92 protein-coding genes and 3 pseudogenes (2 of these 95 cut by a window edge) are annotated in these 115,343 nt (G+C 67.5%); 52 read left to right on the forward strand and 43 right to left on the reverse strand.

The annotated features are described in order from the left end of the window. Positions 1-32 carry the beginning of a hypothetical protein gene (locus EXE63_RS13205; RefSeq protein ID WP_168142297.1) on the reverse strand. The gene continues 502 nt to the left of window position 1, outside the view, so the window shows 32 of its 534 coding nt (coding positions 1-32); the start codon lies at positions 30-32; the stop codon falls past the left edge of the window. 139 nt (positions 33-171) lie between these two features. Here EXE63_RS13205 and EXE63_RS13210 point away from each other — a divergent pair, with 139 nt between their 5' ends. From EXE63_RS13210 to EXE63_RS13230, 5 genes are all read left to right on the forward strand, one after another. Beyond that, the gene (locus EXE63_RS13210) at positions 172-660 is read left to right on the forward strand and encodes a hypothetical protein (RefSeq protein ID WP_168142298.1); all 489 of its coding nucleotides are present in this window, start codon (positions 172-174) and stop codon (positions 658-660) included. Between the two features lie 438 nt (positions 661-1,098). Continuing rightward, complete coding sequence (locus EXE63_RS13215; RefSeq protein ID WP_168142299.1) at positions 1,099-2,208, forward strand: S1 family peptidase; 1,110 nt, start codon at positions 1,099-1,101, stop codon at positions 2,206-2,208. Positions 2,209-2,408: 200 nt separating this feature from the next. Further along, positions 2,409-3,278 carry a DUF4238 domain-containing protein gene (locus EXE63_RS13220; RefSeq protein WP_234904571.1) on the forward strand — a complete coding sequence of 290 codons (870 nt, stop codon included), beginning with the start codon at positions 2,409-2,411 and terminating at the stop codon, positions 3,276-3,278. Between the two features lie 967 nt (positions 3,279-4,245). Then, a complete protein-coding gene (locus tag EXE63_RS13225; RefSeq protein ID WP_168142301.1) occupies positions 4,246-5,385 on the forward strand; it encodes an XRE family transcriptional regulator in 1,140 nt (379 codons plus the stop codon). Between the two features lie 123 nt (positions 5,386-5,508). Further along, entirely contained in the window at positions 5,509-6,468 is a 960-nt protein-coding gene (locus EXE63_RS13230; protein ID WP_168142302.1) for an IS481 family transposase, read from the forward strand. A gap of 11 nt (positions 6,469-6,479) precedes the next feature. Here the strand turns inward: EXE63_RS13230 and EXE63_RS32935 are convergent. From EXE63_RS32935 to EXE63_RS13240, 4 genes and pseudogenes are all read right to left on the reverse strand, one after another. Continuing rightward, positions 6,480-6,694 (reverse strand): annotated as a pseudogene (locus EXE63_RS32935) (Mu transposase domain-containing protein); the annotation flags it as partial. A gap of 188 nt (positions 6,695-6,882) precedes the next feature. Beyond that, positions 6,883-8,535 (reverse strand): hypothetical protein, encoded by a 1,653-nt coding sequence (locus EXE63_RS13235; RefSeq protein WP_234904477.1) that lies wholly within the window; start codon positions 8,533-8,535, stop codon positions 6,883-6,885. A gap of 87 nt (positions 8,536-8,622) precedes the next feature. Beyond that, a pseudogene (locus tag EXE63_RS33470) lies at positions 8,623-9,015 on the reverse strand (TniQ family protein); the annotation flags it as partial. Positions 9,016-9,036: 21 nt separating this feature from the next. After that, positions 9,037-9,297, reverse strand: a complete 261-nt coding sequence (locus EXE63_RS13240; protein ID WP_168142304.1) for a helix-turn-helix domain-containing protein — start codon at positions 9,295-9,297, stop codon at positions 9,037-9,039. Between the two features lie 101 nt (positions 9,298-9,398). Between EXE63_RS13240 and EXE63_RS13245 the strand changes: the two genes are divergently transcribed. Both EXE63_RS13245 and EXE63_RS13250 read left to right on the forward strand, forming a co-directional pair. Next, positions 9,399-11,375 (forward strand): TniQ family protein, encoded by a 1,977-nt coding sequence (locus EXE63_RS13245; protein WP_168142305.1) that lies wholly within the window; start codon positions 9,399-9,401, stop codon positions 11,373-11,375. 320 nt (positions 11,376-11,695) lie between these two features. Continuing rightward, positions 11,696-13,510 (forward strand): zinc-ribbon domain-containing protein, encoded by a 1,815-nt coding sequence (locus EXE63_RS13250; protein ID WP_168142306.1) that lies wholly within the window; start codon positions 11,696-11,698, stop codon positions 13,508-13,510. Between the two features lie 74 nt (positions 13,511-13,584). On the opposite strand, the gene EXE63_RS33475 is transcribed toward EXE63_RS13250, so the two are convergent. From EXE63_RS33475 to EXE63_RS13270, 4 genes are all read right to left on the reverse strand, one after another. Further along, positions 13,585-14,031: a DUF4189 domain-containing protein gene (locus tag EXE63_RS33475; protein ID WP_168142307.1), complete on the reverse strand. Its 447-nt coding sequence runs from the start codon at positions 14,029-14,031 to the stop codon at positions 13,585-13,587. Positions 14,032-14,452: 421 nt separating this feature from the next. Beyond that, a complete protein-coding gene (locus tag EXE63_RS13260) occupies positions 14,453-15,571 on the reverse strand; it encodes an AAA family ATPase (RefSeq protein ID WP_234904478.1) in 1,119 nt (372 codons plus the stop codon). Then, entirely contained in the window at positions 15,568-17,715 is a 2,148-nt protein-coding gene (locus tag EXE63_RS13265; protein WP_168142308.1) for a TnsB C-terminal domain-containing protein, read from the reverse strand. Before EXE63_RS13265 ends, EXE63_RS13260 begins: the two co-directional genes overlap by 4 nt. Next, complete coding sequence (locus EXE63_RS13270) at positions 17,712-18,452, reverse strand: TnsA-like heteromeric transposase endonuclease subunit (RefSeq protein WP_234904479.1); 741 nt, start codon at positions 18,450-18,452, stop codon at positions 17,712-17,714. The genes EXE63_RS13265 and EXE63_RS13270 overlap by 4 nt, the downstream gene beginning before the upstream one ends. A gap of 825 nt (positions 18,453-19,277) precedes the next feature. On the opposite strand from EXE63_RS13270, the gene EXE63_RS13275 reads away from it, so the two are divergent. From EXE63_RS13275 to EXE63_RS13290, 5 genes are all read left to right on the forward strand, one after another. Further along, positions 19,278-19,859 carry a helix-turn-helix domain-containing protein gene (locus EXE63_RS13275; protein WP_234904480.1) on the forward strand — a complete coding sequence of 194 codons (582 nt, stop codon included), beginning with the start codon at positions 19,278-19,280 and terminating at the stop codon, positions 19,857-19,859. Continuing rightward, positions 19,856-20,086: a hypothetical protein gene (locus EXE63_RS32940; RefSeq protein WP_234904481.1), complete on the forward strand. Its 231-nt coding sequence runs from the start codon at positions 19,856-19,858 to the stop codon at positions 20,084-20,086. Before EXE63_RS13275 ends, EXE63_RS32940 begins: the two co-directional genes overlap by 4 nt. Positions 20,087-20,094: 8 nt before the next feature. Then, complete coding sequence (locus EXE63_RS13280) at positions 20,095-20,604, forward strand: helix-turn-helix domain-containing protein (RefSeq protein WP_234904482.1); 510 nt, start codon at positions 20,095-20,097, stop codon at positions 20,602-20,604. Positions 20,605-21,010: 406 nt separating this feature from the next. Further along, positions 21,011-22,909 carry a flavin-containing monooxygenase gene (locus EXE63_RS13285; RefSeq protein ID WP_168142310.1) on the forward strand — a complete coding sequence of 633 codons (1,899 nt, stop codon included), beginning with the start codon at positions 21,011-21,013 and terminating at the stop codon, positions 22,907-22,909. Between the two features lie 2 nt (positions 22,910-22,911). Continuing rightward, positions 22,912-23,937, forward strand: a complete 1,026-nt coding sequence (locus EXE63_RS13290) for an alcohol dehydrogenase catalytic domain-containing protein (RefSeq protein ID WP_168142311.1) — start codon at positions 22,912-22,914, stop codon at positions 23,935-23,937. 95 nt (positions 23,938-24,032) lie between these two features. Here the strand turns inward: EXE63_RS13290 and EXE63_RS13295 are convergent, their stop codons facing one another. Next, a complete protein-coding gene (locus tag EXE63_RS13295) occupies positions 24,033-25,607 on the reverse strand; it encodes an FAD-dependent monooxygenase (RefSeq protein ID WP_168142312.1) in 1,575 nt (524 codons plus the stop codon). 20 nt (positions 25,608-25,627) lie between these two features. Beyond that, a complete protein-coding gene (locus EXE63_RS13300) occupies positions 25,628-26,095 on the reverse strand; it encodes a MarR family winged helix-turn-helix transcriptional regulator (protein WP_168142313.1) in 468 nt (155 codons plus the stop codon). Positions 26,096-26,206: 111 nt separating this feature from the next. Between EXE63_RS13300 and EXE63_RS13305 the strand changes: the two genes are divergently transcribed. Then, complete coding sequence (locus tag EXE63_RS13305; RefSeq protein ID WP_168142314.1) at positions 26,207-26,611, forward strand: organic hydroperoxide resistance protein; 405 nt, start codon at positions 26,207-26,209, stop codon at positions 26,609-26,611. A gap of 15 nt (positions 26,612-26,626) precedes the next feature. On the opposite strand, the gene EXE63_RS13310 is transcribed toward EXE63_RS13305, so the two are convergent. Genes EXE63_RS13310 through EXE63_RS13325 form a run of 4 tightly spaced genes read right to left on the reverse strand, consistent with a single transcriptional unit; the run spans position 26,627 to position 31,566 of the window. Further along, entirely contained in the window at positions 26,627-27,970 is a 1,344-nt protein-coding gene (locus EXE63_RS13310; RefSeq protein WP_168142315.1) for an APC family permease, read from the reverse strand. A 4-nt stretch (positions 27,971-27,974) separates the two neighbouring features. Then, the gene (locus EXE63_RS13315) at positions 27,975-29,576 is read right to left on the reverse strand and encodes an amidohydrolase (RefSeq protein WP_168142316.1); all 1,602 of its coding nucleotides are present in this window, start codon (positions 29,574-29,576) and stop codon (positions 27,975-27,977) included. Beyond that, complete coding sequence (locus EXE63_RS13320; RefSeq protein ID WP_168142317.1) at positions 29,573-30,589, reverse strand: agmatine deiminase family protein; 1,017 nt, start codon at positions 30,587-30,589, stop codon at positions 29,573-29,575. Before EXE63_RS13320 ends, EXE63_RS13315 begins: the two co-directional genes overlap by 4 nt. Continuing rightward, complete coding sequence (locus EXE63_RS13325) at positions 30,586-31,566, reverse strand: nitrilase-related carbon-nitrogen hydrolase (protein ID WP_168142318.1); 981 nt, start codon at positions 31,564-31,566, stop codon at positions 30,586-30,588. The genes EXE63_RS13320 and EXE63_RS13325 overlap by 4 nt, the downstream gene beginning before the upstream one ends. 81 nt (positions 31,567-31,647) lie before the next feature. Here EXE63_RS13325 and EXE63_RS13330 point away from each other — a divergent pair, with 81 nt between their 5' ends. The 9 genes and pseudogenes from EXE63_RS13330 to EXE63_RS13370 all read left to right on the forward strand — a co-directional run bounded on the left by EXE63_RS13330 (position 31,648) and on the right by EXE63_RS13370 (position 38,572). Further along, positions 31,648-32,244, forward strand: a complete 597-nt coding sequence (locus EXE63_RS13330; RefSeq protein WP_168142319.1) for a TetR/AcrR family transcriptional regulator C-terminal domain-containing protein — start codon at positions 31,648-31,650, stop codon at positions 32,242-32,244. Positions 32,245-32,283: 39 nt separating this feature from the next. Then, positions 32,284-33,228, forward strand: coding sequence for an ABC transporter substrate-binding protein (locus EXE63_RS13335; RefSeq protein WP_234904483.1), 945 nt, complete (start codon positions 32,284-32,286; stop codon positions 33,226-33,228). A 21-nt stretch (positions 33,229-33,249) separates the two neighbouring features. Continuing rightward, the gene (locus tag EXE63_RS13340; RefSeq protein WP_168145560.1) at positions 33,250-33,930 is read left to right on the forward strand and encodes a queuosine precursor transporter; all 681 of its coding nucleotides are present in this window, start codon (positions 33,250-33,252) and stop codon (positions 33,928-33,930) included. 109 nt (positions 33,931-34,039) lie between these two features. Beyond that, positions 34,040-34,697: pseudogene (locus tag EXE63_RS13345) on the forward strand (5-oxoprolinase subunit B family protein). Next, the gene (locus EXE63_RS13350; protein ID WP_168142320.1) at positions 34,694-35,581 is read left to right on the forward strand and encodes a 5-oxoprolinase/urea amidolyase family protein; all 888 of its coding nucleotides are present in this window, start codon (positions 34,694-34,696) and stop codon (positions 35,579-35,581) included. The pseudogene EXE63_RS13345 and the gene EXE63_RS13350 overlap by 4 nt, the downstream one beginning before the upstream one ends. 34 nt (positions 35,582-35,615) lie before the next feature. Beyond that, positions 35,616-36,212, forward strand: a complete 597-nt coding sequence (locus tag EXE63_RS13355) for a GNAT family N-acetyltransferase (RefSeq protein WP_234904484.1) — start codon at positions 35,616-35,618, stop codon at positions 36,210-36,212. A 189-nt stretch (positions 36,213-36,401) separates the two neighbouring features. Further along, positions 36,402-37,550 (forward strand): uroporphyrinogen-III synthase, encoded by a 1,149-nt coding sequence (locus EXE63_RS13360; RefSeq protein WP_168142321.1) that lies wholly within the window; start codon positions 36,402-36,404, stop codon positions 37,548-37,550. Further along, positions 37,547-38,257: a sirohydrochlorin chelatase gene (locus EXE63_RS13365; RefSeq protein ID WP_168142322.1), complete on the forward strand. Its 711-nt coding sequence runs from the start codon at positions 37,547-37,549 to the stop codon at positions 38,255-38,257. Before EXE63_RS13360 ends, EXE63_RS13365 begins: the two co-directional genes overlap by 4 nt. Before the next feature lie 51 nt (positions 38,258-38,308). Next, positions 38,309-38,572, forward strand: a complete 264-nt coding sequence (locus EXE63_RS13370) for a helix-turn-helix domain-containing protein (RefSeq protein ID WP_168142323.1) — start codon at positions 38,309-38,311, stop codon at positions 38,570-38,572. Here the strand turns inward: EXE63_RS13370 and nirD are convergent. From nirD to EXE63_RS13385, 3 genes are all read right to left on the reverse strand, one after another. After that, on the reverse strand, positions 38,538-38,909 hold the full coding sequence (nirD, locus tag EXE63_RS13375) for a nitrite reductase small subunit NirD (protein WP_168142324.1): 372 nt from the start codon (positions 38,907-38,909) through the stop codon (positions 38,538-38,540). The two genes, EXE63_RS13370 and nirD, sit on opposite strands and share 35 nt — an antisense overlap. Continuing rightward, positions 38,906-41,461 (reverse strand): nitrite reductase large subunit NirB, encoded by a 2,556-nt coding sequence (gene nirB / locus EXE63_RS13380; RefSeq protein ID WP_168142325.1) that lies wholly within the window; start codon positions 41,459-41,461, stop codon positions 38,906-38,908. The genes nirD and nirB overlap by 4 nt, the downstream gene beginning before the upstream one ends. Before the next feature lie 389 nt (positions 41,462-41,850). Continuing rightward, entirely contained in the window at positions 41,851-42,609 is a 759-nt protein-coding gene (locus EXE63_RS13385) for an isocitrate lyase/PEP mutase family protein (RefSeq protein WP_168142326.1), read from the reverse strand. Positions 42,610-42,723: 114 nt separating this feature from the next. Here EXE63_RS13385 and EXE63_RS13390 point away from each other — a divergent pair, with 114 nt between their 5' ends. From EXE63_RS13390 to EXE63_RS13410, 5 genes are all read left to right on the forward strand, one after another. Further along, positions 42,724-43,017, forward strand: a complete 294-nt coding sequence (locus EXE63_RS13390; protein ID WP_168142327.1) for an Rv0250c family protein — start codon at positions 42,724-42,726, stop codon at positions 43,015-43,017. 47 nt (positions 43,018-43,064) lie between these two features. After that, positions 43,065-43,904: a succinate dehydrogenase subunit SdhC gene (gene sdhC, locus EXE63_RS13395; protein WP_168142328.1), complete on the forward strand. Its 840-nt coding sequence runs from the start codon at positions 43,065-43,067 to the stop codon at positions 43,902-43,904. 41 nt (positions 43,905-43,945) lie between these two features. Then, complete coding sequence (locus EXE63_RS13400) at positions 43,946-45,856, forward strand: fumarate reductase/succinate dehydrogenase flavoprotein subunit (RefSeq protein ID WP_168142329.1); 1,911 nt, start codon at positions 43,946-43,948, stop codon at positions 45,854-45,856. A gap of 2 nt (positions 45,857-45,858) precedes the next feature. Next, positions 45,859-46,608, forward strand: coding sequence for a succinate dehydrogenase/fumarate reductase iron-sulfur subunit (locus tag EXE63_RS13405; RefSeq protein WP_168142330.1), 750 nt, complete (start codon positions 45,859-45,861; stop codon positions 46,606-46,608). A gap of 133 nt (positions 46,609-46,741) precedes the next feature. Further along, on the forward strand, positions 46,742-46,903 hold the full coding sequence (locus EXE63_RS13410; RefSeq protein WP_168142331.1) for a hypothetical protein: 162 nt from the start codon (positions 46,742-46,744) through the stop codon (positions 46,901-46,903). A 49-nt stretch (positions 46,904-46,952) separates the two neighbouring features. On the opposite strand, the gene EXE63_RS13415 is transcribed toward EXE63_RS13410, so the two are convergent. Next, positions 46,953-47,435: a flavin reductase family protein gene (locus EXE63_RS13415; RefSeq protein WP_105365976.1), complete on the reverse strand. Its 483-nt coding sequence runs from the start codon at positions 47,433-47,435 to the stop codon at positions 46,953-46,955. A gap of 189 nt (positions 47,436-47,624) precedes the next feature. Here EXE63_RS13415 and EXE63_RS13420 point away from each other — a divergent pair, with 189 nt between their 5' ends. Next, positions 47,625-49,346, forward strand: a complete 1,722-nt coding sequence (locus tag EXE63_RS13420; protein WP_168142332.1) for an AMP-binding protein — start codon at positions 47,625-47,627, stop codon at positions 49,344-49,346. 12 nt (positions 49,347-49,358) lie between these two features. Further along, positions 49,359-49,991 carry a GAP family protein gene (locus EXE63_RS13425; RefSeq protein ID WP_168142333.1) on the forward strand — a complete coding sequence of 211 codons (633 nt, stop codon included), beginning with the start codon at positions 49,359-49,361 and terminating at the stop codon, positions 49,989-49,991. Between the two features lie 3 nt (positions 49,992-49,994). Here EXE63_RS13425 and pe read toward each other — a convergent pair whose 3' ends face one another. From pe to EXE63_RS13440, 3 genes are read right to left on the reverse strand one after another with little or no spacing between them, the layout of a single operon-like run. Beyond that, positions 49,995-51,128: an acyltransferase PE gene (pe, locus tag EXE63_RS13430; RefSeq protein WP_168142334.1), complete on the reverse strand. Its 1,134-nt coding sequence runs from the start codon at positions 51,126-51,128 to the stop codon at positions 49,995-49,997. After that, complete coding sequence (locus EXE63_RS13435; protein ID WP_168142335.1) at positions 51,125-54,100, reverse strand: MMPL/RND family transporter; 2,976 nt, start codon at positions 54,098-54,100, stop codon at positions 51,125-51,127. The genes pe and EXE63_RS13435 overlap by 4 nt, the downstream gene beginning before the upstream one ends. Before the next feature lie 54 nt (positions 54,101-54,154). Continuing rightward, complete coding sequence (locus EXE63_RS13440; RefSeq protein ID WP_168142336.1) at positions 54,155-55,576, reverse strand: condensation domain-containing protein; 1,422 nt, start codon at positions 55,574-55,576, stop codon at positions 54,155-54,157. A 289-nt stretch (positions 55,577-55,865) separates the two neighbouring features. On the opposite strand from EXE63_RS13440, the gene EXE63_RS13445 reads away from it, so the two are divergent. After that, positions 55,866-66,929: a type I polyketide synthase gene (locus tag EXE63_RS13445; protein WP_168142337.1), complete on the forward strand. Its 11,064-nt coding sequence runs from the start codon at positions 55,866-55,868 to the stop codon at positions 66,927-66,929. On the opposite strand, the gene EXE63_RS13450 is transcribed toward EXE63_RS13445, so the two are convergent. Beyond that, the gene (locus tag EXE63_RS13450; protein WP_168142338.1) at positions 66,926-68,014 is read right to left on the reverse strand and encodes an NAD(P)H-dependent amine dehydrogenase family protein; all 1,089 of its coding nucleotides are present in this window, start codon (positions 68,012-68,014) and stop codon (positions 66,926-66,928) included. The genes EXE63_RS13445 and EXE63_RS13450 overlap by 4 nt on opposite strands. A 276-nt stretch (positions 68,015-68,290) precedes the next feature. Between EXE63_RS13450 and EXE63_RS13455 the strand changes: the two genes are divergently transcribed. The 3 genes from EXE63_RS13455 (at position 68,291) to EXE63_RS13465 (ending at position 71,565) form a co-directional block, all read left to right on the forward strand. After that, positions 68,291-70,126 carry an acyl-CoA dehydrogenase gene (locus EXE63_RS13455; protein WP_105365982.1) on the forward strand — a complete coding sequence of 612 codons (1,836 nt, stop codon included), beginning with the start codon at positions 68,291-68,293 and terminating at the stop codon, positions 70,124-70,126. A 182-nt stretch (positions 70,127-70,308) separates the two neighbouring features. After that, a complete protein-coding gene (locus EXE63_RS13460) occupies positions 70,309-70,908 on the forward strand; it encodes a ClpP family protease (RefSeq protein WP_168142339.1) in 600 nt (199 codons plus the stop codon). A gap of 66 nt (positions 70,909-70,974) precedes the next feature. Next, on the forward strand, positions 70,975-71,565 hold the full coding sequence (locus tag EXE63_RS13465) for a ClpP family protease (RefSeq protein ID WP_168142340.1): 591 nt from the start codon (positions 70,975-70,977) through the stop codon (positions 71,563-71,565). Here EXE63_RS13465 and EXE63_RS13470 read toward each other — a convergent pair. Both EXE63_RS13470 and EXE63_RS13475 read right to left on the reverse strand, forming a co-directional pair. Next, positions 71,562-71,921, reverse strand: a complete 360-nt coding sequence (locus EXE63_RS13470; protein ID WP_168142341.1) for a helix-turn-helix domain-containing protein — start codon at positions 71,919-71,921, stop codon at positions 71,562-71,564. The two genes, EXE63_RS13465 and EXE63_RS13470, sit on opposite strands and share 4 nt — an antisense overlap. Positions 71,922-72,140: 219 nt before the next feature. After that, complete coding sequence (locus EXE63_RS13475) at positions 72,141-73,097, reverse strand: TIGR03564 family F420-dependent LLM class oxidoreductase (RefSeq protein ID WP_210000498.1); 957 nt, start codon at positions 73,095-73,097, stop codon at positions 72,141-72,143. A 15-nt stretch (positions 73,098-73,112) separates the two neighbouring features. Between EXE63_RS13475 and EXE63_RS13480 the strand changes: the two genes are divergently transcribed. Further along, positions 73,113-74,228 (forward strand): TDT family transporter, encoded by a 1,116-nt coding sequence (locus tag EXE63_RS13480; protein WP_168142343.1) that lies wholly within the window; start codon positions 73,113-73,115, stop codon positions 74,226-74,228. Positions 74,229-74,421: 193 nt separating this feature from the next. Here EXE63_RS13480 and EXE63_RS13485 read toward each other — a convergent pair whose 3' ends face one another. Further along, positions 74,422-75,723: an acetyl-CoA C-acetyltransferase gene (locus tag EXE63_RS13485; protein WP_168142344.1), complete on the reverse strand. Its 1,302-nt coding sequence runs from the start codon at positions 75,721-75,723 to the stop codon at positions 74,422-74,424. A gap of 46 nt (positions 75,724-75,769) precedes the next feature. Here EXE63_RS13485 and EXE63_RS13490 point away from each other — a divergent pair, with 46 nt between their 5' ends. Both EXE63_RS13490 and EXE63_RS13495 read left to right on the forward strand, forming a co-directional pair. Beyond that, on the forward strand, positions 75,770-77,122 hold the full coding sequence (locus EXE63_RS13490) for a 3-oxoacyl-ACP reductase (protein WP_168142345.1): 1,353 nt from the start codon (positions 75,770-75,772) through the stop codon (positions 77,120-77,122). Positions 77,123-77,155: 33 nt separating this feature from the next. Continuing rightward, positions 77,156-77,998 carry a MaoC/PaaZ C-terminal domain-containing protein gene (locus tag EXE63_RS13495; protein WP_168142346.1) on the forward strand — a complete coding sequence of 281 codons (843 nt, stop codon included), beginning with the start codon at positions 77,156-77,158 and terminating at the stop codon, positions 77,996-77,998. A 69-nt stretch (positions 77,999-78,067) separates the two neighbouring features. Here EXE63_RS13495 and EXE63_RS13500 read toward each other — a convergent pair whose 3' ends face one another. Continuing rightward, positions 78,068-78,667, reverse strand: a complete 600-nt coding sequence (locus EXE63_RS13500) for a TetR/AcrR family transcriptional regulator (RefSeq protein WP_168142347.1) — start codon at positions 78,665-78,667, stop codon at positions 78,068-78,070. Between the two features lie 19 nt (positions 78,668-78,686). Continuing rightward, positions 78,687-79,847 (reverse strand): glycoside hydrolase family 3 N-terminal domain-containing protein, encoded by a 1,161-nt coding sequence (locus tag EXE63_RS13505; protein WP_168142348.1) that lies wholly within the window; start codon positions 79,845-79,847, stop codon positions 78,687-78,689. A 106-nt stretch (positions 79,848-79,953) separates the two neighbouring features. Here EXE63_RS13505 and EXE63_RS13510 point away from each other — a divergent pair, with 106 nt between their 5' ends. Further along, entirely contained in the window at positions 79,954-80,127 is a 174-nt protein-coding gene (locus EXE63_RS13510) for a DUF2613 domain-containing protein (protein WP_105365994.1), read from the forward strand. A 34-nt stretch (positions 80,128-80,161) separates the two neighbouring features. After that, positions 80,162-84,358, forward strand: a complete 4,197-nt coding sequence (locus tag EXE63_RS13515; protein ID WP_210000714.1) for an alpha-(1->3)-arabinofuranosyltransferase — start codon at positions 80,162-80,164, stop codon at positions 84,356-84,358. Between the two features lie 31 nt (positions 84,359-84,389). Here EXE63_RS13515 and EXE63_RS13520 read toward each other — a convergent pair whose 3' ends face one another. The 3 genes from EXE63_RS13520 to EXE63_RS13530 are packed head-to-tail and all read right to left on the reverse strand — an operon-like array spanning position 84,390 to position 87,035. Then, complete coding sequence (locus EXE63_RS13520; protein WP_168142349.1) at positions 84,390-84,989, reverse strand: GNAT family N-acetyltransferase; 600 nt, start codon at positions 84,987-84,989, stop codon at positions 84,390-84,392. A gap of 58 nt (positions 84,990-85,047) precedes the next feature. Next, positions 85,048-86,118: a PDR/VanB family oxidoreductase gene (locus EXE63_RS13525; protein WP_168142350.1), complete on the reverse strand. Its 1,071-nt coding sequence runs from the start codon at positions 86,116-86,118 to the stop codon at positions 85,048-85,050. Further along, positions 86,115-87,035 (reverse strand): metal-dependent hydrolase, encoded by a 921-nt coding sequence (locus EXE63_RS13530; RefSeq protein WP_168142351.1) that lies wholly within the window; start codon positions 87,033-87,035, stop codon positions 86,115-86,117. The genes EXE63_RS13525 and EXE63_RS13530 overlap by 4 nt, the downstream gene beginning before the upstream one ends. Positions 87,036-87,202: 167 nt before the next feature. Between EXE63_RS13530 and EXE63_RS13535 the strand changes: the two genes are divergently transcribed. Continuing rightward, positions 87,203-88,120, forward strand: coding sequence for a phosphotriesterase family protein (locus EXE63_RS13535; protein ID WP_234904572.1), 918 nt, complete (start codon positions 87,203-87,205; stop codon positions 88,118-88,120). Here the strand turns inward: EXE63_RS13535 and EXE63_RS13540 are convergent. Beyond that, positions 88,114-89,277, reverse strand: coding sequence for an acyltransferase family protein (locus tag EXE63_RS13540; protein ID WP_168142353.1), 1,164 nt, complete (start codon positions 89,275-89,277; stop codon positions 88,114-88,116). The two genes, EXE63_RS13535 and EXE63_RS13540, sit on opposite strands and share 7 nt — an antisense overlap. Positions 89,278-89,398: 121 nt before the next feature. On the opposite strand from EXE63_RS13540, the gene pgfA reads away from it, so the two are divergent. Next, a complete protein-coding gene (gene pgfA / locus EXE63_RS13545; RefSeq protein WP_168142354.1) occupies positions 89,399-90,610 on the forward strand; it encodes a cell envelope lipid trafficking protein PgfA in 1,212 nt (403 codons plus the stop codon). A gap of 38 nt (positions 90,611-90,648) precedes the next feature. Continuing rightward, positions 90,649-92,235 (forward strand): MmpA family trehalose lipid delivery protein, encoded by a 1,587-nt coding sequence (locus tag EXE63_RS13550; protein WP_210000716.1) that lies wholly within the window; start codon positions 90,649-90,651, stop codon positions 92,233-92,235. On the opposite strand, the gene EXE63_RS13555 is transcribed toward EXE63_RS13550, so the two are convergent. Next, entirely contained in the window at positions 92,219-93,391 is a 1,173-nt protein-coding gene (locus EXE63_RS13555; protein WP_168142355.1) for a glycosyltransferase family 4 protein, read from the reverse strand. The two genes, EXE63_RS13550 and EXE63_RS13555, sit on opposite strands and share 17 nt — an antisense overlap. 79 nt (positions 93,392-93,470) lie before the next feature. On the opposite strand from EXE63_RS13555, the gene EXE63_RS13560 reads away from it, so the two are divergent. The 3 genes from EXE63_RS13560 to EXE63_RS13570 all read left to right on the forward strand — a co-directional run bounded on the left by EXE63_RS13560 (position 93,471) and on the right by EXE63_RS13570 (position 96,129). Further along, positions 93,471-94,232 (forward strand): class I SAM-dependent methyltransferase, encoded by a 762-nt coding sequence (locus EXE63_RS13560; RefSeq protein ID WP_168142356.1) that lies wholly within the window; start codon positions 93,471-93,473, stop codon positions 94,230-94,232. 47 nt (positions 94,233-94,279) lie between these two features. Beyond that, positions 94,280-95,749, forward strand: a complete 1,470-nt coding sequence (locus EXE63_RS13565) for an aldehyde dehydrogenase (RefSeq protein WP_168142357.1) — start codon at positions 94,280-94,282, stop codon at positions 95,747-95,749. Positions 95,750-95,922: 173 nt separating this feature from the next. Further along, positions 95,923-96,129, forward strand: coding sequence for a hypothetical protein (locus tag EXE63_RS13570; protein WP_168140742.1), 207 nt, complete (start codon positions 95,923-95,925; stop codon positions 96,127-96,129). A 50-nt stretch (positions 96,130-96,179) separates the two neighbouring features. On the opposite strand, the gene EXE63_RS13575 is transcribed toward EXE63_RS13570, so the two are convergent. From EXE63_RS13575 to EXE63_RS13585, 3 genes are read right to left on the reverse strand one after another with little or no spacing between them, the layout of a single operon-like run. Next, a complete protein-coding gene (locus tag EXE63_RS13575) occupies positions 96,180-96,845 on the reverse strand; it encodes a response regulator transcription factor (protein ID WP_168142358.1) in 666 nt (221 codons plus the stop codon). After that, positions 96,830-98,302 carry a sensor histidine kinase gene (locus tag EXE63_RS13580; protein WP_210000500.1) on the reverse strand — a complete coding sequence of 491 codons (1,473 nt, stop codon included), beginning with the start codon at positions 98,300-98,302 and terminating at the stop codon, positions 96,830-96,832. Before EXE63_RS13580 ends, EXE63_RS13575 begins: the two co-directional genes overlap by 16 nt. Positions 98,303-98,337: 35 nt before the next feature. Then, a complete protein-coding gene (locus tag EXE63_RS13585) occupies positions 98,338-98,664 on the reverse strand; it encodes a hypothetical protein (RefSeq protein ID WP_168142360.1) in 327 nt (108 codons plus the stop codon). A 164-nt stretch (positions 98,665-98,828) separates the two neighbouring features. Here EXE63_RS13585 and EXE63_RS13590 point away from each other — a divergent pair, with 164 nt between their 5' ends. Then, positions 98,829-99,632 (forward strand): transglutaminase-like domain-containing protein, encoded by an 804-nt coding sequence (locus tag EXE63_RS13590; RefSeq protein WP_168142361.1) that lies wholly within the window; start codon positions 98,829-98,831, stop codon positions 99,630-99,632. A gap of 86 nt (positions 99,633-99,718) precedes the next feature. On the opposite strand, the gene EXE63_RS13595 is transcribed toward EXE63_RS13590, so the two are convergent. Then, on the reverse strand, positions 99,719-101,554 hold the full coding sequence (locus tag EXE63_RS13595) for an acyl-CoA dehydrogenase (protein WP_168142362.1): 1,836 nt from the start codon (positions 101,552-101,554) through the stop codon (positions 99,719-99,721). A gap of 179 nt (positions 101,555-101,733) precedes the next feature. Here EXE63_RS13595 and EXE63_RS33275 point away from each other — a divergent pair, with 179 nt between their 5' ends. After that, positions 101,734-101,856, forward strand: a complete 123-nt coding sequence (locus tag EXE63_RS33275; protein WP_272955805.1) for a hypothetical protein — start codon at positions 101,734-101,736, stop codon at positions 101,854-101,856. Here EXE63_RS33275 and EXE63_RS13600 read toward each other — a convergent pair. After that, a complete protein-coding gene (locus tag EXE63_RS13600) occupies positions 101,853-102,377 on the reverse strand; it encodes a dihydrofolate reductase family protein (RefSeq protein WP_168142363.1) in 525 nt (174 codons plus the stop codon). The two genes, EXE63_RS33275 and EXE63_RS13600, sit on opposite strands and share 4 nt — an antisense overlap. A 1-nt stretch (position 102,378) precedes the next feature. Then, on the reverse strand, positions 102,379-103,293 hold the full coding sequence (locus EXE63_RS13605) for a helix-turn-helix domain-containing protein (protein WP_168142364.1): 915 nt from the start codon (positions 103,291-103,293) through the stop codon (positions 102,379-102,381). 79 nt (positions 103,294-103,372) lie between these two features. Here EXE63_RS13605 and EXE63_RS13610 point away from each other — a divergent pair, with 79 nt between their 5' ends. Next, a complete protein-coding gene (locus EXE63_RS13610; RefSeq protein WP_168142365.1) occupies positions 103,373-104,518 on the forward strand; it encodes an acyl-CoA dehydrogenase family protein in 1,146 nt (381 codons plus the stop codon). Beyond that, positions 104,515-105,501, forward strand: a complete 987-nt coding sequence (locus EXE63_RS13615; protein ID WP_168142366.1) for an acyl-CoA dehydrogenase family protein — start codon at positions 104,515-104,517, stop codon at positions 105,499-105,501. Before EXE63_RS13610 ends, EXE63_RS13615 begins: the two co-directional genes overlap by 4 nt. A 3-nt stretch (positions 105,502-105,504) precedes the next feature. Here the strand turns inward: EXE63_RS13615 and EXE63_RS13620 are convergent, their stop codons facing one another. Next, positions 105,505-106,389 (reverse strand): arylamine N-acetyltransferase family protein, encoded by an 885-nt coding sequence (locus tag EXE63_RS13620; protein ID WP_168142367.1) that lies wholly within the window; start codon positions 106,387-106,389, stop codon positions 105,505-105,507. Positions 106,390-106,497: 108 nt separating this feature from the next. Here EXE63_RS13620 and EXE63_RS13625 point away from each other — a divergent pair, with 108 nt between their 5' ends. From EXE63_RS13625 to EXE63_RS13635, 3 genes are all read left to right on the forward strand, one after another. Continuing rightward, positions 106,498-107,307 carry a 1-acyl-sn-glycerol-3-phosphate acyltransferase gene (locus EXE63_RS13625; protein WP_168142368.1) on the forward strand — a complete coding sequence of 270 codons (810 nt, stop codon included), beginning with the start codon at positions 106,498-106,500 and terminating at the stop codon, positions 107,305-107,307. Between the two features lie 83 nt (positions 107,308-107,390). After that, positions 107,391-108,977, forward strand: a complete 1,587-nt coding sequence (gene fadD12, locus EXE63_RS13630) for an acyl-CoA ligase FadD12 (protein WP_234904573.1) — start codon at positions 107,391-107,393, stop codon at positions 108,975-108,977. Further along, complete coding sequence (locus tag EXE63_RS13635) at positions 108,949-110,166, forward strand: alpha/beta hydrolase (protein WP_234904485.1); 1,218 nt, start codon at positions 108,949-108,951, stop codon at positions 110,164-110,166. The genes fadD12 and EXE63_RS13635 overlap by 29 nt, the downstream gene beginning before the upstream one ends. A 70-nt stretch (positions 110,167-110,236) precedes the next feature. Here EXE63_RS13635 and EXE63_RS13640 read toward each other — a convergent pair whose 3' ends face one another. From EXE63_RS13640 to EXE63_RS13650, 3 genes are all read right to left on the reverse strand, one after another. Continuing rightward, positions 110,237-110,989, reverse strand: coding sequence for a hypothetical protein (locus EXE63_RS13640; protein WP_168142370.1), 753 nt, complete (start codon positions 110,987-110,989; stop codon positions 110,237-110,239). Between the two features lie 42 nt (positions 110,990-111,031). Then, positions 111,032-112,387, reverse strand: a complete 1,356-nt coding sequence (locus tag EXE63_RS13645; RefSeq protein WP_436277756.1) for a WS/DGAT/MGAT family O-acyltransferase — start codon at positions 112,385-112,387, stop codon at positions 111,032-111,034. Positions 112,388-112,476: 89 nt separating this feature from the next. After that, positions 112,477-113,700 (reverse strand): alpha/beta hydrolase, encoded by a 1,224-nt coding sequence (locus EXE63_RS13650; RefSeq protein WP_168142372.1) that lies wholly within the window; start codon positions 113,698-113,700, stop codon positions 112,477-112,479. Positions 113,701-113,827: 127 nt separating this feature from the next. On the opposite strand from EXE63_RS13650, the gene EXE63_RS13655 reads away from it, so the two are divergent. Then, a protein-coding gene (locus EXE63_RS13655) for an acyl-CoA dehydrogenase family protein (RefSeq protein ID WP_168145565.1) crosses the window boundary here: on the forward strand, positions 113,828-115,343 show its 5' portion. Its footprint extends 689 nt past the window's final position; only the first 1,516 of its 2,205 coding nucleotides appear in the window; the start codon lies at positions 113,828-113,830; the stop codon falls past the right edge of the window.

Here is a 115,343-nt window from a genome sequence, read left to right on the forward strand (position 1 = left end):
ACGGTGTCGCCCCCTGTCGACGATTCCGACACGTTTGATTCCTCCAGTGAGCCGCTACGTTTCTGACATTGAAGCAGAACTAGAGCCGCGGTCTGGGTATTCTGCGTGCTGTCACATCGGTGCAGGATGTCATCAGCGCAGGCCGCGACCATACTGATTAGTGTGCACGTCATGTGGGTCTACACGTTGATTGCCACTGTGCTGGGTGGCATTGGTACTAGTCTGAGCATCTACAACGTCTGGTATGCCCGGCGTGAGCCGGTCCGTCGCAACCAAGCAGCGTTGAGGGCGGAACTGGACGCGAAGCTCGAACACATCGAGGACATGCTCGACAAGCCGCGACGCGTTATGGAAGACCGGATGACCGGACGCGACCTCGGGGCTCGCCTGGACATTGAGGCACGCGAACTCGACAAGCTAGCCCGTCCTTTGCTTGCGCCGACGCCGATCAATATCGGCAAGATCAGCGCGCAATTGAGGGCAATCAACGCCATTTGGTCTGAATTCCCTAATGGCGACGTGCCGGTCGATCAGCGTCTACATGCAAAGGCTCAACTAGACCTTGCCGCGCGATACGTCGTGTCCGCACGGCAGGGGCTGATGAAGATTGAGCAGGGCGCGATCCGGCACAAAGCTCAGTTCAAGGCGCTGCGTTCGTAGGAAAGGCGACGTAGCGACCGCCGCCACCAGGGCGGCGGTCGCTACGTGTGTCCCCGTTCCCCGGTCGTAGTCCCTCCGCGCCAACGGACGACTCACCTGTTGCCGCACCGCTTGGGGGACCGGCACTGCCGTGAGCGCGGCGTCAGCGCCACCGCAGGCACCGGCGGCGCCTAGCCCTCAAGGACCGCCCGAGCCGCCTCCCGCCCCAACGACACCTTGCAGCCGACGGTGCCACATGCCACCTCGTCGCCGACGACACCTGTCAAGACCTCTCAGACCGACCGAGTGGCCGCCTACATCACCGTCTGTTCGTTCCGGCGCGGAGGACCATAACGCGGACGGCAGCTCCACTAGCGCCTCTATGTATGCGTATTGAAGGCCACCCACAGTGCCCGTCTGGTACAAACTTCGCCAGGTGTGTGGCTTTAAGCTGGACAGATGACGGAAGCGAGCGGATCCCGTGGGGCCAACGAACCTGTCGTGATCCGAGCTGAGCCCGCTAGAATGGTCCTTCCCCCGCATGCTCCCGGCTTCCTCGAAATTCGCGTACGAATCGCGCAGGCAGCGATGCGCTTCTTTGATCCTGCACAGCCAAACCCTTACGCCGATGCACTCGGCAAACCCGCCTATGACCGCGACAACTCACTAACGGGTGAGGACTTTCGCCAACACCTGCTTGCCGATGAAACCTTCTTCACCGAGTTGCATTCCGTTCTCATACACCCACTCCTGCGGGATATGGCTCGTGCAGACCTTCTGTACGACCACGGGATCAGTCGAGCAACAGATGGCGTGCTCGGGCATGCCTACCAAGCGATCCCCAGTTCGATCACCAATGCTCAACGCGGCGGCAGTCTTTGGCTATCGCGTGCGCTGGGTCCCACGATGATCATCGAGAAATACGGGTCCGTTACAGCACACATGACCGGCACTACGCCCGATGGCGACGTGACGAATGCCAGCGGCCTTGTGTTGGATCCTGGCCATATCTTGACCAACGCACACGTTGTACGAGACTGCACGCTAGATGCCACGATCGCCGCGCCGGCACCGCACACGCCTACGGAAGGCGCATTGCAAACAGCATTTCACATCACCCTTCGCACAGATGATGCCCTTATACACCCGACAATCGACGTCGCAGTCATCCCCGTTGACACGAAAGGTCCACCTTTTAAGGCACTCTCGGGTGTGGCGTTTCGAGACCCACAATGGTCCGACGAGACATACGTTTTCGGTTATCCACCGATTTCAACACTCGACAGTCCGTACCTCGTCGTTCAGCGAGGTGAGGTGGTCAATCCGGCAGTGAGGTCCCGCGAGGACGAACAGTTCTTCCTCTACTCTTCGATAGCCCGACCCGGAAACAGCGGCGGACCAGTCGTTGCTCAGGACGGCCGCGTTGTCGGGTTGGTCACCCGCGACCTGCCCGACGCTAGACAGATCGCTTCGCCTTTCTATGGAGGCGTCTCCGCAGGGCAAATCCGCATCGCACTAGGCGATTTAGGGGTCGCGGACCTGATCCATTGGGAGGACTGGCACTACTGACAGCACCACTGCTGTCGAGTCAAGGTCCTTGCAACACAGCGCCGCGGCCGGCCCGGTGCTGCGTCGACCATCATCACTGCGCACCTTCAAGTGGGCTCGGAAGGGCTGCAACAAGATCCCGATCGCGAATTCACGCCGGAAGGGGTCGTACGATCCAGGTTGTGCCATCTACACCGACGAAACACCACTTCGTACCGCAGATGCTTCTTCGTCGATTCGCACACGATGGCCGTCTCTGGCACTTCTCAATCGAGCGAGACGAGCGCTTGCGACTAACGAGCCCGCGTGAAATGGGACACGTCAACAACGGACACACCATAGTCACGAAAGACGGAGAGCGGGACCAATCATCGCTTGAGCAAGCCATGAGCAACATTGAGGGTGCCGCAAGCGCTGCAATTGCCGCAATCGAGAACAGTCCGGACATGGCGATCGTCCCCCCGGGGCTCGCCGAGGCCATTGCATGGCTCGCCAGTCTCCAAGAATCTCGAAGCAGGGCTTACCTCGGATACGTGGCGGCAAAAGCAGGGTTGTCTAAGAAGGGCGATCCGTTCAAGGGGACGATGGGTGAGCTTCAAACGATGCTCTTGCGTGCCGGCGTCATGGGAGTCCTGGACGCATGGAACCTGCGCGACGACCACTCAATCAGGCCGAAGGATAGGTGGGACTCTGTAACACACGCCCTCTTGGGAATGCGTTGGGAAGCAATACGATACCCCGACCCATGCCTGGTGGTGTCCGACGCATTCGCCGCCCAGTATGGAATCAGGCCAGATTCACCGAGTACGTTCGAACACAATCCACACTTGGCGGAGTTCGGGCTGAATACGCCGTTGTGGGCCGCAGAAGGAGTGACTATCGCCCTGACGCCGCGTCTGGCGATCAGTCTTCAGCGCGACGGGACAGCTCGCACTATGCCGGCTGCAGACGTCAACATGCACACAATCAGATCCGCCCGATCATTTCTGGCGTTTCCATCTAACTTTAAACCGAGCGATGTGATGCCGGCTTGGATCACATGGATCGCGGAGGCAAAGACCATACGGCGAGCACTGCCGAAGTCGCTGTGAACTTCGGCAGCGCTGGTCCTCTCCTTGCCCTGAAGCCCGCGCTGAAGACGTGACACGCACCTCGGACAGCCGGCCCGCGACACCTATCGAGGCATAACGCGCTTAATCTGCAACGGGCCGAAGTATCGCTCCCGGCCGGACTGGGTGCACTTCAGAATTCTCAGCTAGGACACGCCGGTACTTCATTTCCTGTCATTTCTGCGCATATGTGCTTCACTGTTCACATGACGCAGTGGGACGCAGCTGCCAGTGAGCAGCTCGCAGCAATCGTTGAGCACCTACAGGGTAAGCAAGTGATCTCCCTACTAGAAACGATCGCCGCTTCTGTATGGCGCGCTAACACAGCCAGATACGAGCCCAGCGATCTAGGCGATACTCCGCGATCGTTAGGCATCACAGCTGCGGAAAACTTCCGTGAGCTCGCTCTTCGGCAAATATGGCACCCGGCCCGTACCGCCAAGATTGGTCGAGACGTGCATGTAACTGCACCGAATGGCTCGCTGCTAGTCCAGTCTGGTGGCATCAATCTGCTAGTGAAGAAGGCCGGGCCCATGGTCACTTTGGCGGAGCCGGACTGGAGTGAATTCGATTGGTCGGCAGAAAGCGACGTGCGTCGAGCGGCCGCTCGAAACAATAGAACTCGGTATAACCCTTTTCAGATCGGTAGCGGCACACTGTTTGACGGCTTGTTCCCTGCAGAGGGCGACCCCAAAGCGCTCCGCGACGTTATTCTTGTTTGGGCAGGGGGCTGGTCGAGCCCGAACACCGCAGGGTGGCTCGGAATCCCAACGGAAAGCCCCGACTATCCTTGGTTAGCAACGCAACAACTATGGTGGCATAGAGGTGATACCGGGAATGCAACCCGTGGTCGCAATGAATCAACGGATTCCAGCACTGATAGCTTTGAACGGCGACCGGCGCCAACACCTGAGGTGCGACTCAAGCCGAGGCCGAAGTCAGCTGGAGAATGAGCGACATCAGTGATGCAATGCGCGCGGCACGTCGACGTCGAGTCAGCGGGTCGGTATCAACCTTTAGCGGTGCACGATTGTCCATCGCCCGGCGGATGGCCCGGATGTCGCGTGCCGAACTCGCGGCGTTGGTTGATATCTCGCCCACAGCTATTACTCAGTTGGAGCGCGACCAGTACCGTCCGACTACCGCAGTAGCGGCTGAGCTCGCACTCAGCCTCGGCGTGCCCGGACAGTTCCTGCAACGCAGCGTGAGTGATCAGACGATACCGGCCTCGGCAGCACACTTTCGCTCCCTGCGAGCTACGCCTGCGATAAGTCGTGAACAGGCGTTGGCATACGCTGACCTCGCCTTGGAAGTCTTGTCTGGTATCGAAGATTATGTCGATCTTCCGCCGGCGGATCTCCCATCCTTGAAGGGATACGTGGGCGAGATTTCTAGAGCTGACGCCGAACGCGCGGCGGCTGAAGCCCGGCAGATGCTGGGTGTCGCGGAAGGTCCTGTCCCTCATGTGGTGAGACTGCTTGAGGCCCAAGGCGTACTTGTGCTCAGGTACCCCAGTGACCAGTTCGATCACCGGGTGGATGCATTCTCAACTTCGGCGACCCGTCGTCCTGTTGTGCTGCTGTCTTCGACGAAGGCCGACAAGGCACGCAGCCGCTTCGACAGCGCTCACGAGCTCGGGCACCTGCTTCTACATCCAGACGCAGAACCGGGTTCGAAGCTGATTGAGGGTCAAGCCCAGGACTTCGCTGCCGCGTTCCTGGCGCCAGCTGATCAAGTAATTGACGACCTTCCCCGCACTCTCGACTGGGATGCGTTCCACGCGGCGAAGAGGCGGTGGGGTGTAAGTTTGCGCGCGCTCGTCTATCGCGCGCGGACATTGGGCCTACTTTCGGATTCGATGTATAGGCGGGCCAACATAACGCTTTCTACTTGGGGTACGCCGGAACCCGGGCCGTTGGGTCCTCCGGAATACCCGTCTCTTCTGGGCACCGCGGTCGCGCTTCTCGCTGAACACAACGTCACTACCGCCGAACTTGCACAGCACGCCGCTTTACCAGACGAACACTTCGCCATGGTCGTCGCGGCGGCGACCGACAGCCGACCGAAGATCGTGCCGACACCGTTCTGACCGAGACCAGGTGCTAGATGTATCCGGCCATGACGTTGGTTGCGGGCGTGTTGGCTTGATGTGAAGAGAACCTCCGGGTGAGGTGTGGCTTGTCTAAGGCCCAGCACCAACCCGGAGGTTCTCGTGTCCCACCGTAATGCCCGCACCACGATGCATGGTCGAATGCTGATCGTCGAGCGGTATCAGCAGGGCTGGAAGCAAGCCCATACCGCCGAGGCGATGGGCATCTCCCGCAAATGCGTCCACACCTGGATCAGCCGTTTCGCCGCCGAAGGCGAAGCCGGACTGCAGGACCGATCCTGTCGACCACATCGCAGCCCGACCAAGACGCCTGCACGGGTCGAGCGCCAAGTGGTCGCTGCGCGCCGCAAGCATCGGCGCGGGCAGGACTGGCTGGGCCCTGAGCTGGGCATTCCTGCCCGAACTGTTGCCCGGATTTTGCGCCGACGCGATGTGCCCTACCTGCGTGATTGTGATCCGATGACCGGTGCGGTGATCAAAGCGTCCAAGGCGACGGCCCGGCGCTATGAGCGTGAGCGCCCAGGCGAACTGGTGCATGTCGATGTCAAAAAGCTCGGCCGCATCCCTGACGGGGGTGGTTGGCGCGCGCACGGGCGTAGCGAAGACGTCCGCGCCCGCGGCATCGGATACGACTACGTGCACTCGATGGTCGATGACCACAGCCGGCTGGCCTACTCAGAAATCCACGCCGACGAGAAGGGATCGACGTGCGCCGGGTTTCTCACGCGAGCGGCGCAATACTTTCAATCCCATGGTATTTCGCGCATTGAACGGGTGATCACCGACAACCATCTGAGCTATCGACGCTCAACAGCGTTCGCAGCGGTCGTCGATGAATTGAACGCCAGACATCTTTTCATCAAGCCGCACTGCCCATGGCAGAACGGCAAGGTGGAGCGCTATAACCGCACCCTGCAAAGCGAATGGTCCTACCGGCGGGTGTTCGCATCCAACACCGACCGCGCCCAAGCCCTTGCACCCTGGGTCGAGTTCTACAACACTCAACGACGCCACAGCGCACTCGACGGTCTACCACCAGTCAGCCGACTGCAACCAACCTGATGGCCGAGTACATCTAGAGCGGCACGCACGGTGACCATCCGTCCGATCACCTCAGGATGCATCGAATACGCGTTGCCGCCGAGGCTGACGTAACAGTCGCGGCCCAATCGTGTGGTCACCGCATGGGTGCGCCGGTTGGCGTACGTGCCCAGCCACTCGTGAGCTGGGCGATGAAATCAGCTGGTGAGGACAAGGTACGGCCGGGCAGAAACGACGTGTCGAGATATCACATCAACACTACTAGTAGTACTCTGCAGGGGCGTGCCCGGAAGTGGCTTATCGGAAGCGCCGACCGTATGGGTGTCGAGTTGGCCACGCACGAGCAGCATGTCTGCGTTAGTCGTCCCAGCTGCCCTTCCGGGCCCGCCCCATCAACTCTGGGCGACGACGATGTATCGGCGCGCGGCGACAGGCTTAACGACCGTGTTTGTCGTGAACTCGTATCCCGTAGGCTTGCAATGCTTTCCAGATTGTGCGCTTGGAGTATCCCAGGTCGTCAGCGATGGCCCGCATGCTTTGGTGCTCAATTACGTAGCGTCGGTAGAGTTCGCCGCGGTTAAGAACTTCCTGCACCTTAGGCCCGTACGTGCGTTCGTAGGCTCTCGCCGCTGGGGCTGGTGAGGTGACCAGGGCGTGACGGACGTAGCCGGTAGGCGTACCGAGTCGCTTGGCAGCGGCCGCTACCGACAGATGTCCGTCCCGAACGAGGTGGTGCAGCAATGCCATGTCGATGTTTAGAGCTGCGGTACCGGGTAGCGTCAGGTCGGCGATCAGTGCCGTGTCGGGGGTCCATGTGACGGGTTCGTCGGTGACGTGCTGAGAGGCGAGGAAATCGCCGGCATAATCATCGAGTGCTGCGGCCAGCTGAGGGGTGAGTTGGCGGCACAATCGCACGAGGAGTTGTGTGTCCACGGCGGCCGACCAGGGTTGTCCGGCAGTGACTCCGGGCATACCGCTGATGCGCTCGTAGAGGTAGAACCGCGCCGTGTCGATGCGTACCGCCCCCGTCGAGATACCTGCTGTAGTGCAGACGGTTCTCCAGTGTGCCTCGGTGAGCAGCCTGCGGTAGTTCAGCTGTCGCCGGCGGGTGTAGTCGATGGGCGGTTCGTGATCGGCGAGACGGTCGTGCAGCGCGATGATCGCTGAGCGAACGTCGGGCCAACAGGGTTGCCGGCTCAGGTCGTTGACGAAAACGTGGGCCGATTGTTTGGATTGGGAACTGTGCAGTGCGGTCAGCGCATGACTGAGCTGTTGGTGCGTTCCGGTGATGAGGACGGCCGCGGATAGCGCCTGGCGTGCCACTTTCTGGGTGTAGCGGGGCGGGGTCAGGCGCAGGCTCCAGTCTGCCCAGAGCATCGTGGGTAGCCGCCGCGCCATGGCGCTCTGAGACTGGGCAGTCGATGAGATCGGTGTACGCGGTTTGGCGGTGCCGATGCGGTAGTTCAGTTGTTTGCCGACACCCATTTCCGGTGCCAGCGCGGTGAGTTGGACCGCTTTGAGTACCGGTGTTTTCTTTCCGAGCGACAGGTTGGCGGCGACGAGAGTTGTGCCGCGGGCGCGACTGGCCGACAGCAGCATCAGGAATCGGTCACCGGCGGCGTCGATGGTGTCGGAAGTGAGGACGGCCAGCGCGCCGATGATGCCGGCGGCGGTGGTGGCGGCATCGGCAGGGACGTGGGAGCCCGTGTGATAGTCGGGTCCGGGTGTGCGGCGTTTGGCGTGTCGGTGGGCAGCGACGATATCGGCGGGTACGAGTGCGGTCAGCGCAGGCGATTCCGGTTCGATGAGGACACGCCGGGCCAGGCTTCGAATATCGGCCAGCGCTGCCCGTGCCGGCTGCGGGTGGGTGCGGTAGACCCCGAAGTCAGCGACGTCGTGCTCGATAATGTCGTTGACGATGTGTTGCGCTTCGACCGCGGGGTGCTGGTGCGGCAGCGCGCGCGTTGGCTGGTCGGCCAGTGGGGCGGTGCAGTACTGCTTGGTGCGGGTGTCGTTGGGCAGGGCTGAGCCCAGGCAGGTCCCGGGTTGCGGTATCAGTGTCGTCGGCAGCGGTTGCACGCGCTGCACCTGCTGGCATTGTGGACACCGATCAAGTAGTAGACATCGATGGAGTGGACACAGGAGCGTCCATCCCAGCCGCCATGCCAGTTGCCACCGCCCTGAGGTGTCGGCCAGGCATTGCGGGCAGTACCGCGATCCGTGCGTGCGTCCCCACGGGAACGGTGTGTAGGTGCCAGAGGCGGGTTCGATCCCGGTGGCGCGCCCGGCATAATGACTCAAAGTCATCGCGTGAATGTCGGTAACAGCAGCGCCGGTGACGTGAGCTATCGATGCAGCTTCCTCATCGGTCACGCGCAGAGTGAGGCGATAGGTGAATCGGCGCGGCCGCTTTCTGCCTGCACGAGGATCGGGTGCGGGCAGCAGCACGTCGAGCAGTTCGCCCCATTGCGCGCGGTGACGGTGGGCCAGGGCCTGCAACCAGGATTCCAGGGACTCGCCGGGCAGCGGGGCGACTCGCAGGGGAAGGGTGCTGGCGGTGGGGCTCATGGCCCGTCCGGCCTGAGGCCTTTAGGTGATGCCGTCGACGAGATCGACCACGGTGACATCGAGGGCTTGGGCGATGTCGAAGAGGCGCTCATGCAGAATGCCGCGCCGGCCGTGCACAACATCCATGAGCACGTTGCGCGACACCCCGGAGCGCTCGGCCAGTTCTTCGAAGGTGAAATCGTTCTCGACGCGCAGGCGGTTGATGCGCACACCGATTCTGCGCCGCCGTGTCTCCCATGCCGCGACCCGTTTCGGGTCGTTCTGATGGGGGCGGGTCGGCACACCTTCAAGTAGTCAACGCCCACTACTAGAAGTCAGCCCTACAAGTAGGGCAATCTGAGATGTGACCTTTGCAGACGCCTGATGCATGCGAGGTGGATCACATGACGCCGACGGAATTACGGGCCCTTCGCACGGCCGGTGGCGGACAGTCCCCGCCGCTGCGGACATTGCCACTGCGCACCATGCCGGTACCCGGTGAAGCGCTTGATTCTTGGCTGCAGGCCCTCGCCCACCACAGTGACGCCACCTGGGGCGACATCGGGACGGCCACCGGATACCTGGCGGGCCGCGCTACCGGGGCACGCCAGCCGATCACCACAATCACCGCCGCGCAAATGACCGCCCTGGCCTACACGACCGGTATCACCCCGCAGACGCTGTGGGCGATGACCCCAGCATCCCAACTGCCGGTGCCATACGCCATGGCCGCCATCCGAACGCTGCTGATGCCGGGCTCACGGTTCTGCCCGCGATGCCTTCGAGACAATGGCGGTCTGTGGCCGTTGTGGTGGCGTCTGCGGTGGGCGTTCGCCTGCCCCACCCATCACTGCCTGCTCACCGATTGCTGCCCGTCGTGCCGACGCCGGCAGCGCATCGAAGCGCCACCGATGAACCTCGTCCCCCAACCCGGCAGGTGTGACCGCCCAGCACTAGGCGGGCGTCGCAGATCTACTCCCCCGCGGTGCGGTGCCCTGCTGTCCGACGCCATAACCGCCGATGCGCCGGTTGACAGCGCCGTGCTGAGTGCGCAACGTCGGATCCTGAACGTCATTGCGGCCGGAGTTGCCTCTGGAGGTATCTACGGTGACGGTTCGGTAAGCGCGCTGACCTACGTTACGGATCTGCGCGTCCTCGGTGAACAGCTACTGCAACACGCCACGTGCAGCCCAAGTTCACCCGGCAACCTGAACGCCGCGCCGACATGGGCACTGAACAGGGACAGCACCTGTGCCGACACCACCGCACTCGGCGCTTCGCTGGCCGTCCCGATCCTCGACTGCGACAGCCCGGATCAAGCGGCACAGCTGCTGCGCACAGTGCTAGTGCCGCAAGCCCATCACGCTGTTGCGCGCCACCTGCGCACCCATATGGTTAGCGGTGCCTTAACACCAGCCGGCCTCGGACTGGAGTGCGCGGGTGGTCCGGTCCAGCAGCTCCGGGCCGTCATCAGCAGCCAATCTGCGGGGCGGTGTTCATCGGATCGGTATCACGGCGTCCCGGCGCTCGTGTGGCCAGCAGTCGCTTATCGTTTTGCCCTGCCGGGGTTAGGTTTTGAACGGCTCCGGCATGCGTTGAGCGTCGCCCTGATCTTGGTCGGTAGCCCGATCAGCCTGGAGGAGACCTGCGCACGGCTAGGCAATCCGTATCCGCCGCGCAGCGTCACACGTGCGCTGCAGCACCTGCACGCCCACCCGGGGTGGTCGTACTGCCTCGCCACCCTATCCCGCCTCGCCGACGACATTGATCGGACGCCACCACCGATCGACTACGCCCGCCGACGCCAACTCTCCTATCAAGAGTTACTTCCCGACGCGGCATGGCGTGACATCAGTTGGCAGCAAGGAGTATTGGCGGGGCGTGGTGTAAAGGTCCAGCTGCACCGGTGCTGGTTGTTCGAGCGCCTCACTGGCTCCCCCGCAAGGCACTGTCTCCACGCCATCAACTCCCCGAAGTTCGCCTCGGCGTTGGCGGTGTTGCCGCGCGAACTGCCCCCGGACGTTGTAGCCACGCTCGTCGAGGTCGGCAGGATGTTCCTCGACGACCAGGGTCTGCATCGTGAGCCGGTGTCGTGGCAGCCCAGCCTCCCAGCTGCGGTCGGCGGACCAGTGCACTGGAGCGCCGCCTCGATCGCCCGACTGCATCGCATGATCGTCACCGAGGGTCGGTCGATGACGGTGGCAGCCGGCGCACTGAACACCACCGCTGGTGTCATCCGGTCGGTTCTTGGCGACCATCCCCCACCGCGAGACTCCGTGGGATGGGATGCACGGGTACCGACCGCACTCCCTCGATGTTCCGCGCGCGCCGCGCACTCCCCTGCGACGTGCTCGAAAAACTCTACGAAGCCCAGGGACTGAGCTTGGCGCAGATCGCGGCGCGCACACAAGTGTCGCGCAGTGTCGTGGCCTCACTTGCTCATGAGTACGGACTCGCGTTGCGTCCGGCACACCGACGGCCGTGCAGCCAGGCACTCACACCAGCACGGCTATGAGCGTTGAGCGACGTCCTGGTCTCGACCTCAGCGTATAAACCTGGTCGTCGCGGGTTCGAGTCCGTGAAGGCACGCGTGTGAAATGCCGGCGCACCGGCGAACACGCGAGTGAGACGGTGTTCGTTTCCGGCCTATGCAGTAGCCGGCACATACATTTTTGGACCCTGAAGGGCGACAATCTGTGCAATGACCGCGATTCTGAAGCCGCGTCCGGGGCAATCGCTGGCTGATCTGTGCCCGGAGGTGGCCGCGGAATGGCACCCGACGCTCAACGGTGACATGACGCCCTATGACGTGAGGGTGGGTTGCAACGCCGAGGTGTGGTGGCTGTGCGCGACGTGCGGCCATGAGTGGCCGAACAAGGTATACAAGCGCGGTACTGCCGGTCGCGGGTGCCCGCCGTGCGGCATAGCGCGGCGGACAGCGGCACAGGCCCAGCCCCGGCCCGGCGAGTCACTTACTGACGCCGCCCCTGCTATCGCTGCCGAATGGCACCCGACACTCAACGGTGAACTGACACCCGACCAGGTGCGCGTCGGCAGCGGAAAGCTCGCCTGGTGGAAATGCGCACAATGCGGCTACGAATGGCAGACCGCAGTCAACAAGCGTGGCCGTGGCGGCAGCGGATGCCATAAATGTGCGGTCGCGCGCCGCGCAACCCTGCGCTCTACTCCTAAACCCGGCCACAGCTTCGCCCACGAGTTTCCCGAACCGGCTGCCGAATGGCACCCGACCCTCAACGGGGAGCTGACAGCGTTCGACGTGCGGCCGGCAAGCCAGAAACGCGTGTGGTGGCTGTGCACGGCCGGTCACGAGTGGAACGTATCGCCAGCTAATCGCCAACGCGGCGAACAGTGCCCGGACTGCGACGAGGCGCGGCGGGCGATCGCGAAGGCGACACCGAAACCGGGCCGGTCGCTGGCTGACCTGTGTCCCGCCGTCGCCGCGGAGTGGCACCCGACGCTCAATGCGCCACTGGCTGCCGCTGACGTCAATCCTGGTGCCAGGAAGAAATATTGGTGGCAGTGTGCGGCTGCCGGACATGTTTGGTCCGCGCCGCCGTACAAGCGCGTCGACCGTGGGGATGGATGCCCTCAATGCGCGACGATCGGTGTCTCGGCTCGCCAGCTTCGCCTTCAGTACGAGCTGGCCGCGGCCGGTTTGGCAGTGGCCCACGGCCACCCGCCCATACCCGTTCCCCACCGGCGTGCGGTCCGTGCCGACATTGTGGTGCCTGAGGTGCGCCTCATCGTTGAGTACGACGGTGTGAGATTCCACGCGACGCTAGACCGGCGCGACCGAGAGCAGACGGCTGCCTTGAACGCAGTCGGGTGGACCGTGCTGCGGGTGCGCGAGTTGCCTTTGCACGGGCTCGGTGGGCACGAGGTGTTCGTAGAGCCGACCGAGAAAATCAAATCGGTGACTGTGAAAGTGCTGCGCGCACTTGCAAATATGGGCTACACCGCCGAGCGTTTCGCCGACTACATCAGCGACCCGCAGCTGTGGGCCGAAGCCGAGGCCAATAAAGCGATCCATAGATATCGCACCTACAGCCTCGCGAGCGAGTTCCCAACTATCGCTGCCGAATTGCACCCGGACAAGAACAACGGCATCACCGCCGACCGCATACATCCCGGAAGTCATACCAAGTTCGTGTGGATCTGTTCAGACTGCTCCCACGAGTGGTCGACTACGGTGCAGTTGCGCACGACAGGCAGTGGCTGTCCCAAATGCGGCTACCGGACGGTGGCGCGCAAGCTGTCGGTGCCACAGCCGGGCGCGTCCTTCGCCGACCTGTTCCCGGACGCTGCACTGGAGTGGCATCCCACCCGCAACGGTGAGCTAACTCTGAATCAACTACGGCCGGCGAGCAACGCCCGCGCGTGGTGGCTCTGTGCGCGCGGACACGAATGGGAGGCCGTGGTCAGCACACGCCGAAAGAGCCGCTGTGGCGAATGCCGCAGGATTGACCGACGTCGACAATCCTGGCGACGAGTTTGAAACTGCGGGTGCCAGACAATGCTGTCTCCCCCGAGGGCGAGCGCCGGACACTTCGATGGCCGGCGACGCTTCCTTCAAACGGCTTGCCTGAACAGATCATCGACGCACGTTTGCGTGCCGAGTCGGGGTGCTGAAGGTCGCGTACAGCTTGGGGACGTGGTCGCGTCTAATTTCCAGGGGGCTCCGAGCAGCGTCCGCCGAGCGCTTGCCCTCCGGGGTGCAGCGTTCATGGCTGCAGTAGCGGCGGCGTTCGGATCGGGGCCGACGCCGCTGACCATACTGCCGTCGGGCGCGAGCGCGATCGCTGCGCACGCGTGGTACGCCCTGGCGATAATCTCGCACGTGCTGTTGGTGCCGGCTACGCATTGAGCCATAGCAATTCGGTCAGCTTCACCTTGGCTTGCTGCACCGCCGTAAGCCGCTCCGGCTGTGGGGAGGCCCGGTGAGGCGGCGAGCGCGACGTAGTCATTTCCAGGTGTCGCAGCCAGGCAAGTACTCAAGTTGTTCGGATCGACGTACATACCTTCAGGGCACCGACCCGGTGCACCCGGACCGAACCCATTGCCGGTGTTGGACGGCAGGGGTGCCGGAATGCTGACCGGAGGTGGCGGACTAAAGATCGGAAACGACGGAATATAACGACGGAATATACGGACGGTCTAGCTTGGGTCCCTGATAGATGGGATTGAAGTAGTCCCCACTTGGGCTCGTGAGGCATTTCTCGTACCCAGGCCCGTCTCATAGCAAAACGGGCCAGCGCCCGCAACACCAGTTGAGAGTGCGAAGCCTGTCGTCGCGATCATGGGCGTCAGGAGCAGCATGCGCCGTGCACGACGCTTCGGACGTGGGCCGGCTCGATGTGTCACGGCGATCAGCTTAGGCAATGCGTCCTGTCCTGCGACGCGCTGTTGGGCAAATCGATTGCTCGGTCGCACCCCGGGTCTAGCTGGCGTATTTCTCCATGATGCGGGTGGCGTGGGGGCGGGTGCTGTAGGCGGTGGTGAGTTCTTTTCTGGCGCGTTCGGCGGCGCTGTCGATGGTGATGCTGTCGAACAGTTTCTTCGATAGCGCTTCGGTCTTGGTGTAGATCGCTGCTGCGCAGGCGCGCCGCAGTAGTGCCGACAGTGATCCGATGTGGCCGTCGGTGCGCCGGTAGAGGTAGTCGGCGTGCTCAACGAGGATGCCTTCGCGGTGGCGGGTCAGCACGATGCGGTGGTCGAAGCTGGCCAGCAGTTCCCGCCACGCGCGTTGCTCGCGTCCGGGGGTGTTCTTGAACCCTTCGAAGCCGTATTCGGTGGTGTTGCGCGCCAATTGGGCCAACGCTTCCTGGGCGGTACCGGCGCGCAGGAGGCCGCGCTCGGAGATGCCGATGCCGATCATGATGACCGTCAGCGGGAACTCGTTAGCGATGAATTTGAAGTGATTGTTCAGCTCAATCCCTCCGTCGCGCTGCCAGTGCAGGAAATGGATGTCATCGACGAGCAGCAGCCGGGTCTCACACAGTCGGACGAGGTCGAGGGCTCGGCGGCCGAGTTCGTCGACGTTGCCGGTGCGGCGGGTGGGGTGGCCGCAGAAATCACAGATCGCTTTGTTGAAAGCGGTCATGCCGGTGTTGCCGCGCATCCCGACCCGGATGACGGGATGGCGTTCGTCGCCGGCGGCGGTGAAGGGGCCGTTGCGGCGGACCTCCTGCTCGTGAAATGTTTTGGCGAAGGCGTTGACGGTGGTGCTCTTGCCCAGCCCGGGTAGCCCGTCGATGGCGACGGCGTCTTTGGCTTGCCAGCCGTCTTTGGTGGCGTCAGCGTCCATGACGATGGTGAGTTGGTCGTGGATCTTTTTGGCTTGTGGGGTGAAGAAGGGGCCGAGATTGTTGTGCCAGGTGTTGCGCAGCACTCGGTAGTCGTCGGAGGCACTTGCGCTGAGCCTGTTGAGTGCGCGGGTCGAAAGCTGTTCGGGTTGTTCACGTTTAGGGGCATTAACGTAAGCGAGCCAACCTTCTTTGCCCGCGAGGGTGACGTTGTCCAGGCCGGTCATGTTCAGCTTCGTCGCGTGGGTGCTCACATGTCCTCCATCAGCCGGTAGGTCGCCGCGGTGTCATCAAACTCGTCGTCGAGATCACCTTCTTCGTCTTCGTGCACATCGAGCTCGTCGACGAAGGCTTCGATCGCATCGCTGCGCGGTACCGACCGCGCACGTCGACGACGCTTGTTGGCTTTCTGCCTGTTTTCTGCCAGCGCGTCCAGATCGGCGGCCAGGGAGGACTGCTCGCGGGAAAGCCGAAGGGCGGCGTTGCGTTTCTCGGTATCCAACGATTGACTGAGTGAGCGGCGATCCAGCATTGCAGCGACCGCCAGCCGGTCATCGACGGCGCGGGTGTCGGTGCGCAGGATCTCGCGGACGAAGTCCAGGCCTTCCTCGGACATGGGCAGGTCTAAGGCCCGGCCCATGTCCCAGGTCAACGGTTTCCATTCCCCGGAGGTCTTGTGGTCGTAGAAGTAGACGGTGCGGACATCGTCGGGGTTGACCCGGATCGGCCAGCGCCCCTTCTTGAGGGTGTAGGGGCTGGCTTCGCCGGGCGGGTAGACGTCGAGGACTTCGCCTTTGTAGACGCGGCGTCGAATGACGATCCCTTCTGGGCGGCGTTTGACCCAGACCAGGGGCAGGAAGTTCAAGGCCAGTTGCGGGTCGCGGGGTGCTTCGAGGTAGCCGGCCATCTGGACTCCGCGAGCGAACATCTGCGCCGGGCTCAACCCCAGGTTCCAGAGCTCCGGTTCGCCGATGCCGTTGTGGGGGCGATTGTGGTAGACGTCGGCGATCCATTCGCGCAGGAGAGCTTCCATCTCGGAGATGAAGTAGAAGCTGTCGTGTTCGGGATGCAGACCGCGCGAGTAGATGTCGGGGCCTTTGTAGCCGGGCAGCTCTTGTAAGAACAGCGTGCGGACGGTACCGAAGAAGCGTTCCACCGGTCCTTTGTCCCAGGGGATTTTCACCCGCGCCGGGGCCAGGGAGATGCCCATGCTTCGGCACACACCGAGCATGGCCGAGGAGACGAAGATTTTGCCGTGATCGACGAGCAGGTTGTCGGGCACGATGGCCGGTGTCGCCGCACCCAGGGCACTGCCTGGATCGAGGGTGTCGCGGTCCACCCAGACGTTGCGTGGTACACCGTGGGCTGGCCACACCGCCCTCGCGGGCCAGTCCGGCCCTGCGGGTTTGGGGCGGAAACACTCGTACAGGGCGGCCATGGCATCGATAGCGCGGGTGGTCGGGGTCAAGCGCAGGCCGATGATGCAGCGGCTGTACCAGTCCATCGCGACTGTCAGATCGAGGCCGACGTACTTCAGGGTTTGGGGATCCATGGCGTAGACGTCCAGGCGGGTGGTGTCCATCAGGACGTACTCCCCCGGCCGAGTCGGCAACAGCTTGCCGTACACACTCTGTGGCCGCCCGGCGACGTCACGGGTGTGCTTGGTCGAACCGGTAAACAGCGGCGCCAGCTTCTCTTCCTGTCTGAGTATTCGGCGCGCTGTTGCATCGGAGGGCAGACAAATGCCGCCGGGTCCGTACCGGGCGATAAGCCGTGCGTTGGTGTGCGCGATGATCAGAGACTGCGTGGGCTTCGATCGAAACGTGAACTCTGCTTTCACTTCCCGTGCGGCCTGCACCCATCGCGGGTCCTGCCGGCTCCCTAGACCCGGAGCGACAGAGCGCATAGAGATCAGCCCGGGTTCGCCTCGCGCGGTGTATTCGCTCATCCAACGGTCCAGCGTCCGCTTAGGCCACTTCATCTCCTTGCATTTAGCCCTGACACGTTCCCCCTTGGGCCGTTCCGGCCGATACTGCGGCCGAGGCTCCCCAGGATCGGGAAACTCTGGGCTACCCGATTTGTACCCGGTCAGCACTTCCCGGATGTGCGCGGCTTTGGCACGCGCTTCACGACGGCATTCTTCTGACGCGGCGTCCCACAGGACATCGATCGGATCCCCGAGATCACACGTGATCGGTAGGAGATCCTCACCAAGGATGCGCACGTTCGCCGCGAAAAGAACGTATTCCATCGCGAACCTGCACAGGTCACCCGTTCGTAGGTCTTCTGCAGCGATCTCGGGAAGGCCGTCACCACCATGCGTTTTCACGATCCGGAACAGGTCGTTGCCGTCCCGGAAGGTCGTGCCCGCACCCACCCGCACGCCTGCGAAGCTCATGCTGGCAACTTGAGGATCGTGCTGGGTTGCAGCGGTTGTTGGATGTCGAAGGTTAGCTCATGCCGCCAGAGCAGGTGTAGTAGGGAACTGCGCACAAGCGCTCGGCTCCGGTGCGCGAACTGACCTTCGATGTCGCGTAACGCTTTCCCTGACAGTTCATCCCGACAGACGCGGAGTTCAGCGACAATGGTGTGGTTTATCAGCCACTCGCGGCGGTAGCCGGACAGGAACCGCACATTGTCCAAGACACCCGGCGGAGGTTCGGTGGACACGACATACGACCAGCCCAGCGACTGCACCACCCGTCGAGTCCACGCAGCCAACAGTTGGTGCTTGTCCTGGGCGTAGCGCTCGGCACGCATGACATCGACGACGACGGGGCCCTCATCGGTGCCGAGTAGATAGTCGAGCGTGTGACGAACCAGCGTGCCGTTCACCGACACCTCGAGCAGGAAGGGTTGGGCCACGATGCGGTGCACGTGCGGATCGAAGTCCGCGATCATCAGAGTCGCCTTTTCCAAGCGTGACTCGTGCGGCACCAGCTCACGCTCTGTGGCTGACCAATACTCCCCGGAATAGTGCCGTTGACCCGCATACCACCGGAAGATCCGCACCGGCCGGCCGCCATACAGCTCAACGGGTTGCGCCGATGTAGCGGCGCCCGCACGCAAGCTACCCTCTGCGGTCTTGAATGTGAGGACCGCAGAGCCGACATCAACCTCGGGCTCGCACACCATGTCAGGGCTCCCTGCACGAAGCAGGCTCAGATGCAATCTTGCTCGCATGGCGAGTGATTCTCAAGAGAGAAACCCAGCGACGCCATGTTTGATCCAGCACCGGCTTTGCGCCTACCGAGCAGGCGCGCACTCGCCGCAAAGCGATCATGTTCCCGGTGGTGGGAATTTGGCCCTCCTCGGGTCCACGGCACCGCGGTGCTGCAGCTCGGCGGCCCACGATTCCCATGTCGAACCAACACCCCGGGCACCAGCGTCCTCCAGCGGTGCTGATCGTGCCTTCACGCGCAATCCTGGTTGGCATCGAGGCCGGCGCATCGCCGCCTCCCATCACTTGCATGAAAAGGAAGTCAGCCCTACTAGTAGTAGTGTGAGCATCTACGACGCGTCCATTTCGTGTCCAGGAGTGCCATGGCTGAAAGCAGGAGTGGATCCGACAAACGTCGGCTCACTGAGCTGGTCGGGATTCGTCTGCTTCCTTCCGAAGGGGGTGCACTCGAATGGCATGCAGACCGCGAAGTTCATCGCTCGGTCCAGTCGTGGATGCGTACGGTACTGGAGCCCTACCTGCGTCAGTCACCAGTTGACGGCCTGCCCCATCAATCTGATATCCACGTCGACCAATCCAACGTGATCGACCTTCACACGCGCACGACTCACAACCCACGTCAACTGAATCGTCGTACGCGAAAGTCACCTGACGGCAGGGAATTCCGATCCGTAGAACAGCGCCAAGTACGCGGGTGTACAACGGTGTTCCGGGTTAGCCGCGGCAGGAAAGATCAACGTTGTCGCACGAGCGCCAGAGGCTGATAGCGAGGGGTGATTGTGGACTATGAACTGGACCAGCTGCTGCATGAACACTTCGGTATTGAAACTAGCGATTTCATCGCAGCCCTGAAAGCGCTCCCGGTGCTCCGGCCGTGGGCCGCGGCTCTGACCGAGACAGAGGCACACCTGCTCGATGATTCAGACTTCACCGAAGGATGTGCGGTGCTGCTCGTCACCGCCGTTACCCGGACCGCCGGTCGGCTTGCCCAGCTTGTCGCCGCATCGTTTACCACCGACGAGGTGGCCCGCGGCCTTGGCGCAAGTACAACGCAGGTTCATCGCAAGCGGCGCACTGGCGAGCTTTGGGCTGTCCCTCGCGGGCGCACATGGGGATTTCCGGCGTTGCAGTTCGACGTGGACATGAACGGTGTTCCGCGTCGGCAAGTACACGGGCTGAGTCGGGTGTTCGCAACGCTGCCTCGGGATCTTCATCCGGTCGCCGTAGCGGAGTTTTTACATACGCCGCAGCTAAGCCTGTTCACCGACCACGCGGTCACAGCTGTGGAGTGGCTGCGCGGCGGAGGCCCGGTTGAACACGTTATCGCTGCGGCCGCAGGCTACGACTGGCACTCCGCATGACCGCGGACGATTCCAGCGATATGGGGCGAATGACCGAACTCTATGTCGTGGTGCCTGCGGCGCCCGATGAAGCCTGCGGCCGGATTCCTGACAGCCTGCCGGTGAACGATCCCGAACGCGCTCTGTTGGAGCGTGCCCTCCGCGAAGCCGGCCTAGCGATTCTGGCGGTGGACTCTCACATCCCCCATCGGCATCCGTCGACGATCGCCCGCCTTCACGGGAGGTGATAACTGCGGTGGTCAACGCTGCCACCGACGACGAGCTAAACAGGCTGTGGTCGGCGGTGGCAGACTCCAACGACGACGATTTGGACTCGACGTTCTGGGGGCTGGCGCCGGACTCTGCCACAGTCGCCCATGCTGCATTCTCAGACCTGCAGGATCAGTTCGCGGCGCGCCGCGTTCTCTCGGACGCAAGCATCAGTCGGGAAGAAGCCGCCCGGTTACTTGACGTGGCGCCCCAAACGATTACCGCCAAGCTGGGCGCACACAAACTGGTGGGCATCAAGGTCGGGCGGGAATGGCGACTGCCACTGTGGCAGTTCGATCCCGACTCCCCTTCCTGCGTTCTGCCCGAACTCGACGTGCTGCAATCGGTATTTCCCGGCGGAGTCGTCAGCCTGTCGGTCTGGATGCAGCGTGAACAGCCTGAGTTTGGTGGCCGTCGGCCTCGGGATGAGATGGCGCTGTGCGGCGCCGCCGCCGTGATCGCTTTCGCACAGTCACTGACCGCCGCCGCGCGCTGAACCAACTCGACCCGTCCACCCGCCGGCGGCGTGGGGATCCCATGCAGGCCGCGTGCATGTCAACACACTGTTCGTGTGGCCGCGCCTTAAACGCCGCACCAGAAGAACGAAAGGTTCCTACTGAAGTTCTCTGCAGAGCAACATATTTGGATTCGGCGACGATCAGAGTCACTACGAAGGCGCGGCGACCGGTTGGTGCTGGCAGCACTAAGGCGCAGCAACCGAGCCCACCGAGCGTGTCGGTGGTCTGACGACCCCAAAGGTCAGCTACATAACTTGTCATCCAGATGGCAACGTTGCCATCGGTTGCCATCTCAAATGACAAATTGCCAACCACTTTGACAATCGACAGCGCGGCCGGCACCACCCTTGCCCTATAACGCAACGCGCCGTAGCGTAACTCACCGTGACCCGCAGCTTCCACGCCGGACAGCCGTTTGACACCTCCGACGCCGACATTGCCGCGGCGCTCGAAGGGGTCAGCATCCCCACCCTGCTGCTGTCGCTGGTGCACATCACCGGTGACCCGCGCTTCATCCGCGACTACAAGCAGGCCGGGCTGTTCCTCAACGAAGTGCAGGGCTTCATGTCCGAGGAGGACAAGGCCCGCGCCCGCGCCGAGGCGTTACCGATCGTCGCCGCGTACCGTGACCGCGGCTGCCCGATCCCGGATCCGCTGTCCCCGGAATTGGTCCGGGAGATGCTCGACTGGGCGGCCTGCGAACACGTCGGCGAGGACAACCTGCCGCTGGTGCTCGAAGAACTCGACCTCGACGGCGTCGATCCGCGTCGGCCCGCCAGACTCGACGACACCGGGGACTTCCATGTCATCGTGATCGGCGCCGGCGAGTCCGGAGTCCTGGCCGGTGTGCGCCTCAAGCAGGCCGGCATCCGATTCACGATCCTGGAGAAAAACTCCGGCCCCGGCGGAACCTGGTGGGAGAACAGTTATCCCGGCGCCCGCGTCGACGTCGCGAACCACTTCTACTGCTACAGCTTCGAACCCAGCAACCACTGGGACCACTTCTTCGCCGAGCAGCCCGAGCTGCGCCAGTACTTCGCCGACGTGGTCGCCCGCCACGACCTCGGTCCGCACATCCGGTTCAACACCGAGGTGCGTTCCGCCAGGTGGGACGGCGACCTCTGGACGATCGACACCAGGAACGAAACCTTCACCGCCAACGCCGTCATCACCGCCGTCGGCCAGCTCAACCGACCGAGCGTCCCGGACTTCCCGGGCGCGGAAACCTTTGCCGGCCCGTCCTTTCACTCCGCAGCATGGGACCACAGCGTCGATGTCACCGGTAAACGCGTCGCGCTGATCGGGGCGGGCGCGAGCGGCTTCCAGATCGCCCCCGCCATCGCGGACAAGGTGGAGCACCTGACGGTGTTCCAGCGCACCGCGCAGTGGATGTTCCCCAACCCGATGTATCACGAACCCGTCGCGGACGGCGTGCGCTGGGCCATGGAACACCTGCCCTACTACGGCCGCTGGTACCGCTTCCTGCTGCTGTGGCCCGGCGCCGACAAGGGCCTGGACGCCGCGATCGTCGACCCGGACTATGCAGACCAGACCAACGCGGTCAGTGAGATCAACGCCATCGCCCGGATCATGTTCACCGACTGGATCACCACCCAGGTCGGCGACGACCCGGACCTGCTGGCCAAGGTGCTACCCGACTACCCGGCGACCGGCAAGCGCACCCTGCAGGACAACGGCAGCTGGCTCAGCACCCTCAAGCGCGACCATGTCGACCTGATCCGCACTCCGATCGAACGCATCACCCCGACCGGCGTCGTCGCGGCCGACGGCACCGAGTACGCGGCCGATATCATCGTGTACGCCACCGGTTTCCGCGCCACCGAGGTGTTGTTCCCGATCACCGTCACCGGCCGCGACGGCGCCGATCTGCACGAGGTGTGGGGCCGTAGGCCCTACGCCTACCGCAGCATCGCGGTGCCCGGTTTCCCGAACTTCTTCCTGACCTACGGCCCGGGTGCGCACCTCGCCCACGGCGGCAGCCTGATCCTGAACTCCGAGCTGCAGATGCGCTACATCAACTCCTGCCTGCAGCACCTCATCACCGAAAAGCTACGGACGCTGGAGCCCCTCCCGGAGCCGACCGCGGAATGGCACCGGCGTTCCCAGGAGGAGATCCGCAAGACGGTATGGGCGCATCCCTCGATCAAACACTCCTACTTCAAGAACGCCGACGGCGAGATCCATACCGTCAGTCCGTGGCGGCTGAGCACCTATCACGCCGCCGTGTACGAACCCGTCTGGTCGGATTTCCGGGAGGAATGAGCATGCGTTCAGTGATGGTCGATTCCAGTGGAGCGGTCAGTGTGGAAAACCGGCCCGACCCGGAGCTGCCCGGGGCGGACGGCGCCATCATCGAGGTGGAGGCCGCCGCCATCTGCGGGTCCGACCTGCACTTCCTGGAGGGGCACTACCCGATCTTTGAGCCGGTCGCGCTCGGACATGAGGCGGTCGGCACCGTGGTCGAAACCGGTTCGGAGGTCGCCGGTTTCAGGGTCGGCGACCGGGTCCTGGTGTCCTCGGTGGCCGGCTGTGGACGCTGCGCGGGATGCGCCACCCGTGATCCGATCCGTTGTGTACACGGCCCACAGATCTTCGGGTCCGGCGCGCTGGGCGGGGCACAGTCCGAACTGCTCGCGGTCCCGGCCGCGGACTTCCAGTTGCTCGCGATGCCGACCGGGATCAGCACCGAACAGGCCCTGCTGCTCACCGACAATCTGGCCACGGGATGGGCGGCGGCCAAACGCGCCGATATCCCGCTGGGCGGATCGGTCGCGGTGATCGGCCTGGGCGCGGTCGGCATGTGCGCGCTGCGCAGCGCGCTGACTCTCGGCGCGGCAACGATCTACGCCGTCGACCCGGTGCAGACGAGACGCGACCGCGCGCAGGCCGCGGGCGCGGTGCCGGTGTCACCACCGGCGGTGAACACCATCCGGGAAGCCACCGGGGGGCTCGGCGTGGACGCGGTGATCGACGCGGTCGGTACCGACACCTCGATCAACGACGCCCTGGATGCCGTGCGCACCGGCGGAACGGTGTCCATTGTCGGCGTGCACGATCTGCAGCCCTACCCGCTGCCGGCGTTGGCCTGCCTGATCCGCAGCCTGACCATCCGGCTGACCACCGCCCCGGTGCAACAGACCTGGCCCGAACTGGTGCCGCTGCTGCAGTCCGGTCGGTTGAATGTCGACGGGATACTCACCACCACAATGTCTTTGGACGACGCTACCGCCGGATATGACGCGGCGATGTCGCGGGCCGGGGACCATCTCAAGGTGCAGCTGAGGCCCTAGGGTCGAGATCGACTCCAGGGTCGTGAACATCGGATCAACAGCGATAACGACAACCCTCAGTTCGATCTCGTGCCTGGCGTCGCGCCCGCAGTGTCCTAACGGAACGTCCGCTTCAGGTACCCCGTCAGCGAATCGGCCGCCGCCGGACCCACATAGCCGAGCTGCCCGTCGGGGCGGACGACGACGGCGGTCACCCCGTCGACACCGTAGGCCCTGGCGAAATCACCGTCGGCATCATGGAGCAGCGGTAGCACCGTCGCGTCACCGTCGACGCCGGAATCGGCCACCACGTAGACATCGATCAACCCGTTCGCGGCGTCCCGCGCGGCAGCGGCCACCACTTCCAGCAGATCGACATTCGCTGAGCCATCGGCATACAACACCAGGGTGTGCCGGGTGCCGGCCAGCAAGGTGTACAGCCGCACCGGGTCGGTTTCGGCCGCGCGGGTCAGTCCGCGCGCATCGGGCGCCCGGCCACCGGCGCCGTCTGTCACGATCGGACTGCCGGCATAACTGACCAGCAACTGTGCCTCGCGACGGATCACGAAGGACGGATCGTCGGAATCGGCGCCGATACCCTCGCGGGCGCTACGCACGGTGCGCCCGACCACCTCTTCCCCGATGGGCCGGCGTTCGGCGTCATAGCTGTCGAGCAGCCCGTCGGCGGCGTCACCGCTGACCGCGAGACCCAGCTTCCAGGCCAGGTTGTAGGCGTCCTGGATGCCGGTGTTCATGCCCTGGGCGCCGGTGGGCGGATGGATGTGGGCGGCATCGCCCGCGACGAACACCCGACCCTTGCCGTAGGCGTCGACGATGCGGTGGCTGATCCGGAAGACCGAGGACCAGCGCATGTTCCGTGCCGTCGTCGGCTCCGGGGAGAGCCGGTCGAGCACCGCCTGAATATGGTGCAGCTCCGGCGGATTGCCGCCCTCGAAGCCATGCTGCACGCCACCGGTCGCCTCGGTGGACAGGTCCGGAGGCACCAACATGGACATCCGGTAGCGGCCCCGGCCGGGCAGCGGGATGCACACCAATAGGTCGTCGATCGTGCCATCGGTCTGGTGCATCGCGCGGATGGCGTAGCCCGGTGGCTGCGACCAGTCGACCTCGACATCGCCGAGCATGTACTGCTCGTCGAACGCCGCGCCCTCGAAGGTCAGACCCAGGGTCTTGCGAACCACGGAATGGGCACCGTCGGCGCCGACCAGATACTGGGCCCGCACCGTCTGCTGTCCGCCCTCGCCCTGCAGCGTGGCGGTGACACCGTCGGCGTCCTGCTCGAATCCCGCCAGCCGAATCCCCCGCCCGATGGGGACGCCGCGAGTCGCCAACTCCTCGCGCAGCACCCGCTCGGTGCTGTACTGCGGCAGGCCGATGAAACCGAACGGCACATCGGCGGGCAGGGTGAAATCGACCTGCCCAACGGGTTCACCGTTGACGTAGACGATCTGCCCACGGAAGGGCACGGCCGCATCGAGAATCTGCCGCAGGATGCCCATCCGCTCGAAGACTTCGAGCGTACGAGGTTGCACCCCAACGGCTTTGGCATACTGCGGTGGTTCGAGCAGCGGATCGACGATCCGGACCGCCACCCCGCGGCGGGCGAGTTCGATGGCGGCGGTCAAACCGATCGGGCCGGCGCCCGCAATCAGCACCTCGGTGTCGGTCACCGGAAAAGTATGCCCGAACCTCAGTTGCCCTGAGCACTTTCCTGGACATGGGCACGCAGGTTGTCTCGCAGGTTCGCGATCCCCTTCTGCAGGACGCGGAATTCCTCCGGCGACAGCCCGGTCGCGGCGACCAGATCCATTTCCAGCCCCTGCTCGCGCAGCGCCCGACCGGCCTCGGTCAGGCTGACCACCACCTGACGCTCGTCGTCGGCGGAACGTCGCCTGGTCAGGTAGCCCATCGCCTCGAGCCGCTTGAGGATCGGCGTGAGAGTGTTCGACTCCAGGAACAGCTTCTCCCCCAGTCCGCTGACGGTCTGGTGGTCCTGCTCCCAGAGCGCGACGATCGCCAGGTACTGGGTATAGGTGACGCCGAGCTTGTCCAGGATCGGCTTGTAGGCCTTGCCATAGGCCAGGTTGGCCGAGTACACGGCGAAGCACAGGAAATCGGACAGTTGGGGCGAGCCTGGCTTCCTGACACTGGGCTTCATGAGAAGAGTATAGCGTGTCCGATTAAATCGGGAATGAACCAAAAAATGCCGGAGTTCTACTCAGCAGTCAGCCCGGATCGACCGGACCGACCCGAACCTGAGGAGCCAGCCATGACCGTTCTGTACACCGCCGAGACCCACACCACCGGTGGTCGCCAAGGTGAGTCCTACAGCTCGGACGGCAACCTGGACATCCAGCTGACCCCGCCGGGAGCCACCGGCAACGGCACAAACCCCGAACAGCTCTTCGCTGCGGGCTGGTCCGCCTGCTTCATCGGTGCCATGGGCGTCGCCGCCGCCTCGCACAAGGTCAAGCTGCCGGTCGACACCGCGGTCGACGCCCAGGTCGATCTGCGCAACGACGACGGCGCGTTCGGGCTGGCGGCCCGACTGAACGTGAGCGTGCCCGGCGTGGAGCGTGAAGTGGCGCAGGCCATCGTCGACGCCGCGCATCAGACCTGCCCCTACTCGAAGGCGACCCGGGGCAACATCGACGTCACCGTCACACTGGTCTGAGCGTCGGCCGCCGGCCTACTCCTTGAGATCCAATGTGGGGGTGGGCCGGCGGAACAACCGCGTCACACCCAGCAGCCAGACGAAACCGACTGCCAGCCAGATCAATCCGGTCACCAGCGTCATCACCGACAGACTGGTCCACAGCCACACCGTGAGCGCGAAGCCGATGAACGGCAGGATCAGGCTGCCGATGACCTGGCCACCGGACCGCTCACGCAGATCCACGAAGTAGTGCTTGATCACCGACAGGTTCACCACTGAGAACGCCACCAGCGCACCGAAACTGATCAAGGATGCCAGCGTCGCGAGGTCGATCACGATGGCGAGCAACGACACCGCAGACACCACCAGGATCGCGTACACGGGTGTGGCGAACCGGCGCGACACATGCCCGAACACCGTGCGGGGCAGTATCCCGTCGCGACCCATGGCGAAGAGGATCCGGGCCACCGAGGCCTGCGAGGTGATCGCCGATCCCAGCGCGCCCGCCACATAGGCAGCGGTGAAGAACGTGACGAGGAAGTCGCCGCCGGCAGCGGCCATCACATCCAGCGATCCGGAGTCGACATCGGCGAACTCGTTGGACGGGAACACCAGGTGCCCCAGGTAGGACAGGACGATGAAGATCAGTCCAGCCGACACGGTGGCGATCATGATGGCCCGCGGAACAGTGCGTTTGGCGTCCTTGGCCTCCTCGGACAAGGTGGACACCGCATCGAAGCCGAGGAACGACAGGCAGAGGATGGCCGCGCCCGCGAAGACCGGGCCCAGTCCGTCGGCGGTGCCGTCACCGGTGAACGGGGCCGCGAGATCCACGGTCCCGCTGCCGGAAAGGGATGCGATCACCAGCACCGCGAACACCACGATGAACACGGCCTGGATCGCGATGATCAGGAAGTTCGCGCGTGCCACCGAGACGATGCCGACGATGTTGAGCACCGTGACGATCGCGATCGTGACCAGGATGATCACCCAGGCCGGCAGCGCCGGAATGGCCGCCTCCAGATAGATCCCGATGACCAGATAGTTGATCATCGGCAGGAACAGGTAATCCAGCAGCAGCGCCCACCCGGCCAGGAAGCCGGCCGGTGCGCCGAACGTCTTCTGCGCGTAGGTATAGGCCGATCCCGCCACCGGGTACGCGGTGGCCATCCTGGCATAGGACCGCGCGGTGAACACCATCGCGACCAGGGTCACCACGTACGCCAACGGCAGGCGGCCGCCGCTGGTCTCGGTGACGATGCCGTAGGTGGTGAACACGGTGAGCGGCACCATGTAGACCAGACCGAACAGCACCAGCGAGGGCAGCCCGAGCACCCGTTTGAGCGAGCCTTCGGTTTCGGTGTCGGTAACGGACATGGATTCAGCCTTCCCTCGTGTAGACCGGTTGCCCGTGCAGGTAGGTGGCCCGGACGGTGACGGCCGGCAGCTCATGGGCCGCGGTCGTGGTGGGGTCGGAGTCCAGCCAGACCAGATCGGCACTGGCCCCGGGAATCAGCTGGCCCCAGTCCGATTCGGCGAACGCCTGATGCGCGACGCCGGCCGTGTAGGCGGACAGTGCGGCCTCGATCGGGAGAATCTCGTGCGGGGTCCAGCCTCCGGCGGGCGTGCCGTCCTCGGTCTGGCGCGACACCGCGACCGCGATGCCATCCAGCGGCGCTCCCGAGGACACCGGCCAGTCGGATCCGAACGCGAGTGCGGCCCCGGACTTTTCCAGGGAGCGGATGCGGTACTGCTTGTCGGAGCGTGCGGCACCCAGTCGCGGCACGGTCAGCACCGTCATCAACGCATCCAGCTGCGCCCACAGCGGCTGCATGTTAGGGATGACGCCCAGTTCGACGAACCGGCCCAGATCGGCGTCGTCGACCAACTGCGCGTGCGCGATGACGGGCCGGCGGTCACGCGGACCGTTGGTGCGGACCACGTGTTCGATGGCATCGAGGGCTTGGCGCACCGCGGCATCCCCGATGGCATGGATGTGGATCTGCAGTCCGAGATCGTCGACCCGCTGCGCGGCGCGGGCCAGCGCATCGCCCTCCCACAGCTGCATGCCGTGGCTGTGCAGCCCGGAGCAGTACGGTGCCAACAGCGCGCCGGTCTCGTTCTCGACGACCCCGTCCGCGAAAAATTTCACCGTGTCGGCCGACAGCAGCGGCGAGCCGGCGCCCCGCACCCGGCCGCGTGCTTCGCCGAAATGCCTTACCTGCGTGTCGAAATGCCGCGGGTCGGCATACAGCGCCAGATTGAAGCGCATCCGCAGCGCACCGGCGGTAGCCGCCGCGATATAGGTGTCCACATCGGCGGGTTCCACCCACGCGTCCTGCACCCAGGTCACGCCACGCGCCAGGTAGTAGTCCGCCGCGGTACCGAGGGCGGCGAGCCGCACGGTCTCGTCGCGTGCGGGCATCACCGCGGCGACCAGATCGGTGGCACCCCATTCGCGCAGCGTGCCGAGCACCGAACCGTCCGCGCGGCGGGGGATCTCACCGAGCACCGGATCCGGGGTCTCGGCGGTGATACCGGCCCGCTGCAGGGCCACGGAATTCACCCAGAACGTGTGGTAGTCCCAGGCCCGCAGCACCACCGGCCGGTCCGGGACGGCCGCGTCGAGCCAGCGCGCGTCGAACAGCCCGCCCTCGACCAGGCTGCCGTCATAGGAGGCGCCGACGATCCACTCCTGGTCGGGGTGGGCATCGGCGTAGGTCTTGACCGCGGCCACGATCTCCTCGACCGAGCCGCACGGCCGCACCTGCGGCCCCACCGACTCCAGGCCACCGTAGAGCGGATGGGCGTGCCCGTCCCCGAAGGACGGCATGAGGAATCCGCCCGCAAGATCGACCCGCTCATCGGCATTCGATGCCTGCGCCTGCGCACCGACCGCCACCACGATGCCGTCGCTGACGAGCAAGGCGTCCGTGGTGTCGGTGCCGGTCCAGATGGTGCCGCCGGTGAACAGCGTGCTCACAGCGCCGCCTGGGTGGGGGACGGCTGGTGCTGAGTGATGCAGTGGACACCGCCGCCCCGCGCGAACAACGGGCGGGCATCGACCGAGACCACCCTGCGGCCCGGATACTGTTCGGCGAGAATGGATGCGGCGTCCGCGTCGCGCGGATCACCGAAACTGCAGGCGATCACGCCGCCGTTGACCACGAGGTGGTTGATATAGCTGTAGTCCACGTACCCCTCATCATCGGTGAGGGTATCCGGTGCCGGCATCTCGATGACCTCGAATCGGTCGGCGAGTTGTTCCCGGAGTTCGCGGCACACCGCGGTGTCGGGGTGTGCGCCCGCGGTCTGGGTATGCAGCAGCAGGCGGCCCGGCGCGGTGAACGCGGCGACGATGTCGACGTGGCCGCGGGTGCCGAAACGTTCCGAGTCGCGGGTCAGTCCACGCGGCAGCCACACCACCTCGGCGGCGCCGATGGTGCGGGCGAGTTCTGCCTCGACGTCCGATCTGCTCAGGCCCGGGTTGCGGCCCGGATCCAGCTGCACCGTGTCGGTGACGAGCACGGTGCCGCACCCGTCGACCTGAATTCCGCCGCCCTCATTGACAAGTGGTGAGGACACCAGCGGAACCCCGGCGATCTCGGCGATCAGCGCGCCGACCTTCGCGTCCCGGTCCCAGCGCGCCCAGTCCTGGCCACCCCATCCGTTGAACACCCAGTCCACGGCGGCCACCGACCCGTCGTCGGCATGCACGAACGTCGGACCGATGTCCCGCATCCAGGCGTCGTCGAGCGGCGCTTCCACGATGTCGATGTCTTGGGAGACATAGCGTTTGGCGGCGCTGATCTCCCCGGGATCGACCAGCAGCGAGACCGGTTCGAACTCCGCGATCGCGTGTGCCACCGCGGCCCAGGTGGTGCGGGCCTCATGGTGTTCGGCCTCGGTGTCGCCGAGTGAGTACCCCGCGGACGGGTAGGCCATCCACACCCGGTCCTGCGGTGCGCCCTCGGCGGGCATCAGATAGGTCGTCATTTGACGACCGCCGTGGCGTAGTGACCGGTGCCGTACGGCTGGGACGGATTCACCGGCGCGGTCAGCCCGCCGTAGCTGTCCGGGCGCCGGGTCAGCAGGAACGGGAAGAGCTCCAGCCAGTCCCGGCGCTGATCCAGATCCAGATCGGCGACCAGCACCGCCTCCTCGTCACGCGGCGCCTGCACCAGCACCCGCCCGTACGGGTCGGAGATGAACGACGAACCGTAGAACGACAGGGCACCCTCGTTGCCGGTGCGGTTGGGCACGATCATGAACAGGCCGCTGTTGATGCCGTTGGCGACGATGACCTGCTGCCACAGGGGCTGGGTATCGAAGTCCGGGAACACCGGCTCGGATCCGATCGCGGTCGGATACACCACGATTTCGGCGCCACCGAGCGAGTAGTTGCGGGCGACCTCCGGGAACCATTCGTCCCAGCAGGTCGGCAGGCCGATGCGGGCGTCCAGGCCCTCGGGGGCGTAGACCGGGTACGCGTCCTCGGGCGGACCCGCCCTGAAGTAGGTGTCCTCGTAGTAGCCGGCGGAGATGGGGATGTGCATCTTGCGGGTGCGGCCCACCAGATCGCCCGCCGGGGAGACCAGGATGGCGGTGTTGAAGCCCAAACCGTCTGCCGCCGGCGCCTTCTCGTACAGGGATGCGTGCACGAAGACCTGGTTGGCGCGGGCCGCCTCGGCGGCCAGCGCGAAGGTCGGCCCGCCGGTGAGATCCTCGGCGCCATCGCCCGGGTTCACCCCGGCGGGCGTGTCGGCGGGGTAGCGCAGCAGGGTGATCTCGGGCAGGAATACCGCGGTGGCGCCCTCGCCGGCGGCCCGGTCGATCCCGTCGCGCAGCACCCGGGCCAGTTCGGCGGCGTCCGCGCGCCAGCGGTGCTGCACCAGCCCCACCCGCAGCGGCGGACGTTGCGAGGCGTTGGAACGTGACAGCGGTGCGGCGGCTCCGGCGATCAGGGTGCGCATGTCCATACTCCTAAAACGAATCGAATTCGTTTATTGTGTGACCCAACCCACGTTTCCGCAAGTGCTGGAGGAGAAAGTCATATGGGACGACCGAGGGTGGCGATCCTGTCCAGCGACCTGATCGCCACGGCCGCAATGGATCTGGTCGATCGGACCGGCGGATTCACCATTCCCGAACTGGCCCGCACCCTGAAGGTCAGCCCGTCCTCGCTGTACAACCACGTCTCCGGGCGCGAGCAGATCATCGAACTGCTCCGCGAGAAAGCCATGAGCGAGGTCCGCCTGCCCGATCTCGCCGGACCGTGGATCGACGTCGTCGGCGACATCGTGCGGTCCTACTACCGCAGCTACGCCCGCTACCCCCGGCTGATACCGCTGATGACCGCCTACCCGGTCGGCAGCCATCAGGCCGTCGCGATGTACAACGCACTGGCCGTCACCCTCACCGGCGCCGGCTTCACCGCCGCAGACACCCTGCGCACCATCACGCTCATCGACAGCTTCGTGCTCGGCTCGGCCCTGGATGTGGCCGCGCCCGCTGCGCCCTGGGGCGACGGTGGCGGCGCCGGACCGGAACTGGCCGCCGCGCTGTCCACCGGGGCCGCGGCGGCGGATCGGCCCGGTGACGCCTTCGAGTTCGGCCTGCAGGTGCTGCTGCGCGGCGTGAGCCGGCCGTAGCACCGCCGCCGCGGTGCGATCAGCGGTTACGCTCACGGCGTGCCGACAACCTGGTCCCGGCGAGGTTTCCTGATGGCGCTTGCCGCCGGGTCGATGGCAGCGGTGACCGCATGCAAATCGGACCCACCCGGCACCGTCGCCGATGACGGCTCCGTCACCGTCGACCACGCGTTCGGCGAGACCAAGGTTCCGGCGCCGCCCACCCGGGTGATCAGCGCCGGACTGACCGGGCAGGATTGTCTGCTCGCCGTCGGAGTGGTCCCGATCGCGGTCACCGAATGGTTCGGCGGGCAGCCGTTCGCGGTGTGGCCGTGGGCGGTCCCCGCTCTCGGTACCGCTCAGCCGGCCGTGCTGAACCTCGACGGCGGCATCAACTTCGAGGCCATCACCGCGCTCAACTCGGATCTGATCATCGCCACCAATGCCGGGCTCGATCGGGATACCTACACCCGGCTGTCCAACGTCGCGCCGACCATCGCTCAAGCCGGCCAGGACGCGTTCTTCGAGCCGTGGAAGGACCAGGCCACCGCGATCGGGGCGGCGGTGTTTCAGCACGACCAGATGCAGCAGCTCATCGCCGATATCGACACCCGGTTCACGACGTTGGGCACGCAGACTCCCGCGTTCACGGGCAAACGGGCGCTGCTGCTGCAGGGCAGCCTGGACGACGGCGGGCTGGTGACGACCCCGGCCGGCTGGCGCACCGAGTTCCTCACCCAGCTGGGTTTCGAGATACCGGAGGTCGACGCGACGGTGCCCCGCGACCGGATGGCCGAGGTACTGGGCGGCGCGGATGTGCTGATCTGGGCCGCCGACGACGCGGAGACCGCGATACTGGCCGCCGACCCGATCGTCGCCGAGCAGGGCGGGCGCAATGTCTTCACCGGCCGCGACCTGGCCGCGGCGATCGCCTTCTGCTCTCCGCTGTCGCTGCCGCTGGTGGCCGATCAGCTGCCGCCGATGCTGAGCGCCGCCCTGGCCTGACAAGATATCCGGGTGAGCAGCCTGACCGACTCCCCCGAACAGCGACCATCGTTTGCCCAAGTCGGTTCGGCCTACTATCCGGTGCTCGTCGCCGTCTTCACCGCCCTGGTGATCATCTCCAACGTCACCGCCACCAAGGGGGTGGCCTTCGGCCCGATCATCACCGACGGCGGTTTCATCGTCTTCCCGCTCACCTACGTGATCGGCGACGTGCTCTCCGAGGTGTACGGCTTCAAGGCCGCCCGCAAGGCGATCCTGCTCGGATTCGGGATGAACGCGCTGGCCGCGGCGGCGTTCTGGGTGACCATCTATCTGCCGGCCGCCGACTTCTACGTCAACCAGCCGCACTTCGAGAACGTCGTACACGCCTACACCCAACTGATCGTGGCCGGGCTGGCCGGCTTCCTCGTCGGCCAGACCATCAACGCCTGGCTGGTGGTGAAGATCAAGGAGCGCACCAAGGAGAAGCACCTGTGGGCCCGGTTGATCGGCTCCACGTTCGGCGGCCAGCTCGGTGACACCCTGGTGTTCTGCGCCATCGCCGCCAATGCCATCGGGATCACCAGCTTCCACGACTTCGTCGTCTACACCGCGCTGGGCTGGCTGTACAAGACCGTCATCGAGATCGTCATGTTGCCGGTGACCTACCGGGTGATCGCGGTGATCAAGCGTCGCGAGCCGACGTACCAGCCCGCGGCGTGAGACCCAGCGAGAAGCCGGAAGCGGATCGCGTATGAGCAAGCCCTAAGGCTCCTCTGGCAAAGCTCGCAGAGCCCTCGAGAAATAACTTACTCGGCGGTAGCTTCGGTAGATGAGCCTGACAACGGAAATCAAGGCGCCCGGCGCACTGGGCACCGTGCACGACTATGGCGACCAGGCGCTGCTGCTCGAGTTCGACAGCACCGCGGATGTATTGGCCTGGACCGACACCCTGACACGGGCAGCTCTGCCGGGCGTTGTCGACATCGTGCCCGCCTCCCGGACCGTACTGATGAAGCTCGATGGGCCCCGCTATCTCGCGCCGACCCGGCAACGGCTCGGAAAGCTGCACCCGGAGCAGTCCGTCACCGAGGGCCGCACGGCCGATGAACCCGACACGGTCATCGAGGTGACCTACGACGGCGCCGACCTGGACGCGGTCGCGGAGCTCACCGGGCTGAGCACTGCCGACGTGATCGCCGCCCACACCGGAACCCTGTGGCGGGTCGGATTCGGGGGTTTCGCACCGGGATTCGCGTATCTGGTCGGCGGGGACCCGCGCCTGCAGGTACCTCGCCGCGATGAGCCGCGCACCCGGGTGCCCGCCGGGTCGGTCGGTCTGGCCGGCGAGTTCAGCGGCGTCTACCCCGCGAATCCCCGGCGGCTGGCAGCTGATCGGCCGTACCGACGCCGCTCTGTTCGACGTCACCCGGGACAAACCCGCCCTGCTGACACCGGGGATGACCGTCGCGTTCCGGGAGATCTCATGAGCATCGAATTGGAGATTCTGCGCACCGGCCCGCTGGCCCTCGTCGAGGATCTGGGCCGTCCCGGCCTGGCCCACATGGGGGTGACGCGCTCCGGGGCGGCCGACCGCCGCGCCCACACGCTGGCCAACCGGCTGGTCGCCAACCCCGGTGAACGGGCCACCGTCGAGGTCACCTTCGGCGGGTTCTCCGCGCGGGTGCACGGCGGCGGGAAAGAAGGGGTCGCCATTGCCGTGACCGGCGCCGACACCGACCCGGCTGTCAATGGAGTTCCGTTCGGCACCAACAGTATCCACTATGCCCATGACGGTGAGGTGATCTCGCTGGGCTCCCCGCACTCCGGGCTGCGCAGCTACCTGGCGGTGCGCGGTGGGATCGACGTGGAGCCCGTGCTCGGTTCGCGCAGCTATGACGTGATGTCCAGCATCGGGCCCGCTCCGCTGCGGGTGGGCGATGTGCTGCCCGTCGGTGAGCACACCGCCGAGTTCCCCGAACTCGACCAGGCGCCGGTCGGCACCATCGAACCCGACATCCTCGAGCTCCAGGTGGTACCCGGCCCTCGCGACGACTGGTTCGTCGATCCGGACATCCTGATCCGCACGAACTGGCAGGTCACCAACCGCAGCGACCGGGTCGGGATGCGGCTGGTCGGGATGCCACTGGAGTACCGCTGGCCCGACCGGCAGCTGCCCAGCGAGGGCGCCACCCGCGGCGCGATCCAGGTCCCGCCCAACGGATTTCCGGTGATTCTGGGGCCGGATCACCCGGTGACCGGTGGCTACCCGGTGATCGGGGTGGTGACCGAAGAGGACATCGACAAGCTGGGTCAGACCCGGCCCGGCCAGACGGTGCGGCTGCACTGGTCGCGGCCGCGCCGGCCGTTCTGATCACTGCCCCCGGATTGGTGGTAGAAACGCATTTGTGCGCAGTCACAGCCACAGCCAGGGTGCGGTGCGGGAAGTCCACACCGCCCGCCTGATCCACACCGCCGACCTGGATGCCGAGACGCGCGATGACGCCCACCGGATGGTCGTCGACGCCTTCAACGCCGACGGGGGCGGCGATCCCGACGGCGCCTTCGACGATTCCGACTGGGAACACGCGCTGGGCGGCATGCATGCGCTCATCGGCCACCGCGGCGCCATCATCGCGCACGGAGCGGTCGTGCAGCGCAGGCTGCTCTACCGGGGTGCGGCGCTGCGCTGCGGATACATCGAAGCCGTCGCGGTGCGCGAGGACTGGCGCGGTCAGGGGCTGGCCACCGCCGTCATGGACGCCCTCGAACAGGTGCTGCGCGGCGCCTACCAACTGGGCGCTCTGGGATCCTCGGAGGCCGGGCTGGCGCTGTACCTGCCGCGCGGCTGGCAGCAGTGGACCGGACCGACCTCGGTACTGGCGCCGACCGGCGTCACCCGCACCCCCGACGATGACGGCGGCGTCTACGTGCTGCCGGTCAACGTCGACCTGGACACCTCCGCGGACCTCGCCTGCGACTGGCGCGACGGTGACGTCTGGTAGGCCGGCACCTCACAGGCCGGCGCCGTTGGCGGTGAGCGGAAGTTCACTGCCGGGTTATCGCGAGCAGCGATTGTGCAACATTGCCCTTCTAGCCTCTGACCTCATGCTCACTGCACTGCAGCCCGGTGCGACACCGCCACGCAATCACCAGGTAACACCCGAGAAACATGCACTGAATACACAGGGGACATGACCGAACCTGACTGGGCTCCGCTCACCGGGTTCCGGGTCGCGGTGACCTCCGCCCGGCGAGCCGAAGAGCTGAGCGCCCTGCTGACCCGCCGCGGCGCCGCCGTGACCAGCGCGGCCGCCATCACCATGGTGCCGCTGCCCGACGACGACGAACTGCGGGTCAACACCGAGGCCCTGATCGCCGCTCCCCCGGACATCGTCATCGCCACCACCGGCATCGGGCTGCGCGGCTGGATCGCCGCGGCCGACGGCTGGGGGCTGGCCCACGAACTGACCGCGGCGCTGGGCAACGCGCGCATCGTCTCCCGCGGACCCAAGGCGACCGGCGCACTGCGCGCCGCAGGCCTGCCCGAGGAATGGTCCCCGGAGTCGGAGTCCTCCCGCGAGCTGCTGCACTACCTGCTGGAGGGCGGCATCGTCGGAATGCGGGTGGCCGTCCAGTTGCACGGCACCAACGACGACTGGGACCCGTTCCCGGAGTTCCTGGACGAGCTGCGGGCCGCCGGCGCCGATGTGGTGCCGATCCGGGTCTACCGATGGAATCCGGCACCGCGCAACGGACCGTTCGATCAGCTGGTCCTCGGTATCGCCGAACAACGCTTCGATGCGGTCAGCTTCACCTCCGCGCCGGCCGTCGCGGCCCTGCTGCTGCGTGCCCGCGACCTCGATGTGGAACCCGCCGTCCTGACCGCACTGCGCACCAATGTGCACGCCATGTGCGTCGGACCGATCACCGCCCGACCACTGGTGCGTCTCGGCGTGCCCACCTCGGCCCCGGAGCGGATGCGCCTGGGCGCGCTGGCCCGCCACATCACCGATGAGCTGCCGCTGCTGCAGTCCCGCCGGATACGGGTCGCCGGGCACCTGCTGGAGATCCGCGGCACCTGTGTGATGGTCGACGAGGTGGTCAAGGAGCTGCCGCCGGCCGGGATGGCGACCATCCGGGCACTGGCCCACCGCCCGGGCGCGGTGGTGTCGCGCTCCGATCTGCTGAGCGCGCTGCCGGGCAGCGGTACCGACACCCATGCCGTCGAGACCGCCGTACTGCGTCTACGAACAGCGTTGGGCGACAAGAACATCGTGTCGACGGTCGTCAAACGCGGGTACCGGCTGGCCGTCGACGAGTTCCCGGCAGGTGCGGCATGAACCGGGGCGCCGCCGCCGTGCTGGTGGCCCACGGCACCCGCAAACCGGGCGGCGTCGCCATGGTGGAGGAACTTGCGCGCCGCGTCGGCGACGTGCTCGACCGCGAGGTGCACGTCGCGTTCGTCGACGTGCTCGGACCGACCCCGACCGAGGTGCTCGACCGCCTGCCCGCGCACCGGCCCGCGGTCCTGGTGCCCGCCTTCCTGGCCGGGGGATACCACGTCCGTGTCGACGTCCCCGCTCATGTGCAGGCCAGCACCCACCCCGATGTCACGGTGACCAGGCCGCTGGGCCCGTGCGCGGGCGCCGTCCGCGTGATCGCCGACCGGCTCTTCGAATCGGGCTGGCGCCCGGGCGATTCCGTCATCCTGGCGGCGGCCGGAACGTCGGATCGCAGCGCGCAGTCCGATCTGCGGCAGACCGCGGCGATGTTGTCCGCACTGATCGGCGACCGGGTCGAACTCGGCTATGCCGCCACCGGTGCCCCGACGGTCGCCGACGCGGTCGAGGCTGCGCGGGCCCGATCCGGCGGGGCACGGCTGGCCGTAGCGTCCTACCTGCTGGCCGACGGCCTGTTCCAGGACCGGTTGCGCGCGGCGGGCGCCGATATCGTCAGCGAGCCGCTGGGCATCCATCCGGGCATGATCCGGCTGATCGCGAGCCGGTTCCGGCGCGCGCAGGCCGCGCAGCTGTCCCGCGCCGCCTGAGCTGAGCTGGCGATTCGGGGACACCGGCGTTCCTCGGCTAATATCGCACAAATGGTTTCGCAGGGGGGAGGTGAGCAGCTGCGTGCGCAGCTGCTCACGATATTGCAGGACGCCGACCGCCCGATGACCACCTCGGAACTGCGCGACCACCTGCACGCGCACTGCGCGTCACGCGTCGTGATCGAGACCGTCTACCGCAATCTCACCGTGCTCCAGCGTCGCGATGAGGTGGAGCGCCGACCGGGTCCAGGCCGGGACGCCTTCTGGGGTCCGACGGAGGCTACCCAGCGATCTCTACGCAACCGTCCGGCGTGATCCGGGTCCGGTAAACCGGCACCGAAACATCCGGATTATCAAGGCAGACACCATCTTCCAGTGAGAACGCTTGCTTCTTGATCGGTGACTGCACGCAGGCCCGGCCGGCGCGGTCCCCGACGATGCCCCGTGACAGCACAGCGGCGCCGGAAAACGGATCGATATTGCTCACCGCATGCAGCGCACCGTCATCGAGCCGGAACAGCGCGACCTGCACACCACCGGGCAACAACACCGCGACACCGCGGCACGGCAGCAGCCGGTCATACGCACACGCCGATGTCCATTCCGAATTGCCCTGGGCATCCATGTCTTTGCGATCATCGAGCAAGGTCATGAGGTCTCCTGTGCTGGCATCTTCGGCATCCCGATCGGCACCTTGCGGCCGAACGACTCGGTGAACTCGATGGTCGGGTCCGCGATCTCGGGAGCATTGACGAACGAGACGAAGCGCGACAGCTTCTCCGGGTCATCCAGCACGCCCTTCCATTCGCAGGCGTAGCCGTCGACGTGGCGTGCCACCGCTGCCTCGAATTCCGCTGCCAGCCCGAGCGAGTCGTTGCAGACGACATCGCGCAGATGGTCCAGGCCGCCTTCGAGGGCGTCCAGCCACGGCGCGGTGCGCTGCAAGCGGTCCGCGGTGCGGATGTAGAACATCAGGTAGCGGTCGATATAGCGGATCAGCGTCTCGTCATCGAGATCGCCGGCGAGCAGTTGGGCGTGCTTGGGGGTCATCCCGCCGTTGCCGGATACGTAGAGATTCCAGCCGGTTTCGGTGGCGATGACACCGACGTCCTTGCCGCGGGCTTCCGCACATTCGCGGGCGCAGCCCGACACACCCATCTTGATCTTGTGGGGTGCGCGCAGCCCGCGGTAGCGAAGCTCCAGGTTGATGGCCATCTGCACCGAATCCTGCTGGCCGTAGCGGCACCAGTCGCTGCCCACGCAGCTCTTCACGGTGCGCAGCGATTTGCCGTAGGCCTGACCGGATTCCATGCCGCCCTCGACCAGCCGACGCCAGATCTCCGGCAGCTGATCAACCCTGGCGCCGAACATGTCGATGCGCTGGCCGCCGGTGATCTTGGTGTAGAGATCGAAATCCCTTGCGATCTCCCCGATCAGGATCAGCTGCTCGGGGGTGATGTCACCGCCGGGCACCCGCGGCACCACCGAGTAGCTGCCGTTCTTCTGGATGTTGGCCAGGAAATGGTCGTTGGAGTCCTGCAGCGAGGCCTGCTCGCCGCCCAGGACGTGGTCCGAGCTGGTCGAGGCCAGGATCGAGGCGACGGTGGGTTTGCATATATCGCAACCCTTTCCGGTGCCGAACTTCTCGATCAGACCGGAGAAGGTGCGGATCTCGGTGGCACTGATGATCTCGAACATCTCGGCGCGGGACTGACTGAAATGCTCACACAGCGAGGTGGATTGCTCGACGCCCTCGGCCTCCAACAGCTGTTTGAGCAGCGGGACGCACGATCCGCAGGAGGTGCCGGCCAGCGTGCACTTCTTCAAGCCGGGCACATCGGTACAGCCACCGCAGATGGCCTCCTTCAGATCACCTTTGGTGACGTTGTTACAGGAGCAGATCTGCGCGATATCGGGCAGTGCGCCGACACCCAGCGCGCTGGCACCGTCACCGGCCGGTGCGATGAGGGAGAGCGGATCGCCGGGCAGCTCACTGGCCACCATCGGGCGCAGCACACCGTAGGCCGATGCGTCACCGACCAGGATGCCGCCGAGCAGCGTCTTGGCGTCATCGGAGAGCACCAGTTTGGCGTAGGTCTGCTTGACCGGGTCGTTGACCACGACGTCCAGGCTGTTGGGTGTATGTCCCTTGGCGTCACCGAAACTGGCCACGTCCACACCCAGAAGTTTGAGCTTGGTGGACATGTCGGCCTCACCGAATTCGGCCGCACCGCCGAGCAACCGGTCGGCGACCACCTCGGCGCTGGTGTAGCCCGGGCCGACCAGCCCGTAGCAGCGGCCCTCGATGGCCGCCACCTCGCCGACCGCGTAGATGTCGGGATCGCTGGTGACACAGGACCGATCGGTCATCACGCCGCCGCGCTGGGCGAGCTCGAGCCCGACGTCGCGGGCCAGTTCGTCGCGGGGGCGCACACCGGCGGCGAAGATGACGACACCGGCCTCGATGCTGGTGCCGTCGTTGAGCGTCACCCGCACCGCGTCGTTGGACTGGGATTTGCGCAGCGGCTGGTTCTTCTGGGCCGGCTGGATGCTCTCGGTGCTCACGCCGGTGTGCACCTCGATGCCCAGGCCGCGGATCATCCGGGTCAGTACGGCGCCGCCGGCCTCGTCGAGCTGGGCCGCCATCAAATGCGGTGACATCTCCAGCACGTGGGTGTCCAACCCGAAGCCACGCAGCGCATTGGCGGCTTCCAGACCGAGCAGCCCGCCACCGATGACCACGCCGACCGGCGTCTTCGTCTTGGCCGCGGCCAGTGCGCCGTCCCGGATGGCGTCCAGGTCGTCGAGGGTGCGGTAGACGTGGCACTGCGGCAGATCACGGCCGGGCACCGGCGGCACGAAGGCGTAGGAACCGGTGGCCAGGACCAGGGCGTCGTAATCCAGGGACCGGCCGTCGGCCAAGGTGACGGTCTTGGCGGCCCGGTCGATATCCCGGGCCGCCAAGCCCAGATGCAGGACGACACCGTTGTCGCCTGCATAGTCATTGCCGGGCAGTGCGAGCTTGGACCGGTCCCAGTGCTCGGTGTATCCGGTCAGGCCGACCCGGTCATAGGCCGCGTCGGCCTCCTCGGAGAGCACGGTGATCCGCCACGCACCCTCGGTGTCGCGGGACCGCAACGCCTCGACGAAGCGGTGCCCGACCATGCCGTGTCCGACGACCACCACATGCTTGGCTGATTGCATACCGCGACGGTAGGGAGCCGATATTGCCGCAATGTCGCCTCGTGTGAATCGGCCGTCACGGTGTTCTCACATCGGCCGGTGAGCCGATGTGAGTGCCGCTCCAGGATGACCCGCAGATCTGTCGGTGTACCGGCGGACACTGCCGACATGCGGGATCCGTTCATCGGAAGCGAGGCACTGGCCGAAGGCCGCCCGGCTCCGATCCCGCCGCCATGGGGTGCGGGCCGGTTACCCGGCCGCCGCGCCGCATGGTGCCCGCTATATCGATCCCCGGGCTACCCGCGGTCACCGTGCGAAAGATCCGCCGGGCCTGGGCCTTACGTTCGTAACGTCATGGCGGTCGACGACCGGAGATTCCGCCGTGGCGTTACGAACGACCCCGTCTGCCGCTACTTCCAGGGCGCCACCAGTTCGTTGATTCGCTCGGTCAGGGTGAACTGCAGGAACGGCCCGAAGCTGATCCGGCCGACACCGAGCGGACCGAAGCGCGCCGGGTCGTCCTGGCCCGGCAGCGCGATCGCGTTGATCGGCAGCGGCAGCTCCTCGACGAGCCGGCGGTAGGTGTCGTCATCGTGGCGGCCCACCGGGTAGAGGCTGTCCGCGCCCGCGTCGGCGGCCATCTTCAGCTTGCGCACCGCGCGCTCGAACCGGTCGGACTCGTCGCCGACCTCCCGCAGGAAGAGATCGGTGCGGGCGTTGATGACCACGTGCACGCCGGCGGCGTCGGCGGCCCTGCGGAGCTCACCGACCAGTGCGGCGTGATCCTCCTCGGAGCGGATCCGGCCGCCCTCGGAGTGCACGGTGTCCTCGATGTTGAGGCCGACCGCGCCGGCCGACAGCAGTCCGTCGATCAACCGGGCCCCCGACTCGCCGTAACCCGACTCGATGTCCACCGAGATCGGCACGTCGACCGCGCCGGTGATCTGCGCGACCCGGGTCAGCAGATCGTCATAGCTCATGCCCTCACCGTCGGGCTTGCCCACCGAGTCGGCCACCGGGTGACTTCCCACGGTGAGCGCGGTGAAACCGGCATCGACCACGGTTTTCGCCGACCATGCGTCCCACACCGTCGGCAGGATCGCCGGGTCCCCGGGGCGGTGCAGCGCGAGCAGTGCGGAGGCCTTCTGCTGAAGATCTTGGTTGGACATCGGAATCCTTTTCCTCGACGTAGACGTGATCTGTCTCACTCTCAAGTCCGGGATGTGGCTAACATCGAATGCGTAATGTGATCCCTGACACCCTTCAGCCCAAGGAGGTCACCCTTGTCCACCACGACCGAACTTGCCGAACTTCACGAACTGATCGGCAACCTTCGCCGCTGCGTCACATCGCTGCGAGCCCGCTACGGCGACTCCCCGGCGATGCGCCGCATCGTCAACGACGCCGAACGCATGCTCAACGATATCGACCGGCTGGACATCGATGCCGCGGAACTGGAGATGCGTGGAGCCCCAGCGCACTCCCGCCCCACCGAGAAGGTCTCCATCCCCGACACCGACTACACCAGAGACTTCTGGCAGGGAGTCGATGACGAGGGTCTCGGCGGCAGCCGCTAGACCGCCCGGGGTTCACCACCCCGATACAACAGAAGAAGAGGAACTCAGTGAGCGCACCGACCTCGAAACCTCAAGGTAACGGCGTCTTCTCACCCACAAGAGCGCAGATCAAGCAGCGCACACTGCGTACCGATGCGTGGTGGAAATCGCCGCTGCTGACCGATCTCGGCTTCGCCGCGTTCGTCATCTATGCGACGGTGCGGGCGTTCCTGCAGAACAACTACTGGGTCGCCGACTACCACTATCTGACGCCGTTCTACTCACCGTGCGTCGTGAAGTGGAACGAGGCGACCCAGTCCGGTTGTATCCCGGAGGCCAGCCACTTCGGCCAGATCCTGCCGGACGTGTGGTGGCTGCCCTACGCCGCGTTCTCGCTGCCGTTCCTGCTGCTGTTCCGGCTCACCTGCTACTACTACCGCGGCGCCTACTACCGGTCGGTCTGGCAGTCGCCGACCGCCTGCGCCGTGGCCGAGCCGCACGCCACGTACACCGGTGAGACCCGCCTGCCGCTGATCATCCAGAACACGCACCGGTACTTCTTCTACATCGCGGCCATCATCTCGGTGATCAACACCTACGACGCCATCCTGGCGTTCCGCTCGCCTACCGGATTCGGTTTCGGGCTGGGCAACATCGTGCTGCTCGTGAACGTCGTGATGCTGTGGGTCTACACGCTGTCGTGTCATTCGTGCCGGCACGTCGTCGGGGGACGGCTCAAGCACTTCTCCAAGCACCCGGTGCGGTACTGGATGTGGGGACAGATCAGCAAGCTGAACACGCGGCACAAGCTGTACGCGTGGATCACCCTCGGCACCCTGATGTTCACCGACTTCTACATCATGCTGGTCGCCAGCGGAACCATCAGCGACCTGAGATTCATTGGCTGACAAGGCCATCAGACCCAAATCAACAGTAGTGAGGATCTTGAATGGGTGACCTGGAACGGCACGCCTACGACGTCGTCGTGATCGGTGCCGGCGGGGCGGGGCTGCGCGCGGTGATCGAGGCCCGCGAACGCGGCCTGCGGGTGGCGGTGGTGACCAAATCGCTGTTCGGCAAGGCGCACACCGTGATGGCCGAGGGCGGCTGCGCGGCGGCGATGCGCAATGTGAACACCAAGGACAGCTGGCAGGTGCACTTCGGTGACACCATGCGCGGCGGCAAGTTCCTGAACAACTGGCGGATGGCCGAACTGCACGCCCAGGAAGCCCCGGACCGGGTCTGGGAACTGGAAACCTATGGGGCGCTGTTCGATCGCACCAAGGACGGCCGGATCAGCCAACGCAACTTCGGTGGCCACACCTACCCGCGGCTGGCTCACGTCGGTGACCGGACCGGCCTGGAGATCATCCGCACCCTGCAGCAGAAGATCGTGTCCCTGCAGCAGGAGGACTTCCGGGAAACCGGGGACTACGAAGCCCGCATCCGGGTCTTCCACGAATGCTCGATCACCGAGCTGATCCTGGACGACGGGGCCGTCGCGGGAGCCTTCGGATACTGGCGCGAGACCGGCGAGTTCATCCTGTTCGAGGCGCCTGCGGTGGTGCTGGCCACCGGCGGAATCGGCAAATCCTTCAAGGTGTCGTCGAACTCGTGGGAGTACACCGGCGACGGCCACGCCCTGGCGCTGCGCGCCGGTTCGGGCCTGATCAACATGGAGTTCATCCAGTTCCACCCGACCGGCATGGTCTGGCCGCTGTCGGTGAAGGGCATCCTGGTCACCGAGGGTGTGCGCGGTGACGGCGGAGTCCTGAAGAACTCCGAGGGCAAGCGCTTCATGTTCGACTACATCCCCGACGTCTTCAAGGGCCAGTACGCCGAGTCCGAGGAAGAAGCCGACCAGTGGCTCAAGGACAACGACTCCGCGCGCCGCACCCCTGATCTGCTGCCCCGCGACGAGGTGGCCCGCGCCATCAACGAAGAGGTGAAGGCCGGCCGCGGCAGCCCGCACGGCGGGGTCTACCTCGACATCGCCTCCCGGATGCCCGCCGAGGAGATCAAACGACGGCTGCCGTCGATGTATCACCAGTTCATCGAGCTGGCCGAGGTCGACATCACCAAGGACGAGATGGAGGTCGGTCCGACCTGCCACTACGTGATGGGCGGCATCGAGGTCGACCCCGACAGCGGCGGCGCGGCCACCCCCGGCCTGTTCGCCGCGGGCGAGTGCTCCGGCGGCATGCACGGCTCCAACCGGCTCGGCGGCAACTCGCTGTCGGATCTGCTGGTGTTCGGTCGCCGGGCCGGGCTCGGAGCTTCGGACTACGTGCGGTCACTGGCCGACCGGCCCTCGGTCACCGACGACGCCCTCGCCGCGGCGACCCAACTGGCGCTGGACCCGTTCACGCCGAAGGCCAACGCCGAGAACCCCTATACCCTGCATGCCGAACTGCAGCAGTCGATGAACGACCTGGCGGGCATCATCCGCAAGGAGGCTGAACTGCAGGAGGCGCTGGCCAAGATCGACGAGCTCAAGGCGCGTTACGCCAACGTCGTCGTCGAGGGCGGCCGCGTCTTCAACCCGGGCTGGCACCTGGCCATCGACATGCGCAACATGCTGCTGGTCAGCGAGTGCGTGGCCAAGGCGGCGCTGCAGCGCACCGAGAGCCGTGGCGGGCACACCCGTGATGACCATCCGCAGATGGACTCGCATTGGCGCAACAAGCTGCTGGTCTGCCGTGCGGTCGCCGACGACCATCAGGTCGTCCCGGACATCACCGTCGAGGCGGAACAGCAGCCGGTGATGCGGCCGGATCTGCTGGCCACCTTCGAGCTGTCCGAGCTGGAGAAGTACTACACCGAAGACCAACTGGCCGAACACCCCGAGCGGAAGGGCTGACCATGGCTGCCTACAACGCGAAGCTACGGGTCTGGCGCGGCGACCCGTCCGGCGGCGAACTGCAGGACTACACGGTCGAGGTCAACGACGGTGAAGTGGTGCTCGACATCGTCCATCGGCTGCAGGCCACCCAGGCCGGCGATCTCGCGGTGCGCTGGAACTGCAAGGCCGGCAAGTGTGGTTCCTGCTCGGCGGAGATCAACGGTCGCCCGCGGCTGCTGTGCATGACGCGGATGTCCACGTTCGACGAGAACGAGACCGTCACCATCACCCCGTTGCGGACCTTCCCGGTGATGCGCGACCTGGTGACCGACGTGTCCTTCAACTACGAGAAGGCACGCCAGATCCCGTCGTTCACCCCTCCCAAGGATCTGCAACCGGGCGAGTACCGCATGCAGCAGGAGGACGTGAACCGCAGCCAGGAGTTCCGAAAGTGCATCGAGTGCTTCCTGTGCCAGAACGTGTGCCACGTGGTGCGTGACCACGAGGAGAACAAGGAGAGCTTCGCGGGTCCGCGATTCCACATGCGCATCGCCGAGCTGGACATGCATCCGCTGGACACCGTGGACCGCAAAGACATGGCCCAGGAGGAGCACGGGCTGGGCCTGTGCAACATCACCAAGTGCTGCACCGAGGTGTGCCCCGAACACATCAAGATCACCGACAATGCGCTGATCCCGATGAAGGAACGCGTCGCCGATCGCAAGTACGACCCGATCGTCTGGCTGGGAAACAAGCTTTTCCGGCGGTAGGGACGTTGACTCTGCGCCCACGGTGCAGAAGTACGAGTAGCTCGCGCCCAGAGCGCAGAGTCAACGCCTGTGCGTGGCGCGCCATCGGGCGTACGGTTGTGACAGCGGCCAATCAACCCTGAAGAGGCACAGCATGTCACAACGAGAAACGATCAGCGTCAACGATATTCGCACCGCGATCCGGGAGCTCACCGCCCGCGCGGAACTCGCTCGCAAGGAAGGCAGGCCGGCGGATGCCGCCGAACTGGAGCAGCGGGTCGCGAAGTACCGCGACGAGCTGGGATCGCGGCCGTAGGCGAACGCCGATCTAGCAGCGAGGTACGCGCTGCGCCGAGAAGTGCGGCTCAGCCACCCAGTTTGCGGAACGCGCTGCGGTGGAACACGATCGGCGGCACGTCGTGCACGGTGATCTCACTGACCTGCAGCACCACGATGGTGTGATCGCCGGCGGGAACTTCTTGGGTGATCGTGCTTTCCAGCCACACGCTGGTGCCGTGCACGAACACCGCCCCGCTGTCGCGGGACTGGGTCTCCAGACCGGCGAAACGGTCGCCGGTCTTGGCGGCCAAGGTGCGTGCCGCGGCGTCATGCGATTCGCCCAGCACGCTGATCCCCAGCGAGGGCAGGGCCTTGAGTTTGGGCCAGGTCTCCGATGAGTTCTGCACGCAGAACGAGACCAGCGGGGGGTCCAGCGATACCGGCACGAAGGTGCTTGCCGCCAGACCGACCCGGACGCCGTCGACCTCGGCGGCGATGGCGATGACTCCGGTCGGGAAATGCCCGAACGCCTCGCGCAGCGAAGCCGGGCTCAGTTCTGTGTCGCTCATAACACTTCCATCTTCACATGTAATGGTGCGCGGCGGCGACCTCGGGGTGTGCGCCCACCAGACTCTTCCACGCATTGCGGCCCCACCGGCGCCGTCCGCACAGAAACCACCCGTCCATCGTGCCCCTCGAAGGCCACGGCGGCCATGCTCACGCTCAGCCTGAACACAACCTTGAGTAGCCTGACCCCCATGCCCAACGCGTCCATCCTCACCGTGCTGCGGGAACGTGCTGGCGATACACCCGACGAGCTCGCGTTCACCTATACCGACTACGACCGGGATCCCGGCGGTATCGCCGAAACCCTGACCTGGGCCCAGCTGTACCGGCGCACCCTCAACATGGCCGCCGAAGCCGGTCAGTACGGGTCGCCCGGGGACCGGGCGCTGATCATCGCGCCGCAGGGACTGCCCTACATCGTGGCGTTCCTGGGCGCCATGCAGGCCGGGTTCATCGCCGTTCCGTTGTCGGCACCGGTGCCCGGCTCCCACGATGAGCGCATCGGCGCGGTGGTGGCCGACACCTCGCCGGCGGTGGTGCTGACCACGTCCGCCCTGTTCGACATCGCCGCCCAATATGTCGACGATGGCGCCGCCATGACCGCGGTGATCTCGGTGGACACCCTGGACCTGGACACTCCCGAACCGGTCGACGGCGATGCCCCGGACGGCCCGGACATCGCCTACCTGCAGTACACCTCGGGGTCGACGCGGGCTCCGGCCGGCGTGATGATCAGCCACCGCAATCTGATCGCGAACTTCGATCAGTTGATGCCGGACTATCTGCGCCGGCACGGCGGCACCTTCCCCGACGGCGGTGCGCTGGTCTCGTGGCTGCCGTTCTACCACGATATGGGCCTGATGCTGGGGGTTGCGGCGCCCATCCTGGGCGGGACGCAGGCCGACCTGATGAGCCCGCTGGCGTTCCTCACCCACCCGGCACGCTGGCTCACGACCATGGCCCGGCACCGGGTGACGGTATCCGGCGGACCCAACTTCGCCCTGGATCTGGCTGCCCGGCGCACCAGCGACGAGGATCTCGCGGACCTCGACCTGAGTGTCGTCGAGAGCATCATCTGTGGCGCCGAGCGAGTCCAGCCACCCACCGTGACCCGCTTCCTCGATCGCTTCGCGCCGTGCGGTTTTCGGCCCGAGGCGCTCATGCCGTCCTACGGCCTGGCCGAGGCGACGGTGTTCGTGGCCAGTGGCGGTCAGGGACGGATCCCCGAGGTCGTCGAATTCGCCATCGACGAATTGACCGAGGGCACCGCGATCCGTCAACCCGGGGGCACTCCGCTGGTCCGCTACGGGGTGGCCGCGTCACCGTTGCTGCTGATCGTCGACGCCGAGACCGGCAGGCCCTGCCCGGACGGCGCCGTCGGCGAGATCTGGACGCACGGTGAGAACGTGTCGGCCGGATACTGGCGCAAACCCGATCAGACCGGCACCGGATTCGGTGCCGAACTCATCGACGGGCCTGCCGATCTGCCGACGACCGACTGGCTGCGCACCGGGGACCGCGGCTTCATCTCCGAGGGCGACCTGTTCATCGTCGGGCGGATCAAGGACATGCTGATCGTGCGCGGGCGCAATCACTACTCCGAGGACATCGAGGAGACGGTGCGCGGGATCACCCGGGGCAGGGTGGCCGCGATCGCCGTGACCGATGAGCAGGACGAGCACGACGAGAAACTGGTCACCATCATCGAGTTCAAGAAACGCGATGACACCGAGGAACTGGGCGAGGCGAAAAGCGATGTGACCGCCGCGATCTCGCGTGCACACGGACTGCAGGTCGCCGATATCGTGCTGGTGCCACCCGGCTCGATCCCCACCACCACCAGCGGCAAGATCCGTCGCTCGGCATGTGTCGAGCAGTATCGACAGGGGCAATTCGTGCGGCTGGACGCGTAGCCAGCGCCCGCGATGTGGATCACCCTGCTGGTCATGGCCGTCGCCGTCAGCCTCGAACCGTTCCGCATCGGGATGTCGGTGCTGATGCTCAACCGCCCACGGCCCCTGCTGCAACTCACCGCCTTCCTGTGCGGTGGCTTCCTGATGGGCCTGACCGTGGGCGCAGTGGTGCTGTTTCTGCTCGAAACACGCTTGGAGTCAGCCCATTTCACGCTGCCGCGGGTACAGATCGGGATCGGCGTGCTGGCCCTGCTGGTGGCCGCGTTCTTGGCGGTCACCACCGGACGCCCGCGTACACCGCCGGCCTGGCTGAGCCGGCTGCTCGACGGTCAATCCCTGTGGGTCGCCGGGGCGGCCGGGCTCGGAATCGCGCTACCCTCGGTCGACTACCTGGCCGCGCTGGCCGTCATCGGCACCGCCGACATCAGCCCGACGACGCGGCTCGCGGCACTGCTGATCTTCAACGTGGTCGCCTTCGCCCTCGTCGAGATCCCGCTGCTGGCTTACCTTGTCGCGCCGGAACGCACCCGCGCGCGGCTCACGGCACTCAACGACTGGGTGCGCGCCCGGGGGCGGCGCGGGATGGCCGTGCTGGTCGCGGTGGTCGGTGTGGTGCTGCTCGCGGTGGGCCTGGCCGGGTTGTGACCGCTAGGTGGGCGGGTTGTTGAGCACGTACTGCAGGCCGGCCATCAACTGCGACACCGGATCCGCACCGCCACCGAACGCGGCCTGGGTGGCCGGGGCGGTGACCTCGGCCGGGTCGTAGCCGTTCACCGGGTCCACCGTGATGGGCGCCGTCAAGGGATCGTCGTTGCGCGTATAACCGGCGTCCACATAGGGTTTCAGCACGTTGTCGAGTTCGATGAGGGTCTTCTGATCGACCCCGAGGTACTTGAACGGCAGCACCAGCGGCAGGTGCTCCTCGGGGATCATGTACGTCGTCGTCCGCGCACCCCGGGAGTTGACCGTCGTCCGGATGTTCTGCGGCGGCACCATGCTCGGGTTGGTGAACGCGACCGCGGTGTGGCCGGTCGCCAGCCCGACGATCGCATTGGCGACCGAGATCCAGTTGTCCGAACGCTGCGGCCAGTCCGCGATGCTGTCGTAGGCGGAGACGAACAGATGGGTGTCGTACTGGCTCTCCACCGGGGCGGGCATCCGGTAGTCGAGCGAGGGCACCACACTGCCGACGGGGAAGTTCTGGCTCAGAAAGCTCTCACCGAAGGCGTGCTTGCCGACCGGATTCCCGTAGGTCGCGAAGCTCAGCTGATCCGGCGGCGGGGCCGTCGGATCGTTGGCCAGCCGCGCCTTCACGTCATCGAGAACCGACGCACCCTCGGACAGGCCGATGGCCATGCCCGGGCCGCCGGATTTGATGGCGGCCAGCAGATTGGGCCCGCCGACGTCGATGGACTCGCCGTAGCTGGGGCCGTCGATGCCGAGGCCCGGGAAGTTGTCGTCGAGGCGTCCGATACCGGGGAACAGCCGCTCCAGCGTGTGGCCCTGGACCTGGCCCGCGGGGTAGTCCACGATCTGCCGGTTCAGGTCCGGGAACCATTCGGCGCCGGTGCGCATGATGTATTCGTCGTACGGGATGCCGAGCACGTGTGCACCGCCGAGGGCGTAGCCGCGGCCCTCGATGGTGCGGGCGGCGCCGGGACCTGCCGGGCCGGGAACCGCCGGGCCGGGCGGCGGTTCGTCGGCGGTGGCGATCCCGACACCCAGCGGACCGGAGACACCGATGGTCAGCAGCGCGGTGGCCGCCGCGAGTAGCTTCCTCATGCTCTACTGCTCCCTCGCGCTGTGGGTCGAGACGGCCACCAGTTCGCCTTTCCGACCAGCGTAGCCATGGCGGGCACGGTGACGGTCCGGACGAGGAAGGTGTCCAGCAAGATGCCGATGCCGATGACGAACCCGCCCTGCACCACAGTACCGATGCTGGAGAACAGCAGGCCCCACATGGACGCGGCGAAGATCAGGCCCGCCGCGGTGATGACACCGCCGGTCGAGCTCAGCGTGCGGATGATGCCGAACCTGCCCAGCGGCGCTTCGTCGCGCATCCGTGAGACGAGCAGCAGGTTGTAGTCCGCACCGACGGCGACGAGCACCACGAACGCCAGTGGCGGCACCGACCAGTGCAATTGCTGGTCGAGGATCACCTGGAACAGCAGCACACCGAGTCCGAGCGCGGCGAAGTACGAGATCACCACCGAACCCACCAGATACAGCGGCGCGATGACCGCCCGCAGCAACAGGGACAGCACCACCAACACCACCAAGATCGTCACGATGACGATGAACCGGATGTCGTTCTCGTAGTAGTCGCGGGTGTCGGCCAGCGCCACCGGATACCCACCCATCGACACCGAGGCATCCGCCAGCTCGGTGTTCGGCAGGGCGCTGCGCGCGGCGTCCTCGATGGCGCCGACCTGATCCATCGCGGCCGGGCCGAACGGGTCGAGTTTGGTGAACACCAGATAGCGCGCCGAGTGCCCGTCCGGTGAGACATAGGCCTTGGTGGCCGCCTTGAAATCCTCCAGCTGCAGGATCTCGGGCGGGATGTTGAACCCGGCCATGGCGGGCGAGCCGGCGTTCTCGGCCATGGTCAGCAGGAAGGCCGCGGCCTGGTCGAGCCCGGTGCGCATCACCTTGATCTGCTCGACGATCTGATCCACCCCGTCGGCCACCTGCCGGCTGCCGCTGGCCGAACGTTCGGCGCCCTGCTGGAGCTGGGCCAGCGTCGCCTCGGCACCGGCCGGGCTGTCCAATCCCATCGCCTGCATCGCCTTGGTGAGCCGGGTGAATGCGGTGCCGACCTGCTGCAGCGCCGCGTTGAGGGACTGGCGGTCCTGCAGCGACTCCAGCTGCCCGGCCAGATCCTCGATCTCGGCGAGGGTGCCGTCATTGCGGGCCGCGGCGAGCCGGGACAGGTGGATGCGGGTCTGGCTGCAGGAGGGGTCCAGATCGCAGACCACGTTGCCGTGCAGGGCCGTCAGTACCGGCGGGACCCAGGCGAACATGTCCCTGGTCGCCATCAGGTTCACACCCATGGAGTTGCCGAGCCGGTTGATGGCGGCCACCAGTTTGGCCGCCACGTCGACGTTGCGGACCAGCTTGTCGCCGCCGTACTGGCCGCGCAGCGCGGCGAACGCGTCGACCATCTGCTGAAGGCTGTCCGCGATATCGGTGACCTGGCCGCGCACATCGGACAGGCCCCCGGCCAGGGTGTTGGCTCCCGAGGACAACCGGTTCATATCGGCGGTGCCGTCGGTGATCATCTTCGCGCCGTCGGCGAGCCGGGTCCCGACGATGCCGGCCTGGTAGGTGGCCCGGAACTCGGGCGGCACCGACCCCAGCGGCCGGGTGATACCGCTGACCATCTGGATGTCGGGCAGTTGGGCGATCCGCTCGGCCAGCTGCTCCAGGTCGGCGAGCGCCTCCGGATTGCGCAGATCCTTCGCCGACCGGATCAGCACGTAGGACGGGATGGACTGGTTGATGTCGAAGTGCTTCTCCAGCGCCGCATATCCCAGCGAGCTGGGTTCCGAGGCCGCGACCGCCTTGCGGTCGTCGTAGTTGAACGTCGCGAAACCGGCGAGACCGGCCAGCAGGAACAGCACCAGCAGGCTGCCCACCAGATGTGCCCACGGCCGACGGACGATGCGCACACCCGAGCGTCGCCACAGCCGGGAGGTCACGTCCTTGCGGGGTTTGATCCAGCCACGCGGGCCGACGACGGCCAGCAGGGCGGGCAGCAGCGTCATCGCGGCCAGGTAGGCGACACCGACGCCGACCGCCGAGGACACCCCGACGGTGGAGAACACGCCCATCTTGGCGAAGCTGATGCCGAGGAAGGTGACGCCGACAGTGGCCGCCGAGGCGGTGATCACCTTGCCCACCGACCCCAGCGCCTTGCGGACCGCGTCGTGGTTGTCCTCGCCCGTCCGCACGTAATCGTGGTAACGGCTGATCAGGAAGACGGCGTAGTCGGTGCCCGCGCCGAAGATGATCGCGCTGAGCAGGATCATCGCCTGGTTGGAGACCCCGAGGCCGGTGAACTCGGACAGCGCGGCGACTGTCGACTGCGCGATCACCAGCGACATCCCGATACCGGCCAGCGGCAACAGCATGGTCACCGGGTTGCGGTACACCACCAGCAACACCAGTAGCACCAGCACCGCGATGGCGAGCTCGATCGGCAGCCGGTCCTTCTCACCCGCGACGGTGAGGTCGGCGACGGTGGCAGCCGGACCGGCGAGATGGACCTCCAGTGGGCCGCCGGCGGTGGTCCGCTCGATGAGATCGGAGACCTGATTGAACGACGTGTAGGACTGCGGCGTGCCCAGCGCGCCGGCCAGGCCAACCGGCAGCACCCAGGACTTGTCGTCCGCACTGGTCAGCGTGGAACGCAGGGCAGGTGTGCCGATGAACTCCTGCAACATGACGACGTTCTGTTGGTCGTCGCGCAGGGCGTCCACCAGCTTGGCGTAGGTCTCCTCGTGCTCGGGGCCCAGCCCGTCCTCGTCGGTCAGCACGACCAGCAGCAGATCGTCGGTGCCCGGTTCCTGGAACGCCTCCTCCATCTGGCGGGCCGCGACGCTGGACGGCGCATCCGCGGGCAGCATCGAGAGCGGGTTCTTCTGGGCCATCTCGTTGAGGCTGGGCACCGTCAGCGGCAGTGCCACCGCCAGCGCGATCCAGATCCCGATCACGGCCAGGGGCCACCGCACGACGAAATCGGCTAGCCGTCGCAACACACACCCCCTGGAGATACCGACCCGGAACCACCCACCGGCAGATCCCACCGCTCAGGCAAAACGGCCCCAGTCCCCGCTGTCGGCGACCTGCTCGATCACGGATTTCATGGTGGCGATATAGCGGGCAACCGACTTATGGGCCACCTCGTTGTCCGGGAACATCACCGCCATTGCCGTACCGGCCTCGTACCGGAAGACATAGATGGTGAGCTGGTAGGAGAACCGGCCGTCGGAATAGATGCCGATATTGTTCGAATAGCCCATCTCGGCTGCCGCGAGTACCGCATTCAATGGTGCGGCGCCACCGTGCAGGAAGTTCGACACCGGAAAATTCGGTCCCGGTTTGTCCAGCCACGGCGCCAATTCCAGCACCCGGTAATAGGGGACCCGCGCCAGGTTCAGACCCGAATCGAAGGAGGTCTGCGCCGACCATGCGGCCTCGGCGAAGGTCGTCGCCGCGATCGGCACGGTGATCGGGACCAGGCCGGTGAACCAGCCCTGGGTCATGAAATTGTCCGATGTGCGCCGGGTGTCACGCGGAGTGAGCCCGTAATAGGTTGCCGCGCCGGTCAACTCATGCTCGACCATGGCGGTACAGGCGTACAGGCCGCCGACGAAACGGGTTCCGGCCGCCGTGCAGGCCGCCTCGAAGCGGGCGGTCTGGTCCGCGTCGAGCAGCATCTCCCCGACCATGTCGGCAACCGTGGGCTCCAGCGGATTGCCCAGTGGCAGGGGAAATTCGGGCATGCTGCCGTTGTTGTTCTCGGCGAACTCGATCCAGGCCCGGACCTCCGGGGAATCCACGGTCAGTCCTGCCGTGTTCTCGCGTTCCTGAACGCAGAAATCGTCGAACCGACCGGCGTCCGGCAGCGCCATCGGCTGGCCGGTGGAAAGCAACGAGGTGTACATCCCGTGCGCCTCGAGCATGGTGATCCCGATCAGCGCCGCATCGCCGTGCACATGGTCGATGGCGGCATAGAAATCGAAATGGTCTTCGCTCTGCACGATTCCGAAGGAGAAACAGCCCCACTCCAGCGGTGTGGGTATGTCGACAATGTGTTTGCGCGCGTCCACGGCGGTGATCTCGCCGTGGTTGACGGGTTCGAATTCGATATCGGCGGGGTCGGCGATGCTGTGCCGGACGATCTCACCGGAACCGTCGTATTCGAACCAGCTGCGGTAGGTGTCATGCCGGCGCAGATAATGGTTGAGCGCGTGATTCATCGCCGAGATATCGCACGTGCCAGGCACTTCACAGGTGGCGATGATCTGTCGTGAATAGTCCAGACCCTTGGCGTCCTGCTCATAGACCCCGCGGATGTGCTGGCCCTGCATATAGCTGACCGGGACGGCACTGACCGGGGCCTGCCGGGCCTTCTCCATCGACTCGGTCGTGGGGTGCCAGGAGGTCACCACACCGGGGGCCGGCTTCCAGTCATCGATCGTGCCGATCGTGATCTTCCCGATTTGCAAGCTTTCCCTCCCGGGGTCTCCAGCGGCGGCGGTCCGGCAACACCGACGGCGACTTCACGATAGCGGCTGTCGGCACGGGGAGCGCCGGGCCACCATCGGGCTCAGCGGCAGATATGAAACCGCGTGCGGTAGCAACCTACATGCAATACTGACCGGCGAGTAAGGTACCGGCCGTTGCTGTCGGCAGATAGCGGGCCGTGGCCGTTCAACGGACTGTGCGCGGCCCTTACCGATGGCACCGAAATCTCATCATCGGCAGTTCATCGGATCGACGCGGGGAGTACACCTGATGGCAGCAACCGACCATACCCAGTCGTCCGTAGCACGCTCGGGCCGCGAGGCCGGGCAAGAGCCGACCCGTTTCGCCATCATCGGCTACGCCGCCCGCCTGCCCGGCGCCGCCGACACCGACCAGTACTGGGATGTGCTGCACGACGGCCGCGACGCGGTCTCGGAGATCCCCCAGGACCGGTGGGACGTCGAGGAATTCTTCAACGAGGATGCCTCCGCGCCCGGCAAGATCGTCGCCCGCCGGGCCGGCTTCGTCGACGACGCCACCGGGTTCGACGCGCCGTTCTTCGGTGTGTCCGCCCGCGAGGCCCGGCTCATGGACCCGCAGCACCGGCTGCTGTTGGAGACCTCCTGGCGCGCTGTGGAGCATTCCGGCACCGCACCAACGGCTTTGGCGAACACCCAGACCGGTGTCTTCGTCGGCTTGTCCACCCACGACTACCTGGGCATGGCGTCCTCGGAGCTGACCTACCCCGAGATCGAGGCCTACCTGGCCATCGGCACCTCGGGTGCGGCCGGGGCGGGCCGGATCAGCTACCGGCTGGGGCTGCACGGGCCCGCCGTCACCGTCGACACGGCGTGCAGTTCCTCGCTGGTCGCCATCCACCAGGCCTGCCAGGCCCTGCAGCTCGGGGAATGCGATCTCGCCCTGGCCGGTGGCGCGAACGTGCTGCTGAGCCCGGCCACCATGATCACGTTCTCGCAGTCCCGGATGCTCGCCCCGGACGGCAAGTGCAAGACCTTCGATGCCGCGGCCGACGGCTACGTCCGCGGGGAGGGCTGCGGTGTCGTCGTCATCAAGCGTCTCGAGGACGCGGTGCGCGACGGGGACCGCATCCGGGCGGTCATCCGCGGCAGCGCCGTCAACCAGGACGGCGCCTCGGGCGGGCTGACGGTGCCCAACGGTGTCGCCCAGCAGCGGGTCATCACCGAGGCGCTGGAACGCGCCGGTCTGAGCGCCGGCGATATCGACTATCTCGAAGCGCATGGCACCGGAACCTCGCTGGGAGACCCCATCGAGGTGCAGGCCGCCGCCGCCGTGCTGGGCAAGGGCCGCGCGGCCGATCAGCCGCTGCTCATCGGCTCCGCCAAGACGAACATCGGCCATCTGGAGGCCGCCGCCGGTGTCGCCGGTGTGCTCAAGGTCGTCCTCGCACTCGAGCACCAGGAGCTGCCCAAGCACCTGAACTTCCGCAATCCGTCGCCGCACATCCCGTGGGACCGCATCCCGGTCCGCGTGGTGGAGGAATCCACCGCCTGGGAGCGCGCGGAACGACCCCGAATCGCCGGTGTCAGCTCGTTCGGGTTCTCCGGCACCAACGCGCACGTCATCCTCGAGGAAGCACCGGCCGTGGCGCCGGCCGCCACCGAGGACGGGGCCGATGCCCGGCGCTTCATGGTGCTGCCGCTGTCCGCGCGCACCCCGGCCGCCCTGGTGCAGACCGCCGAGCTGTACCGCGGCTGGCTGACCGAGCACCCGGACGCCGAGCTGGCCGACGTGTGCCTGACCGCGGGCGACGGGCGTGCCCACCTCGAACACCGGGCCGCGCTCGTGGTGAACTCGATCGAGTCCGCGCGTGAACTGCTCGGCGCGCTCGCCGACGACCGCCCCGCGCCCGGCCTGGTGCGCGGGCATTGCGCCGACGCACCCAAGACCGCATGGTTGTTCCCCGGGCAGGGCAGCCAATACGCGGGAATGGCGCGAGAGCTGTTCGAGACCGAGCCGGTGTTCGCCGAGACCGTGCGGCGATGCGCCGACGCCGTCGCCGGGATTCTGGAACGGCCGTTGCTGGAGGTCATCTACGACTCGGCCGACGGGGACGAGGCGCTGCGCCAGACCCGCCACACCCAGCCGGCGATCTTTGCCATCGAGATGGGCCTGGCCCAGCTGTGGCAGTCGTGGGGATACGAACCGGATGTGGTGCTCGGTCACAGCGTGGGTCAGTACTCGGCGGCCTGTGTCGCCGGGGTGTTCAGCCTGCAAGACGGCGCGCGGCTGCTGGCCGAGCGCGGCCGCCTCTTCGGCGATCTGCCCGCCGGCGGCCGGATGGCCGCGATCTTCGCCGCTCCCGACCGCGTCGAGCGGCTCACCGACGAGTATCCCAGCCTGTCGGTGGCCGCGTACAACGGCGCCAACACGGTGCTCTCGGGTCCCGGCGAGGACCTGGAGCGGGCGGTGGCCGGATTGACCGCCGACGGTGTGCGCTGCGACTTCCTGGACACCAGCCACGCCTTCCACTCCGCACTGCTGGATCCCGCGCTCGATGCGTTCGAGACCTACGCGGATCAGTTCACCTTCGCCGCCCCGCAACGGATCCTGGTGTGCAACCGGACCGGTGCGGCCCTGGGCCGCACCGCCAAACTGGACGGCGCCTACTGGCGCCGCCACGCCCGCCAGCCCGTGGAGTTCGCCAAGAGTGTGGCCACGCTGTCCGATCTGGGCTGCGCGATGCTGCTGGAGGTCGGCCCGCAGCCGGTGCTGACCGCCGCCGCCATGCGCGCCTGGCCCGACCCGGCCAACGCTCCACGCGCCGTTGCGTCGATGCGGCGCAACGGTTCTGATCACCGCCACATCGCCGAGGCGGTGGCCAACACCTACGTGGCCGGACACCTGCCCGACTTCGCCGCGCTGCTGGCACGCCCCGCGCGCAAGCTGGACCTGCCCACCTACCCGTTCGAGCACCGGCAGTACTGGTTCCGCGACAAGCAGACGCAGCCGGCCAAGAACGACGCCGTCCGCACCGATGCCGTCCGGTTTCTCGAGGACGGCCGCATCGAGGAACTCGCGGCCCTGCTCGACACCTCGGGTACCAGCCTGACCACCGCTGATGTTCTCAACAAGCTTGCCGCCCAACACAATCGGCAGCGCGACGCCCAGTCCATCGCGGACGCGCGCTACGAGATCCGCTGGCTGGTGTCGGCACCGGCATCCGCCGCACCCACCGGTGAGGGCTGCGCCTGGCTGGTCATCGGCGATGACGCCGACACCGTCGCACCGGTTCTCGACGCGCTGACCGCGCAGGGCCACCGGCACCGGACGCTGCGCCTGCCGGCATCCGACGCCGACGAGCAACGCCTTTCCGCCGATCTGCGCGCCGCGGTGGAAGACGAACCGACACTGCGCATCCTGCATGTCGCGGCCCTGGAAAAGGAGATCGCTCCCTCGATGCGGTCACTGCTGCGGATGCAGCACCGGGTCCTGGACGGCACCCAGCGGCTGTTCCGCGCCGCCGCCGCGGCCGATCTGCGCGCCCCGATCTGGGTCGTCACCCACGGTGCGCAACGGGTGCTCGACACCGACCCGGCGGCACCCGAGCAGAGCAGTCTGTGGGGTTTCTGCCGCGCGGCTGCCCTGGAATACCCCCAGATCTGGGGCGGCCTGGCCGACGTTTCCGGGATCGCCGAGGAGTGGTCGCGACTGATCACCCAGATCGTCGGCGCCGCACCGGGTGAGGACCAGATCGCACTGCGCGGCCAGGTCGTCCATGTGCCCCGGCTCAGCAGGCGCACCGGGCAGCCGAACCCCACGACCCTCGAACTGCGCTCCGACGCCACGTATCTGGTCACCGGCGGCCTGGGCTCACTCGGACTGGAGATCGCGGGCTACCTGGCCGCGCACGGCGCCCGCCACCTGGTACTGACCAGCCGTCGGGCCCCCGGCAGCGCTGCGGAGCAACGCATGGACGCGCTGCGCCAGCAGTACGGCTGCGAGGTTCGGGCCGTCGCCTCCGATGTCGCCAACCCGCACGATATCGCGCATCTGATGGCCACCATCGCCGCCGAACTGCCACCGCTGGCCGGCATCGTGCATGCCGCCGGCGAGAACAGCACCACCGCGTTGAGCACCCTGGATCCCGCGGAACTGGATCGGGTGTTCTCCGGAAAGGTCTGGGGTGCCTGGTATCTCAGTGAGGCCATCACCGATCTGAAACTGGACTTCTTCCTTTCCACGTCCTCGATCTCCTCGGTGTGGGGCAGCTACGGCCAGAGCGCCTACAGCGCGGCCAACGCCTTCCTCGACGGGTTGACCTGGCGGTTGCGCGAGCAGGGCGTACCCGGATTCAACGTCAACTTCGGGCCGTGGTCGGCGGGTATGGCCGACGGCGAAGCCCGCGCCCAGTTGGACAAGCGCGGTGTCCGCACGCTGTCACCGGCCGACGCCCTGGCCGGAATGGCCGATGTCATGGTCGGCGCGGCGGCATCAGGCGTGCCATCAGCAGTCGTGGCCAGGATCGACTGGGCCCGTTTCCTGCCCATCTATCTGCAGGCCGGTCAGCGCGCTCTGTTGGCCGAGGTGGCCGGCGAGGTTCCCGAGTCGGCCGCCGCGCCGGCGGGAACCGTGGGAACGACCCGACTCGTCGAACGCCTCACCTCCGCTCCGGTACAGCAGCGCAAGAAGCTTGTGCTGGAGGAACTGCGCGACGCGGTCGCCGAGGTGACCCAGATCGACGCCGCCGAGATCCGGGAAGAGACAGGTCTTTTCGACCTGGGGCTGGATTCGCTGATGGCCGTCGAACTGCGACGGCGGCTGGAACAGTCCGTCGGTGCCGAACTGCCCGCGACCCTGGCGATGGACCACCCACGGCTGACCGATATGGCCGACTACCTGCTCGGCGACGTGCTGAAGCTCAACGAGCGCGGCGCGAAAAAGGCTGCCGCACAGCCGGTCTCGCTGACGACCGCGGCGGCCGATGAGCCGATCGCCATCATCGCCGTCGCCTGCCGTTTCCCGGGCTCACCCGATCCGGAGGCCTACTGGGCTCTGCTCTCCGGAGGCGTGGATGCCATCCGGGAGATCCCCGAGGACCGCTTCGACGTCGACGAGTTCTACGACCCGGATCAGCAGATGCCGGGCAAGATCTACACCCGAAGCGGCGGATACCTGGAGAGCGTCGACGGATTCGATCCGGAATTCTTCGGCATCTCCCCGCGGGAAGCCGTCTGGATCGACCCGCAGCAGCGCCTCATGCTCGAACTGTCCTGGGAGGGTCTGGAGCGGGCCGGCTACTCCGCTGCGTCCCTGCGCGGCAGTCGCACCGGCGTGTTCGTCGGCGTCGGCGCCAACGAGTACTCACACCTGCTGTCCAACGATTCGCTGGAGAACCTGCAGCCGCACTTCATCACCGGCAACGCCCTCAACGCGATCGCCGGCCGGGTCTCCTTCACCCTCGGACTCGAGGGCCCCGCGATGGCGGTGGACACCGCCTGCAGTTCCTCGCTGGTCGCCGTGCACCAGGCCGCCCAGGCCCTGCATTCCGGCGACTGCGATATGGCCATCGCCGGTGGCGTGAACGTATTGCTGAGCCCGGCGTCGGTGGTCGCGGCCTCGCGGGCCCGGATGCTGTCCCCGGACGGCCGGTGCAAGACGTTCGACGCCGCCGCCGACGGCTACGTCCGCAGCGAGGGCTGCGGCGTGCTGGTGCTCAAGCGCCTGTCCGACGCCCAGCGCGACGGCGATCGGATCAGCGCGGTCATCCGCAGCAGCGCGGTCAACCAGGACGGCGCCTCCAGCGGCCTGACGGTACCCAACGGCGGCGCCCAGCAACGGCTCATCAGCTCGGCACTGGCCAGGGCCGGCCTGTCCGGCGGTGACGTCGACTACCTCGAAGCGCACGGCACCGGCACCCCGCTGGGCGACCCGATCGAGGTGCAGGCGGCCGCAGCCGTATACGGCGCGGACCGGGACCCGAGCCGGCCACTGCTGATCGGTACGGCGAAGACCAACGTCGGCCACCTCGAGTCGGCCGCCGGTGTCGCCGGCCTGGTCAAGGTCGTGCTGTCGCTGCAGCACGACCTGCTGCCGCAGACCCTGCATTTCCACAACCCGTCACCGCACATCCCGTGGGACAGCCTGCCCGTGCAGGTCGTGGACAAGCCCACCCCGTGGCACGCCGACGGCCGTCCACGCCGCGCCGGCGTCAGCGCCTTCGGGTTCACGGGCACCAACGCACACGTTCTGATCGAGGAAGCGCCCGAAGCACTTTCGGCACAATCCACCGACGAGTCACCGGCCGAGCCCGCGGACGGTACCGCCACGCCCGCGCGGGAACCGCTGAGCGTGCTGCCGCTGTCCGCGCGGTCGGCGCAGGGACTGGTGGCGCTGGCACAGCGGTACTCCGGCTGGCTGGACGCCCACCCGGAGGCCTCGGTCGCCGATGTGGCGTTCACCGCCGGAGCGGGGCGCTCACACTTCGAGCACCGCGCGGCAGTGGTCGCGAACACCGTTGCGGAAGCCAAGATGCTGCTCGACGATCTGGTGGCCAACCGGCTACGCCCGGGCGTGGTACGCGGCGAGTGCACCGATCCGCCGACCACGGCCTGGTTCTTCCCCGGACAGGGCAGTCAGTACCCGGGGATGGCGCGCGAATTGTTCGACTCCGAACCGGTTTTCGCCGACACCGTGCGTCAGTGCGCACAGGCCGTCGACGGCATGCTGCCCCGCCCGCTGCTGGACGCGATCTTCGACACCGGCCGGGAGGCCACCGAAACCCTGCGGCACACCTCGTTCGCACAGCCGGCGATCTTCGCCGTCGAGATGGGCCTGGCCCGGCTGTGGCAGTCCTGGGGTATCGAGCCGGACGTGGTGCTGGGCCACAGCGTCGGCCAGTACGCGGCGGCCTGCGTGGCCGGCGTCTTCAGCCTGGCGGACGGCGCGCGGCTGATCGCCGAACGCGGGCGGCTGTTCGGCAGCCTGCCCGCGGGCGGGCGGATGGTGGCAGTGTTCGCCGACCCCGAGTACGTCGAAGGCGCCGCCGAGGCGTTCGGCCGGGTGTCGGTCGGTGCCTACAACGGCCGCAACACCGTGCTGTCCGGCCCCGGCGAAGATCTCGAACAGATCGTCGCCAACTGCAGTGCCGACGGCGCCCGCTGCACCTGGCTGGAGACCAGCCACGCGTTCCACTCCGAGCTGTTGGACCCGGTGCTCGACGAATTCGAGTCCTTCGCGGGTCAATTCGAGTACGCCGTGCCGACCCGGCCGCTGGTCTGCAACCGGACCGGGGCGGTGCTGACGGCCGAGACGCCGATCAACGCCCAGTACTGGCGCCGGCACTCGCGCCAGCCGGTGCAGTTCACCGAGAGCGTGCGCACCGTGGCGGCACTGGGATGCTCGGTGCTGATGGAAATCGGACCGCAGCCGATCCTCACCGCCGCCGCACTGCAGAGCTGGCCCGAGTCCTCGGCCACGCCGCGGACCATCGTGTCGCTGCGCAAGGGCGCCAACGCACAGCGCCAGATCACCGAGGCACTGGCCACCGCGTACATCTGCGGTCACCGGCCCGATTTCGCCGCCAAGCACCATGGCGAGCAGCACCGGCTGGAGCTGCCCACCTACCCGTTCCAGCGTCGCCGCTACTGGCCCAAGACCTCCGTGGTCGGCATGGGCTCCGGCGGGATCTCGACGTCCGGACTGCTGGGCAGCGCCAAGGATCTCGCCTCCGGCGACACCGTCTACAGCAATGTGTTGTCGGTCAAGACACAGCCGTGGCTGGCGCATCACGTCATCTACGGCACCGTGGTCGTCCCTGGTGCGACCTACGCCGCGATGGCCCTGGCCGCCGCGGACGCACCGGCGCACGTCAAGGATGTCTACTTCTACGAGCCGATCATTTTGCCCGACAAGGCGTCTCGCGAGGTGCAGCTGACACTGCACCCGCAGGATGACGGCTGGAAGTTCCAGGTGCACAGCCGGCCCTACGGGGTGCGCGAGGCCGAGTGGTCGCTGAACGCGGACGGCACGCTCGGCTCGGGTGCCGATACCGATGCGCCGGCCGAGGACGCCCCGACCCTCAGCCCCGACGAAGCGGTCGAACACATGAACCGCACCCGTCCGCAGGAACTCTTCGAGATCTTCAACGATCTGGAACTCGCCTGGGGACCCACCTGGTCGACCTCACTGAAGTCGCTGTGGGTCGGCGACGGCGAGGCGATCGGCGACGTGTCCGTCGGCGACGAACTGGCCGAGCATCTGGGCAGCGAACCGATCCACCCCGTCCTGCTCGATCTGTGCACCGGGGTGGCCTTCCCGGCCTTCCCGGCGGTGCTCGCCGCCGAACAGGGCATGCACGACCTGTTCCTGCCGCTGCGGTACGGGCGGGTGCAACTGCTGGAGAAGATGCCGAACCGGTTCTACTGCCGGGCACGTTGGCACGAGGGCCCGCTCAACAGCGAAACCCTGGTCTTCGACCTCGATTTCGTGCACCGCGACGGTCGGGTGCTGGGCGGGATCCGTGAGTTCACCGTGAAGCGCGCGCCGCGGGAGGCGCTGCTGCGGGGGCTCGGCGGCGACTCCACCCGGCTGCTGTACACGGTGGGCTGGCACGAAGGTGCCGCGCCGGCCAATGTCGCCGAGGCCGGAGACGAGGCCGCCAGGATCGCGAGCGGCACCTGGCTGATCGCCGGCGACGACGCCCTCGCCGGCGCCGTCCCACACGCTGTCCGCATCGAGCGACCCGCCGATCCGGACGCCTGGAAGCAGGCGTTCGCCGCCGCCACCGAACGCGGCACCCCGGTCAGCGGGATCGTCTGGCGCAGTTCGGGACACGCCGGTGCCGGGGCGAGCGGGGCGACGGGGAGAATCACCGACGGGCCCACCGCCGACCTCGCGGAGCGGTTGGAGGCCGAGGTCTCGGCCCTGCTCGCCGCCACCCAGAGCGCGCTGGCCGGCCAGGTGAGCAATCTGCCCGGCGGGCTGTGGATCATCACCGAAGGCGCGGTGGCCACCGAACCCGGTGAGCCGGTCGACCCGGTGCAGGCCGCGCTGTGGGGTTTCGGGCGCACCCTGATCGCCGAACAGCCGACCCTGCGCTGCCGGCTGCTGGACGTGGCGGGTCCCGGAGAGCCGCTGAGCTGGCTGCCCGACGCGCTCGGCACCCCGGTCACCGAGCCCGAAATGGCGGTGCGGCAAGGTCGTTTCCTGGTGTCGCGGTTGCTGCACTGGGCCCGGACCGGTCACCTGCCGATGCCCCGGTCGTACGACTACGCGCTGGCTCCCACCGAGCGTGGTGCCATCGACAACCTGCGGCTGACCGAGGCGGAGGTGACCCCACCGGAGGCCAACGAGGTCCAGGTGCGGATCGAGGCCGCCGGCCTCAACTTCCGTGACGTGCTCAACGTGCTCGGCCTCTACCCCGGCGACCCCGGGCCGATCGGGGGCGACCTCTGTGGTGTCGTCACCGAGATCGGCTCGGAGGTCACCGGATTCGAGGTCGGCCAGCGGGTCTTCGGTTCCATGCAGGGCGCTTTCGCCAGTCGGCTCAACGTGCCCGCACAGTTGCTGGCCGCGGTGCCGGCCGGGATCAGCGCGGTCGATGCCGCGACCATCCCCGCGGCGGCGCTGACGGTCCGGCTGGCCTTCGACTGGGCGAGGCTGCGGCCCGGCGACAAGGTGCTCATCCACGCCGCCAGTGGCGGTGTCGGGTTGGCCGCGGTGCAGATGGCACGCCACCACGGCGCGATCGTCTTCGCCACGGCCAGCACCTACAAGCGCGCCACGCTGCGCGCGATGGGCGTGGAGTACGTGTACGACTCGCGCAGCACCGATTTCGCGGATCAGATCCTCGCCGACACCGACGGCACGGGTGTGGACGTGGTGCTCAACAGCCTGACCAACGAGGGCTTCATCGAGGCGACGGTTCGGGCGACTGCGCAGGGTGGTCGGTTCGCCGAGATCGCCAAGCGCGATATCTGGACCACCGCGCAGATGGCCGCGGTGCGTCCCGACATCGACTACGAAATCGTCGCACTGGACGTGACGATGATGAGCGATCCCGACCACATCCAACGCCTGATGTCCGAGGTGTCCGACGGGCTGGCCAGTGGCGAGTGGACACCGGTGCCCGCCGAGGTCTACCCGCTGACCGAGGCCAGGACCGCGTTCCGGCGCATGCAGCAGGCCCGCCATATCGGCAAGATCGTCGTGCAGATGCCGAAACCGCTGCAGCCGCACGGTGATCGGAGCTACCTGGTGACCGGCGGTCTGGGTGCGCTGGGTCTGCACACGGCGGCCTACCTGGCCCAGCTCGGCGCCGGCGACATCGTGCTCACCAGCCGTCGCGCTCCCGATGCCGAGGCCCAGCAGGCCATCGACGCGATCACCGAGCGCTACCACTGCCGGATCCACGTCTTCTCCGCCGACGTCGGCGAGGTGGCCGCGGTGGCGACGCTGCTGGAGAAGATCCGGGCCGAGCTGCCGCCGCTGGCGGGTCTGGTCCACCTGGCGGGCGTGCTCGACGACGCCCTGCTACCGCAGCAGAGCCTGGAGCGGTTCCAGGCGGCGTTGGGGCCCAAGGCCTATGGCGCGCACTACCTGGATCAGCTGACCAGGACCGACGAGCTGGATTTCTTCATCGTCTACTCGTCGGCGTCGGCGGTGTTGGGCTCGCCGTCCCAGGCCAACTACGCGACCGCGAACGCCATGCTCGACGGGCTCGTCGCGCAGCGCAGGGCGCAGGGGTTGCCGGCGACCGCGGTCAACTTCGGTCCGTGGGGCAGCGGCGGCATGGCCAGCTCGCAGGCGGCGATGGCCAACCTCAGTGCCCAGGGCATGATGCCGCTGGAGCCGTCGGCGGCGCTGGCCGCGCTCGGCGAGGTCGTCCGGCACGGCACGGCACAGGCCACGGTGCTCAAGGCCAACTGGCAGCGGACCGCCAAGATGCTGGGTGGTATCCGTCCGCCGCTGCTGGATCAGGTGCTGCCCAGCGGGGACGCTTCATCCGGTGGGGACAGCGAGTTGCTGCGGCAACTGCAGGAACTGCCGGTCGCGGCGCGGGCCGGTTTCATCACCGAGTTCCTGCAGCGCGAGGTGCAGGGCTTCCTGCGGCTGGCGCAGCCACCGGCGGCGACGAGCCGGTTCCTGGACCTCGGCACGGACTCGCTGATGGCTGTCGAACTCCGCAACAGGTTGTTCGGCCAGTTCGGCGGCAAGTTCGATATCAGCCCGACGGCGGTGTTCGACTATCCGACCATCGGCGAACTCGCCGAGCACCTGGTCTCGCAGCTGCCCGATGCCGAATCACCGGCGGCTGAGGCAGAGTCACCCGCCGAAGAAAAGGCCGAGAGCTAGGCCCAGCGCGTCGCTTCCACCCCGGTGGGGAGCGACGAACGCAACGGCACATCCAGCCCGTCGTAGATCCCGGCGGGCTGGGTGGCCAGCCACTCGATGGCGCCGAGCAGCCGGTTGGCGGCGGTGGTGTTCCCGCCGTCGGCGCGGGTGCCGCCGGGCACGTCGGCGCGAGTGGTGATGGTGAGCTGCGGATCGCCGTCCACGATGACGCGGTGATCACCGACCCCCTCGTCGGGCTGCGGCCAGTCCGGCGCGCAGGTCGGGTGGATGCGGGTGATGTGCTCGATGATGACCCGCTGCGTGCCGGCGGACCAGCCGATCACCTTGAGGAAGAACGCGCCCTGGGTGCCCTTCTCGAACGGTCCCATCACCGTGTCGACGGTCTGCTCCAGCGGTAGCCGCTCGACTTCCTCGGTGATCTCGTCGATCTCGATGCCGAGGCCGCGCCCGATCAGGCGGACGTTGCCGCCCCACACCATCGTCGGGATGGACGGCAGCAGCATCATCGGTGTCTCGTCCATGGCGCCCCCGAACCCGCACGACACCTTGACCGCGAACGGCTGGTTGTAGGTGGAGTAGTCGAAGATCTCCTGACAGGTGATCGTCTTGATGCGGGTGCACAGGCTGGCAGCCGTCACCGCCAGGGCGTCGTTGCCCCAGCCGGGGTCGACGCCGGACACCAGCAGACTCGCGCCGCCGGCGTGGGCGGCATCGGTGAGGCGCTGCACCCATTCCGGTGGTGCCGAGCGCGGGTCGTAGAGCGAGTACAGCGACGGGGTCACCACGTGCGCCCCGGCGCGCAGCGCGCGTTCGATATCGGCGATGGCCTCGTCGGGCCGGATGTCGCCGGAGGCCATATAGGCGACGGCGTCGCCGTCGGAGAGCGCGGCGTCCACCTCGGCGGGGTCGCTGACCGCGAGAACACCGGTCTCGGCGTCCAGACCTGCGAAGGAGGCGGCGTCGCGGCCGGTCTTCTCCGCCGACGAGGTGATCAATCCGGTCAGGCTCAACCCGGGAAAGGCCACCGTCGACCGGATCGCGGTCGCACCCATATTGCCGGTTCCCCATACCACCACACGCCTCATCCGCCTCACTCTAGATGGCGCGCCGCAACCATCGTGGCCAGCATCACATTCAGCTTAGACGTGCAGCTCAGAGGATATTTTCGGGCACGATACAACGCCCGATCAACCACCGGGTTGGGCGGTGGCCGAAAATTTGCTCCCGACCGCTTTGCGCGGAGGTTACTCGGCGGTATAGTTCACAGCAGTTACTGGTGGGTAACTTAGTGCAGTCCAGACGCAAGTACCCAACCGCCGCAAGTACCAACTGCTTAGACCCAATCTCATTGAGGAGACACTGTGAGTCACTACAAGAGCAACGTTCGTGACCAGGTATTCGCCTTGTTCGATGTACTCGGTCTCGACAAGGCACTCGGCGCGGGCAGCTTCGCCGACCTGGACGCCGACACCGCCCGCGAGATGATCAACGAGATGGCGCGTCTGGCCGAGGGCCCGATCGCCGCGTCGTTCGCCGACGGTGACCGCAACCCGCCGGTCTTCGATCCCGCGACGCACACCGTCACGCTGCCCGAGTCGTTCAAGAAGTCGGTCAACGCCACCATCGACGGCGGCTGGAACAAGGTTGCCCTCGACGAGGACCTGGGCGGCATGCCCGCCCCCAAGGCACTGCTGTGGGCGCTCAACGAGCACATCCTGGGCGCCAACCCGGCGGTCTGGATGTACGGCGGCGGAGCCGGTTTCGCGCAGATCTTCGCGCACAACGGCACCGAAGAGCAGAAGAAGTGGGCGGCTATCGCCTCGGAGAACAACTGGGGCGCCACCATGGTGCTCACCGAGCCCGATGCGGGCTCCGATGTGGGCGCCGGCCGCACCAAGGCCGTCAAGCAGGAGGACGGCACCTGGCACATCGACGGTGTGAAGCGCTTCATCACCTCCGCCGACGCCGACGACCTCTTCCCCAACATTGCGCACCTGGTGCTGGCCCGTCCCGAAGGCGCAGGCCCGGGCACCAAGGGTCTGTCGCTGTTCTTCGTGCCGAAGTTCCACTTCGACTTCGAGACCGGCGAGATCGGCGAGCGCAACGGCGTCTACGTCACCAACGTCGAACACAAGATGGGCCTGAAGGTTTCGGCCACCTGTGAGCTGTCCTTCGGCCAGCACGACAAGCCCGCCGTCGGCTGGCTCGTCGGCGAGGTGCACAACGGCATCGCCCAGATGTTCGACGTCATCGAGCAGGCCCGGATGATGGTGGGCACCAAGGCCATCGCCACCCTGTCGACCGGCTACCTGAACGCGCTCGAGTACGCCAAGGACCGCGTCCAGGGTGCCGATCTGACTCAGATGACCGACAAGACCGCACCGCGGGTGACCATCACCCATCACCCGGACGTGCGTCGCTCGCTGATGACCCAGAAGTCCTACGCCGAGGGCATGCGCGCGCTGTACATGTACACCGCCACCTTCCAGGACGACGAGGTCGCCCAGGCGCTGCACGGTGTCGACGCCGACATGGCGGTCCGGATCAACGACCTGCTGCTGCCGGTGGTCAAGGGCTTCGGCTCGGAGACCGCCTACGCCAAGCTCACCGAGAGCCTGCAGACCTTCGGTGGATCGGGCTTCCTGCAGGACTACCCGGTCGAGCAGTACATCCGCGACGCCAAGATCGACTCGCTGTACGAGGGCACCACCGCCATCCAGGCGCAGGACTTCTTCTTCCGCAAGATCATCCGCGACAAGGGCCAGGCGCTGGCCTACCTGTCCGGTGAGATCGACAACTTCGTGAAGAACGCGACCGGCAACGGCCGCCTGAAGGCCGAGCGTGCACTGCTGGCGACCGCCTTGGAGGACGTGCAGGGCATGGCCGCCACCCTGACCGGCTACCTGATGGCCTCGCAGGAGGATCCGGCCGCCATCTACAAGGTCGGCCTGGGTTCGGTGCGCTTCCTGATGAGCGTCGGCGACCTGGTCATCGGCTGGCTGCTGCAGCAGCAGGCCGCGGTGGCGATCGAGAAGCTCGACGCCGGCGCCACCGGTGCGGACAAGGCGTTCTACGAGGGCAAGATCGGCGCCGCGTCGTTCTTCGCCAAGAACTTCCTGCCGCTGCTGACCAGCACCCGCACGGTGCTGGAGGCGATCGACAACGAAGTGATGGAACTGGACGAAGCAGCCTTCTGATTCTCTGAGTTCCCGAAGACCAAGGACCCCGGCGATCCCGGGGTCCTTGCATTTGGTGGCGAAACTCGCGTACCCGGGGTAATCCCCGCGCGAATTGGCCCCGGTACGCGAGTTTCGCCGAGGCGTTCTGCTCACAGCAGCACCGCAGGCGCAGAAGGCAGCTCACCCGGCACAGTCGAGGCATGACCGAGAAACCACCACCGTTCGGCCGTCAGTTGCGCGAGGACCTGTACCGCAAGCGAGTGCTCGTGCTCGACGGCGCCCTCGACGATGACAACGGCGCCGTGCTGATGACACAACTGCTGACGCTGGGTTCCGAATCCGATGACGATGTTGCCCTGTGGATCCACTCCCCCGGCGGCTCGGTGCCCGCCATGCTGGCGATCCGCGACGTGATGGCGCTGATACCCGCCGACGTGTCCACCCTGGCGCTCGGACTGGCCTGCAGTGCAGGCCAATTCCTGCTCTCATCCGGGACGCCGGGTAAGCGCTTCGCGCTGCCGCACGCACGCATCCTGATGCACCAGGGCTCGGCGGGCATCGCCGGATCGGCGGTCGAGGTGGAGGTGCAGGCCGATGATCTGCGGCACACCCGCGACACCGTGCTGGCGATCATCGCCGCCGATACCGGCCAGGACGTCGAGCGCATCTTCACCGACTCGCTGCATGACCGCTGGTTCACCGCCGAGCAGGCACACGCCTACGGCTTCATCGATCACATCGTCGGCGAGTTCGCACAGATCGCCCCGAATCGCAAGCAGCCCTTCGGAATCGGAGTCTGACATGAGTGAGACTTGCCGAACGAATCGACAGATGGCATGCGGGACCCGAGCCTGCGAGGGAGCCGCATGAGCACATACACCATCCCCAATGTGATCGCCCGCAGTTCCCACGGCGAACGCATCATGGACGTCTACTCACATCTGCTGACCGAGCGCATCGTCTATCTCGGCACCGCCATCGATTCCGGTGTCGCCAATGCCCTCATCGCACAGCTGCTGCACCTGGAGGCCGACAACCCGGAGCAGGAGATCGGGCTGTACATCAATTCCGAGGGCGGTGACCTGTCGGCGATGCTCGCCGTGTACGACACCATGCGCTTCATCAAGGCCCCGGTGGCAACCACCTGCGTCGGGCAGGCCGTGGCGACCGGGGCGGTGCTGCTGGCCGCGGGTGAGCCCGGCCGGCGTTCGGTGCTGCCGCACACCAGGGTGGTGCTGCACCAGCCGGCCGCCCAGGGCCGCGGCACCATCCCGGATCTGATCCTGCAGGCCGATGAGGTGGTCCGGATGCGCAATCAGCTCGAATCGATCCTGTCCCGGCACACCGGCCGCGGCGTCGAGCAACTCCGCCACGACACCGACCGGGACCGGGTGTTCGACGCCGAAGGTGCGGTGGCCTACGGACTGGCCGATCGCGTGCTCGATCAGCGCGTCTAAGCGGCCAGCAGGGTCGCGCCGCCGGCCCCTCCAGCGGGCGGGAGCGTAGCGACCCGGGAAGTCGAGAGAGTCGGGCGCCGGGTGAGATCCGCCGAGATGCCGCCCAGCAGCCGCCCGAGGTCGATGTTCAGTGCGCCGCACACGGCGGCGATCATCTCGCTCGACGGCTCCTTGCGGCCCCGCTCGATCTCGGAGAGGTACTGCGGTGACACCCCGGCGCGGGCCGCGACGTCGACCAACCTGGCGCCGCGGCGCCGGCGGGTGTCACGCAGACGCCGACCGAGGACTTCACGCCACAGGGGTTCGGGCTCACGCGGCCGCCTGCGGTCCGGGTGGATCGGAAGGATGTCGCCCATGCCAGTATCTTCGCCGCATCCATCGGTCTGCGGCGCGCTGTTCACCATGGGCAGAAGACATGTGGGCGGGTTCGGGAGGACTTGTCGGTCTTTCGACCTCGAGGGCGTCCTCACATACCTTTCGGTATCTCGCGCGGCCGGAGTTTCACCTCGTCCCGGCTCTTTGGATCTGTCTCTCCCGAACCCGTCGTGCGGTCGACTGTACGCCTGTGACGACGATCACACCAGGGGTTTTTCGGCACCTTGCAGATCGACGTCCAGCGCCCGCAACAAGGCCCGCGTCCGGTCTCTGACCTCGGGTGACCGGTCGTAGACCACGCCCACATATTCGTGCACGCCGGCGGCGCGCAGCTCGTCGATGCGGGCGGTCACCGTCTCCTCGTCCCCGATCAGGACGGCATCTTCGGGGCCGGCGTAGCCCTCCCGGTCGAGCATGGCCCGGTAGGAGGGCAGGTGCCCGTACATCGCGAACTGCTCGGCAGCCTGCGACCGCGCGCCGTCGACATCGTCGGTGACGCTGATCGGTAGCGCGGCCACCACCCGGACCGAACGCCCCTCGGGTGCGGCCGCGGCGCGCAGCGCCGGCCCGACATGCTCGGCCAGCGTCTTCGGCCCGGTCATCCACGTGACGGTCCCCGAGGTGCGCCGCCCGGCGATCTTCAACAGCTGCGGACCGAGCGCGGCGATGTACACATCGGGCTGTGCGGCGCCCGGGATCTGCAGCGCACCGCGGGTTGTGTAGATCTCCCCGGGCGCGTCGGCGGGCTCACCGGCCAGCAGCGGCAGCAGTCCATCCAGATACTCGTTGAGCCGTCGCACCGACCGATCCCACGGAATGCCCCACATGCCTTCGGTGACGGCCGCGTGGGTCATTCCGAGGCCGAGGATGAAGCGGCCGCCGGCGATCAGATTCAGCGTCAGGGCGCGCTGGGCCAACTGCATCGGATGCTGATTCTGGATCGGCACCACGCCGGTGCCGACCTCGATGGTGTCGACCTCGCGCAGGGCCACCGCCAGGACGGTCAGCAGGTCCGGCTCGTAGGGCATCTGCGTCATCCAGATCCGGCGGAACCCCTCGTCGCGCAGCTTGGCGAATTCCGACACGACGCCGTCGACGAGGGATGTGGCGCCCGATCCGGACAGTGACCCGAGGATGCTTATCTGCATGCTCCTCATGATGCCCGCCGCGCGATGACCGAAACCGGGAGTCGGCTGGGAAACTTCGGCCCGAACTGGTTCTCGTCGGTGATGGGTACCGGGATCCTCGTCGTGGCCGGTGCCACGCTGCCGGCGCAACCACCCGGGCTGCGGGTGTTCACCGAGATCGTCTGGGTGTGCGCGGCGGTGCTGCTGGTGGCGCTCATCATTGCTGTCACCGTGCAGTGGTTCCGCCACCCCACCGTCGCCCGCGGGCACGCGCGCAATCCGCAGATGGCGCATTTCTACGGTGCCGCGCCGATGGCGCTGCTGACTGTGGGGTCCGGCACCATGCTGGTCGGCAAGGATCTGATCGGCGAGAGCCTGGCCGTCGACATCAACTGGGTGCTGTGGACGGCGGGCACCATCGGCGGGCTGTTCACCGCGATGACCATCCCGTACCTGATGTTCACCCAACTCAACGTCGGCCCGGACGCCGCCTTCGGCGGGTGGTTGATGCCGGTCGTGCCGCCGATGGTCTCCGCGGCAGTGGGGGCGATGCTGATCCCGCACATGGCGGCGGGCACCGGCCGCACCACCATGTTCTACGGCTGCCTCGCGATGTTCGGGTTGTCCCTGATCGCGGCGCTGATCATCATCACGATGATCTGGAGCCGGCTGGCGCTGTACGGGACCTCCGGCACCGCACGGGTCCCGACCCTGTGGATCGTGCTCGGGCCGCTGGGCCAGTCGATCACGGTGGCGGGGCTGCTCGCCACCCATGCTCACCTGGCCGTCGCGCCGGAACTCGCGGCCGGCACGGAGATCTTCGCGATCCTGTTCGGGGTGCCGGTGTGGGGTTTCTGTGTGCTGTGGATCGGGCTGGCCGCCGCGCTGACCGTGCGCACCCTGCGCCGCGGGATGCCGTTCGCGCTGACCTGGTGGAGTCTGACGTTTCCGGTCGGCACGTTCGTCACCGGCACCACGCAGTTGGCGGTGCACACCGGACTGCCGGCTTTCGAGGTGGCCGCCTCGGCGGCCTACGCCGGCCTGTTGTGCACGTGGGCGCTGGTCGCGGTCCGGACTGCGCGCGGCAGCCTGGCCGGCAGCCTGTTCGCCCCGCCCGGAGCGGGACCGGTCACCGCGTCCAAGGACGTGCGCGAAAAATAGAGAAGCCCCGTGTTGCCGTCGGGTCGGGGGGTCAGACGGCAACACGGAGCTATCCCATGTATCGACGGTGCTCCGGCGAGCGTTACACCGAATCCGAAAAACTTTTTCTGCAACTTTCCGAGCCGGGCCGAAACTGTATTCCAGCAGGGAAAATGCGAGTGGACACCGTCCGGAATACAGTTTCGGCGAGGACCTAGGCCTCCAGGATGGCCGTCACACCCTGGCCACCGGCGGCGCAGACCGAGATCAGGCCGCGCACCGGCTGCCCGGTTTCCTTCTTTTTCTCGGCCAGCTGCTTGGCCAGCTGGGCGACGATGCGCCCGCCCGTCGCGGCGAACGGGTGCCCGGCGGCCAGCGAGGAGCCGTTGACGTTGAGCTTGCTGCGGTCGATGGCGCCCAGCGGGGCGTCCAGGCCGAGCCGGCCCTTGCAGTAGTCCGGAGACTCCCAGGCCGCCAGCGTGGCCAGCACCACGGAGGCGAAAGCCTCGTGGATCTCGTAGAAGTCGAAGTCCTGCAGGGTCAGGCCGTTGCGGGCGAGCAGCCGGGGCACCGCGTAGGTCGGCGCCATCAGCAGCCCGTCGGGACCGTTGACGTAGTCGACCGCGGCGGTCTCTCCGTCGACGAAGTAGGCCAGCACCGGCAGGTTGCGCTCGGCGGCCCACTCCTCGCTTGCCAGCAAGGCCACCGAGGCGCCATCGGTCAACGGCGTGGAATTGCCGGCCGTCATGGTCGCGTCGCCGTTGCGGACCCCGAAGACCGGCTTGAGCTTGGCCAGCTTCTCGGCCGACGAATCGGGGCGCAGGTTGTTGTCGCGGTAGACCCCGAGGAACGGGGTGACCAGATCATCGAAGAACCCGCGGTCGTAGGCGGCGGCCATGTTGCGGTGGCTGGCCGCGGCCAGCTCGTCCTGGTCGACGCGCTTGACGCCCATCTCCTTGGCGGTGATGGCGGCGTGCTCGCCCATCGACAGCCCGGTGCGGGGTTCGCCGTTGGTGGGGATCTCCACCCCGAGGGCCGCGGGCAGCTTGCCGACCAGCTTGAGGCGGTCGAGGTTGGACTTGGCGCGGCGCACGCTGAGCAGCACGCCGCGCAGATCATCGCCGAAGGCGATGGGCGCGTCCGAGGTGGTGTCCACGCCACCGGCGGCCGCCACCTGATAGCGGCCGCGGGCGATACCGTCGGCGGCCGCGATCGCCGCTTGCAGGCCGGTGCCGCAGGCCTGCTGCAGGTCGAAGGCCGGGGTGTAGGGCGACAGTGAGCTGCCCAGCACGCTCTCGCGCATCAGGTTGAAATCGCGGCTGTGCTTGAGCACGGCGCCCCCGATCACGGCGTCGAGCTTCTCGCCGCGCAGGCTGAACCGTTCGGCGAGGCCGTCGAGGACGGCGGTGAACATGTCCTGGTTGGAGGCGTTCGCGTAGGCGCCGTCGGAGCGGACGAACGGGATCCGGTTTCCGCCGAGGACGGCGACGCGACGGTCATTGGTTTCTGAAGGCATGGCCCAAGGTTACCCGCTAACCTTACTCTGGAGTAAGTTAGTACCCATGGCTTCCGACTTGTTCTCCCAAGTGGTCAATTCCGGGCCCGGTTCATTCCTGGCCAAACAACTGGGCGTCCCGCAGCCCGAAGAGCTGCGCCGCTACCGCGCAGGCCAGCCCGCGCTGGCCGGATCGCTGCTGATCGGCGGGGAGGGCCGGGTGGTCGAACCGCTGCGCGCCGCCCTCTCCGAGGACTACGACGTCGTCTCGAACAACATCGGCGGGCGCTGGGCCGACTCCTTCGGGGGGCTGGTCTTCGACGCGACCGGCATCACCGAACCGTCCGGGCTCAAGGAGCTCTACAAGTTCTTCACCCCGGTCCTGCGCAACCTCGGTGCCTCCGGTCGGGTCGTCGTCATCGGCACCACCCCGACCGGCACCAACACCGCGCATGAGTACATCGTGCAGCGCGCCCTGGAGGGCTTCACCCGATCGCTGGGCAAGGAACTGCGCCGCGGCGCGACCGTGTCGCTGGTGTACCTGGCCGCCGACGCCGACCCGGGTGCCTCCGGTCTGGAATCGACGCTGCGCTTCATCCTGTCCGGCAAGTCCGCCTTCGTCGACGGGCAGGTGTTCCGGGTCGGGGCCGCCGCCTCGCAGGCGCCCGCGGACTGGGACAAGCCGCTGGCCGGCAAGGTCGCCGTGGTGACCGGCGCCGCCCGCGGTATCGGCGCGACCATCGCCGAGGTCTTCGCCCGCGACGGCGCCGCGGTGGTCGCGGTCGACGTACCGGCCGCCGAAGAGGCGCTGAAGGAGACCGCCGAGAAGGTGGGCGGGACAGCATTGGCGCTCGATGTCACCGCGTCCGACGCAGTGGACCAGATCGTCGCGCACCTCACCAAACACCACGGCGGCAAGCTCGACGTCCTGGTCAACAACGCCGGCATCACCCGCGACAAGCTGCTGGCCAACATGGACGAGCCGCGCTGGGACTCGGTCGTCGCGGTGAATCTCCTTGCGCCGCTGAACCTCACCGAAGGCCTGGTCGCCGCGGGCGCACTCGGCGAGGGGGGCCGGGTGATCGGCCTGTCGTCGATGGCCGGCATCGCGGGTAACCGCGGCCAGACCAACTATGCGGCCACCAAGGCCGGCATGATCGGCATCGTCGAAGCACTCGGCCCGACGCTGGGCGAGAAGGGCATCACCATCAACGCCGTCGCGCCCGGCTTCATCGAGACCAAGATGACCGAGGCCATTCCGCTGGCCACCCGAGAGGTCGGCCGCCGGCTGAACTCGCTGTTCCAGGGCGGTCAGCCCGTCGATGTCGCCGAGACCATCGCCTACTTCGCCAGCCCGGCGTCGAATGCGGTCACCGGCAACACGATTCGGGTCTGCGGCCAAGCCCTGCTGGGGGCGTGATGAGCGCCTACGCGAAGAACAGAGGACACCGGCATGTCACAACCTAACGGCCTGCTGAACATGGCGCGCGCGGTCGCCGGGGCGCTGCCGTTCGTGCCGCGTGCCGGCGGCCTGCCCGATCGCCGGATCCATGTCCCCGAACTCCGGATCGACCCGGCCAACGTCGCCGCGTACGCCAACGTCACCGGACTGCGCTTCGACAACGCCGTACCGCTGACGTATCCGTTCGCGCTGACCTTCCCGACCATGATGTCGCTGGCCACCTCGTTCGATTTCCCTTTCGCGGCAATGGGTTCGGTGCACACCGAGAACCACATCACCCAGTACCGGCCGATCTCCGTCAGCGATGCGCTGGATGTGTCGGTGCATGCGGAGAACCTGCGCGAGCACCGCAAGGGCCTGCTGGTGGACCTGGTGACCAGCATCAAGATCGGCAACGACCTGGCCTGGGAGCAGACCACCACGTTCCTGCACCAGCAGCGCACCAGCCTGTCCGGTGAGCCGCGCCCCGAGCCACCCAGGCCGAAGAAGCTGCCGCCGCCCAACGCGGTGCTCAGCATCTCGGCGGGCCAGATCCGGTCCTACGCCTCGATCGGCGGTGACCACAACCCGATCCACACCAGCTCGATCGGTGCGAAGTTGTTCGGCTTCCCCACCGCCATCGCGCACGGAATGTTCAGCGCGGCAGCGGTGCTGGCCAATATCGAGGGCCGGTTGCCCGACGCCGTGAAGTACTCAGTGCGGTTCGGCAAGCCGGTGCTGTTGCCGGCGCGCGCCGGTCTCTACGTGGACGCCACAGACAACGGTTGGGAACTGGCGCTGCGGCACCTGTCGAAGGGCTACCCGCATCTGACGGCGTCGGTGACCGGACTGTAGAACACTCGCCGAGCGTGCAGGCGATCGTGCGAATCGCGGGAAAACTCGCCATCGAGTTCACGTTCGGCGTCAGGCCGGGGTCGGTTTGCCCTTCAAGCCGCGCCAGAACAGGTTGATCATCAGCTCGGTGGCGTCGTGCACGCCGGCGTCACCGGTGCTGACCCGGTCCGCGATGGCCTCGCCGGCACCCACCAGCGCGACGGCCATCATGTTGAAATCGGCATCCGGCTCCGGGTTCCGGGTGCCGGACTGCAGCAGTCTGCCGACCAGCTCGATGATCCGTTCGCGGCCTTCGCGCACGGTGTGTGCGAAGGCCTGCGAGCTGGTGGCCTGGCTGTAGAGCACGATCCACGAGGCGCGGTTGCTGTCGATATAGCCGAGGAATGCGCCAACGGCGTTGCTGAGCATGTCCTTTGGGCTCTGGGTGAAGTCGATCCGACCGCGCACCTCGTCCACGAACCGGTTCAGCTCGCGATCGAGGCACGCCCCGAAGAGGTCCTCCTTGGAGCCGTAATAGAGGTAGAGCATCGGTTTGGAGATCTGCGCCTCGGCGGCAATCGCGTCCATCGAGGTCTCGTGATAACCGTTGATGGAGAACATCTGCACGGCAGCATCGAGCATCTGCTGCTCGCGCACCGCACGCGGCAACCGCTTGGTTCCACCGGCCATCGGCTCAGAGTACGGGTGATCAGCGGCCGCAGTTGGGATTAGGCCCCTTGGCGGCCGCCACCCGCTGCACCGACGCATCCACCGCGCCCGGTGACAGCTCCCCCGCCGCGACCGCCTGCTCGAGACGGTCGAGCACGGCGGGCACCTCGGCGGTGGTGATCCACAGGGCGACATCCGCCCCGGCCTGCAGGGATTTGAGCACCGCCGCCGCGACCCCGTACTGCTGGTTGATCGCGGCCATGCTGGACAGGTCGTCGGTGTAGACGAGTCCGCCGAAGCCGAACTCGGTGCGCAGCAGGTTGTAGGCCGCGGGACTCAGGCTGGCCTGCTCGCCGCCCGTCAGCCCGGGAACCTGCATGTGGCCCACCATGACCGCCACCGGCGGCTGCTTGGTGAGGGTGCGGTACGGGACCAGATCGTCGTTCTGCAGGTCGGCCAGCGGCGGGGTGGAGACCGCACCGGTGTGCGAGTCGCCGGCGGCGCGCCCGTGACCCGGGAAATGCTTGAGCACCGGCAGCACCCCGGCGTCGCGCAGGCCGCGCGCGTAGGCGCCGGCGTATTCAGTCACCGTTTCCGGGTCGTCCCCGAAGGACCGGTCCCCGATCGCCGCGCTCTGCTGGGTCAGGTCGACGACGGGGGCGAAGTCGACGGTGATGCCCAGGCCGCGCATCGCCCGGCCGCGTTCCAGCGCGATCCCGTACACCTCGTCGGGGGTCTTGGTCTGGGCCAGCTCGCGCGCCGAGGGCTGGCTGCCGATCACGCCGGCCAGCCGGGATACCCGACCGCCCTCCTCGTCGACGCTGACCGCCAGCGACAGCGGCCCCGCGTTCGCCGCGATGTCGGCCAGTGGCGCGCCGAGCATCGACTTGTCGGTCCAGCTGCCGATCATGATGCCGCCGACGTGCTGGTCGGCGACCACCGCGCGGGCGTCGGCGGCGTCACTGACACCGACCATCAGCAGCTGGGCCAGCTTGTCGCGGGTGGACATGGTGGCGATATCGCAGGACCCGGGCGCCGGTGCGGCGGGCAGCGGCTGGTCGAACGAGGCGTTGGTCGGGACGACCGGACCGCTGCTCACCGGGGCCGGCGGCGCGGCCGCCTCCTGCGGTTCGGCGGGCGAGCAGGCCAGCAGGAGACCGGACAGCGCGGTCAGGGCACCGAGTGCGCGCGACATCGACATGGGTCCCCACAGTAACTTGCGGTTGCATTCCGGGGCAGTCCGCCGACCGCGGACCTGCCGATCCGCCGAAGTCACCCCATCATTCTGACGTGCTAGGTTGGCGGGCATGGAACGGTTCGTCGTGCCCGCTGCGGCCAGCATTGTGGTCGGCCTGCTGTTGGGCGCGGCCTCGATCTTCGGCGTGACGCTGATGGTCCAGCAGGACACCAAGCCGCCGGTGCAATCGGGAGATCCCGCGTCCTCGGTGCTCAACCGCGTTGAATACGGCGACCGGGCCTGACCCGGGCGCGCCGGCAGCCGGAGTTCGGAATCAACTGTCGCGGCGTTGGCTGTGGCTGGTCGGCACCGCTTTTCTGATCCTGGCGTTCATCCAGTCGCCGGGCCGCATCTCTCCTGACACCAAACTCGATCTCACCGCCAATCCGCTGCGGTTCCTGGCCCGCGCCGCCGATCTGTGGAACAGCGACCTGTCCTTCGGCCAGGCCCAGAACCAGGCCTACGGCTACCTGTTTCCGCACGGCGCGTTCTTCCTGGCCGGTGATGTGCTGGGCGTGCCCGGCTGGGTGACCCAACGGTTGTGGTGGGCGCTGCTGCTCACCGTCGGGTTCTGGGGCCTGCTGCGGGTGGCCGAAGCGCTCGGCATCGGCACCACCAGCTCACGGGTCATCGCCGGATGCGCGTTCGCGCTGTCCCCGCGGGTGCTGACCACTCTGGGCGCCATCTCCTCGGAGACGCTGCCGATGATGCTGGCGCCCTGGGTGCTGCTGCCCGTCATCTACGCGATGCGCGGTGACGACCGGATCCGCCTGCTGGCGGCGCGCTCGGCGGCGGCCGTCGCGCTGATGGGCGCGGTCAACGCCGTCGCCACCCTGACCGGCTGCCTGGCCGCCGTCGTCTGGTGGGCCGCGCACCGCCCGAACAGACAGTGGTGGCGGTTCACCGCGTGGTGGGCGCTGTGCACCGCACTGGCGATCACCTGGTGGTCGGTGGCGTTGGTCATGCTGGGCCGCATCAGCCCGCCGTTCCTGGACTACATCGAGTCCTCCGGCGTCACCACCCGCTGGCTGTCGCTGACCGAGGTGTTGCGCGGCACCGACAGCTGGACACCGTTCGTCGCGCCCACCGCGACCGCAGGCTCGACACTGGTCACCGGTTCCGTCGCGGTGCTGGCCACCACCCTGGTGGCGGCGGCCGGTCTGGCCGGTCTGGCGATGCGCACCATGCCGGCCCGCGGGCGGCTCATCGCGATCCTGTTCGTCGGGGTCACCCTGCTGGCCGTCGGCTACTCGGGCGGGCTGGGGTCCCCGGTGGCCACGCAGGTGCAGTTGTTCCTCGACGCCGACGGCACCCCGCTGCGCAACGTGCACAAGCTGGAACCGTTGATCCGGCTGCCGCTGGCGCTGGGATTGGCGCATCTGTTGGGGCGGATCCCCCTGCCCGGCACAGTTTCCCGACCCACCTGGGTGCGCGCGTTGGCCTACCCCGAACGCGACAAGCGGGTCGCCGTCGGGCTGGTCATCCTGACCGCACTGGCCGCAGCCACCTCGCTGGCCTGGACCGGCCGACTGACACCGCCGGGCAGTTTCGCGGCGATCCCCGGCTACTGGCACGACACCGCGGCCTGGCTCGATGAGCACAACACCGACCGCGGACGCGTCCTTGTCGCGCCGGGCGCCCCGTTCGCGACGCAGGTGTGGGGCAACAGTCACGACGAGCCGCTGCAGGTACTGGGCCACAGCCCGTGGGGTGTGCGCGACTCGATCCCGCTGACACCACCGGAGACCATTCGGGCCCTCGACGCGGTACAACGGCTCTTCGCCGCCGGCCAGCCCTCCGCCGGACTGGCGGATACGCTTTCCCAGCAAGGCATTTCGTTCGTCGTGGTGCGCAATGACCTGGACCCGGAGACCTCACGGTCGGCCCGTCCCATCCTCGTGCACCGCGCCATCGATGGGTCGCCGGGCCTGACCAGGGTGGCCGAATTCGGCGAATCCGTCGGCCCGGGAACCCTGGAGGGGTTCGTCACCGACAGCGGCCTGCGCCCGCGCTACCCGGCGGTGGAGATCTACCGCGTCGATGACGCACGCCCCGGGCCGTACCTGACCGACCTGGACGCGATGGCGCGGGTCGACGGTGGCCCGGAAGCCCTGCTGCGCCTTGCTGAACGACGCCGGCTGGCCGGCCGGGAGCCGCTGGGCCCGATGCTGCTGACCGCCGATGCGCAGCGCGCCGGTGTCGGCGCCCCGCTGGTGACGGTGACCGACACCCCGCTGGCCCGCGAAACCGACTACGGCCGCGTGGACAACCATTCCTCCGCGGTGCGCACCCCCGACGAACGCCGACAGACCTTCAACCGGGTGATGGACTATCCGGCGGGCACCGACCCGCTGTACGCGCGGTGGACCGGCGGGAACATCAGCGTGTCCAGTTCGGCGGCGGATTCCACTGCACTGCCCAATGTTTCGCCGTCCTCCGGGCCCGCGGCGGCGATCGATGCGGACTCGTCGACCAGTTGGGTGTCCAACTCACTGCAGACCGCCGTGGGCCAGTGGATGCAGGTCGACTTCGACCATCCGGTGACCAACGCCGCGGTCACCATCACCCCGAGTGCCACCGCCGTCGGCGCCCAGGTCCGCCGCATCGAGGTGGCGACGATCAACGGCACCACCACCCTGCGTTTCGACGAGCCCGGCAAACCGCTGTCCGCGGCGCTGCCGTTCGGTGAGACACCGTGGATGCGGATCACCGCCGTGGGCACCGACGACGGCTCGCCGGGCGTACAGTTCGGCATCACCGATCTGTCGGTGACCCAGTACGACGCATCGGGATTCGCTCACCCGGTCACGCTGCGGCGCACCGTCGACGTGCCGGGCCCGCCGGCCGGATCCGCAGTCGCGCAGTGGGACCTCGGCTCCGAACTACTGGGCCGGCCAGGCTGCGCCGACGCGCCCGACGGCGTCCACTGCGCGGCCACCATGGCGCTCGCACCCGAGGAGGCGGTGAACATGAGCCGCACCTTGACGGTGCCGGAGGCCACCGCGGTGACCCCGACGGTGTGGGTGCGGGCGCGCCAGGGTCCGCGGCTGGCCGATCTGATCAGTGCGCCCGGAACCATCCGGGCCACCGGAGATTCCGACCTGATCGACGTACTCGGATCTGCCTACGCCGCCACCGACGGCGACGTGCGCACCGCGTGGACGGCGCCGCAGAACAACGTGGCGCTCAAGAAGCCGCCGACGCTGACGGTGACACTGCCCGAGCGCACCGAGGTCGCCGCCCTGACTCTGACGCCCAGTGCCACGGTGCTGCCGGCACATCCGACGATGGTCGCGATCGACCTGGGCGCCGGACCGCAGGTGCGCCGCCTCGACGGCGACGGACCGCAGACGTTCGACCTGTTCCCCACGGTCACCGACACGGTGCAGCTGTCGATCCTGGACTGGACCGACGTGATCGACCGCACCGCGCTGGGTTTCGACCAGCTCAAGCCCACCGGGCTGGCCGAGGTGACCGTCCTGGACGCCGCGGGCACGCCGATCGCGGCACCCGACCCGGCCGACCGGGACCGCCCGATCACGTTGCCGTGCGGCAAGGGGCCGATCATCGGTGTGGCCGGACAGTTCATCCAGACCTCGGTCGCCACCACCGTCCGTGCCTTGCTGGACAACGAGCCCATCGCCGCGCAGCCCTGCCAGTCCACGCCCGCCACCCTGCCCGCGGGACAGCAGGAACTGGTGGTCAGCCCGGGTGAGGCATTTGTGGTCGACGGTGTCCAGCTGACCACCCCCCGCGCCGGTGAACTGCGCACGGCACCGACCGTCGACGCGCACACCGGGACGTGGACCGCCGATCACCGCGAGGTCGAGGTGGCGGCCTCCGACCACGACCGGGTGGTCGTGGTGCCCGAGAGCGTGAATCCCGGGTGGGTCGCGCACAGCGCGGACGGCACCGCGCTACGGCCGATCACCGTCAATGGGTGGCAGCAGGGTTGGGTGGTCCCCGCGGGCACCGACGGCACGCTGGCCCTGACCTTCCCCGCCAACCTGACCTACCGGATCGGACTCTTCGGCGGGCTCGCGCTGCTGCCGGTGCTGGCTCTGCTTGCGCTGCTGCCGATCCGGCGCAGGATCACCGGTGAGCCGGTGCAGCCGTGGATGCCCGCACCGTGGCTGACCGGCGCCGCCGTCCTGGCAGTGGGTGCGATGATCAGCGGGGTCACCGGGATCGTGGTGGCGGCGGCGGCGATCGGCGTGCGGTACCTGCTGTCCGGGCGGGCCTGGTTGGAGAGGATCACCGTCGGAGTGGCCGCCGGCGGGCTGATCGCCGCCGGTGCGGTCCTGTCCCGCGGCCCGTGGCGCTCGGTGGACGGCTACCTCGGCCATTCGGCCGGCGTGCAGTTCCTCGCCCTGCTGTCGGTGGCGATGCTCGCGGCGTCGACGGTGGATCTGCGGCGGCCCGACAGCCGAACACCATCCGGTGGCGAGGAGACCGATGACCAACCCGAACCCTGACCGTTGATTCCGGCGGGCTCGGCGGTGCCGCTCACTGCGGCACCGGAACCGCCTCGCGCAGCATCGTGTACACCGTCGGACCGTCCTGGATCTGCGTCGTGGCGGTGACGGTGAATCCCGCTCGTTCGTACAGCCGGACATTGCGGTCGTCAGAGGTTTCCAGGGCCGTATCCGCGGTGACCCGCGATGCGTCGACTTCTGCGAGCGCGGCCCCGATCAGCGCGGCCCCCAGCCCATGGCCCTGGGCCTCGGGATGCACGCCCAGCGTGGCCAAGTTCCACACCCCGTCCGGAAGAGGCGGGGTTTGGGCGGCCGCGACGACAGCGAGCCGGGCCCCGTGCAACTCGGCCGCCTGCGCTTGTAGTTCATCCGATGGTGCAGGCGCAGAGGGCGATAGGACCGCGATCACCCCGTCCACATTGCCGGCACCGATTCCGCCGACGAGCACGATGCCATGCTCGAGCGCATGGCCCAGATAGAGCCGTTGCAGACGTTCCAGACGGACCGGGTAGTCATCGGCAGGGATGGACCAGCGCGTCCACGCATACGATTCGAAGGCGGCGGCCAGGGTCTGCGCGGCAGCATCCAGGTCGGCAGCACCGGCGCGCGCGATCCTACTGGGCAACGACACTGCGACTCCTTGTGCAACCGTACGTGTTCGCCGGCCACCCTACCCGGACGCCTCGCGGCTAGATGTCGAGTGTCAGACGCGACGTGAGCGAACGGGATACGCAGGGCAGCATCGACGTCTCGCGCTCCTCGGCGGTGAGCCTGTTCTCGCGGTGCTCGGCAGTGCCGGCCAGCACTCCCACCCGGCAGGTGCCGCAGAATCCCTGGCGGCACGAGTAGGCGGTGTCGGGCCGGTGCCGTACCAGCGCGTCGAGCACCGTTTCGTCAGCGGCCACCGGCAGCACCTCCCCGCTGCGCGCCAGTTCGATCTCGAAGGCCGTGCCGTCCCGCACCGGCGGAGCACTGAACCGCTCGAAATGCAGTGCGGCGGCGCCGGATCGGTCGAAGTTCTGGCGTACCGTCTCGATCATCGGGGGCGGCCCGCACACATAGACCGCGCCGCCGGCCGGTGCGTGCCCCAGCAGGTCGTCGACGGTGGGCAGTCCGTGTTCGTCATCGAAGCGGATGGTCACCCGGGACGGGTCCCAGGATGCGATCTCGTCGAGGAACGGGATGGTCGCCGCACTGCGTCCGCAGTACACGAAATGCCAATCGGTGCCCAGCCGTTGGGCGGCGAGCACCATCGGCAGCACCGGGGTGATACCGATACCGCCGGCGATGTAGAGCGCCCGTTCGTAGGGGATGAACGGGAAGCCGTTGCGCGGGCTGCGCACGGTGACCGTGTCGCCCACCGACAGCGCATGCATCTCCAGCGATCCGCCGCCGCCATCGGGTATCCGGCGCACCGCGATCCGGTACCGGGACCGGTCCTGCGGGTCACCGCACAGCGAGTACTGCCGGCGCCGCCCCGAGGGCAGGTGCAGATCGAGGTGACTGCCGGGCTGCCAGGCGGGCAGTGTGGCGCCGTCCGGTGCGGCGAAGGTCAGTGCGACGACATCGTTGTCCTGGGCGACGACGGTGCGCCCGGTCACCAGCAGTGTCAGCGGGGCGTCCGCGCCGCGGACGGCCCGTTCGTCGGCGTAGTCGGCCGCGGTGACCCGCCCGAGCCAGAACCGTTCCAGAAGTGAAACAACGACGTTCGTTGCCCGATCATCGAGCGGCGCACCCAGCGGCGGTGCGGAACGCTTCACGGTGCCATGGGGCGGGTGGCGGGCGAAGATCCGGCCCGCGCGGCGGGCGAGGAGGCGAGATAGGCGACGGCCTGCGCGGTGTCCCCGACATCTCCGGGGTGATACCGCGGCGAGAAGTACTGCAGCCCGCGCCAGGTGGTGTGCGCGACCGGCGGTGCGACGCCGCGGCGCCCGGAGCGGATCAGGCCGCGCCAGATCGCTTTTCGCTTGCGCCGCGACAGTGTGAGGTTCGGGTCGACCCGCATCAGGTACCGGGTGGCCTGCCACAGCAAGTACAGCAGCATCGGGCCCGCGACCACCTGAGCCCAGGCACGCCGCGCGTAGTTGTGGTCGAAGTAGCGCAGCACATCGTGGGACACCATCCGGTGCTCGACCTCTTCGGCGCCGTGCCAGCGCAGCAGGTCGACGATGGTGGGGTGCGCCGTCTGGCCGTTGAGCCGCTTGGCGTTGAGCACCCAGTCACCGAGGAACGAGAAGATGTGCTCCAGCGCGGCCATCACGGCCAGTCGTTCCACCAGGTAGTTGTGCGCCTTGGCGCCGGTCGCGTCACGGGGCCCGAGCAGGCTGCCGAACACCCAGTGCGCGCGGTCGAGCACCGGGGTCGGGTCGATACCGTGGCGCTGCAGGTATTCGTTGATGCCGGAGTGGGCGTTGGCGTGCATGGCCTCTTGGCCCATGAACCCGATGACGTCCTCGCGGAGCTTCTCGTCCTCGATGTGCGGCAGTGCCTCTTTGAGGATCGCGACGAACCACTCCTCACCGGCGGGCAACAGCAGGCTCAGCCCGTTGTACAGGTGCGATGCGTACGGATCGTCGTACACACACTGAGCGGGCACGTCGGTGAGGTCGAATTGCACCGCGCGTGCGTGCAGCGCGATCGCCGCACCGTCCGGGGTGTCCGTGTCCAACTTCTCCATCCGCGAAACGGTACCCCTGGTACCGGGTAGATGTCGATACGCGCGAACCGCCTCGGCCGCCGCAGGCGGCTCCTAGCATCGGCGGGGTGGCCGAAACGAACACCGCACGCGGGGCTACCAACACTGTCGGCGGGCCGGTCGATACCGCTGACCTCGGCGTCACACTCATGCACGAGCACGTCTTCATCATGACCACCGAGATCGCCGAGAACTATCCGGAGGCCTGGGGCGATGAGGATCGCCGCGTCACCGACGCGATCGCCCGTCTCAACGAACTCAAATCCCGCGGTGTGGACACCGTCGTCGACCTCACGGTGATCGGACTGGGCCGCTACATCCCGCGGATCGCGAAGATCGCGGCCGCCACCGAGATCAACATCGTGGTGGCCACCGGCCTCTACACCTACAACGACGTGCCGTTCCGGTTCCACTACCAGGGCCCGGGCACCCTGCTCGACGGACCCGAAATCATGACCGAACTGTTCGTCCGCGATATCACCGAGGGCATCGCCGACACCGGCGTCAAAGCGGCAATCCTCAAGTGCGCCACCGACGAACCGGGTGTCACGGCGGGTGTGGAGCGCGTACTGCGGGCCGTGGCGGCCGCGCACCGGGAGACCGGCGTGCCGATCTCGACCCATACCCACGCCGGCAGCCGCCGCGGTCTGGAGCAGCAGCGGATCTTCGCCGAAGAGGGCGTGGACCTCAGCCGCGTCGTCATCGGGCACTCCGGGGACAGCACCGACCTGGACTACCTGGAGGAGCTCATCGCGGGCGGCTCCTACCTGGGCATGGACCGGTTCGGCATCGACTCGATCCTGCCGTTCGAGCAGCGCGTGGACACCGTGGCCCGGATGTGCGAACGGGGCCATGCCGAGAAGATGGTGCTCTCGCACGACGCGTCCTGCTACTTCGATGCGCTCCCCGAGGACATGGTGTCGGTGGTGATGCCCAATTGGCATTACCTGCACATCCACAACGACGTGATCCCGGCGCTGAAACAGCGCGGGGTGACCGACGAACAGCTCACGACCATGCTGGTCGACAATCCGCGCCGGATCTTCTCCCACGGCGGCGGCTACTGAGCGAGGTCGGCCACCGCGCTGTCCCGCGGTGCCGCACGATGGTGCCGGGCCTCCCAGCGCAGCAGCGCCTCCCGGCACGGCGACTCGACCAGCGCATAACTGACCGCGGCGATCGCGAATCCGAACACCAGCGTCAACGCCAACACCACCGGCATATGGCCGTTGAACGGGAAATACCCCATGATCGGGAACACCATCGCCAGGGCGGCCAGGTGCCAGATGAACAGGCCGTAGGACCAGCGTCCCAGGGTCACCATCACCGGGCTGCCCAGCACGCGGTGCGCGGTATCGGGTGCGTCGAGCACCAGAGGCGCCAGCAGTGTCCCGGCCACGATCGCGCCCATCGTCGTCTTCACCACGAACTGGGTGACGGTCCCGGGCGTCAGCCCCTCCGGGCCGGCCAGCGGCGAGGCCGCCACCAGGAACGCCGCCAGCGCCACCGCCGCCATCAGGAGCCGGCGCCGCGCCAGCCGGTGCGCCCAGCCGACCCGGCTGACCGACAGCTCGGCCAGCACGATGCCCGCGGCGAACCAGGAGAAGAAGGCCGGCGGCCAGTTGAGCGGGTTGACCCCGTAGGGCGGGTCGAACGGGATCAGGCCCCACCCCAGGCTGGCCGCGGCCAGGGCGATGACAGCCGGGATGCGCGCACCCACCGGCAGCCGCCGGGCCAGCAGCGCCAGCACCGGCAGCGCGATGTAGAAGCAGACCTCCACCGACAGGCTCCACATCTGGGTCAACCCTGAGGTCAGCGTCAGCGGGACGTAGATCTGGGTGAGGGTCAGATTGGCCAGCCACACCGTGAGGCCGGCTCCGGCATCGGGCATCAGCGTCAGGATGACGATGACGGCAACCAGATAGCCGGGCATGATGCGGACCAGCCGCGAACGCAGGTAGTGCCCCGTCGGCGGGCGGTGCCGCAGCCCGCGTTCGGCGGCGGCGTGCCCCCGCCACAACAGAAAGCCCGACAGCGCGAAGAACACCGCGACCGCCAGATCGAAGCGGCCGAGCAGCCTGCCGGTGACCCCACCGGTGTTGCCGGTCTGGAAGGCCACGTGGGTGATGACGACCCCGATGGCCGCACAGGCCCGCATGCCCTCGACGGCAGGCAGAAAGCTGCGCGTGGCACCCGAGGTGGTGCGATCGCCGGGCGCCGTCATGGCGACCAGTGTGCCCCCCGGCGGGCTGGAGCGAAGCGACCGGGAGTGTTGAAGTGGATCGTCACAGTTCTCGCCCTTACAGAGTGCTGTTAGGGTCGTCAGCGACCGAAGGGAGCACGGGTTGAACCGCGCCGTCGCCCTGCGAATTGCCGCATGTGGACTTCTGGGGCTGGGTGCTGCCCTGTTGATCGCAGCCCTGCTGCTGTCGACGTACACCCAAGGCAAGATCGCCAAGATCCCGCTCGATCTCGACGCCGACCTGATGAGTGAGGGCACCGGCACCGCGCTCGACCCGGCGTCACTGTCCTCCGGGGAAGCGTTCGTCATCGACCAGAACGTCCCGGTGGCCCTTCAGCAACAGCTGAGCGTGGAGGCTCCGGCCAACGCCGACGTGGTGACCCTGCAGGTCGGCAGCTCACTGCGCCGCACCGACAAACAGCAGGACGAGGGTCTGTTGCTGGCGCTGGTCGACACCGTCACGCTGGACCGCTCCAGCGCGCTCGCGGTGTCCAGCGACACCAATCCCGGCGGTGCGGTGCAGAAGCCGCGCTCCATCGAGGACGACAACCCGCCGACCAACGTCGCGTTGCCGCATGAGGGGCTGTCCTACCGCTTCCCGTTCGACACCGAGAAGAAGACCTACCCGTACTTCGATCCGATCGCGCAGCAGGCCTTCGACGCCAACTACGACGGCGAGGAAGATGTCAACGGGCTGACCGCCTTCCGGTTCACCCAGAATGTCGGCTACGACGCCGACGGCAAGCTGGTCGAGCCGGTCAAGTACGCGTCGCTGTACGACAACGACGAGGACGCCGAAGTGACCGCGCGGGCGTCGCTGTGGGGCGTGGAAGCCGAGAATCCCGAAGATCCGGTCACCATGACGCGGTACTACGCGGCGCAGCGCACCTTCTGGGTCGACCCGGTCACCGGCACCATCGTGCGGGCCAAGGAACACGGATTCCACTACTACGCACGAGATGCGCTCAGGCCCGAGGTGACCTTCGCCGATTACACCGTGACCTCGACCGAGGAAACGGTCGAATCACAGGTCGCCGCCGCGCGTGACGAATCGGACCACCTGGCGTTGTGGAGCCGGATCCTGCCGATCACCTTCACCGCGCTGGGTCTGGTGACCCTGGTCGGCGGCGTGCTGCTGGGCTCGTTCGCGCTGCGTGCCGAGTCCGCGCTGATCGATCCCGGTCTGGACGGATCCGACCGCGGCTTCTTCGGCCGGCGCGACGACGAATCCGGGCCGATGCCCGCCGCCGAGGCGCAGACCGAGAAGATCCCCACCCGACGGCCCACCGACCTGCCGCCGGACCGACCGGTCTGACCGCCCCTGCATCACCGGCGACCGCCCACCGGCGGTGGATCGGGCCTGCATATTCGCTCGCCCTGGCGCTGGTCGTCACCGCACCGCTGTTGGCGCCGGGGTATCTGCTGTTGCGGGACGCCGTCTCCACGCCGCGCTCCCATCTCTCCGACGCCGCGCTCGGTCTGACCCAGGCGGCCCCGCGTGCGCTGCCGCAGGACTTCGTGATCGCGCTGCTCTCGCGGGTGATCGACGGCGGCGCGCTGGTGAAGCTGTTGCTGATCGGCGGGCTGTGGCTGGCCGGCTGGGGCGCGGCGCGACTGGTCGCCCACGTGCTGCCCGATGTCGGGGTGGCGGGCCAGTGTGTGGCAGCGACAGTGGCCATCTGGAATCCGTATGTGGCCGAACGGCTGCTGCAGGGGCACTGGAGTCTGCTGGTCGGCTACGGCTGCCTGCCCTGGGTGGCCACGATGATGCTGCAACGCCGGTACTGGCCGCTCGCGTTCTGGATCGCGCTGGCGGGCCTGACGCCGACCGGGTTGTTGCTGGCCGCGGTCGTCGCGCTGGTGTGCTGCCGGGGGTGGCGCGATATCGCGATCACCTCGGGGGTGGCGGCCGGCGCGGCAGCGCCCTGGCTGGTGGCCGCGGTGATGGCGGACTCACTCGCCTCGACGGCCGGGGCCGGGGTGGCGGCGTTCGCGGCCCGCGCCGAACCCGGGCTGGGCACCTTGGGCAGCCTCGCCGGGCTCGGCGGGATGTGGAATGCGCAGGCCGTACCCGGTTCACGCACCACACTTTTCGCACTGCTGGCCACCGTGGTGCTGCTGGCCGTGGTGTGCGCGGGTCTACCGGCGGCGATCCGCCGCCCGCAGGCCCGCCCGCTGCTGGTGCTCGCCGTCCTCGCGGTGGCGCTGCCCGCGGCGATGGCCACCGGACCCGGGATGGCGGCGCTGGAAGCGCTGATGCGGGCCGTGCCGGGGCTGGGGTTGCTCCGTGACGGGCAGAAGTGGGTGGCGCTGGCCGTCCCTGGCTACGCGCTGGCCGCCGCGGGAGTGGCGCGCCTGGGCCGTTCGGCGGCGGTGGTGGGCTGTGTGGCCCTGATCGCGGTGCTGCCCGATCTGGCCTGGGGTGTGGGCGGGCAGCTGCGTTCGGTGACCTACCCGGCGGGCTGGACGACGGTTGCCGCGATGATCAATGCCGACCCGCGTCCGGTGGCGGTGCTGCCGCCGGACAGCATGCGCCAATTCGTCTGGGCGGGTGAGGCTCCGGTGCTCGACCCGCTGCCCCGCTGGGTGTCCGCGGAGGTGCTCGGCAGCGGCGATCTGGTGATCGGCGGACAGACGGTGCCCGGCGAGGGTGCGCGCGGCCGCGAGGCGACCCGACTGCTGCTCGACGGGGCGTCCCAACGTGAGCTGACCGAGGCCGGGATCGGCTGGGTGGTCGTCGAATCAGGCTCCGGTGCACTCGATTTGCCGGTCGCCTACCGAGACGGCGATATCACGCTGTATGACATCGGCGGGACGGCGCCGGCGGCTTCGGGACGTGGGCTGCTGATAACCGCGCACGTGCTGTGGCTGGCGATCCTGACCGGCGCCGGGGTGGGCGCGCTGCTCACCCGCCGCCGTTCGGTTACACCACGCCGCTGACGAACCGTCCCGCGTGCACCGACTCCAACACGGTGCGCATCCCGTCCGCGCTGAGCACCCAGGAGAATTCCGCACTGCGGGTCCGCGCCTTGGCGCCCAGTTCGTCGCGCAGCACCCGGTCGGTGAGCAGCCGGCGCAGACCGTCGACCAGGTCGTCGGGGCCGTCCACCAGCAACCCGGTGACACCGTCGACGACAGAGTCCGTCAACCCACCGGAGCTGCGGTAGCCGATCGTCGGTACGCCGTGCTGGGCGGCCTCGATGACGGCCAGCCCCCACCCTTCCTTGCGCGACGGCATCAGGTGCACCCAACTCTGCTGCACCACATGATGTTTGACTTCGTCGTCGATGTGGCCGTGGAAGGTGACGGCATCGGCGATCCCGAGCGCCGCGGCGTGGTCGACCAGCCGCTGCTCCCACCAACCGCCGCCGACGATGTCGAGGTGCAGGTCCGGAATCCGGCGGCGCAGCACGGCTACCGCGTCCAGGGCGTCCTCGATCTGCTTGTGCGGCACCAGCCGGGAGAGCACCGCCACCCGCGGGGTGGCCGACCGTTGCGCGGTCAGCGAAGCCTGCGGCGCCTCGTCGACGCCGTTGCGCACCACCGCGATCTGCCCGGGGGCCACGCCCAGGTCGGTGAGCTCGCGCGCCGAGGGCAGCGACACGGTGACGTACTGATTGCGCCGGTGCATGGCCGGCGAGAGCCGCGATTCGACGAACCAACCGAACCGGCCGGTGCGTCGGCCCGCTACCGGCCACTGCTCACGGTGGCAGTGGTGCACCAGCAGCACCGAGCGCCTGCCGTAGGCGAGCCGGGCCAGGAAGGGGATCCCGTTCTGGGTGTCGATGACGACGTCCGGCCGGGCGCGTCGCAGCGGACCCAGTCCGACCCGCGCGGCCACCATCGCCAGCCCCGCCCAGACGTACACCGAGTAGGGCCCGCCGCCGCGGCTGACCGTCACCCCGTCGAGGCTGTCGCGGCGTGGGGCGCCGGGGTAGCGGGCGGTACGCAGGGTGACCGCCACCCCCGAGGCGGCCAGTTGCGCGCCGATGCGCTGCAGGTAGGCCTCGCTGCCGCCGCCCTGCGGATGCCCGGTGTCGCGCCAGCCCAGCAACAGCACACGCTGCACCTGGGGGTCACGGGAAGCTCGGGGCATAACGTCGCCCAGCCTAACCGTCCCGCCGGCAACGCCCGGGCGCGCCGGCAGGCCACGGCGCAACGCCTACGCTGACCGGGTGCGGCCCACCCGTGACTTCGCCCGCCGGGCCACCCTGAGTCGATCGGTCCGCCTGCTCAGCGCCTTCCGGTACGAACAATCCGACCCCGCCCGGTTCTACGGCGCGCTGGCCGATGACACCGTCGACATGGTCGGCGAGCTGTGGACCGGGCTGCACGCCACCACCCCCGCCGGGCGCACCGCGCTGGACGTCGGCGGCGGTCCCGGCTATTTCGCATCCGCGTTCACCGCCGCCGGGATGCACTACATCGGCGTCGAACCGGACCCGACAGAGATGCACGCGGGACCCGCCGGCGAACCGGGCGGAGGCTCCTTCGTGCGGGCCTCGGGCACCGCGCTGCCGTTCGCCGACGACAGCGTGGACATCTGCCTGTCCTCCAACGTGGCCGAGCATGTGCGCAACCCCTGGCTGCTGGGCAACGAGATGTTGCGGGTCACCCGGCCCGGCGGCCTGGCGGTGCTGTCCTACACGGTGTGGTTGGGTCCGTTCGGCGGGCATGAGATGGGATTGACGCACTACCTGGGCGGGGCCAGGGCCGCCGACCGGTACGCCCGCAAACACGGCCACCGGCCCAAGAACGACTACGGATCGTCGTTGTTCGCGGTGTCGGCGGCCGACGGGTTGCGCTGGGCCGCCAGCACCGGCGCGCTGGTCGCCGCTTTTCCCCGCTACCACCCCCGATGGGCCTGGTGGATGACCGCGGCGCCGGGGCTGCGGGAATTCGCGGTGAGCAATCTGGTGCTGGTCCTGCAGCCCTGAACTGCAACAGGTTCTCGTTTCCCCGGTTTCTGGGTAGTGTGACGTCCATGACACAGACAGCGTTCAAGACGACGTGGGACAAGCTGTTCATCGGTGGCCAATGGGTTGAACCGTCGACCTCGGAGGTCATCGAGGTCTTCTCCCCCGCCACCGAGCAGAAGGTCGGGCAGGTCCCGCTGGCCGCAAAGGCGGATGTGGACGCCGCGTGCGCCGCAGCCCGCAAGGCATTCGACGAGGGCCCGTGGCCGCGGATGTCCCCGAAGGAGCGCGAGGCGGTCCTCGCCAAGGCCGTCGAGCTGATCGAGGCCCGCGCCGAGGAGTTCAAGCATCTGCTCAAGCTGGAGACCGGCCAGCCGCAGACCATCGTCGACATGATGCAGTACGGCGCGGCAATGTCGACGCTGCAGTTCTACGCCGCCGGTGCCGACAAGTTCGCGTGGCAGGACATCCGTGACGGCCTCTACGGCCAGACCCTGGTGCTCAAGGAGCCCATCGGTGTCGTCGGCGCCGTCGTGGCCTGGAACGTGCCTTTCTTCCTGGCCGCCAACAAGCTGGGCCCGGCCCTGCTGGCCGGCTGCACCATGGTGCTCAAGCCCGCCGCCGAGACCCCGCTGACCACCAACCTGATGGCCGACGTGTTCGCCGAGGCCGGTCTGCCCGAGGGCGTGCTCTCCGTGGTGCCCGGTGGTGTCGAGACCGGTCGCGCGCTGACCGACAACCCGGCGCTGGACAAGTTCACCTTCACCGGGTCGAGCGCGGTCGGCAAGGAGATCGGCAAGATCGCCGCCGAGAAGCTCAAGCCGTGCACGCTGGAACTCGGCGGCAAGTCCGCGGCGATCATCCTCGAGGACGCCGACCTGGACTCGACCCTGCCGATGCTGATCTTCTCGGGCCTGATGAACTCCGGGCAGGCCTGTGTCGGCCAGACCCGCATCCTGGCCCCGCGGTCGCGCTACGACGAGGTGGTCGAGAAGGTCGCCGCCGCGGCAGCCGGGATGCAGGCCGGCACGCCCGATGACCCGGCCGCCATGATCGGCCCGCTGATCTCGGAGAAGCAGCGTGAGCGCGTCGAGGGCTACATCAAGAAGGGCGTCGACGAGGGCGCGCGCATCGTCACCGGCGGCGGCCGGCCCGAGGGCCTGGACAGCGGCTGGTTCGTGCAGCCCACCGTGTTCGCCGATGTTGACAACTCGATGACCATCGCCCAGGAGGAGATCTTCGGACCCGTTCTGGTGGTCATCCCCTTCGACGACGAGGCCGACGCGGTGCGCATCGCCAACGACTCGGTGTACGGGCTGGCCGGTTCGGTGTACACGACCGACTACGCCAAGGCCATCGAGATCGCCAAGCAGATCCGCACCGGCACATACGGAATCAACATGTACGCCTTCGATGCGGGTGCGCCGTTCGGTGGGTACAAGAACTCCGGCATCGGCCGTGAGTGTGGCCCGGAAGGCATCTCGGGCTACTGCGAATCCAAGAGCGTGCTGCTGCCGTTCGGCTACACCCCGGAGTAGCCACAACACCCTTTCTGCGCGAGCAGACGCGAATGGCCCCAAGACCACCTGGTTTTGGGGCCATTTACGTCTGCTCGCGGGATGAGAGTTCGCTCATCTGCGGCTCCTCTTGTCCTCATCTGCGGGCACGAACCTTGTGGTGTCGGGACAACAACCAGCAAGGAGCAGACCCCATGCAGAACGCGAAGATCCTCACCGTCGCCCTGGCCCTGACCGGCCTGGGTTTTCTGGGCGCCGGCACGGCGTTCGCCGACGAGGTCTCGATGCCCGTCCCCGCCGCCACGAGCGGGACGACGATCCTGGCCGACGACGACGATGACTGGGACGACTGGCACGACGACTGGCAGGACGACGACTGGGACGACCGCTGGGACGACTGATTCGCCCGCGCCGCGCCCGTCATCCACGCCCGGATGGCGGGCGTCGCGCGTCAGGGCACGTCCTCCAGTCGATACCCCATCCCGCGCAGCGTCACGAACCGCTCGGCGCCGAGCTTGCGCCGCAGATACCGGACGTAGACGTCGACCACATTGGAATTCGGGTCGAAGTCGTAACCCCAGACGTGGCTGAGCAATTGCTCGCGGGAGAGTACCTGGCCCGGGTGGCGCAGAAAAGTCTCGGCGAGCGCGAATTCGCGCGCCGACAGATCCACGGTCTGCCCGCCGACATCGGCGCGGCGGGTGCGCAGATCCAAGTGCAGTCCCCCATAGGTCAACACCGTCAGTTCGGCCGCCCGGTGGGAGCTCAGCCGCAGCCGCACCCGGGCCAGCAGTTCTTCGAACCGGAACGGTTTGGGCATGTAGTCATCGGCACCACCCTCCAGGCCGGCCACCGTGTCCTGCACGCTGTCGCGGGCGGTGAGCACGATGACCGGGATCCCGTTGCGCTCCTGCCGCAGCCTGCGCAGCACCGAGAAACCGTCCATCTCCGGTAGGCCGATGTCCAGGACCAGCAGATCGAACCCCCCGGTGACGGCATACTCATAGGCCGCGAGCCCGTCGGCAACCGCAGTGACGGCAAAACCGTTGGCGGACAACCCCTTCTCGATGAACGACGAGATCCGCGGCTCGTCCTCGGCAATCAGGACGCGGGCCACTGCGCCTCCTCGAATCGGGCCGGTATGACGACGGTGAAGGACGCTCCGCGACCGGGGCCGCTGTCGAGCAACACCTCGCCGCCGTGCGCGTGGGCGATGGCCCGCACGATGGACAGGCCGAGACCGGCTCCGTCGGAACGCTTGCCACCCGCGCTGCCGCGGCCGAACCGCTCGAAGATGCGGGCCCGATCGGCGTCACTCACGCCCGGCCCGGAGTCGGCGACCCAGAACCGCAGCCATCCGCCGGACAGCTGGGAGCCGACCCCGATGCGGTCCCCGGCCCGGGTGTAGCGGCAGGCGTTGTCGGCCAGCGCCACCATCGCCTGGGTGATGCGCTGCGGATCCAGCACCGCGACGGTGTCGGCCGAGGCGTCCAGGGTGAACTGCCGGTCGCCCAGTTGGCTCACCTTGCCGAACACATCGGCGGTCAGCGCCCCGATGTCGACGGCGACGGGCCGCAGGAAGGCGGGTTGTTCGGCACGCGCGAGCAGCATCAGGTCCGAGACCATCCGGTTCATCCGCTCCAGTTCGTCATCGACCAGCGCGACGGTGGACTGCACATCCTCGCGGTCGCCGGCGTCGACCACCTCGAGATGGCCGCGGACGATGGTGATCGGGGTGCGCAACTCGTGGCCGATATCGTCGATGAAACGACGCTGCGCCCCGACGCCCGTCTCGATCCGGTCCAGCATGCCGTTGACGGTGACCACCAGCGCATCGAGCTCGTCGCCTGCGCCGCTGGACGGAATACGTTGCGAGAGATCGGTTTCGGTGATGGCCCGGGCGGTGCCGACGATATCGCGCAGCGGAGCCAGGATACGTCCGGCGACCAGCCAGGCCGCGCCCGCCGCCAGCAGCACGGTGATGGCGCCGACCACCAGCATCAGGCGTGCGGCGTCGTCGGCGCTGTCCCGTTCGGCATCCGCGAGGTAGGCCGCGACGATGACACCGCGTCCGGAATTGCCCTCCAGGCTCACCGGGATCGCCAGGTAGAGCACCTCGCCGGCGTCGGGATGCTGGTAGCGCCCGTCGGTCGGCACGGTCAGCTCCGCGACCAGCGCGGTGAAGGCGGCATCGCCGGCCAGGATCTCGGGTGTGCCGGGCTCCTGCCGGCTCTGGGTGCGGTACCGCCCGTCCACGTAGCCGAGGAACTTCTCGTTGGGCCGGGCGATGTTATAGGCGATCGCCTCGCGGATCACCTCGTCGACACCGGTGAAGGGATCGCCGGTGCGCGGGTTGATGCCGGGTGCGCTCAGTTCGGCGAACTCCTGCACCTCGAAGCGCAGCGCCTCGTTCATCCGGGTGTTGATACCCGACACCAGCAGCCGCCAGGTCACGAAGGTCACGATGCCCAGGGCGCCCAGCACCAGCAGCAACACCCAGCCGATGATGCGGGTGCGCGCGGTCGACGGCAGCGCGCGGCGCCATGCCGGCCGGGCCTGCGGTCCGAGGGGCATGATGTCCATCCTGCCCGTTCGCCGATCCGCGGTACTCAGTCGTCCCAGCCCCCGTCATCGTCATCGTCTCCGTCGTCGTCGTCGCCACCGTCGGTGATGGCCGGCGGCGGGGCGGGCACGTCGACGGGCGGCGGCGCCTTCGGCTCGGCCGTGATCCGCGGCGAAGCGGGTCCCGCCGGTCCGGGCACCGCCGGTAGGTCGGACGCGGCGGGGCCAGGCGCGGCGGGCACCCGCTGCGGCGCGGTGACCACGATCGGCGACGCGGGGGCGTCGTCGGCGCTCGAGGTCAGCGATATCCCGACGGCGGTCGCCGCACCCGCGACCAGCAGCGCCGCGATCGGTACCAGGATCGTCGCCTTCATGACATCCAGCCTGGCCGCCGCCGGTCACCTCACCGTGAGACGCAGATGAGAACCCTCTCATCGGCCCAGCCAACTGACCGATCCGGTGCGCTGCGGATCACAGTTTCGCCGATGCGCGCGCCGGGTAGACCAGGCCGTCAGACTTACAAGAGAAAGCACCAGCAATGAAACGTGATGTGAGAGCCCAACTCGACGTGGACATCACCGCGCCGACGACCCTAGAATTTCAGATCGCCGTGGCTCCGCACCCTGGTGCCGAGGTCACCGAATCGCTGTCGTTCCTGTTGGACGGCAAGGAGATCCAGGCCCGCGAGATGTCCAGCGCGCATGGCACCCGGATCCATATCTTCGATGCGCCCGAGGGCAACCTCACAGTGGATTATTCGGCCACGGTGATCGGTCAGGCCGACCCCGCGCCGGTGGCCGATGTCGACCTGTCGACCTACCTGCGGCCCAGCAGGTACGCCGAAGCGGACAAATTCTTCGGTTTCGCCGCAACCGAATTCGGCCAGTACGCCGACTCGGCCACCTTGCTGGAGAAGGTGTCCTCCTGGGTGGGTACCCGGCTGAGTTACGTGCCCGGCTCCAGCGACCCCATCGACGGCGCCGCGGACACCCTGCTGGCCGGCGCGGGCGTGTGCCGCGACTACGCCCACTTGGTGGTGGCGTTGCTCCGCGCGGTGAACGTGCCGGCGCGCTTGGTCGCGGTGTACGCGCCCGGGTGCTCGCCGATGGACTTCCACGCCGTCGCCGAGGCCTTCGTCGAAGGGCAGTGGCGCGTGGTCGACGCGACCTGCCTGGCCCCCCGGCAGAGCATGGTGCGGATCGCCACGGGACGCGACGCCGCCGACACGGCGTTCCTGGACAACCACAAGGGTTCAATCACCCTGAACAACGCGACGGTGACCGCGGTCGTCGACGGCGATCTGCCCCAGGATTCGATCGATCAGCTGGTGTCGATCCGCTGAGGCCCGGCGAAACTCGCGTACCCGGGGTTCCGCAGGCCCGGATCACCCCGGGTACGCGAGTTTCGGCGATGAGTTAGGGCGAAGAGTTAGAACGCATCCTCGGGCAGATCCATCGCACCCAGCTGGATCGACTCGATGACGGCGCGATCCGAGGACAACCGCGGCAGGATGTGCCGGGCGAAAAACTCCGCCGCGCCGACCTTGCCCTCGTAGAAAGCGCGATCACGATCCGAAGCGCCCTCGTCGAGCGCATCGAGGGCGATCTCGGCGTGCTCGAGCAACAGCCAGCCGATCAGCAGGTCACCGATCGCCATCAGGAACGGCACCGAGGCCAGTCCGACCCGGTACAGCTCGCGAGGTTCCTGCTGGGACGCGACCAGATAGCCGATCATCGCACCGGCCATGCCCTGCGCATCGGCCACCGCCGCCGCCAAAGCCGTTCTGCCATCCGCGATCTCGGTCCGCACAGAGTCCTTGTCCAGGAACGCCTGCACCTGACCGAGCAGGTGTGACAACGCCGCACCCTGGTCGCGGGCGATCTTGCGGAAGAAGAAGTCCTGCGCCTGGATCGCGGTGGTGCCCTCATACAGCGAGTCGATCTTGGCGTCGCGGATGTACTGCTCGATCGGATAGTCCTGCAGGTAACCCGATCCGCCGAACGTCTGCAGCGAATCGGTGAGGTAGCGGTAGGCCCGTTCGGATCCGAAACCCTTGACGATCGGCAGCAACAGATCGTTGACGTGTTCGGCCATCCGGGCATCCGCCCCGGACACGATCGCCGCCACGCTCGGGTCCTGGTGAGCCGCGGTGTACAGGTAGAGCGCGCGCAGGCCCTCGGCGTACGCCTTCTGGGTCAGCAGCGAACGGCGCACGTCCGGATGGTGCAGGATCGTCACCCGTGGCGCGGTCTTGTCCGTCATCTGAGTGAGGTCCGCGCCCTGTACGCGGGTCTTGGCGTACTCCAAGGCATTCAGGTAACCCGTGGACAGCGTCGCGATTGCTTTGGTGCCCACCATCATTCGCGCGTACTCGATGACCTTGAACATCTGGGCGATACCGCTGTGCTCATCGCCGACCAGCCAGCCGACGGCGGGTTCACCGTGCTGCCCGAACGTCAGCTCGCAGGTGGCGGACGCCTTGAGCCCCATCTTGTGTTCCAGGTTGGTGACGTAAACCCCGTTACGCTCACCGATCTCACCGGTCTGCGGATCGAAGTGGAATTTCGGCACGAAGAACAGCGACAACCCCTTGGTGCCCGGGCCCGCGCCGGCGGGCCGCGCGAGCACCGCGTGCACGATGTTCTCGTAGACGTCGCCGGTGTCACCGTTGGTGATGAAGCGCTTGACGCCGTCGAGGTGCCACGAGCCATCGGGTTGCTCGACGGCCTTGGTCCGTCCCGCACCGACATCGGAGCCGGCATCCGGTTCGGTCAGCACCATGGTGCCGCCCCAGTTGCGTTCGGCCATCAGCGACGCCCAGTGCTTCTGCTGTTCGTTGCCGAGGCCGTGGACGATGTCGGCGAGCACCGGCCCGGAGTGGCAGATGTAGGCCGCGGGCTGCGCGCCCAGCGCGAACTCCGCGATCGCCCAGGTGAGCATTGCCGGCGCGGGCAGACCACCGACGGCCTCGTCGAGACCGACCCGGAACCACTCGCTGTCCTGCCATGCCCGCAGCGCGGCCTTGAAAGGTTCTGGGTAGCTGACGGTGTGCGTCGACGGATCGAATGTGGGTGGGTTGCGGTCGGTTTCGGCGAACGCCTCGGCCAACGGCCCTTCGGCCAGCCGGGCGGCTTCGCTGAGCATCTCGCGTACCGAGGCACCATCGAGGTCGCCGAAGTCACCGGTTGCCAGCGCTTTGTCGATGTTCAGCGCCTCGAACAGGTTGAATTCGACATCGCGGACGTTGGAAATGTAGTGCCCCATGCGGGTGAGAATAATCCCGCAACCGGCCGGGGTTCCACCGATTCGGATAGCTGTCAGTGCCGCGCCGCGTCGGGTGTTCATCATCTGTTCACCGGCGACCTGCGGATACGCCGGAATATCGGATGCCGACCTCGGCGTTCATTCCTTATGCTTGAACCCACAGACTAGGAGGGGCACCGATGTTGCTCATCGAGCTCAACGTTGCCGGCCGTCGCTTCACCCGGCGGCTGGGTGATCGCCCACGCCCCGTGGTCCTGCTGAACCGGCTCAACCGGCAGTTGCGGTTCTCGCGCGCGGCTTAAGCGGCCTTGCTCCAGCGCACGCAGACGAATTCACCGTTGCGGTCCACGTCGGTCAGCACCCATTCCGAGCGCATCGGCAGCAGCCGCGCCCCGGCGCCCAGCGTGCAGGGTGCGTAGGTGACCACCATCTCGTCGACGAGGCCGGCCGCCACGAACTGCGCCGCGGTCTGACCGCCGCCGACCACCCACACATCTCTGTCTCCCGCGGCGGCCAGCAGCTCGGCGTGCAGGCCGGCGATGTCGCCGTCGAAGGTCTGCACCGGGTGACCGTCCTGCACGATGTCGGGTCTGCTGGTGAGGATCCAGCTGGGCTGGGTGTACATCCACTGCCCCGGTAGGTTTTTCGCGATCCACTCGTAGGTGGACGACCCCATGACCAGCGCGCCGACATCGGCGACGAAGGCCTCGTAACCGAACGGTCCGTTCGGGTCGAAATCCCGCGTCAGGAGCCAGTCCAGGCTGTCCGCCTCATCGACGATGAACCCGTCCAGCGTGGAGGCGGTGAAGTAGATCGTCTTCATGTCAGTCCCTTCGCATCCATTCGAGTGGGTCGCCGCGGTGCACCTGGATGCCGTGCCGAATCAACATGGTGCGCACCAGTTCTCGGCGATGCGCCGAGTAGGTGAGGACGTGCGCGATGATGCCGTACAGCTGGAAGGACTCGGGCGGATCACACAGCGCGTCGATCACGGTGTCGCTCAGCCGGCCCTGCTCGCCGTAGTCGCGCACCATCGCCGTCCAGCGCGCCGACACCTCGTCGTGGTCGGCGGCCAACCGCGGGGCCGCGCGGATGCCGGGTCGGACGGGCTGGTCGCGCCCCTCGATGCTGGCCAGCCAGACCTCCTTGGTCCACACCAGCGCGCCGAGCACCGCCGCGACGCTGGGCTCTTCACCGTCCCACTCCAGGATCACCTGCCCCGGTGAAACCGGTTCGTCCCATTGCGATTCCGACAATCCGGCGGCTGCACCGATGAGCGCTGCGGTGTCGGCGATATCGTGCGCGATCATCAGCAGCGAGATATCGGGGCGCTGCGTATCCCCGGGGCTGTCCAGCCACAACGATTCCGGAGGATGGAAATGCATCCCGTTGGGGGCGGGTAGCCGGAACCCGACATCGGTGGCCTGGGACGGCGGGACCCCGAAGGCGCGCCGGAACGCGCGGGAGAACACCTCCGGCGCCGACCATCCCTCGTCGAGGGCGACCGCGGCCACCCCTTCCCCGCGCTGCAACCGCCAGGCCGCCCGCTCCAGCATCACGCGGCGGCGCAGCGCGGCCGGCGGTTCGCCGGTGAGCCGGCTGACCTCCCGGGAGAAGTGAAACTCCGAGGCGAAACTGCTGCGCGCCATGCCGGCGACGTCGGTGTTGCCGCTGTCCACCACCGAGTCGAGCAGCTCACGGAGCCGGTCCCGGCGCGGCCCATTCGGCTGAACACTCACAGCTTCCGAGTATCGCGGCTACCCCCGACCGGCGACATGACATTTCCTGCTCGACGGTGGGAACTAGACTCCGGACTCGGTGAGTGAATTCGATGCGCTGTGCGCCAACGACGGTGATTTGGCCGACCTACGCCTGGAGGTTCGGCGGTTCGTGCACGCCGACCGGGAGAGTTTCGGCTGGCAGCCCGAGATCGACTCCTGGCTGACCAGTTGGGACGCCGGTTTCAGCGCGCGACTGGCCGATGCCGGTTTCGTCGGGCTGACCATCCCCACCGAGTACGGCGGGCACGGGCAGGGTTTCCTGCACCGCTACGTCGTCACCGAGGAACTGCTCGGGGCGGGTGCCCCGGTTGCCGCGCACTGGTTCGCCGACCGTCAGGTCGCGCCGTCATTGCTGAGCTACGGCAGCGAGGAGCAGCGCCGGCGGCTGCTGCCCGGGATCGCCACCGGCAGGCTGTACTCGGCGATCGGGATGAGCGAACACGGCGCCGGCTCGGACCTGGCCGCGACCGCCACCCGCGCCACCCGCACCGACGGGGGCTGGGTGCTCAACGGCACCAAGGTGTGGACCAGCGGCGGGCACCGCGCCCATTTCGCGATCGTGCTGGCCCGCACCAGCCCGCTGGATCCCGACCACCGGCACGCCGGCTTCAGCCAGTTCATCGTCACGCTGGATTCCCCCGGCATCACCATCAGCCCGATCATCACGCTCGACGGTCACCACCACTTCAACGAGGTCACCTTCGACGATGTCGCGGTCGGTGACGCCGACGTGCTGGGCGAGGTCGGCGACGGCTGGCATCAGGTGACGGCCGAACTCGGTTTCGAGCGCAGCGGCCCGGAGCGCATCCTGTCCACCGCGATCCTGATCTTCGGGGTGATCAGAGCGCTCGGCGCCCAGCAGGTCGATGACCGCACCGCCGCGGAGGTCGGCGACCTGGTGGGCCGGGTGACGGCGCTGCGGCAGTTGTCGGTGTCGGTGGCCCGGGCACTGTCGGACGGGCAGGATGCGGCGACACGGGCCGCCCTGGTGAAGGACCTGGGGACGCGTTTCGAGCAGCAGTCGGTGGAGCTGTGCGCGGACCTGCTGGACTACGTCGATGACGATGCGGACCTGCGTGCCATCCTCGACACCGCGCGCCGGCACTCGCCGATGTTCACGCTGCGCGGCGGGACCAACGAGGTGCTGCGCGGTGTGATCGCCCGCGGCCTGGGAGTGCGATGAGCGAGTTGGACGAGCTGAAGCAGCTGGTCGCCGACATCGGCCGGCGGTCCTATGACGCCCGGTTCGGCAAGCGCCGGCTGCCCGAGGTCTTCGACGCCGACCTGTGGCGCACTCTCGACGAGTCCGGGTTGACCCGGCTCACCACCGAACAGGGTGCGGGACCGCGCGAGGCCGCCATCGTGCTCGCCGGGCTGGCCCGCCACGGTGCCGCCGTGCCGGTCGCCGAAACCGATCTGCTGGCCGGCTGGCTGGCCGGCGAGGCGGGGCTGGAGGTCCCGGCCGGCCCACTCACGGTGGCGGTCGGCGCGGCAGGTGCCGCCCGCGAGGTGCCGTGGCCGTCTGACGCCGCCGTCGTCCTGGCCGCTCGGGAACCCGACGGACTGCACGTCGGCCTGCTCGACGACCCCGAGGTCACCCTCGCGTACAACCTGGCCGGTGAGCCTCGCGGCGCGCTGCGGTACCGCACAGACGGGTTGACCCGGCTGGATCCGGCCGCCGGTGACGAGTTGGTGCGCCGCGGCGCGTGGGCCCGGTGCGTGCAGATCGTCGGCGCCTTCGACTCTGCGCTGGAGCTGACCGTCGCGCACACGTCCGAGCGCGTGCAGTTCGGCCGGACGCTGAGCAAGTTCCAGGCCGTGCAGCACTCGCTGGCCGCCATGGCGGGCGAGATCGAACAGGCCAGGGCGGCCACCGACCTGGCCACCGCCGCGGTGGCCGACCACGGGTTCGCCGACGCCAGGTCCGATTACGCGGTGACGATCGCGAAGATCGCGGTCGGCCGCGCCGTCACGCCGGTGACCACCATCGCCCATCAGTTGCACGGCGCCATCGGGGTCACCATCGAGCACCAGTTGTGGTCGGCGACCATGCGGGCCCGCAGCTGGTCCGACGAGTTCGGCAGCACCGCGTCCCACGCCCGGCGCCTGGGCCGGCTGGTGCTCGACGCCGCCGACCCGTGGGATGTGCTGATCAGTTCACCGTGATGGTCACGAGTCCAGGACCTGACCGACCCGGGCTTCCACGTCACCGAGCCCGCTCAGGTCGATCCCGAAACGTCCGGTGAGCTGGTCGAGCACGTCGGCGGCGGAGTTCAGCCGGATCTTCTCGGTGCCGCCTGCGGCGTGGATGGCGAGGTGGCGGCCCCGCAGATTCCAGCGGGCGTCGTCGGTGACCAGGGCGACGGACAGCCCGACGACGAAGCCGGACTTCGGGTAGGTCGAGACGTACCAGCTGCCCACCTCCAGATCGATGAGGCGTCTCGGCTCGTCGGTGAACAGATACAGCGGCTCCCACCGAGCGCGGATCTGCGCCTCCAGCCGCAAGGTGCCCGCACCGGCGTCGACGATCCGGTAGGGCTCGTGGCGGGTCTGCTGCACCGGCCCGGCTTCCAGGCGGATCGGCGAGGACAGCGTCTGTCCGCCGAACCCGACATCGGCCAGGAACCGCCCGTCGACACCGGGGACGGTGACCGCCAGCACGTTGTGCGTCATCGCCGGCATCGGCGCATCCCACGCCGCCGGCGGCGACGCATCGAACTCGCCCATCCACACGACGCGTCCGGCCAGCCGGTCCACTCCGAATCCGAGGGCCTCCAGCGCGTAGCCGAACAGCCCGTTCTGTTCGTAGCAGTACCCACCGCGGCGGCGGTGCACCAGCTTGTCGACCAGGGCGGTCGCACCGAGGTCTGCGACGGGCGTGCCCAGCACCGGGTCCAGGGTCTCGAACGGGATGGACCTGTTGTGCGCGGCGTGCAGAGCGTGCAGGGTGTCCAGTGTCGGTTCCGGCGGGCTGGAGCGAAGCGACCCGGGGATAGTCTGAGCCGGCCCCTGATAGCCGATCCGAGCGAGGTAGGCCGCGATGTCCGGTGTCATGCCCCCATCCTGTGTCCTCAACCTCGGTTCAGGTCAACCGACCTTTGACCGCCTACCCGTTCCATGCGAAACTAGAACACGTTCTAGTTTCAACATCGGAGGCACCCCATGAGCTCGCCCGATATCGATCCCACCGAGATCACCAAGTTCGATCCCAGCCTCACCGAGCGGGTGATGGGGCTGCTGCGGCCGTTCCTGAAGGCGTATCACCGCTCCGAGGTCCGCGGCCTGGAGAACTTCCCGAACGGCGGCGCGCTGGTGGTCTGCAACCACTCCGGTGGCATGTTCCCCATGGATGTGCCCATTTTCGCGGCCGATTTCTACGAGCGGTTCGGCTATGGGCGCCCGGTGTACACATTGAGCCACGCCATGCTGATGATCGGCCCCACCGGCGACTTCTTCAAGAAGACCGGCTTCATCCTGGCCAGCCACGAGAACGCCGATGAGGCGCTGCGCTCCGGCGGCGTCGTCGTGGTGTTCCCCGGCGGTGACTACGACGTCTACCGTCCCACCAGCGAGGCCAACAAGATCGATTTCGACGGCCGGCAGGGCTATGTGCGCGCGGCCATCAACGCCGGGGTGCCCATCGTGCCGATGGTCGGCATCGGCGGGCAGGAGACCCAGCTCTACCTGTCCCGCGGCACCTGGCTGGCCAAGCGGCTCGGCCCGATCGCGCGGCTGGCGCGCACCAAGATCGTCCCGCTGTCCTTCGGTTTCCCGTTCGGGCTGTCGGCCGTGGTGCCGATGAACGTGCCGCTGCCCGCCAAGATCGTCATGCAGGTGCTGGCGCCGGTCGACATCGAGGCCCAGTTCGGGGAGACCCCCGATATCGACGAGGTCGACGCCCATGTCCGGCGCGTCATGCAGGGCGCTCTCGACGAATTGGCCGCCGAACGCCGCCTGCCGGTCATCGGCTGATCGTGGGGCTTCTCGATTTCCCCCGTCGCTTCGCTCGCCCCACCGTGGACCGGGTCACCGATACAGCGGGCCTGATCGGCACGATGGTGCGCGCCGGTGTCATCGCGCCGCTGCGGCCCGACAAGTATCTGCGCATCGGGGCCGCGATGGCCCGCGAAAACATGGGCATCACTTCGGGATTCGCCAGCGCCGCACAGCGCTGCGGTGACCGGGTCGGGCTCATCGACGAGCTCGGGGCGCTGACGTGGCGTGAGATCGACCAGCGCGCAGACGCTTTGGCGGCCGGGCTGCAGGCGTTACCCGGCGGCGAACCCCAGGTGCTGGGCATCATGGCCCGCAACCACCGCGGTTTCGTCGAGGCGCTGATCGCGGCCAACCGCATCGGTGCCGACGTGCTGTTGCTGAACACGTCGTTCGCCGGGCCGGCACTGGCCGAGGTGTGGGAACGGGAATCGGCCGGGCGTACCGGTGCGGTCATCTACGACGAGGAGTTCACCCCGACCGTCGATCGCGCGCTCGCCGACGCTCCCGGGGTGGCCCGCATCGTGGCCTGGACCGACACCGCACCGACCGGACTGACCGTCGCACACCTGATCACCGAGCACGCCGGGCAGCAGCCCCGGCGCGCCAAGGAGAAATCCAAGGTCATCCTGCTGACCTCGGGGACCACCGGAACACCGAAGGGCGCCAAGCATTCCGGCGGTGGACCCGAGGTTCTCAAGGCGATCCTGGACCGCACCCCGTGGCATACCGAGGAGCCGGTGGTCGTGGCCGCGCCGATGTTCCACGCCTGGGGGTTCTCCCAACTGGCCTTCGCCGCCTCGATGGCGTGCACCATCATCACCCGGCGCAAGTTCGACCCGGAGGCCACACTCGCGCTGGTCGACACCCACCGAGCCACCGGATTGTGTGTGGTGCCGGTGATGTTCGACCGCATCGTCGAGTTGCCCGACGAGATCCGCAACCGCTACAGCGGGCGCACCCTGCGGTTCGCCGCGGCGTCCGGGTCCCGGATGCGTCCCGATGTCGTCATCAAGTTCATGGATCAGTTCGGCGATGTCATCTACAACAACTACAACGCCACCGAGGCCGGCATGATCGCCACCGCGACGCCGACCGATCTGCGCGCCGCACCCGACACGGCCGGAAAACCGGCCGAGGGCACCGAGATCCGGATCCTGGACGCCGAGCTTCGGGTGCTGCCGCCCGGTGAGACCGGCACCATCTACGTGCGCAATTCCACCCAGTTCGACGGGTACACCTCGGGCAAGACCAAGGACTTCCACGACGGGTTCATGAACTCCGGTGACGTCGGCTATCTGGACGTCAACGGCCGGTTGTTCGTGGTGGGCCGCGATGACGAGATGATCGTCTCCGGCGGAGAGAACGTCTACCCCATCGAGGTGGAGAAGACGCTGGTGACCCACGACGCGGTGGCCGAGGCCGCCGTCATCGGGGTCGACGACGAACAGTTCGGTCAGCGACTTGTCGCCTTCGTGGTGCTGCGCGGCGCGGGAGAACCCGTGACCGCCGATGTTTTGAAGCAGTACGTCCGGGACAATCTGGCCAACTACAAGGTGCCGCGAGACATCACCATCCTGGATGAATTGCCGCGCAACAGCACCGGGAAGATCCTGCGCAGTGAACTCGCACAACGCACCACGGGGTAAGCCCAGGCCGCTGCTGGCAGCGCTGGCCGAACTGGCCAATGCCGCCAACGCGGTGCGCCCGTTGGGCCGTAAGGGCTACAGCACCGTGGCGACGTTCGCGTTCGGCTGGCCGACATCGGAGAACGCCCCGCTGCTGTTCACCGGTTCGGTGCTGGACGTGATCCGGCGGGCACTGCTGGGGCATTACCGCACCCGCAACGGCCGGATCTCCCTGGCGCTCAAGGGCCTCACCTGGGCACTGCTGGCGTTGTTGCAGCGCCGCGAGGTGGAGTCGAAGCGGTACTTCGAGGATCCGCTGAAGGCGGCCCTCGGCGCAGACTATCGGGAGGCCGAGGAACCCGAACGGCGTCCGCGCGGTGTCTTCGGAACGGGATGGGCCCGGCGGCGCTACGTGCACGCGACGGCACGCTACGGCCCGCACGGTCCCAATCTGGCCGACATCTGGATGCGGCCCGATCTGCCCCGCGACGGGAAAGCGCCAGTGCTGCTGCAGATCCCCGGCGGCGCGTGGATGATCGGGATGCGCCGCCCGCAGGCCTACCCGATGCTGAGCCGGCTGGCCGAGCGCGGCTGGATCTGTGTGTCGATCGGGTACCGGATCAGTCCGAGATACACCTGGCCCGACCACATCGTGGATGTCAAACAGGCGATCGCCTGGGTGAAGGCGAACATCGCGGACTACGGCGGCGATGCCGAGAACATCTATCTCACCGGCGGTTCGGCCGGCGGACACCTCACGGCGCTGGCCGCGCTCACCCCGAACGACCCGAAATGGCAGCCCGGTTTCGAAGACGCCGACACCTCGGTGGCTGCGGCGGTGCCGATCTACGGGCGATACGACTGGTTCACCGACACCGGCAACGGCAGGCCCGAATTCATCAAGATCCTGGAGAAGTTCATCGTCAAGCTGCCGTTCGACGACCACCGGCGGGAGTACCTGGACGCCTCACCGATCACCCTGGTGCACGCCGACGCACCTCCGTTCTTTGTGCTGCACGGTGAGGATGATTCGGTGATCCCGGTGCGCGAGGGGCGCGAGTTCGCCGACGCGCTCAAGAGCGTCTCGAAGGCACCGGTCATCTACGCCGAGATTCCACACGCCCAGCACGCGTTCGACTTCTTCGGCTCGGCACACGGGCACAACACCGCCGCTGCCGTGGAGCGCTTCCTGAACTGGGTGCGCGGCTGACCTATCCTGCCGAATAGCCATTTGTCACAAGAATTTTCGACTTCAGCGTGTCGCAACTGGCCACTGAGCGTCAGCACAGCGGCGTGTGGCGGCAGACGGCGTCCGGTGGCGGCGGTAACTGCGGGCGCGGAAGCTGCGGTGGCGGTGGGAGCCGGGGCGGCGGTGGCAGTCGCGGCCCGCGCTGGCCCCCGTCCCCGCCATTGCCGCTCACCGGAGGTGGGGCCGGAGCCGGCTCCGCCGGTGCCGGGGGCAGCGCCGGAGGCAACTGGGACGGCGGCGGCGCGGGACCGGTGGCCGCGGGCAGCGCGGACATCGCCCAGATGGCGATCGGCTGCGGGTCCAGCATGTAGTTCGCGGGAGCGGCCGTGAGTTGCAACTGGGTCGGCAAGACACCGGGCTTGACGTGAAAGAACACCCAGCCTGTCACGTCGCCGATCACCCGCGCGGGCAGCGGGCGCGACGAGAGGACGACCGGACGCGACGGGGGGATCTGTTCGCCGCCGCTGACCAGTAGCCGGAAGCCGCCGTTCGGGCCCGTCGCGTCAATGGGGGCGGACACATCGGCGAAGGAGACCTCGATGCCGAGCTCCAGTTCGTCTCCGGTGTTCTGACGGACCAGGGCCATGGTGTCCGCACGCGGTGTGATGGTGGCACCCTTCGCCGTCAGCGGTGCCCCCAGCAGCGCCGTACCGGGAAGAATCGACACCTCGGAGTGCTCGGCGCTGGAACTCACCGGGTCCGACGAGCTCGCCGATTGGGGAGCCGGCCCGTAGGAGCAGCCGGCCGCCACGACGACCGCGGCCACAGCGCCCAGGAGTTTCATGCCGTCATTCTCGCCCATACCCGGCGCCGCGGCGCAGGCGTGTCACGTCAGCGCGGCCTCGATGACCGTCAGCTCCTCGGAAATCCCTGCCGCATGCCGGATCTCGCGCAGCTCCTGGACCATCGCCTCGGTCACCTCGTGCGGGTCCTTGACCGTGTCGGTGTCGGAGATGACCGAGATGTTGAGCTGGTCCACATAGCTCCACACGGTGATGTTCAACCCGCTGGCCGCGGTCAGCGGACCGACCGAGTAGATCTCGGTGACCGTGGCACCGCCGACCTTGCCCTGCTCCCGCGGGCCGGGCACGTTCGAGATGTTCAGGTTGAGCACCTTGTTCTGCCCGTCCTTGTCCGACAACCGGCGGAACAGCGCCTCGACGGCGGCCGGAGGCATATAGGAAGCCCAGCGGGCCACCAGCTCGGGCCCGATCAGCTGGCTGCTCTCCTTGGCCAGCGATGCCGCCGCACTGGCCTGCCGGACCCGTTCCAGGACGTCGGGTTCGTCGACCGGCAGGGCCATCAGCACACCGGTGAACCGGTTGCCCGAGATGCGATCGGGTGAGAAGTCGAAGCTCATCGGCACCGAGGCCAGCAGCGGATGGTCGGCCTTGCCCTCGTAGTGCAGTTGCAGTTTGCGCAGCGCACCGGAGGACATCGCCAGCACCATGTCATTGATGGTGGCGCCCAACTGTTTTCCGGTCGACTTCACATCGGCCAGCGCAAGCGAGGCCGTCGCGAACCGGCGTCCGGGGGTGAGCACATGGTTCATGAAGCTCGGCGGCGGGGTGAACGGTCTGGTCAGTTCCGGGCCGAACTTGTGCTGGCTGCGACGCACCCGGGCGATACCGCCCGCGGTGTACTTCACCAGGCCCGGGATCCGGCCGATCTGGCGCAGGTGGTCGGTGAAGGCGGAGCGGACCAGCTCGGATTTCGACGGGTCGGGATCGGTGGCGTAGGAGTCGCGTTCCCGTTCCGGCCCGTGTGAGAGGTCCATCCCGCGGGCGAGCAGGTTGGCCGATGCCACGCCGTCGGCCAGGGCGTGGTGGATCTTGCCGACCACGGCGATCCGGTCGTCGGCGAGTCCTTCGACGAAGTACATCTCCCACAGCGGCCGGCTGCGATCCAGCGGGGTGCTGGCGATCTCACCGATGGCTTCGTCGAGTTCGCGGCGGCCACCGGGGGCGGCGACCCGCCAGGGCCGGACGTGGTATTCCAGGTCGACGTCGGTGTTCTCGCGCCACATCGGGTGGTGGAACTTGAACGGGATGTCGACGAGCTGGTAGCGGAACGGATCCAGCTTGTGCAGCCTGCCGTGCAGCACCGTGCGGAAGTCCTCCACACCGAAGGTGCGGTCACCGAGCCCGTGCAGGTCGATGATCGCGATCTTCAAGGTGTGCATGTGCACGTTGGGCGCTTCCGTGTACAGCAGGAACGCATCCCAACCGCTGAGCCTTTTCACCGGCTAATTCCTCCCCTGCCTGGAGGAGTCTATATAACCGCCTTGGCCTTGCGCGCCGTCGAGTTTCGGTGGATCTGGTTGAGGAACAGTCCGATTGCCTTCGCCATCGCGCCGGTACGCGCGCCGTCGGTCATGTCGAATCCGTGGCCCGCGCCGGGGAACTCGACGTAGCTGACCGGCCCGGCCGAGGTGGTTTCGAGGCGGTCGACGAAACTGCGCGCCTGGGCGACCGGGATCACGGTGTCCCCGGAGCCGTGGATGACCAGGAACGGCGGCGCGTCGCGGTGCACCCTGGCGATCGGGGAGGCCTTCCGGAAGATCTCCGGATGGCGGGTGATCGTGCGGCCGACGACGACGCGTTCCAGGAAGTCCACGAAGCGGTCCCGTTCGACGGTGGAGCGGTCCTCCCAGTCGTAACGACCGTAGATGCCCACGACGGCGTCCACCGAGGTGTCCGCGTCGTCGGGCAGATCGCCCTGCAGTTCGGGATCGTTGGGCGTCAGCCCGGCCAGTGCGGCCAGGTGGCCACCGGCGGAGCAACCCGCGACGGCCACGAAGTTGCGGTCCCCGCCGAATTTGTCGACGTTGGCCCGGGCCCACGCGATCGCCGCCTTCACGTCGGTCATGTGGCGCGGCCAGCGGTGGTGCGGCGCCACCCGGTAGTCGATGGACAGGCAGACCCAGCCCTGTTCGGCCAGGTGCGAGAGCATGGCGTACCCCTGCAGCATCCGACTGCCGTGCACCCAGGCGCCGCCCGGGACGAACAGCAGCACCGGCGCGGGCTCGCTGGGCAGTTCGGCGGGGCGCCACACGTCCAGCAGTTGCATCGGGTGGTCGCCGTAGCGCACCGAGGTGCGGTGCACGTTGCGCCGGTATTCCATCGTGTTCCACAGCGGCGGGAGTTGTTCGGGCGCCGGCCAGTCCCCGGCCAGGTCGGCGGCGGTGACCACGCTGCGTAACCCGTCCTTGGCGACCGTCACCGTCTGGTCCCGTTCGGCCTTGCGCACCGCGCCGTTACCGGGTGCGAACCAGGCCTTGGCCGTGGACGACATCATCTCGGGGAACTGGCGGAAACCCCACACCCCCATGGCGGCCAGGCCACCGAGTGGCTCAAGCTGCTTACCGATCACCGGCAGCGAAGCCGAGGCGACCGATAATGCGAGCATACGGTCGGCGTGATTGGCCTTCAGCAACCATCGTGCACGGCTCATCAACGTCGGTCCGGGGTACCGGGTGTCCGGTGTGGCCGTCATGGCGCGAGCGTACCCGCGCAGGCCCATTCCTAAGCAGACATTCTCGGCAATCTGTCTACACGGTGGTCAAATTGTGATCCGCATCACTTATGGCCGCGCCGGTGCGGCCGGTAACTTCATTCTCATCATGAGCATGTCTGCGCTGGCCATCACCGAAGAACACCAGGATCTCGCGGCCTCGGCCATCGGGCGACTCCAGCGGTCCGGCAGCCGCGCCGCCGCCCGCGCCACCCTCGATCAGCCCGGCAGCTATTCGCGCGAAATCTGGTCCGCGGGAGCAGAACTGGGCTGGAATGGGCTGGCGATCGCCGAGGAATTCGGTGGATCGGGCTTCGGGTTGGCCGAGTTGGCGATCATCGCCGAGATCACCGGCCGGGAGCTGACCCCCGGCCCGTTTCTGCCGACCGTGGCAGCGGCCCTGGTGATCGACCGGTGTGCTCCGGATTCCGTGCGGGCCCAGCTGCTGCCGGGCCTTGCCGACGGCAGCACCGTGGCCGCGCTCGGTCTGAACGGACTGGTGAACATGGAGTCCGATCTGACCGCCACCGCGCAGTGGCCGGCGGTCCCCGGCGCTCCGGACGCCGATGTGCTGGTACTGGCCGCCGGCGCGGACCTCCTCGTGGTGGATGCGGCCGCCGACGGTGTCACCGTCGCCGCGCTGCCGTCCCTGGACACCACCCGGTCGATCGGCTCGGTGTCGATGCGCGGGGCCGCGATTCCCGCCGACCGGGTGCTGCGCGGAGCCGCCCGGCACGCCCGCACCGTGTTCCGCATCCTGGCCGCGGCGGAGTCCGTCGGCATCAGTTGGGCCAGCCTGGACATGGCGGTCGAGTACGCGAAGGTCCGTGAGCAGTTCGGCCGCACCATCGGCACGTTCCAGGCCGTCAAGCACCATGCCGCGAACATGCTCGTCGACGCCGAACAGACCACCGCGGCGACCTGGGCGGCCGCCCGCGCCGACGACCTCGATGCGGCATGGCTCCCGGCGGCGATCGCCGCGGCTCACGCGGTTCGGGCGCAGGTCTTCAACGCGCAGAACAACATCCAGCTGCACGGCGGGATCGGGTTCACCTGGGAGCACGATGCCCACCTGTATCTGCGCCGGGCGCGCACGTTGTCCGCATTGCTCGCCGACGGCAACGACCCGCTGGCCGACCTCGTCGACGCACAGCGTGCCGGGCAGACCCACGGTGTGGCCTTCAGCGTGCCCGCGGAGGCCGAGCAGTATCGTGCGGCCGCCGCGGAGGCCGCGGCCAAGGTCCGCGCACTGCCCGAGGCCGAGCGCCGTGACTTCCTGGTCGACTCCGGCTATCTGGTGCCGCACTGGCCGAAGCCGTGGGGCCGGGGCGCGGACGTGCTGGAACAACTGGTCATCGAGGAGGAATTCTCGGGGGCGGGCAGCACCGCAGCGACAGCGGAATCGGCACCGATCGCCATTCCGGACATGGGCATCACCGGATGGGTGACCCTGACCATCGTCCAGGCCGGCACCGACGATCAGCGCGCGCGTTGGGTGGAGCCGGTCCTGCGCGGGCAGTCGATGTGGTGTCAGCTGTTCTCCGAGCCCGAGGCGGGTTCGGATGCGGCCGCGGTGCGGACATCGGCCAAGCGTGTCGACGGCGGCTGGAAGGTGACCGGCCAGA

Source organism: Mycolicibacterium frederiksbergense, assembly GCF_012223425.1.
Classification (GTDB): domain Bacteria; phylum Actinomycetota; class Actinomycetes; order Mycobacteriales; family Mycobacteriaceae; genus Mycobacterium; species Mycobacterium frederiksbergense.

What these genes read in the sequence shown, in the direction of transcription:
- EXE63_RS13210 (WP_168142298.1), top strand. Translation starts at nt 172, where the DNA reads ATGTGGGTCTACACGTTGATTGCCACTGTGCTGGGTGGCATTGGTACT.
- EXE63_RS13215 (WP_168142299.1), top strand. Translation starts at nt 1,099, where the DNA reads ATGACGGAAGCGAGCGGATCCCGTGGGGCCAACGAACCTGTCGTGATC.
- EXE63_RS13220 (WP_234904571.1), top strand. Translation starts at nt 2,409, where the DNA reads ATGCTTCTTCGTCGATTCGCACACGATGGCCGTCTCTGGCACTTCTCA.
- EXE63_RS13225 (WP_168142301.1), top strand. Translation starts at nt 4,246, where the DNA reads ATGAGCGACATCAGTGATGCAATGCGCGCGGCACGTCGACGTCGAGTC.
- EXE63_RS13245 (WP_168142305.1), top strand. Translation starts at nt 9,399, where the DNA reads ATGACGCCGACGGAATTACGGGCCCTTCGCACGGCCGGTGGCGGACAG.
- EXE63_RS13250 (WP_168142306.1), top strand. Translation starts at nt 11,696, where the DNA reads ATGACCGCGATTCTGAAGCCGCGTCCGGGGCAATCGCTGGCTGATCTG.
- EXE63_RS33475 (WP_168142307.1), bottom strand. Translation starts at nt 14,031, where the DNA reads ATGTACGTCGATCCGAACAACTTGAGTACTTGCCTGGCTGCGACACCT.
- EXE63_RS13265 (WP_168142308.1), bottom strand. Translation starts at nt 17,715, where the DNA reads ATGAGCTTCGCAGGCGTGCGGGTGGGTGCGGGCACGACCTTCCGGGAC.
- EXE63_RS13270 (WP_234904479.1), bottom strand. Translation starts at nt 18,452, where the DNA reads ATGGTGTGCGAGCCCGAGGTTGATGTCGGCTCTGCGGTCCTCACATTC.
- EXE63_RS32940 (WP_234904481.1), top strand. Translation starts at nt 19,856, where the DNA reads ATGACCGCGGACGATTCCAGCGATATGGGGCGAATGACCGAACTCTAT.
- EXE63_RS13290 (WP_168142311.1), top strand. Translation starts at nt 22,912, where the DNA reads ATGCGTTCAGTGATGGTCGATTCCAGTGGAGCGGTCAGTGTGGAAAAC.
- EXE63_RS13300 (WP_168142313.1), bottom strand. Translation starts at nt 26,095, where the DNA reads ATGAAGCCCAGTGTCAGGAAGCCAGGCTCGCCCCAACTGTCCGATTTC.
- EXE63_RS13305 (WP_168142314.1), top strand. Translation starts at nt 26,207, where the DNA reads ATGACCGTTCTGTACACCGCCGAGACCCACACCACCGGTGGTCGCCAA.
- EXE63_RS13310 (WP_168142315.1), bottom strand. Translation starts at nt 27,970, where the DNA reads ATGTCCGTTACCGACACCGAAACCGAAGGCTCGCTCAAACGGGTGCTC.
- EXE63_RS13320 (WP_168142317.1), bottom strand. Translation starts at nt 30,589, where the DNA reads ATGACGACCTATCTGATGCCCGCCGAGGGCGCACCGCAGGACCGGGTG.
- EXE63_RS13325 (WP_168142318.1), bottom strand. Translation starts at nt 31,566, where the DNA reads ATGCGCACCCTGATCGCCGGAGCCGCCGCACCGCTGTCACGTTCCAAC.
- EXE63_RS13330 (WP_168142319.1), top strand. Translation starts at nt 31,648, where the DNA reads ATGGGACGACCGAGGGTGGCGATCCTGTCCAGCGACCTGATCGCCACG.
- EXE63_RS13350 (WP_168142320.1), top strand. Translation starts at nt 34,694, where the DNA reads ATGAGCATCGAATTGGAGATTCTGCGCACCGGCCCGCTGGCCCTCGTC.
- EXE63_RS13360 (WP_168142321.1), top strand. Translation starts at nt 36,402, where the DNA reads ATGACCGAACCTGACTGGGCTCCGCTCACCGGGTTCCGGGTCGCGGTG.
- EXE63_RS13365 (WP_168142322.1), top strand. Translation starts at nt 37,547, where the DNA reads ATGAACCGGGGCGCCGCCGCCGTGCTGGTGGCCCACGGCACCCGCAAA.
- EXE63_RS13370 (WP_168142323.1), top strand. Translation starts at nt 38,309, where the DNA reads ATGGTTTCGCAGGGGGGAGGTGAGCAGCTGCGTGCGCAGCTGCTCACG.
- nirD (WP_168142324.1), bottom strand. Translation starts at nt 38,909, where the DNA reads ATGACCTTGCTCGATGATCGCAAAGACATGGATGCCCAGGGCAATTCG.
- nirB (WP_168142325.1), bottom strand. Translation starts at nt 41,461, where the DNA reads ATGCAATCAGCCAAGCATGTGGTGGTCGTCGGACACGGCATGGTCGGG.
- EXE63_RS13385 (WP_168142326.1), bottom strand. Translation starts at nt 42,609, where the DNA reads ATGTCCAACCAAGATCTTCAGCAGAAGGCCTCCGCACTGCTCGCGCTG.
- EXE63_RS13400 (WP_168142329.1), top strand. Translation starts at nt 43,946, where the DNA reads ATGGGTGACCTGGAACGGCACGCCTACGACGTCGTCGTGATCGGTGCC.
- EXE63_RS13405 (WP_168142330.1), top strand. Translation starts at nt 45,859, where the DNA reads ATGGCTGCCTACAACGCGAAGCTACGGGTCTGGCGCGGCGACCCGTCC.
- EXE63_RS13410 (WP_168142331.1), top strand. Translation starts at nt 46,742, where the DNA reads ATGTCACAACGAGAAACGATCAGCGTCAACGATATTCGCACCGCGATC.
- EXE63_RS13415 (WP_105365976.1), bottom strand. Translation starts at nt 47,435, where the DNA reads ATGAGCGACACAGAACTGAGCCCGGCTTCGCTGCGCGAGGCGTTCGGG.
- EXE63_RS13420 (WP_168142332.1), top strand. Translation starts at nt 47,625, where the DNA reads ATGCCCAACGCGTCCATCCTCACCGTGCTGCGGGAACGTGCTGGCGAT.
- EXE63_RS13425 (WP_168142333.1), top strand. Translation starts at nt 49,359, where the DNA reads ATGTGGATCACCCTGCTGGTCATGGCCGTCGCCGTCAGCCTCGAACCG.
- pe (WP_168142334.1), bottom strand. Translation starts at nt 51,128, where the DNA reads ATGAGGAAGCTACTCGCGGCGGCCACCGCGCTGCTGACCATCGGTGTC.
- EXE63_RS13445 (WP_168142337.1), top strand. Translation starts at nt 55,866, where the DNA reads ATGGCAGCAACCGACCATACCCAGTCGTCCGTAGCACGCTCGGGCCGC.
- EXE63_RS13450 (WP_168142338.1), bottom strand. Translation starts at nt 68,014, where the DNA reads ATGAGGCGTGTGGTGGTATGGGGAACCGGCAATATGGGTGCGACCGCG.
- EXE63_RS13460 (WP_168142339.1), top strand. Translation starts at nt 70,309, where the DNA reads ATGACCGAGAAACCACCACCGTTCGGCCGTCAGTTGCGCGAGGACCTG.
- EXE63_RS13465 (WP_168142340.1), top strand. Translation starts at nt 70,975, where the DNA reads ATGAGCACATACACCATCCCCAATGTGATCGCCCGCAGTTCCCACGGC.
- EXE63_RS13470 (WP_168142341.1), bottom strand. Translation starts at nt 71,921, where the DNA reads ATGGGCGACATCCTTCCGATCCACCCGGACCGCAGGCGGCCGCGTGAG.
- EXE63_RS13475 (WP_210000498.1), bottom strand. Translation starts at nt 73,097, where the DNA reads ATGAGGAGCATGCAGATAAGCATCCTCGGGTCACTGTCCGGATCGGGC.
- EXE63_RS13480 (WP_168142343.1), top strand. Translation starts at nt 73,113, where the DNA reads ATGACCGAAACCGGGAGTCGGCTGGGAAACTTCGGCCCGAACTGGTTC.
- EXE63_RS13485 (WP_168142344.1), bottom strand. Translation starts at nt 75,723, where the DNA reads ATGCCTTCAGAAACCAATGACCGTCGCGTCGCCGTCCTCGGCGGAAAC.
- EXE63_RS13490 (WP_168142345.1), top strand. Translation starts at nt 75,770, where the DNA reads ATGGCTTCCGACTTGTTCTCCCAAGTGGTCAATTCCGGGCCCGGTTCA.
- EXE63_RS13495 (WP_168142346.1), top strand. Translation starts at nt 77,156, where the DNA reads ATGTCACAACCTAACGGCCTGCTGAACATGGCGCGCGCGGTCGCCGGG.
- EXE63_RS13500 (WP_168142347.1), bottom strand. Translation starts at nt 78,667, where the DNA reads ATGGCCGGTGGAACCAAGCGGTTGCCGCGTGCGGTGCGCGAGCAGCAG.
- EXE63_RS13505 (WP_168142348.1), bottom strand. Translation starts at nt 79,847, where the DNA reads ATGTCGATGTCGCGCGCACTCGGTGCCCTGACCGCGCTGTCCGGTCTC.
- EXE63_RS13510 (WP_105365994.1), top strand. Translation starts at nt 79,954, where the DNA reads ATGGAACGGTTCGTCGTGCCCGCTGCGGCCAGCATTGTGGTCGGCCTG.
- EXE63_RS13530 (WP_168142351.1), bottom strand. Translation starts at nt 87,035, where the DNA reads ATGGAGAAGTTGGACACGGACACCCCGGACGGTGCGGCGATCGCGCTG.
- EXE63_RS13535 (WP_234904572.1), top strand. Translation starts at nt 87,203, where the DNA reads ATGCACGAGCACGTCTTCATCATGACCACCGAGATCGCCGAGAACTAT.
- EXE63_RS13540 (WP_168142353.1), bottom strand. Translation starts at nt 89,277, where the DNA reads ATGACGGCGCCCGGCGATCGCACCACCTCGGGTGCCACGCGCAGCTTT.
- EXE63_RS13555 (WP_168142355.1), bottom strand. Translation starts at nt 93,391, where the DNA reads ATGCCCCGAGCTTCCCGTGACCCCCAGGTGCAGCGTGTGCTGTTGCTG.
- EXE63_RS13565 (WP_168142357.1), top strand. Translation starts at nt 94,280, where the DNA reads ATGACACAGACAGCGTTCAAGACGACGTGGGACAAGCTGTTCATCGGT.
- EXE63_RS13570 (WP_168140742.1), top strand. Translation starts at nt 95,923, where the DNA reads ATGCAGAACGCGAAGATCCTCACCGTCGCCCTGGCCCTGACCGGCCTG.
- EXE63_RS13580 (WP_210000500.1), bottom strand. Translation starts at nt 98,302, where the DNA reads ATGCCCCTCGGACCGCAGGCCCGGCCGGCATGGCGCCGCGCGCTGCCG.
- EXE63_RS13585 (WP_168142360.1), bottom strand. Translation starts at nt 98,664, where the DNA reads ATGAAGGCGACGATCCTGGTACCGATCGCGGCGCTGCTGGTCGCGGGT.
- EXE63_RS13590 (WP_168142361.1), top strand. Translation starts at nt 98,829, where the DNA reads ATGAAACGTGATGTGAGAGCCCAACTCGACGTGGACATCACCGCGCCG.
- EXE63_RS13595 (WP_168142362.1), bottom strand. Translation starts at nt 101,554, where the DNA reads ATGGGGCACTACATTTCCAACGTCCGCGATGTCGAATTCAACCTGTTC.
- EXE63_RS33275 (WP_272955805.1), top strand. Translation starts at nt 101,734, where the DNA reads ATGTTGCTCATCGAGCTCAACGTTGCCGGCCGTCGCTTCACCCGGCGG.
- EXE63_RS13600 (WP_168142363.1), bottom strand. Translation starts at nt 102,377, where the DNA reads ATGAAGACGATCTACTTCACCGCCTCCACGCTGGACGGGTTCATCGTC.
- EXE63_RS13615 (WP_168142366.1), top strand. Translation starts at nt 104,515, where the DNA reads ATGAGCGAGTTGGACGAGCTGAAGCAGCTGGTCGCCGACATCGGCCGG.
- EXE63_RS13620 (WP_168142367.1), bottom strand. Translation starts at nt 106,389, where the DNA reads ATGACACCGGACATCGCGGCCTACCTCGCTCGGATCGGCTATCAGGGG.
- EXE63_RS13625 (WP_168142368.1), top strand. Translation starts at nt 106,498, where the DNA reads ATGAGCTCGCCCGATATCGATCCCACCGAGATCACCAAGTTCGATCCC.
- fadD12 (WP_234904573.1), top strand. Translation starts at nt 107,391, where the DNA reads ATGGTGCGCGCCGGTGTCATCGCGCCGCTGCGGCCCGACAAGTATCTG.
- EXE63_RS13640 (WP_168142370.1), bottom strand. Translation starts at nt 110,989, where the DNA reads ATGAAACTCCTGGGCGCTGTGGCCGCGGTCGTCGTGGCGGCCGGCTGC.
- EXE63_RS13645 (WP_436277756.1), bottom strand. Translation starts at nt 112,387, where the DNA reads ATGCACACCTTGAAGATCGCGATCATCGACCTGCACGGGCTCGGTGAC.
- EXE63_RS13650 (WP_168142372.1), bottom strand. Translation starts at nt 113,700, where the DNA reads ATGACGGCCACACCGGACACCCGGTACCCCGGACCGACGTTGATGAGC.